Below are 115,343 nucleotides of genomic sequence, written 5' to 3'. Positions count from 1 at the left end.
ACGTAGATGTACCGCGTCCAATTTCATCAAATAAAATTAAACTTCTTTCTGATGCGTTTGCAATTGCATTTTTCGCTTCTAACATTTCGACCATAAATGTACTTTGACCTGAAATTAAATCATCCGCTGCGCCAATTCTCGTAAAGATTTGGTCAAATACAGGTAATACTGCTTCTGTTGCTGGTACGAAACAACCGATTTGCGACATAACCGTTACAAGTGCTAATTGTCTCATATACGTACTTTTACCAGACATGTTCGGTCCTGTAATTAAAAATACATCCATATTCTCTGGCATAATACAATCATTCGGTACATACAATTTCCCGTTCAATACTTTTTCAACGACAGGATGACGACCATCTTTAATGAAAATTTCACGCTTCGTTGTTAGTACAGGTTTTACAAACTGTTCCTCTTCACTCACTGTCGCAAAACTTTGCAGTACGTCTAATTCACTAATCACTTTCGCTAAATGCTGTAATTTCGGAATAAATACTTTTACTTCTTCACGAAGCGCTGTAAATAAATCGTATTCTAGTTGTACAATTTTTTCTTCTGCTTCTAAGATTAATGTTTCTTTTTCTTTTAGTTCATCTGTAATGAAACGTTCCGCATTAGCAAGCGTTTGTTTACGCTCATAACGGCCTTCTGGTAATGCTCCAAGGTTCGCTTTCGTTACTTCAATGTAGTAACCGAAAATACGGTTGTATCCGATTTTCAACGATTTAATTCCTGTAATATCACGCTCTCGTTTTTCAAGCTCAGCAATCCACGTTTTTCCGTTTTTACTCACGTAACGATATTGATCCAGCTTGTCATTATAACCATCTTTAATAATATCTCCATCTTTAATAGAAAGCGGTGGATTTTCTTGAATACTTCTTCCTAGTAATTCTGTTAAGCTCTCACATGGATCTGCACCTTGAATTAATCTCGCTGCATACGCGTTATCTAACAAACTAATCGCTTCTAAAATGGCTGGTACTTGCAGTAAAGATCGTCTTAACTGTAATAAGTCCCTTGCATTTACATTACCGAATGCAACTTTCCCTGCTAAACGTTCTAAATCATATACTTCTTTTAATTTTTCTTTTAAATCTTCACGCAAGAAGTAATCATTTACAAACGTTTCAACCATTTCTAAACGCTCTTCTACTTTTTCTTTTTGGATCAGTGGACGCTCCATCCACTGTTTTAACATACGACCACCCATAGCCGTTTTCGTCTTATCTAATAGCCATAATAATGATCCTGTTTTTTCCTTCGTTCGAAGTGTTTCTGTCAGCTCTAAATTTCGCTTTGAATGCACATCAATTTTCATAAATTGATTCGTATAATAAATTTCCACTGGTTGTAAATGATCTAATGAACGTTTTTGCGTTCTTATCACATAGTTAAATAAGCGGCCAACTGCTTTAATTAACTTTGCTTGTGAAACATTTTTCACAAGGTGTTCTAATCCTTCAGGAATTGCCGTTGCATCTTCATATGAAATCGTCATTTTTAACGTTTCAGTTAACTTGTTTAGTTCATCTTTAGAAAAGGAAGAATCTACAACAATTTCTTTCGAACCAGTTGCATACACTTCTAATAAAATATCTTCTACTGAACCGGTCAATAACGTTACTGTATTTTGTCCAGTCGTTAAATCGTTACAAGCTAACGCATATGATCCATCTTCAAAATGTGTTAATGCGGCTAAGAAGTTATTTTCTTTCTCATCAATCGTACGCCCTTCCATCATCGTTCCTGGCGTAATTAATTGTACGACTTCACGGCGCACTACACCTTTAGCTGTTTTTGGATCTTCTACTTGCTCACAAACCGCTACTTTATATCCTTTTTCAACAAGTTGTTCAATATAGTTTTTAGCCGCATGATACGGTACACCGCACATCGGTATACGTTCACTACTACCACCGTCTCGGCTCGTTAATGTAATTTCAAGTTCGTGGGCTGCTTTAACAGCATCCTCAAAGAACATTTCATAAAAATCACCTAAGCGGAAAAATAAAAAGGCATCTTGATAGTCTGCCTTAACTTTTAAATATTGCTGTATCATAGGCGTATATTGCGTCATACTTCTCCTCCATAATTCTTACATAATAATCTATATTCATATATGTCACATTTCACGGACATCCATATCTCCTATTTCAGGAGTCTTTCTTCATTATAGCACATTTCATTAGGAATCATGTTCATTCAAGCACCACTTATGTAAAGTAAAAAGCTAGGAAGAACTTCTCCCTAGCTTTCTATTACTCTTCTTCTGCGTCAACGATAAAGTTCGGATCTAACTCTTCAAACTCATCATCATCGATTTGGAAATCTTCGTCTGATTCTACACAACCTTCAGGGTTTACACTTACACAAATTTTCGTTTCGCCAACTACTTCTGTTACAAATTCACGTTCTACCGTTACAACAATTTTATTACCATTTGGTGATACAAGAGCTTCTAAACAATTTGGTGGCTGAATAACACGAGCAATAATTTCTAAATCATCACCAGAAAAGTTTTTATCACGATATCCAATACTTACTTCATCTGTGTAGTTTACACGTTCTGTTACAACTTCTGTCTTTGTATTGCCATCGAATGAATACCAAGTGTTCACATCATAGAAACCTTCAATTTCCACATGTTTTCCATTCTTTCTTGCTTCGTACGAGTGGTTAATTACCCAGCACCCTAAAATACTTGTTGGCTCATTATTCGATTCACATGTATGCGTTGACTTTGTATACTTACGTCCTTTTCCAACCACTGCTTTTGTAATAATCTCTCTAAATTCGGACATTCGTAACCCTCCTCAATCACTATTCACTTAATCATATGCGTGACAATAGCGGAATGTGTCATTCTTTTTTTGAGAAGAACTTACGTTTAATCCACTAAAAAAAGAGATGTCATTTCGACATCTCTTTAACAACCACAATTTCCTTTTTTACTTTCTACCGCTGCGCCCGTTTCACCCTTCAATACATCGCCATTCGTTGAAATTAATATTTCATCTGTTACGTTGTTAGAAATCGTACTTGCAACTAGCTGTAATAAGTCATTTACATATGTTTGTGAAGATTTAAATTCTTGTACAACTGGGATACTATCTAACTTATCTTGCAGGGCATCAATTTCAGCTTCTACTTTTTTCAAAGCTTCCCATTTCCCGTAATGTTGCAAGTTTACTGCTTGTTTTTGCAGTGCTTTAATTTCATCAATTGCGCGCTTTACATTTTCATTTTTATGAATTTGCGCCTCTGCTTTCTTAAAGAAATCAACTTCTTCTGTTTCAGAAATCATTTTTGCTAATTCTTTTGCTTGCTCAACAATTTCATCTTTCGAATATGCTTTCATCTATTATTCCACCTCAATCGGCTCTTCAACTAATTCTCCGTTAAGAGACCAAGTTTTTGCATCCGTTACTTTTACTTTCACAAGCTGACCAATTAAAGACTTTGGAGCAACGAAGTTTACAAGTTTATTCGTACGAGTATAACCTGCAAGTACTTCTGGATTATTTTTACTTTCCCCGTCAACTAACACTTCTACAATTTGACCTTTATAACGATCATTCTTTTCAATTGCCAATTTATTTACTAATGCATTTAAGCGTTGAAGACGTTCTTTCTTTACTTCCATCGGTACATTATCTTTCATTTTTGCAGCTGGTGTACCTTCGCGCGGAGAATAAATAAAGGTAAAGGCCGTATCAAATCCTACTTCACGATATAACGACATCGTTTCTTCAAATTGCTCATCTGTTTCATTCGGGAAACCGACGATAATATCAGTTGTTAATACCGCGTTTGGAATTGCTTCTTTAATTTTTCTTACAAGCTCCAAATAATGCTCACGTGAATATTTACGAGCCATAATTTTTAACATTTCTGTGCTTCCAGATTGAACTGGTAAGTGAATATGTTCTACTAAGTTTCCGCCTTTTCCAAGCACTTCAATTAAGTGATCATCGAAATCGCGTGGATGGCTCGTTGTAAAACGAATACGGGCAATATCAACTTTACGGAGTTCGTCCATTAAATCACCAAGACCGTATTCTATATCTTCAAAGTCTTTACCATATGCATTTACGTTCTGTCCAAGTAACGTAATTTCTTTATAACCATTCGCAGCTAAATGACGAATCTCTTGGATAATGTCTTCTGGACGTCTGCTTCGCTCTTTTCCGCGTGTATACGGTACGATACAATATGTACAGAACTTATCACAGCCATACATAATATTTACCCAAGCTTTAATATCACCACGGCGTACTTTCGGAAGGTTTTCAATTACGTCTCCTTCTTTGGACCAAACTTCAACTACCGTCTCCTTCGAGAACATTGCATCTTTTAGAATGTACGGTAATCTATGAATATTATGCGTTCCAAACACCATATCTACATGCTGATTTTTTTGCATAATTTTATTTACAACAGATTCCTCTTGAGACATACAACCACATACACCAATTAAAAGGTCCGGATTTCTTCGTTTTAGTGACTTTAAATGACCTAGTTCGCCGAACACTTTATTTTCAGCATTTTCACGAATGGCACAAGTATTTAATAATACTACATCTGCATCTTCAGTTGAAAAGGTTGGTTCATATCCCAGTGCAGTGAAAATACCCGCCATTACTTCTGTATCATGCTCATTCATTTGACAACCATATGTACGAATATAAAACTTTCTTCCTGCACCAAAATTGCGAAACTCTTCAGGTAAGCCAAAATCCCGTTCAATTTTAACTTCTTCTTTCCCTCGCTTTTTCGCGTCTTTTAAGGAAGGTGGTTGGTATACACTTTCAAAGTATTTGCTATAATCTTTCTCTTCTTTTTTCGTAGAGGAATTCACTTGTTGACTTGCTAATCGTTGTTGCTCGTTCATCGGTAATCTCCTTTCACCCTTAACTATACACACTCTATAGTCCATTTTAATGCGCTTAGACCCACCTCAAAAATGGTTAGATAGCTTGAGAGATACTTGTCCTTTGAAACTTGAGTAATCAATCTAATCATCTATAAGAATGAAGTCTTCCCCACACAAATAGACATTCCCTTTTTGTATTTCTTTTGTCCTACCCAAAAGCATATTGCTTTATCCCTATACACATTACCATAGTATGAAGTGTTTCGCCAATTTTTACAAAGAAGAAGGCTTATCCTATTATTACATTTCCTAGTTAATGAACATGCAATTTTCATACAACGATTTATATATTATTTTACCATTCTGAATTTTCTAAGTAAATAAAACTACCTTATATTTTTACTCATTAAAAAAGGTTGCCAAATGGCAACCTCCTCTTCTTACATTACATAAATTCAGCAACAAGCTCATCAAACATTTTCTGATCCATATTTAAATCAGATTGCACTAAAGGCTTCTCACTATAGCCTTTTACTAGTTCTTGGTATGAAGGTTGCGCTGTATTTTGATAAATTAAACCTGTTACTAATCCGTTATTTTCCATTAATGTTTGCATAGCCATCATGCGATTAGACGGATCATATCCCTCTACTGTACTTAGTTTTGTTAAATTCTCTTTAAACCAATCGTAAGTATTTACTTTATTGTAAGTAACACATGGGCTGAACACGTTAATTAATGAAAATCCTTTATGATTAATACCAGCTTCAATAATTTGTGTTAATTCTTTTAAATCACTTGAAAAGCTTTGCGCCACAAATGTCGCACCAGCTGTTAAGGCCATTTCCATAACATTTAGTGACGGTTCAATTGAACCTTGTGGTGTACTTTTCGTTTTGAATCCAGCTTCACTACGTGGTGAAGTTTGCCCTTTTGTTAATCCGTAAATTTGGTTATCCATTACGATGTACGTAATGTCAATGTTACGACGAATAGAATGGATCGTATGTCCCATACCAATCGCAAATCCATCACCGTCACCACCTGATGCGATAACTGTTAAATCACGGTTTGCCATTTTTACACCTTGCGCAATTGGAAGGGCACGACCATGAATACTATGCACACCATATGAATTAATATATCCTGAAATACGACCTGAACATCCGATACCAGAAATAACAGCAAGTTCATCTGGATTTAGGCCAACGTTAGCTGCCGCACGTTGAATTGCAGCTTGCACCGAGAAGTCTCCGCAACCTGGGCACCAGTTTGGTTTTACACTGTTACGAAAGTCCTTAAATGTTGCCATTTAATACAACCCCTTTTTTGCATTCGTTGTAAATCTCTTTCGGCAAGAATGGGTTCCCATCATATTTTAAAAGACTAGAAATTTTCTCACCGTTACCAAGATTCATTTTCATAATGTTAGCAAGTTGACCTGTTGCATTGTTTTCTACCACTACAACACGCTTCGCATTTTTTACAAGTGGATCGATTTCAGCTGTTGGGAACGGGTGAATTAAACGCACATGAGCATGGTTTACTTTCATACCCTCTTGTTCTAAGCGCTCCATTGCTTCTTCAATCGCACCACGAGTTGAGTTAAATCCAACAAGCAATACGTCTGCTTCTTCATGCTTAACATTTTTATAAACAGGGGTATTAAACTTCAAGTTCTCCATTTTACGGAAACGTTTGTCCATTTGATCTTTACGGTTTATAGCTGATTCAGATGGTTTACCAGTTTCATCATGTTCTACACCTGTAACATGGTGAACACCATTTTTCATACCAGGTAAAACACGCGGTGAAACGCCATCTTCTGTTACTTCATAACGCTTGAAGTATGCTTTATTTTCACGTTCTGGTAATTCCGCTTCTAAATCAAGTTTACCACGACGAATTTCCACTTTATCTAACTTAAGTGGTTCTACCGTTTGTTTCCCTAAAGAAAGCTGTAAATCTGTTAAGAAAATAACAGGTACTTGATATTCTTCAGATAAGTTAAACGCTTCTACAATATCATAGAAAGCTTCTTCTACTGTACTTGGCGCCATTACGATTTTTGGAATTTCACCGTGCGTACCGTAAATCATCGCCATTAAATCAGACTGCTCTTGTTTCGTAGGTAACCCTGTACTTGGACCACCGCGTTGTGTATCAACAATAACTAACGGCGTTTCTGTAATACCCGCTAAACCGATCGCTTCCATCATTAAAGATAGGCCTGGACCAGCAGAGGCAGTTAATGTACGAACACCAGCATAGTTTGCACCGATTGCCATTGTACAAGCTGCGATTTCATCCTCAGTTTGGATTACTGTTCCGCCGACTTTTGGCAATTTTTTAATTAAGTATTCCATAATTTCAGATGCAGGTGTAATTGGATATGCAGACATAAAGCGAGCACCACCAGCTACTGCACCAAATGCAATTGCATCGTTCCCAATCATAAACATGCGCTTCTGACCATCAGCTTTTTCAAGCTGCATCATGTTTACTTTCTCACCTAGTAACTCTTTCATATATTGAGAGCCGCGCTTAATCGCGTCCATATTCTTTTGAACAACTTGCTCTCCTTTACGACCAAAGATCTCTTCAACAACATCTAAATAAGCTGTTTCATCTAATCCTAATACCGCACTTGATGCTCCAACAGCAACCATGTTTTTCATTAATGATGTGCCTAATTCTGAAGCAATATCTGTAAACGGTATCACATATAGATTTACATCTGTATTGTCAGGTATTGTCGGATTAAATTTCGCATCTGCAACTACAATCCCGCCCGGACGTAGTTCGTGGAAGTTAAAATCAATTGTTTCTTGATCAAAAGCAATTAAAATATCTAAATCATCTGAGATCGCGCGTACTTCTGTTGTACTTACACGAATTTTATTATTTGTATGGCCGCCTTTAATACGTGATGAGAAGTGGCGGTAACCGTATAGGTAATATCCTAATCGGTTTAATGCAATACAGAAGATCTCTCCTGTACTTTCAATTCCTTCACCTTGTTGGCCTCCAACTTTCCATGAAAGTTGACTAATCATCTCCTACACCCCTTTTGGCTGCATTCATTGTAGTGTATTTTTTTACAGTAATAGTTTAGCATTTTTTATGCAAATAAACTACAATGGACGCAAATTATGCCTCTTCTGATTTCCCTGAATCTTTAGTATAAAGCTATTTTGTTTTTCATTCTAGTATTAGGTCTTAAAAAAAGCAATAATATCAAATGAATTAATTCTAATTTTTCTGGATTTTTAAAACAAAAATCTTAAAAGCCGATATGTTCAACAAAATTATCATATAGAAATCGCTCTACAGTAGATGCAGCATAGTGTTTACAAAGCTCGTTCATTACATTTTCATAATCTCGATACGCTGATACATTTACAACTGTTTCTACTATCCCATCAAAATCCGAACCAAACCCTATATTGTTCTCTCCACCTAATGAACAAATATATTCGATATGTCTTACTATATCTGCTACATTCGCTTGTTTTTCATTTGTTAGAAACTGCGGTACAAAAGTGACACCGATCATGCCATTTCGCTTTATAAGAGCTTTAAGTTGTTCATCGTTTAAATTACGTGGGTGCTGGCAAAGTTTCATACAATTTGAGTGGGAAGCAATCGGATTTTTTGCAATTTCTATAACATCCCAAAAACTTCTTTCATTCAAATGAGACACATCAGTCCATACATGTAACGCATTCAGTTCTTGTACAACATGTTTACCAGAAGTCGTTAAACCTGCCCCACGTGTCTCTAGCGCACCATCAGCTAATAGATTGGCATAATTCCATGTTAGTCCAAAAGAACGTACTCCTAGGCGATACAACAACCGTAATTTCATTGCATCTTTTCCAATTGCTTCGCATCCTTCTAGTGTTAATATCGCTCCAATCTCGTCCTGTTTTAACATGTTAATATCATCTTTTGTCTGAATAAACTTCACACCTGGTAGGGATAAAATTTCATTATAAAAAATATCTACCATTTGCAATGCTACTTCAAATCGGTTTTCATATGCCACTGTTTCTGGCACATATATAGCAAAACATTGTATACTTCCTTTTCTGTTCTTTAACTGTTCAAATGTAATATGTAATTGCGAATCATGTTTAAAATCCTTTCTCCCTTGTGCACTCCATAACTGAAGAAGCACATCACAATGAGCATCAAAAATTTTCATTTTCATTCCTCCATTATAAAAACAACCTGTTTGCATACTGCAAACAGGTTGTTTAAACTTAACGAGGTTCTACAATTAATTTTATTGCTGTACGTTCTTCCCCATCAATCATGATATCCGTAAACGCTGGGATACAAATCAGGTCCAAACCACTAGGCGCTACAAATCCTCTTGCAATTGCTACTGCCTTTACCGCTTGGTTCAATGCACCTGCACCAATGGCTTGAATTTCTGCTGTTCCGCGTTCGCGAATAACACCTGCAAGTGCACCAGCTACAGAATTAGGGACCGACGTTGCTTTAACTTTTAATATTTCCATTCCGCGTTTCCTCCTCGTTTCTATAAAAAGTATTAGCAATTATTTCACTTTAACTTATATTCACGAGGAATGACACGTATTCCTGCTAAATTTCTGTAATTTTTCTAAAAAATTAAAAAATAATAACTTATCTAAATTTTAACAGAGATTACTCAAAAAATGGTTGATCATCATTAATTAAGATACGCTCAATTTTCTTAGCTTTTCCTGTATTAGGATCCACATCAATTAACACTGCACTTAATTGCGTTCTACCATTTGTTACTTCAAATCGCACTGGTAAGTTTGTTAAAAACTTCTTCAATACTGCTTCTCGGTCCATGCCTAAAATTCCATCGTAAGGTCCTGTCATACCAACATCTGTGATATATGCCGTCCCGCTTGGTAAAATGCGATTATCTGCTGTAGGAACATGCGTATGTGTACCTACTACCGCTGTAGCACGACCATCTACATACCAACCTAACGCTTGTTTTTCACTTGTAGTTTCCGCATGGAAATCAACAAAGATAATATTCGTACGTTTTTTCGCAATGTTAATTAATTCATCCACTTTACGGAATGGACAATCAATTGGAGGAAGGAATGTCCGTCCTTGTAAGTTAATAACTGCAACTTCTGTTCCATTACAGTTCACAAAAATAAGCCCTTTTCCTGGAGTTCCTTCTGGGAAGTTAGCTGGTCTTGCAAGATATTTTGCATCATCGATGAATTCAAATACTTCACGATTATCCCAAGCGTGATTTCCAAGTGTAACCGCTTGTGCTCCGCACTCTAAAAAGTTACGGTATATTTTTTCTGTAATTCCACGGCCACCTGCTGCGTTTTCTCCATTAATGATTGTTACTGTAGGTGTATATTTTTTCTTTAATGCCGGTACGTATTGTTGAATCATACCTCTACCAGGAGATCCTACTACATCCCCAACAAATAATATTCTCATATGTCTTACCCTTTCTATGTACTGCATTTTTTATTGCTATAGCATTAAGTAAATTCCTTATAATATGTTTATTATAAGTTTGTTTCACTTTTATGCTATATAACTAACTGTCTTTATTTTATCCAATTCCAACACAAAAAAATAAAGTGGTGTTTCACCACTTTATTTTGCGTATTCCACTGCACGTGTTTCACGAATAACAGTTACTTTAATATGTCCTGGGTAATCCAGTTCATTTTCAATACGTTTTCGGATATCACGAGCTAGACGATGAGCTTCTAAATCATCAATTGTATCTGGTTTTACCAAAATACGAACTTCACGTCCTGCTTGAATTGCAAATGATTTTTCAACGCCTTCATAAGACTCTGAAATCTCTTCTAACTTTTCAAGACGACGAATATAGTTTTCAAGTGTTTCACTACGAGCTCCCGGTCTTGCAGCTGATAAAGCATCTGCTGCTGCAACTAAAACTGCAATGATAGAAGTTGGTTCTGTGTCACCATGGTGAGATGCGATACTGTTTATAACTACAGGATGCTCTTTATATTTCGTTGCGAGTTCAACACCAATTTCAACGTGGCTACCCTCTACTTCATGGTCAATCGCTTTCCCGATATCATGTAATAGACCAGCACGTCTTGCTAGTTTTTCATCCTCGCCAAGCTCTGCCGCCATAAGTCCAGTTAAATATGCAACTTCCATAGAGTGTTTTAAGACGTTTTGACCATAACTTGTACGGTATTTTAAACGACCTAAAATTTTAATTAAATCTGGGTGTAATCCGTGAACACCCACTTCAAACGTTGTTTGCTCTCCGACTTCGCGAATATACTCGTCCACTTCACGTCTTGATTTTTCGACCATCTCTTCAATACGCGCTGGGTGAATACGTCCGTCCTGTACTAGTTTATCAAGAGCAATACGAGCTGTTTCACGACGAATTGGGTCGAATCCAGAAAGGATTACCGCCTCTGGTGTATCATCGATAATTAAATCAATACCCGTTAACGTTTCTAACGTACGAATATTACGACCTTCACGTCCGATAATACGTCCCTTCATTTCGTCATTTGGAAGATTTACAACCGAAACGGTTGTTTCAGCAACATGATCAGCTGCACATCTTTGCATCGCAAGAGATAAAATCTCTTTTGCTTTCTTATCCGCTTCTTCTTTCGCGCGAACTTCACTTTCTTTTACCATAACAGCGATTTCATGAGAAACTTCACTTTCTACTTTACCAAGAATAATTGCTTTCGCTTGTTCGCGTGTTAGATTGGAAATGCGCTCTAATTCTGTTTGTTGCTTTTGAACTAACTCTCCCACTTTGCTTTCCAACTCTTCAATCTGTTGTTGTCTCGCTACAAGAGATTCCTCTTTCTTCTCTAACTGCTGCTCGCGTTTATCGAGCGTTTCGTCTTTACGATCAAGGTTCTCTTCTTTTTGCATTAAACGATTTTCTTGTTTTTGTAATTCGCTTCTACGGTCACGAATTTCTAATTCAGCTTCTGTACGAAGTGTATGAATTTCATCCTTTGCTTCTAAAAGCGCTTCTTTCTTAAGTGCTTCAGCATCACGATTCGCTTCGTCTAAAATACGTCTCGCTTCATTAGCCGCACCATTAATCTTCGCTTCAGCAATAGACTTTCGAACAAAAAAGCCAACAACTGCACCGACTGTTGCAAGCAAAATGGAGATGAGTATCCAAACTGTACTCGTCATGATTTCACCTCCCCTTGCTATGAATGAAAAAAGACTGTCGGCATGTACATTGAATTACAACATACAGCAAAGACCGTCGTCCCGCTTTTTTAAGGGACTTTCTTCATTTCACAATTAAAATGTCATATTATTATTTCGGTAAGATTTAAACCTTACTCCGAATATTACTTCTCTTCTTGAGAAGAGTATATCGTATATAAGAAAAAATATACATTCTCATTGTATCTATCGTAATTTTCATTGTCAAGCGTTGTCTACTTTTACTTTCTTTACCTTCAGCCCTAATTTATATATGAATTTAAAAAGCAGACAGCATATTATCCTGGAAAACCTTAGTAAATTCCAGTTTATTCATGTGAAACGCGTATATATCCCTCTTTATACATAATCTTTTAGCTAAATTAAATATTTTATCTCCAACGATATAGAACGCTTTCATAACGATACAAAAATAAAAGACACGAAGCCGTGTCTTTTATTTTTAATCAAGAAGACTTGGATCTTCCATACCTTCAGCACCTGAATCTTCGCTAATTCCGTGATGCTCACGAATAAAGAAGGCAATTTCTTCTCTTAAATCCGTATTTTCTTTTAAGAACTGCTTCGAATTTTCACGACCTTGTCCTAAGCGTTCTTCATTATAAGAGTACCAAGCACCGCTCTTTTGAACGATATCAAGTTCAGAAGCCATATCCAAGATTTCACCTTCTCTTGAAATACCTTCTCCGTACATAATATCAACTTCCGCAACACGGAATGGTGGTGCCACTTTATTTTTAACTACTTTTACTTTTGTTTTATTACCAACAATGTCGTTACCTTGTTTTAATTGCTCCGCACGACGCACTTCAAGACGAACAGTTGAATAGAATTTCAACGCACGACCACCTGGAGTTGTTTCTGGGTTTCCGAACATAACCCCAACTTTTTCACGAATTTGGTTAATAAAGATTGCGATTGTTTTTGATTTATTGATTGCACCTGAAAGTTTACGAAGTGCTTGAGACATTAAACGAGCTTGTAAACCTACGTGTGAGTCACCCATGTCTCCTTCAATCTCAGCTTTCGGTACAAGAGCTGCTACAGAGTCAATTACGATAATATCAACCGCACCACTTCGTACAAGTGCTTCTGCGATTTCTAAACCTTGCTCCCCTGTATCAGGTTGTGATAATAGTAATTCATCGATGTTAACACCTAATTTTTGTGCATATACAGGATCCATTGCATGCTCTGCATCGATGAATGCTGCTTGTCCACCTTGACGCTGTACCTCTGCAATTGCATGTAATGAAACTGTTGTTTTACCTGAACTCTCAGGTCCATAAATTTCGATAATACGGCCGCGTGGGTATCCGCCTACCCCTAATGCCACATCAAGTGCTAAAGAACCACTAGAAACTGTAGAAACTCTACGCTCCGCTTGTTCTCCTAATTTCATAATTGAACCTTTACCGAATTGCTTCTCTATTTGTTTTAACGCCATATCTAATGCCGCTTGACGATCACTCATTCAAAATTCCTCCTTAACTGAATTGCTAATCTTATTATACCTATTTTCAATTCAATTTGCCAACAAAAATCGAACATTTATTCGATTTTTTTATTTTCCATTAAATAAAACTGCATTTAACCATTAAAAAAAGCTAAAAGAGACTTATATCTCTTCTAGCTTTTTATACAAATGATAAAACCCATATTTTGCTGAGCGTTCCCTAATTTGTTGACGACTTCCGCTTAAGTTTAGAGGAAAGACTACAGTTGGTTCATCTTTAATCGCCAATCCAACAAATACTGTTCCCGGCTCTTTATGTTCTGAAGCATCTGGTCCTGCTACCCCAGTGAAACTAATTCCGATATCTGCTTTTAATAATCCTCTAACATTTTCAGCAAGATAGCGAGCACATTCTTTACTAACTGCACCGTCAGTAGACAACACTTCCTCAGGTACATGTAAAACATGTTGCTTCACATCATTATGATAACAAATGACACCGCCTTTAAATACGGAAGACACACCAGCACTTTCTGTTACTTGATTACCGAAGAGACCACCTGTTAAGCTTTCTGCACATGCTAAAGTTAATGCTTTTTTCTTCAATAACTCTATCGCCTTATAGTGCAGAAACTCTTGGTCATACCCGTAGAAAAATTCTCCTACTCTTTCTAAAATCAAATCTTCCATATGCTGAATGAGTTTCTCTGCTTCATGAGCATTTTGATGTTTTGCAGTTAAACGTAATGTCACTTCTCCATCATTCGCAAGCGGGGCAATTGTTGGGTTCGTTTGTCTATCAATTAAATCTTGAACTTTCACCTCTAATTGAGATTCCCCAATTCCGAAGAAGCGAAGCACGCGAGAATAAATGTTTTCTCCTGTTGTAAAGTTACGTAAAAAAGGCTCTACATAACTTACATACATTGGCTTTATTTCTTTCGGTGGTCCTGGTAATAAGATATAAACTTTTCCGTTCTTATTTAACCCCATACCAGGTGCCATACCGTGATCATTTGCAAATACAGTTGCTCCATTCAAAACGAGTGCCTGCTTCTTATTATTTTCAGTGAACTCACGACCTGTACGTTTAAAATAATCGCTTATTAATGCTAATGCATTTTCGTCATATACAAGCTCTTCCCCTAAGCTAGACGCAATTGTTTCCTTCGTCAAATCATCTTTTGTCGGGCCTAATCCACCTGTAAAAATAAGCATGTCCGCACGTTCTTCTGCAACTTCAATCGCCTGCTGTAATCGTTTGTTATTATCTCCAACTACAGTATGGTAGTACACATTAATACCAATTGAAGCTAACTTTTCAGATAAAAACTGGGCGTTTGTATTTGCAATTTGTCCAAGCAATAATTCCGTTCCAACCGCAATAATTTCAGCATTCATCCCAATTCCCCCATAAACTTCTATTTTGAGTTTACAAAAGCAGCTCTATTTTTCCAGAAATAATCCCATCCTGAGATAACAGTAAAAATTAATGCAATCCATATAAAGATATCAGCAACTGGAATATGGATTAAATTTAAAGGTACATCGTGTAATAAGTATGCCGCAATCGCGATAATTTGTGTCCATGTCTTAATTTTCCCTAGCTGATTTGCCGCAACTACTTCCCCTGTTCCAGCAAGTACAAGACGTAAACCAGTTACCGCAAACTCACGGCTTATAATAACAATAACGATCCAAGCAGGTACATATTGCATCTCAACTAACGTGATAAGTGCCGCTGAAACAAGTAATTTATCCGCTAACGGGTCAAGGAACTTCCCTAAATTCGTTACAAGATTATACTTTCTTGCGTAATGTCCATCAATCCAATCTGTAGCCGAAGCAACAATAAAGATAAGCGCTCCTACTAAATGTTGAATTGGTAAATCAACATCACCAATTGTGTATGAACCCCAATCAAAGGGTGCTAACATAATTACCATAAAAATTGGAATTAAGCAGATTCTAGATATTGTAATTTTATTTGGTAAATTCACAGCTATTCCTCCATCATATCAAAAACATTTGTTCATTGAAAAAAGTCATCGAAGCGATGACTGTTATTGTGCAGGTTGCTCTACCCCTTGGTTTTTTATCACCAATCTTTGGTGAAGTTCTTTTTCTGGATCCAATGGGTAAGCAACTACTTGGCCATTCAGTTTAACTTCAACATTCGTTGCATTTCCAATATTAAGTCGCACTTCTTTTGCTGTTGATAAATCTCGTTTTTCTGTTTGACCATCTTGTACTGTAGTGTTTAAAATTTCGTTACCCGCATCATCTTTAACATCTACATAACTCGCACCTTTACCCGATATTTCCAGTTCTAATGTTTTATTATTATGAATTTCCAAAGTAGATACTTTACCAGTTGTCCCAACCACTTTTACTTCTTGTTGTCCAGTTGGCTGTGCTGGTTGTTCTTCTTTCTTTGGCTCTTCTTTTTTCGGTTCTTCTTTTTTCGGCTCTTCCGCTTTCACTTCATCTTTCTTTGTATCTAACGGCGAGTTTTCCGCTTTTTTAACTTCAATTTTCTCACTTTGAGCATTCGGAACTTTCTCATCACTTTTTCCAGTTAACGCTTGGAAAACAAACCAAATTACCACTCCAACTGCGATTACTAACAGCGCAACTAAGATTTTTGGCATATGATCTGCAATTGGCCATGATGATGATTTTTGCATTGTTTCTTGTGTTTTTTGTCCAGTTGAAACTTGCGGAACGTCGCGTTTTTCAGATTGTGGTATCGTACTCTGATATTCTACAAGCAGTTCCTCTCCATTTAATCCAACCGCATCTGCGTATTGTTTAATGAATGCACGCGCATAAAAAGCCCCTGGCAATACATCATAATTGCCTTCCTCAATCGCTACTAAATGGCGTTTTTGAATTTTTGTAATCTCATGCAGCTGATCAATAGACAAGCCTTTCGTTCCTCTTGCTTCTTTCAGCTTTTGTCCTAATTCTGTCACTACTAACACCTCAATATTTCTTTAAAAGTCAAACATAGAGAAATTATTTTGCGTACCTTGCTCAATTTCATCTACTAAATTATATTGAATTTCTTCATCATAATCGTTACGCAACTCGATAATATAATCAAAATCATCCAAAGTGTATTCTGACTGACTCACAAATACGTCAGGATGTTCCACAACTTTTGTTGCAGGCAATCTCATAATTTCACGAACAAGCTGCCAATGCCTTTCGTTAGCACGCTTTGTTGACACGATTCCATCTAAGATGAAAATATTGTCGTCGCTATACTCATCTTCAATCAATTGACTACGAACAGTTTGCTTAATAAGAGTAGATGATACAAATAACCATCTTTTATTTGCACAAACACTTGCGGCAACAATGGATTCTGTTTTTCCAACACGAGGCATTCCTCGTATACCAATTAGTTTATGACCTTCTTTTTTCATTATTTCAGCCATAAAGTCTACAAGTAATCCTAATTCATCACGCACAAAACGAAATGTTTTCTTATCATCTGCATCTCGTTGTATGTACCTACCATGTCTAACCGCTAGCTTATCTCTTAGCTTTGGCGGACGATATTTCGTTACCGTTATGTTATCCATCGTATTTAAAATTGATTCAAGTCTAGAGATTTGCTCTTGATTATCACACATAAGGAGTAATCCACGTCGTGCATTATCTACACCATTAATTGTGACAATATTAATGCCGAGCATACCGATTAACGAAGAAACGTCACCAAGCAAGCCAGGTCGGTTTTTATGTATTTCATATTCAAAATACCATTCAATCATCCAAGATCACTCCCCTTGCTTACTTTACACCTACGTACTATATTATATGATTTCACCTTAATAGGGAAGCTAAATGTATAATCTATCCCGCGTTATTATTATACAAAAAAAATAGAGAGGAGAATCTCCTCTCTATTTTTTACTTATGTTGTACAAACTTTACCATTAAGTTTGCGATTGTATGTTGCTCTTGTTCGTCAGCAACTTTCCAAAGCTCAGACAATAATTTCTCTTGATCGTTGCGCGCTTCTACTTCATTTGCTAAATAATCACCAACACGAAATGCCATATCTGATACAGCACCACTATTAAGCCCTTTTCCTTCTGCTTGTTCTAAACGTTCTCCTAAAAAGCTCTTCCACTGATCAAAATTATCTAACACTGACATGTTTAAGCACCTCACTACTTAGTAATAGAATCATGCTTAATTTGTACAGTTTTTCATTTTTTATGTAAGAAATTTTTAGCAATGCCAACCGCCATTTACTCCGATAATTTGTCCCGTTATGTAAGATGCACCTGGCGATATGAGAAATGACACTGTTTTCGCTACTTCTTCCGGTAGCCCTAACCTGCCTAACGGAATCTCTTCCGCAATTTCATTCTTATCCTCTTCTGAAAATACGTTTAACATTTCCGTTTCAATTGCACCTGGCGCCACCGCGTTTACTCTTAATCCACTTAATGAAACTTCTTTTGCTAAAGCTTTCACATATGAATTTTGTGCACCTTTTACCATCGAGTAAAGCACTTCACATGATGCGCCAATTTGTCCCCATATAGACGAAACAAGTACAATATTACCGCTTCTCCGTTGAATCATAGATGGGAGTGCCATTGATAATAGTTTATAGATACTCTTCACTTGAAGTTCTACCATGTAATTCAATTCATCGTTCGTTACATCTGTTACGAGTCCAAAAATACTCTTCCCAGCTGCATACACGATAACATCAAGAGGATGTTCAATTTGGTTCCACAATTGCTCTGCTCCATCAGTAGAAGCTAAATTCGCTTGAACAGGAATCACTTCACTCCATTCTTTCTGCAACTCATTCACTTTCTCTTCACTGTTATTATAATGAATATATACTGTATATCCATCTTGAATTAATTGTTTTGAAATAGCAGAGCCAATTCCTCCGCTTCCTCCAGTTACTAATGCATACTTTTTCATACAATTCCTCTCTTATCTCAACAAAATCTTTTTTCTACAAATAAATAATACCCTCATCTTACAATTTATCAATGATAAGATGAAGGTATTATTATAAAATCTTTTATTTTTTTGGTAAAACTTGACAAACACTCATTTTTTCTTCTGATAATAGTAATTTGGCTACTTCTTGTAAATCTTGAACAGTTAAACTTTCTAATACAGTCAATGCATCAAACAGACTCGACTCATTAAACGCATATCGTGTAAATTGATTTGCAATATATTCCGGTGAATTCAAGGAACGTAAAAAGCCACCTATTTTCTTTTTCTTTACCCGTTCTAATGCCGCCTCATTTAATTGATCATAATTTGTGTTTAATAAAATACCTTTCAAACGCTCTTCCAGCTCATCAGGTTGCTTCGTATCGCCACCAACCATTGCAAAACCGAAGTTATTCTCTTCCGTATAATCATACGAGAACGAATCGTCAATGAGTCCTTCATTATATAAAGATTCGTAATGAACGGAACTTTTCCCAAATAAATAATCTAAAAGCAACGTAAGCGCAATTTCTTGTTTTAAAAGGGCCTCCCCTTTTTCTTTTAAGTTTGTCGCTTTAATACCAACTAAACATTTCGGTGTTTGTACAGGCATTGAAATAATTTTCTTCTTTTCATTTACCTCATCTGGTTCTTCTTCGAATGAACGTACTATTTCTGATTGGTTTTTATAATCTTTTTTCGCTTGATTTTCACGTATCAAATCCATCGTTTTCTCTGGATCAATTGCACCTACAACAAACATCAACATATTGCTTGGATGATAAAATGTTTCATAACATTCATATAGTAGGTCTTTCGTAATTTTACTAATAGACTCGATTGTACCTGCAATATCAATTTTAATCGGGTGCTTTACAAACAAGCTATCAATTAATCCAAAATATAAGCGCCAATCTGGATTATCTTGATACATTTGAATTTCTTGCCCAATAATACCCTTCTCTTTTTCAACTGTTTTTTCAGAGAAGTAAGGCTCTTGTACGAAGTTTAACAATGTATTTAAATTTCGTTCTACATTTGATGTACATGAAAAAAGGTAAGCTGTTCTTGTGAAAGATGTGAAAGCATTTGCCGATGCACCTTGTTTACTAAACAACTGGAAAGCGTCGTGATCTTCTTTTTCAAATAGTTTATGCTCAAGAAAATGAGCAATCCCATCAGGCACACGAATCATTTCTTCTTTACCTAGTGGTACGAATGTATTATCCACAGAACCATATTTTGTCGTAAACGTTGCAAATGTTTTATTAAATCCTTGCTTCGGTAAAATATATACATCTAATCCATTAGGAAGTTTTTCATAATAGAGCGTCTCTTTCAATTGCTCATAAACAATTTTCTCCATTTATTCTCCCTCCGTTCCGTGTAAAAAGTAAATTGTATCTAGTTCAATATTTTTAGCAACTTTTACAATCTCTTCTTTCGTCACACTTTCAATGCCTGTAAGCCATTCTTCAACCGGACGCGTACGGTCTGAAATAATACCATGATACAGCATTTCCACAAATCCGCGTGGTGTATCAATTGCTTCTAATATTTGATTTTGAATGACACTTTTCGTTTGATGCATCTCTTCTTCAGAAAAATCACCATTTTGCATTGCAAGCATTTGCTCTTTAATAATCTCAACCGCTTTTTCATAATTTTTCGCTTCGATCCCTGACATGACAAATAATAAGCCTTTATGACTTTCAAAGCGAGATGCTGCATAGTACGCTAAACTATTTTTTTCACGAACATTAACGAATAACTTCGAATGAGAAAATCCCCCAAACAATCCATTGAACAATTGCAGCGCAAAATAATCTTCGTCTTTATACGTAATAAATGTACGATAACCGATGTGTAATTTACTTTGTTTTAATTCTTGTTTTTCCACAACTTCTTTTTCTTCATTATTCCTCTTATGAAGAAGTACATTTCTTTCCCTCACAGGGCGTGCTGAAATAGAAAAATACTTACTTACAAGATCAACTGCGTTTTCTGAAATATCACCAATAATATATAGATCCATTTCATCTTCAGCTAACACTTTTTGATAATATTGATACAAACTTTCATTTGTAATAGAAGAAACACTCTCTTTTTTCCCATTTGCGCTTAAACGATACGGTTCTACTTTGCACATTTCTTCAATTAAACGCTCGTTTGCATAACGCATTTTATCATCATAAGTCGCTTCAATTCGTTGCAAGAGCGCTCTCTTTTCACTTTCTACAATAGAAGGCAAGAAACCATCTCCCTCTGTTGCTGGATGTAAAACGATATCCGATAACATAGAAAGCGCTTTTTCAAATAACGGTGGTGCATCATGTAAATATACTTCATTTGCAATGTCTACATAAATAGAGATGATATGGTCTTCTCCTTTTTTACTTACATCTACTGCCAAAGAAGATCCGTATAATTCTTCTAAATATTGACGAAGACGAATTACAGAAGGAAGCTTTTCTGTCGCACTTTGCAATACGTATGGCAATAGGGCACGCTCTGTCACCGTCTCCTCATTTAAAGGTGCTTTAAAACGAAATACAAATGTATTTGTTTTATATTTATCAGTTGGAATAATATGTACTCGTAAACCACCTAACTCATGTAACTGTTGTTCCATCAGTTTCATTTATAGCCCTCCTTTACGTATATAGGAATATTCCTCTTCAATATACAGTTTTTAGAAATGAAAAATCAACTTTTCTTCCTCACTATACTTACATTAGGCCCTTTCTAAAAACGGTAATATGTAAGGAACATAGTAAAATTCCGTATTAAATATAGTCTATGTAAAAAAGCCCGCACTAATGTGCGAGCTTTTTTATACTTATCGTTTTCCTTTTTCATAAGGAGTTCCTAATGCTTTCGGAGCTTCAGAACGACCTACAAAACCAACAAGTGCTAATATTGTAAATACATACGGTAATATCGTTAAGAATACACTTGGAATTTCTTTTAGTACCGGAATTGTACCACCTGTTATTCCTAGTGATTGAGCAAATCCGAAGAACAGAGCCGCTCCAAGAGCACCGAGTGGATTCCATTTACCGAAAATCATAGCTGCTAATGCTAAGAAACCTTGTCCAGTAATTGTAGCACCTGAGAAGTTACCAGAAATCGACATAGCGAAGACCGCTCCACCTACTCCTGCAAACATTCCAGATATAGCTACTGCAATATAACGCATTTTATATACATTAATACCCATTGTATCTGCTGCCATTGGATGTTCTCCAACCGCACGAAGACGAAGGCCAAACGGCGTTTTATAAATGACATACCAAACGACAAACGCTAAAATAATAGCAATATACGATGTTAACGGTACATTTGAGAAAAAGATTTTTCCGATTACCGGAATATCCGAAAGACCCGGAACATCGATTTTTTCAATACGGTATTGAATGAAATCAGTTTGCCCTTTACCAAAGATTTTCTTAATCGCAAATACTGTTAAACCAAGAGCTAAGAAGTTAATCGCTACCCCACTCACTACTTGATCTGCACGGAATGTAATAGATGCTACTGCGTGAAGAAGTGCAAATAAGCCACTCCCAATCGCTGCAAATAATAGCGCAATCCAAGGAGTCATCGATCCCCACGTATCCCCCATTAATAACGTTGTAACAATACCAATAAATGCACCAAATAACATTAAACCTTCTAACGCTATATTTACAACTCCAGAACGTTCACTGAACACTCCACCTAACGCCGTAAAAATAAGTGGCGCTGCCGTATATAACGTACCCGTCACAAGAATGGCTAAAATATCTAAAAAGCTCATTTATTTTCCCTCCTTGCTCATGCGTGTAAGTGCCCAGCGTAAAACATAACTGCACGCAACAAAGAAAATAATACATGCAATAATAACGTTAATTAACTCAGAAGGTACATCTGCTTCAAAATTCATTTGTGGTGCTGCACTTTTCAAACCACCAAACAGTAAAGCAGCTAATAATATACCAAATGGATTATTTCCTCCTAGAAGCGCTACCGCAATCCCATCAAATCCAATACCAGTAAACGACGACATCGCCGTCATACTTTGGAATGTTCCTAAACCTTCCATAGCTCCACCAATTCCAGCAAAAGCACCAGCAATTGTCATTGATAATACAACATTACGCGATACTTTCATCCCTGCATATTGAGAGGCATTTTGGTTAAAACCAACCGATTTTAATTCATACCCTAACGTTGTTCTATCTAATAAGAACCACATTACAATGGCAATGATAATAGCTACCACAATTCCCCAGTGCAAACGAGATCCATCTGTCAATGAAGATAACCAATCAGAAGCTAACGAAGCACTTGCTTGTACATCATAAGATTTCTCATTACCTTCATGAATAAAGCGTTTAATAAGGTCATACGTAACATAAAGTGCAATGTAGTTCATCATAATTGTAACAATTACTTCATTTACTTTAAGCTTTCCTTTTAAATATCCAGGTATAAAACCCCATAAACCGCCGGCGATTGCTGCCACTAATATAGATAACGGAATATGCAAAATTGCTGGTAACGACACTGCATATCCAAACCAAACAGCAGCAAGCCACCCAACTAATAACTGTCCTTCCACCCCAATATTGAAAAGACCTGTACGAAATGCGAATGCTACTGAAAGACCAGCTAGCACAAGCGGAATCATCGTACGCAACGTCTCACCGATGGCTTGTGGATTTCCAACCATACCTTCCCAAAGTGCGGCATATCCAACAATTGGATCATATCCACTAACTAACATTACAATGGCACCAACAAGTAAACCGAAAACTACGGATAACACAGGTACTAAAATATTAATTGTTCGTTCTGTTAAAAATTTTTTAGCCATTTGTGTTCACCTTCTCTTTCCCTGTCCCACCGGCCATTAATAATCCAAGCTGTTGTTCATTCGTTTCTTTCGCATCAACAATTGCTACGATTTTCCCTTCATATATAACAGCAACTCGATCACTTACATTTAAAATTTCATCTAGCTCTAAAGATAAAAGCAATACTGCCTTTCCATTATCTCTCTGCTCGATTAATTTTTTATGAATAAATTCAATCGCACCTACATCTAAACCACGTGTTGGCTGCGCTGCAATTAATAAATCTGGATTACGATCTACTTCACGTGCAATAATGGCCTTTTGCTGGTTCCCACCAGATAGAGCACGAGCTAACGTTTGTTCACTAGGTGTACGTACATCAAACTGTTCAATAAGCGCTTTTGCTTTTTCTGTAATTTTACTAAAATTTAAAATCCCTTTCTTTGAAAATGGATTTTTATAGTATGTTTGTAAAACAATATTGTCCCGAACAGAAAAATCAAGAACAAGTCCGTGTTTATGACGATCTTCAGGAATATGACCAATCCCCTCTTCTGTTATTCTTCGAACAGGCCAATTCGTTATTTCTTTTCCTTTAATTGCAATAGAACCTGACTCAACTTTTCGTAAACCAGTAATCGCCTCTATTAATTCACTTTGACCATTTCCATCAATCCCTGCAATCCCAACGATTTCTCCTGCACGAACAGTTAAGTCAAGGCCTTTTACAGCAGGTAACTTGCGCGTATCATGAACAATTAGGTTTGCAATAGATAGTACTTCTTCCATTGGTTTAGCTTCTATTTTTTCTGTTTTAAAATTCACTTGACGTCCGACCATTAACTCTGCAAGTTTATGCTCATCCGTTTCCGCTACATCAACAGTACCAATCCCCTTACCTTTACGAATAATTGTACAACGATCGCAAACTTCCATAATTTCTTTCAACTTATGTGTAATAAGAATAATAGATTTCCCTTCTTGTACAAGCTTTTTCATAATTTGAATCAACTCATGAATTTCTTGAGGAGTTAACACCGCGGTTGGCTCATCAAATATTAAAATCTCAGCACCACGATAAAGAGTCTTTAATATTTCAACCCTTTGCTGCATCCCAACAGAAATATCTTCAATTTTCGCATGTGGATCAACAGCTAAACCGTACTGTTCAGATAATTGCTTAATTTCTTTTGCAGCATCTTCAACAGCAATTTTCCCGTTTTTCTTCGGCTCATTCCCAAGAATAATATTCTCTGTAACTGTAAAATTATGAACAAGCATAAAATGCTGATGGACCATCCCAATACCAAGGTCATTTGCTATATTCGGATTTGTAATTTTTACAGGTTTTCCTTGAATCTTAATTTCTCCCTGTTCTGGTTGATACAAACCAAACAGCACATTCATCAGCGTTGATTTCCCTGCACCATTTTCTCCAAGTAAAGCATGTATTTCTCCCTGTTTTACTTGCAGCGTAATATCGTCATTCGCTACAATGCCTGGGAATACTTTTGTAATATTGTTCATTTCAATTACGTATTCCATTTTGTTCCTCCTTTTAGCAGGGAACACTCCCTAATTACACTCTATTAAAAGTATTTTTATATATGCAAAGGTTAGTTCTACGAACTAACCTTTGCTATTTCTCTATTATTATTTCTTTAGAGAAGCTTCATATGTTTTATATTCTTCATCAGTTGCAGGTACTTTAATTTCACCGTCAGTGATTTTCTTCTCAAGCTCTTCTACTTTTGTTAAGATTTCTGGATTTACTTTTTTCACATTGTCAGTAGTTTTCGCAATACCAACACCATCATCTTTTAATCCGAACTCTTCTACTTTACCGCCTTTTAACTTACCATCTTTCGCTTCTTGTGCTACTTTTGCTACTGCAATATCAACACGTTTTACCATAGAAGTTAAAGTTACGTTTTCAGGCATACCTTCTTGATTTTGGTCACGGTCAACACCGATTACCCAAACATTTTCACCTTTTTTCTTACGGTTTTTCGCTTCTGTAAATACACCGTTACCAGTTGCACCTGAAGCATGATAAATTACGTCAACTCCACCACCGTACATTGCTGAAGCTAATACAGATCCTTTTTCTGGTTTATCAAATGCATCAGCATATTGTGATACGATTTCGATATTTGGATTTACTGCTTTTGCACCAGCTTTAAAACCTGATTCAAATTTTGTAATTAACGGGCTTTTTACACCACCAACAAACCCAACTTTATTTGATTTGGTCGTCATTGCTGCTACAGCACCAACTAGGAATGAACCTTCATGGTCTTTAAATGTAATACTTGTTACGTTTGGCTTCTTTACAACTGTATCTACAATCGCAAATTGTTCTTTTGGATACTGATCAGCTACTTTTTCGATTGATTTTTCCATTAAGTAACCAATACCAAATGTTGTGTTATAATGATCTTTCGCAAATTTCGTTAAATTCGGGATATAGTCCGCATCTTTACTTGATTGAAGATAACGATATCCTTCATTTTTCTTTAAGTCATTGTCTTTACCGAACTTCGTTAAACCTTCCCAAGCTGATTGGTTAAATGATTTGTCATCAACGCCCCCAACATCTGTAACCATACCAACTTTAAACTCTTTTTTGTCGCTACTCGCTTTATCTGAGTTACCACATGCACCTAAAACCGCACTTGCTGCTAATGTTAATGATAATAAAAGACCTGTTTTTTTCTTCATACTAGAAACCCCTCCTGAAATGATTTGTCTATTTTTTTATACGCTGCTGTCCCTAACTTCTTGCTGTCACCTCCCTAAAAAGGAACTCACCTACATACGTTTTCTTAGTACGTGGAAGCTAAACTTATCAGCTCTAAAGTAATTGATAGAATATAAGATTGGCTCATCATTTTGATCATAGTGCATTTGTTTTAACACTAGCAGTGCCGTTTCCGGTTCACATTCTAAAATCGGTGAGATTTTCGGATGATAGCCAATTGGCTCAATATGAGCAACTGCGTATGTGATACGTTTGTGCGTATTGTTATGTATCACTGTAAGCAATGATTCTTCGTTGTATCCCGATAAATCTGGCAAGATTTCTTTTGCAAGTTTATCGATACAATATACAACAGGTTCCCCATCTGCTGTACGCACACGCTCAATCATCACTGCATTAAAACCATCTTCACTATTAAACTTCTCTTTTTCTTCTTCTGTTAAACTTGTTGTAGATGATGATAAAAAGATAGTTCCTGGTGTTTTCCCCACACTAGAAATCATATCTGTAATACTAGAAAGTTGTTCAATCCCAGAAGAAAATAACGGCTTTGCATTTACAAATGTTCCTACACCATGTCTACGGATGACAACATTTTCTTCTTCTAAAATACGCAGCGCTTCCCTTAAAGTCGCTCTACTTACGCCAAGTTCTTTCGCTAAATCAAACTCTGATGGTAACTTTTGTCTTTCTTTGTAAGCCCCATCTTTAATTTTTTCTTTGATGTGATCAATCACCCGTAAATATAGGTGACGACTATCGGATTTTACTGACATAAGACTCCCCCGCATTTCAATTATTCGACCTCTGATGTAAGACTTCTTTTCTCTTTTTTCAACTTACAACATAATAAAAATTGCTAAATACTAAAATAGGCATAATTGTCGAATAAATATTAATAATTTTTTAAGATAAAATTTTCACTCTTTACTGCATAAAAAAAACTTTGCACCATAAACATTCCTCATAGCGAGAAAAAGTTCGGCACAAAGATCTCTTACATCCTTTGTTACACACTTTTCCCCTCATAGTCTAGCAATTCATGGTTGCCAGGTAGAAACTTATGGACCTTATCTCCAAGATTATATGAGGCAGTGATTCTTTTCGAAGTAATCTTACCACTTGCTCCCATACGTGTCAACAAAATTTAACATTTTTCTACATGAAATATCGAACATTCACAAACAACCACACCAAAGTATTCGTATTCTAAAGAACCGCCTTAAATGTAAGCCCTTTCTTTATTGCTGAATATAGTATATAACAAAACCAGCATATAAAAAAGCCTAATTGTAAAAACAATTAGGCTTTTTTTATGAACTTTTTTCTTGTACATCATTAATGAGCACTTCTCGTGGTTTACTACCTTCATACGGACCTACTACACCATTCATTTCCATTGCATCAATTAAACGGGCAGCACGCGTATAACCAACTCTAAACCTACGTTGCAGCATAGAAACAGATGCTGTTTGCATTTCCACTACGAGCTGAACTGCTTCATCATATAATTCATCTTCTACTTCCTGCTTCGTATCAGGAACATCTTGCGGGATCATATCTTCTTGATATTGCGCTTTTTGCTGACCAATAACATATTCTACAACTCTCTCAACTTCATCATCTGATAAAAACGCACCTTGTACACGTACAGGCTTCGATGCACCAATTGGTATAAATAGCATATCTCCACGACCTAGCAGTTTCTCTGCACCACCGCCGTCAAGAATTGTACGAGAATCTGTTTGAGAAGATACAGCGAATGCAATACGTGATGGAATATTCGCTTTAATAACTCCCGTAATGACATCAACTGATGGACGTTGCGTTGCAATAATTAAATGAATACCGGCAGCACGAGCCATTTGCGCTAGACGCATAATTGCATCCTCTACATCCGATGAAGCAACCATCATTAAATCTGCTAACTCGTCCACAATTACTACAATATACGGTAATTCCGGTTGTTTCGCTTCGGATTGACTATTATGTTCTTTTATATGGTCATTATATCCTTCAATATTACGCGTGCCACTATGAGCAAATAACTCATAACGGCGTTCCATTTCACTCACAACTTTTTTCAATGCTTGCGATGCTTTTTTCGGATCCGTTACAACTGGTGTTAACAAATGAGGCACACCGTTATATACATTTAACTCTACCATTTTCGGATCAATCATCATTAATTTTACTTCATGTGGTTTTGCACGCATTAAAATACTAACAATAATACCGTTAATGCATACACTTTTCCCGCTACCTGTCGCACCTGCCACTAGTAAATGGGGCATTTTATTTAAACGGGCTAATACAGCTTCACCTGTAATATCTCGTCCAAGACCAATTAACAACTTCTCTTCTGGATGATTGTTAGCTTTAGAATCAAGAACCTCTCTAAGCGTTACCATAGAGACTTCTGAATTCGGCACTTCAATTCCTACAGCTGATTTCCCGGGAATAGGTGCTTCAATACGAATGTCTTTCGCAGCTAACGCAAGTGCTAAATCATCACTTAAACCGACGATTTTGCTTACCTTTACTCCCATATCAGGATACACTTCATATTTTGTAACTGCAGGACCTCTATGTACTTTTGTTACTTTCGCTTTTACTCCAAAACTTTGGAAAGTACGTTCTAATTTACGAGCATTCTCATAAATTTCCGCATTTTCATTTGTAACTTGCTTATTCTTTGGAAATTTCAATATATCAAGTGCGGGAAGCTTGTAATCTTTATTTTCTACATTTGAAAATTGCATAGGAGGTGCTTGTGTTTCCCCCTCTAGCGATTCAACGATTTTTTCTCCACGCTTTTTCTTCGGCTCTTCAACTGGTGGAGCCTCTTCAATAAACGGTGAAGTGATTAACTCTTCTTGCTCTACTTCAATTCGTTTATCCTCTTCTTCATTTACTGGATAATTCTCAGTGAAATTCGAAATAATGGGAGGATCAATTGAGATTTCTTCCATCGGCTCAATAATTTCTTCTTGTTCCGCAGCACGTTTGCTCCTTGTGCTTCTCGTTGTTTTTTTCTTTTCTGTTTGTTCAGCCGCTCTTTTGGATTTCCAATCTTTATAATCCCCTTGCATTACTTCAAATTGACTTCTAAGGATTCTTCCTACAGGGGCAAGTACTTCCCCAATATGCTTATTTGTTATACAAAGTATGCCGAGAATTACTAAAATAATTCCAATAATATAGGCTCCTACTTCATCAAATAAGAAGTAACATGTCGCGAACATAAGCGCACCAAACATACCACCACCTAAATGAACGCTATCTGGACCCTTTTTCATTTCAAGAAAGAAGTTATCTTTCGTACTCACAATAACAGAAGTATTTTGCACTGCTCCATCTTTCGTAAGAAGGTTAAATAATGTAATATGACTAAACATTAATATCGCCAATACTATTAAATAAAAACCGATTAACCGTTTATTTAAAAGGTTCGGCCATCCACGTTTGATAACAAACGAAACCGATAAAGCTATTACACCTAACACACCAATTATGTACCACTCACCAAAGAAGAAGCGAAAAAATAACACAAACGATTTCCCTACAACGCCTAGCTGTAAAATCGTAATGATTGAAAGTGCAAAAAGAGTTAAACCGACGATTTCATAATACAAAGTTGGCTTTATCGTGCGTCTTGCTTTTGCCTTCGTCCCTCTTTGCTTTTGTTTTGCCATTTCTTCACCTCGTGTTCTACATGTAAATAGAGCTTCCTGAAAAAAGCTCTACTTATATGTCTGTTTTCTCTATTTTTTCAGGTCTTATATCTTCTATTTTTACACTTCTTGTAAATTGTTAAATAAACAGAAGAAAGCAGCCCTCTCATGGCTGCTCAACCGTCTTGTTTTTTATATTATACCATAGCTTCTAAACAAAATCCTTCTTTTTGCTAAAAGGTTATTTTCTGACCAGGCTCAAACTCTAAGTAGTGAAACGGATCTGTACTTAGCACACGTACAATAGAATAATACCCATTTTCTTCTTCAGAAACCATTAACTCAACACCGTTTATATTTACAACTTTTTGGGTTTCACATTGCGAATAATCGGCTGGATAGATAAGTTGCTCTGGCATAATTGTATATAAAATCATTGTAACATTGTCCCTTCTGCATGATCATCCCCGCGTGCATCGATTAATTCGTTCAATTTTCGAATCGCATTTCCAATACCACCGACATCATCTATAAGACCGTACTTCACTGCATCTCCACCAATTACATTCGTCCCAATATCTCGCGTCAAATTTCCTTTCGCAAACATAAGCTCTTTAAAACGATCTTCCGTTACTTTCGAATGTTTCGTCACAAATCGTATGACTCTTTCTTGCATTTTATCTAAATACTCAAATGTTTGCGGCACACCTATAACAAGACCCGTTAGACGAATAGGATGAATTGTCATCGTCGCAGTTTCCGCAATAAATGAATAATCCGTAGAGACCGCAATCGGTACACCAATAGAATGTCCCCCACCTAGAACAAGTGATACCGTTGGCTTTGAAAGCGAAGCTACCATCTCAGAAATTGCTAACCCTGCTTCAACGTCACCTCCAACTGTGTTTAATATTAAAAGTAAACCTTCAATTTTCGGATTTTGTTCTATCGCAACAATTTGCGGAATGATATGCTCATATTTTGTTGTTTTATTTTGCGGTGGCAACTGAACATGACCTTCCACCTGTCCAATGATTGTTAAACAATGAATACGTGATTCATTCATTTGTGGTACATTCGTTTGTCCAAGCTGTTGAATTTTTTCCACTATTGAAGCTTCTTTTCCGGTTTCTTTCGGTTCAGCCTCTTTCTCTTCATTTGTATAACGATCACGTTCTGTCATATCGCATCCCCTTTCACTCGTATATAACTAGTATTTCTTAAGTTATAAATTTCATTCGATAGAGTTAAAAAAGAAAAAAGATCACCCGTAAAGGTGATCTTTTTTATACTTCCATAATAATCGGTAAAATCATAGGTTTTCTCTTCGTCTCTTCGTACAAGAACTGCCCTAATAATTCACGAATATTTTGTTTTAACATAGACCATTCAATTGAATATTCTTTAATTGATTGCTCAACAATCATACGTACAATCTCTGTAGAGCGGTCAATTAACGCTTCTGATTCACGTACATACACAAAACCACGTGAAATGATTTCTGGACCAGATATAATTTTCTTTTCATCTTTACCCAGTGTTACAACAACTACTAATATTCCATCTTGAGATAACATTTTTCTATCTCGAAGAACGATATTACCAACGTCACCTACACCTAATCCATCAATTAACACATTACCCGCTTGCACTTTGCCAACTAAGTTTGCTTCATCGTCACCAAAAGCAATTACATCGCCTTTTTCTACGATAAAGATATTTTCTCTTGCAATACCTACATCTTCAGCTAAGTATGCATGTGCTTTTTGCATACGGAACTCACCATGTACGGGTACAAAATATTTCGGTTTCATTAAATTTAACATTAATTTTAATTCTTCTTGGCTACCGTGACCTGAAACGTGAACTTTTCTTTCACCGTAATAAACAACTTCAGCTCCCGCTCTAAATAACAAGTCAATAATTTTTGATACAGATATTTCATTACCCGGAATTGGAGAAGCCGCAATAATAACCGTATCACCTTTACGAATTGAAATTTGTTTATGAGCTTGCTTCGCCATTCTAGAAAGTGCTGCCATCGGTTCACCTTGGCTACCTGTCGTTAAAATAGCTACCTTTTTCTCTGGGAAATTGTCTACTTCTTGTAGTGAAATAACCATACCTTCTGGAACATCTAAATAACCAAGACGTCTTGCGATATCTACCACTTTCACCATACTACGTCCTACAACCGCTACTTTTCGTCCTGTTTCAGCAGCTGCATCAAATACTTGTTGAATACGATGTACATTCGATGCAAATGAAGCAACGATAATACGTCCTTCTGCGCCGTAGAACACTTTAGAAATTTCTACACCAACTTCTTTTTCAGAACCTGTATAGCCTGGACGCTCAGCATTTGTACTATCAGATAATAAGCATAGAACGCCTTCATTTCCGATTTGAGCCATTTTCCCAAGGTCTGCTCCACTATTTCCAATTGGAGTTTGATCAAATTTAAAGTCTCCCGTATATACGATAGCACCTTTTGATGTATGGAAACAAACACCAACAGAATCTGGAATACTATGTGTCGTTCCAAAGAATGACACCGTTGTAGTATTAAACTCTACTGTTGAATTTGAATCGATTGTTTTTAAGTCTACACGGCCTAACATACCCGCTTCGCCAAGTTTTTCTTGTATAAGTCCTACCGTTAATTTCGTTGCATACACTGGAATTGATAATTTACGAAGTACGTAAACAATGCCACCAATATGATCTTCATGACCGTGAGTAATAAATAAACCTTTTACTCGCTCTTGGTTTTCTACTAAATATGTAATATCAGGAATAACGATATCAATTCCAAACATTTCATCTCCCGGGAACATTAACCCTGCATCTACAATAAAGATTTCAGAATCAATTTCAACACAGTACATGTTTTTCCCGATTTCACCTACTCCACCAAGAGCAAATACTTTAACAGACTCATTCTCTTTTCTCTTCATGTTGTTGCCTGGTTTAAAAATCTTTCAAACACTGATTTCACTAAAATTGCAGAGACACCAGGGGAAACTCTACAACCACCATATATTCACCGTCCAAGACGAATGTCCTTACCGTTATGCGATATCATGTCCTTGTTTATTTTTTAAACCAGGTTTCACCTCTCTTTCATTATATAAATCAAATATCTTATTCGATATGATATGAAAATGTAATCAAATTATAATTTTTACCAATTTTGCTAAGCATACCCGTACTAAGCTACTTAGCCATATTATACCTGATACAAGAAATAGAACACAAGTTAAATCGTGCGAAAGAAAAAGTAAAAGAACGGAATTATAACGAAAGTATCAAATAGAGTTCCTATTTATTTACTCTGATTTTATACTACCTATTATTTTGAAGAAATAGCCATAAATACGCTAAATTCATTTCATAATATGGAGTTTCAAGACTTATTTTTCTAAAATTGAACAAAAACACTTACAAAATGGAGTTTTTTTATGAATTACATCATATTTGAGGAATTTTCTCTAAAAAACAAAACCGGTAGTTTATTACGTTTATACAAATGTTTATTCTATAATGACTATGATTTTTTAATTCCTTTAAAGGGGTACGATTATTTTCTTTTACATGTTGCAATATATAATAAAGAACCGGTTAATGATCTTGTAAGAACACATATAGGTAAGATAAGAAAAAGATTTTCATACAAATAAAAAATGACCTAGTTCTACACTAGGTCATTTTTTATTAACGAGGGATAGATTGTATAACAGATTGTAACGTGACTCTTTCTTCTTCTGTTAATGGAAGAAGTGGTAAACGTACAGAACCTACATCTAATCCAACCATTTGTAACGCTGTTTTTACTGGCGTTGGGCTTGGCGCCATAAATAATGAATCCGTTACTCTTACAAGTAATTGATGTAATTTTTGCGCCTTCTTAAACTCACCTGCTTGGAATGCTGCAATCATTTCTTGCATTTCATTTCCAATAACATGAGATGCTACAGAAACGATACCTTTCGCTCCAACTGCCATAGCTGGTAACGTTAAACCGTCATCACCGCTGTATACTGCAAAGTCGTCCGCTGTTTTTTCAATGATTTCTGTCATTGTTAACACATCGCCGCCTGCATCTTTAATCGCAACAATGTTTTCTATTTCTGATAAACGAACAACTGTATCAACGGAGATTTGTACAATAGATCGCCCTGGAACATTATATAGCATAACCGGAAGTGGCGTGCTTTCAGCAATTGCTTTAAAGTGCTGATACATTCCTTCTTGACTCGGTTTATTATAATACGGTGCTACTAGCATTACTGCATCAACACCAACCTCTGTTGCCTTTTTCGTTAAGTCAATAGAAGCATGCGTATTATTACTACCTGTTCCAGCGATTACGGGCACCCTTTTATCGACAACAGATACGACATGGCGATATAACGCTACTTTTTCTTCTGAAGTTAATGTAGGAGATTCTCCTGTCGTTCCTCCTACCACGATTGCTGTTGTACCGTTATCTATTAAATAATTTACCAATTTCGTTGTCTTTGCAAAATCGATATTGCCGTTTATATCAAACGGTGTTACCATCGCGGTTGCAATTGTCCCAAAATCTATCATGGTCTCACTCCTTATTGTTCCAGTTGCTTTTCTTTTGAAAGCTCAAACGCACTATGTAATGCATTTACAGCCTCCACTAAATCAGTTTCTTTTACAAGAACCCAAATTGTCGTATGGCTATCTGCCGATTGCAGAATTTGAATACCTTTTTCCGCTAAAGCTGTAACGATTTTCGCAGTAACCCCTGGGATGCCTGCCATTCCAGCTCCAACGATAGATACTTTCGCGCAATGTTCTGTCACAATTGGCTCATATCCAAGTTGTTTTAACACTTCAACAGCACGAGCTGATACATTATCGTTTACTGTGTAAGCTACACCAGTAGGAGAAATGTTAATTAAATCAACACTAATGCCTTCGTTTGCCATTTCTTTAAATACATGTTGCTGTATATCGTATGCCGTTTCTTTTGCAAGCACTTTAATTTGCGTTACGTTTGATACGTGGGCAATACCTGTAACCGGACGTTCTTCTACATCCTGCCCTTTCGTAGCACCATCGTATGCTGCAATAAGCGTACCCTCACTATCCGAATACGTAGAACGTACACGAAGCGGCACTTTTGCATGCATCGCAATTTCAACCGCACGTGGATGAACGACTTTTGCACCTTGGTAAGCCATGTTACAAATTTCGTTATACGTTACAGTTTGAAGATGACGTGCATCTTTTACGATACGAGGATCCGCAGTCATCACACCTTCTACATCTGTGAAGATATCGATATATTCAGCATGAAGCGCAACACCTAAAGCTGAAGCTGAAGTATCACTACCTCCGCGTCCAAGTGTTGTCGTATCACCTTTTTTCGTTTGCCCTTGGAATCCTGTCACAACGATTACATCTACGTCTTCCAACTCTTCGTGTATACGATCACAATTCATTTCAATAATCTTCGCATTCGTAAAATCATCATTTGTTATAAAACCAGCTTGTGCACCATTTAATGCTGCTGCTTTTATACCGTTCTCATTTAACATATTAGAGAAAACGATTGCTGAGATTAATTCTCCGCATGATAATAATAAATCTTGCTCACGATTAGAAATATGAGATTCCTCTTGATTTACAAGACTTAACAACGTATCCGTTGCATATGGTTCACCTTTACGGCCCATAGCAGATACGACAGTAACTACTTTATAACCCGCATCTAGCGATTTTTTTATATGATGAAGCGCATGCTTACGTCCATTTTCATCACGTACAGATGTGCCACCAAATTTTTGAACAATAATTTTCATATTTTGCACCTTCTCTTAGCCGTTTACACTAATTGTAATTTTACTAAGCGCTCTGCAATTTGAACAGAATTCCATGCAGCGCCTTTTAATAAGTTATCAGATACGACCCAAAGATGGAATCCTTTATCGTTATTTAAATCTTTACGGATTCTTCCAACGAATACTTCGTTTTTACCTACTGCAGTAGCTGGCATTGGATATAGCTGCTCTTCTGGGTTATCTTGCAGAACGATACCTTCCGCATTTGCAAGTAAGTTCTTTAATTCCTCTACTGTTACGCCTTCTTTTTCTACTTCAATGTAAACAGACTCAGAGTGACCTGATACAACTGGTAAACGTACACATGTTGCCGCTACTTCTAATTCAGGCATATGCATAATTTTTTTCGTTTCATTAATCATTTTCATTTCTTCAAACGTAAATCCATTATCTTGGAACTTATCAATCTGTGGAATTGCGTTGAAAGCGATTTGGAAATGTTTCTTATCACCTGATACAGGTAAAACATTCGCCTTCACTTCTTCGCCATTTAAGATTGCTTGTGATTGTTCATGAAGTTCTTCAATCGCTGCCGCACCAGCACCTGATACAGCTTGATATGTGGAAACGATTACTCGTTTTAAACCATATTGCTGACGAACTGGCTCAAGAGCTACTACCATTTGAATTGTAGAACAGTTTGGATTTGCAATAATACCATTATGTTCTTTTAAGTCGTTTTCATTTACTTCAGGTACAACAAGTGGCACGTTTTCTGTCATACGGAATGCACTTGTATTATCAACAACAATCGCACCGCGCTTTGCTGCTTCTGGCGCTAATTGTTTTGATACAGATCCACCAGCACTAAATAGTGCGATATCTACTCCTTCAAAACTTTCAGGAGTTGCCTCTTGAACTGTAAATTCTTCGCCTTTAAATACAAGTTTCTTACCTGCAGATCGTTTAGATGAAAGTAACGTTAACTTCCCGATTGGAAATTCTCGTTTCTCTAAAGTATTTAACATTTGTTCACCAACTGCGCCGGTTGCTCCAACTACAGCGACATGAAAAGTTTTTTGCTTTTCCATCACTATGCCCCTTTCTAGATACCAATCCTTCTATAACTTAGAATCAGAAGGAGTATACAATACCCCTTCTAATCTTAATAACGTTAATTTTATCATATTCTACAGTAAGAATGATGGTTTCATCAAAAATTGTCCGTTTTTTTTCGTTTTTTAATTCATATATCTGAATTTTTCTACGACAACCGGTTGCAATTGCTTCCCTTGTAGCGCTTCTAATACTGTATCTTCCAGTAACTCCATGCGAGCTACCATTGAGTTCGGTTTTTTCTCTGGTGCATCTTGACCGAATGGGACGAAGTAGATGTTTTTTGTGGCCATTAGGCGCATGAGATTTACGCCATTAAGTCCTAAAGCATCATTCGTCGAAACAGCCAATACGACAGGCTTACCATTTCTTAGCGTCGCTTTCGCTGCCATTAATACCGGAGAGTCTGTCATTGCATTTGCAAATTTACTCATAGAATTTCCTGTTAGTGGTGCAATGACCATACAATCTAGTGGAATTTTAGGTCCTAGTGGTTCTGCGCCAACGATTGAATTAATCGCTGTAAAACCTGTTACTTCTTCAATCTTTTTAATCCACTCTGCCCCTTCTCCAAATCTCGTATTTGTTGATTGAACAGTGTAAGAAACAACGGGACGTACTTCTGCTCCCTCAGCAATTAATTTTTCTAAATGAGGCATTACTTCTTCGTACGTACAATGTGAACCCGTAAAACCAAACCCTATTCTTTTCCCTTTTAAATTCATTCCCCATTCTCCTTTCTTGCTATTACGTCTTCTGCCAGTAACTGAGAAAGAACATTCGCTAAAATTTGTCCTGCTGTTTTTGGAGCAACAATACCTGGTAATCCAGGTGCTAACAGCGCTTTGACTCCTCTTTTTTCCGCATATCTAAAGTCGGTACCACCTGGTTTAGAAGCTAAATCAATTACTAACGTATGAGCCGGCATTTTTGAAATGACATTTGCTGTCACAACGAGATGCGGAATTGTATTAATGACAATATCGATATTCCCTACTTCTTTCTCAATGTTCTGCATATGAAAAGGAGAAAACATCATTTCTGTAATACGTGCAATATGTTCCGATCGTCTTGCTCCAACTTTGACATGGGCTCCTAATGATTGAAATGCTCTGGCAACACTCATCCCTGTTCTACCAAATCCTAAAACCATTACATTAGAACCATGAATTGTATAGTCGGTATGTTGAATTACCATCATTAATGTACCTTCTACAGTTGGAATAGAATTGTAGATTGCCACATCATCACGATCAAATAATTTAATAAGTTTGCGGTTTGTAGTAGATACGAGGTTTTCCAAGTAAGGCGTACCAATACCTGAATATATCGTAAAATGTTCTGGTGTATTTTCAATTTGTTCTTTCGTTATAGAAACTTTTTCATTTGAAAAAATAGTATCTACTTCTCCCTTGGCATTTGTACCTGCAACTGGCAAAATAATTGCATCTAAAGAAGTGAAATCTAAATTTTGTATACTTTCTTTTGCTGCACCTGTGAAGCCATGATCTAACTGATCAAACCCTATCAATGAAAGTTTCGCATCTAATTCAACGAGCTTGCGAATTACTTCTAGCTGTCTTGCATCTCCTCCTATGACAGCAATATGCATCTCAGTCAACATTCCCTAATTCACCTTCTTTTTCTGTCATTTATAAGAAAAGTGCCTACTTTTTCTTTTTCCTCCACATCATATGTAATGTACGAGTTTTAGGTGATTGAAAAACCAAAAGCACCTATCATTTATCCCGCTATTTGTATGCAGGAAGGCCCCCACCTCAAAATTCGGCATAGGAGAAGACATTATGTTGGATTTTGCTCTGAGTAAAATGAACAAAAAAAGATGACCAAAATGGCCATCTTTCACTTCGAATTTGAACGATCTGTAATATCGCAAAGAATCATATCATGCCCCACTTTTTTAATTTGATTCCATCCTACTCTTATTTCTTGTGGTTCCTTTTTAAAACCTCCCCATTTCCCAGCAGGTATAATAAGAGCCTGTATTTGTCCATCCTTCTCATCAATCTCTAAATCCACATAACCTAAAACTCCCATTTTTTCAGCTCTTTCTAAATTTACAATCTCTTTACCGCTTAATTCACTTAATCGCATACACTCTCCCCCTAACGAAATTATGAATGTAAGTTAAGTTATCTATAATTAGTACCTATTCTGTATATCCGAAAAAAATAACCGTATCTCGTTTAAAAGAGATACGGTTATTTTCACATCATATATAGCAATTATAGTTTTATTCCTTTTGGAAGTTTTCCATCTGGACTAATTAAGGCTGCAGAGAATTCATCTGTAAACATGTTACGAATTAACTCATCAACATTTTCTTTCGTTACAGTGTTTACACTTTCAATAATCTCATCAAGTGAACGATGCTTACGAAGTAGCAATTCATTTTTACCATTACGGCTCATACGGCTATTCGTACTTTCTAAACTTAACATTAAGTTTCCTTTTAATTGCTCTTTACTATTCATAAGCTCTTTTTCTGTAATACCTGTATTTTTCAATGTTTCTAATGTTTCTTGCATTGTTTCATACAGTGTATCTAATTGTTGGCTACCTGTTCCACCATACAGCGTTAACATACCTGTATCTTCATAAGAAGAATGGTAAGAAAATACTGAGTAAGCTAACCCGCGTTGCTCACGTACTTCTTGGAATAAACGGCTACTCATACTACCGCCTAAAACGTTATTTAATACAATTAAGTTATAAATATCTTCGTGTCCCATTTGTAAGCCTTTATATCCTAAACATAAATGAGCTTGTTCTGTTTCCTTTTTACGTGCTACCTTATTAAAATGGAAAATTGGGCTATGTACTTGTTCACGGTTTGTCGTTCCTTCATAACTACCGAAATATTGCTCTACCGTTTGTAAAAAGGCCTCATCAATATTTCCTGCAATTGATACAACTACATTTTCAGGTGTGTAATGATCCTTAATATATTGGCGTAGCGTATCACCTGTAAACGTATTAAGCGTTTCTTCTGTTCCTAAAATAGGATATCCAAGCGGATGCGTTTCATATGTTGCTTTCGTTAACATATCATGCACAATATCATCTGGAGCATCTTCGTACATTTTAATTTCTTCACATACGACATTCTTCTCTTTTTTCAGTTCTTCTTCATCAAATGTTGAATTAAAGAACATATCTGCTAATACATCTAAAGCATATTTAGCATGCTCATCTAACACTTTTGCATAGTAACAAGTGTATTCTTTTGAAGTAAAAGCATTTACTTGCCCACCAATGCTATCAAATGATTCTGCAATTTCGCGTGCACTACGTGTTTCCGTCCCTTTAAAGAACATATGCTCTAAAAAGTGAGAAATCCCGTTATTTTTTTCATTTTCATTTCTTGATCCTGCATGGATCCAAATACCAATCGCAACCGATCTTACAGTTGGTATATTCTCCATAACTATTCTTACACCATTTTTACAAGTATATTTTTTAATCAAAAACTTTCCTCCTACTGCCAGTTTCTCTAAATAAGTGCTATTATTTAATGATAACAAGTTTAAGGATGAATGTCATGCAAATGTATTTAATCCACACGTTTTTCATCCAGTAATTCTGTTATATTCCCTACTTTATATCCTTGTTCCTTCAATTTTGTAATCATTGTATCTAATGCTTCTGTTGTGGACGAAGTAGGATGCATTAATACGATAGCACCTGGATGTATTTTTCTCATTACTCTCTGCAATAGTACATCTGGCTCAGGTCGCTTCCAATCAATTGTATCGACAGTCCACATAATCGTTCCCATTTGAAAATCATCTGCAATTTTCACGACTTCATCCCGAAAACTTCCACTGGGCGGCGCAAACCATCTTACCTTTTGATTCGTAGCTGCTTCAATCATTCGATTTGTTTTTTGTAACTGATCTCTTATTTCATCAGACGATAACGTTTTCATATTAGGGTGTGTGTAAGAATGATTTCCTACTTCTTGCTTTGCATCGACAATCATTTTTGCAAATCGTAAATTTTCTTTCACCCAACGTCCTTCTAAAAAGAAAGTCGCCTTCACATCATGTTTTTTCAATATTTCTAATATACGAGGCAAATATTCATTTCCCCATGCCACATTTATTGTTAATCCCACCATCTTTTTATTTGGATGCCCCCTATAAATTGGCGCTGGTGATAAATCTTCTAAGTGGACACTCGGCGATACTTCCTTAAATTCAAGATGTTTTTGATCAAATTTCTTTAACTTCTTCATATTGTTATAGGATGCTTCAATATCAACTTGTCTTCCGTTATATCCTGGTGTTGCTTTCCATATCTTATCAATCATCGCATTTTGCGGTGCAATCTCATATTGTTTTGCATGCTTTTGAATTTCTTCATATAAGTTATCCTGTGCAAAAACGGAATAAGAGCCTACACTGACATATAAAAAGAATATACATATGTATGCCAATATACGAGCTTTCATATAAACCCTCCCATTAACTATATAAACCATTTTCCTTCTTATCTTTGTTAATTTGAGCGTTATAATGAAAACTATACCTATACTGACATAAAAATATATGTGAATCATATTTTTACATAACAAAAAAAGCCAGTTAAACTGGCTTTTACTTATTGCTGCTCTTGTTTGTTTTCTTCTTTAGCAGCTTCTTTTTCTTGCTCTTCTTTTAGCAATACTTTTCTAGATAGATTCACGCGACCTTGCTTGTCAATCTCGATAACTTTAACTGTAATTACATCACCGATTTTCACAACATCTTCTACTTTACCTACACGCTCAAGTGCAAGTTCAGAAATGTGAACTAATCCATCTTTACCGCTGAATAATTCAACGAAAGCACCGAATTTCTCAACACGTTTCACTTTTCCTTCGTAGATTTCACCTACTTGTACTTCGCGAACGATATCTTCGATAATTTTCTTAGCTTTGTCGTTCATTTCTTGATTTATTGAAGAAATAAATACTGTACCATCTTGCTCGATGTCAATTTTAACGCCCGTTTCTTCAATAATTTTATTGATTTGTTTACCGCTCGGTCCGATAACGTCACGGATTTTATCTGGGTTAATTGTCATTGTAATAATCTTTGGAGCGTACGCTGATAATTCAGTACGTGGCTCTGCAATAACAGATAACATATGATTTAGAATGTGCACACGACCAACTTTTGCTTGTTGTAATGCTTCTTCTAAAATTTCACGAGATAGACCATCGATTTTAATGTCCATTTGTAGTGCAGTTACACCTTGTGCTGTACCTGCTACTTTAAAGTCCATATCACCTAAATGATCTTCCATACCTTGAATATCAGATAAAATTGTGTAATGCTCACCTGATTTAACTAGACCCATTGCAATACCTGCAACTGGAGCTTTAAGTGGAACACCAGCATCCATCATTGCTAAAGTACTACCACAAATACTTGCTTGTGAAGTTGAACCATTTGATTCTAAAACTTCAGATACAAGACGTACTGTGTATGGGAAATCTTTTTCAGATGGAATTACAGGCTCAAGAGCACGTTCTCCTAGTGCACCGTGACCGATTTCACGACGACCTGGTCCACGCATCGGTCTTGTTTCACCAACACTAAATGATGGGAAATTGTAATGGTGCATAAAGCGTTTTGATTCTTCTACACCAAGACCATCTAAAATTTGCACATCGCCTAATGCGCCTAATGTACAAATGCTTAATGCTTGTGTTTGTCCACGTGTGAACAGACCAGAACCATGTGTACGAGATAAAATGCCAACCTCTGATGCTAATGGACGAATTTCGTCACCTTTACGGCCATCTGGGCGGATTTTTTCAACTGTAATAAGACGACGTACTTCTTCTTTTACAATTTTATATAAAATCTCATTTACTTGTCCTAATGTATCAGCGTCAGCTTCCTGCGCTTCATAATGTTCAATTACACGCTTTTTCACTTCGTTAATTGCATCTTCACGTGCATGTTTCTCATGTACTTGAATTGCAGAATGCATATCCTTCTCAGCCATTTCACGTATAGCTTGGTTAAGTTCAGCGTCAACTTCATAAAGTTTAACTTCTGATTTCTCTTTACCTACAGCTTGTACAATCTCTTCTTGGAATGCAATTAAACGTTTAATTTCGTCATGACCAAACATAATTGCTTCTAACATTGTTTCTTCAGGCACTTGATCTGCTCCTGCTTCAACCATGTTAATTGCATCTTTCGTACCAGCTACAACAAGGTGAATATCGCTTTGTTCTTGCTGTTCTACTGTTGGGTTGATAACGAATTCGCCGTTAATACGACCAACTGTTGCACCCGCAATTGGACCTTCAAATGGAATATCTGAAATCGATAACGCTAATGAAGAACCAAGCATAGCTGCCATTTCAGAAGAACAATCTTGATCAACACTCATTACGATGCTGACAACTTGTACTTCGTTACGGAAACCATCAGCGAAAAGTGGGCGAATTGGACGGTCGATTAAACGACTTGCCAAAATTGCTTTTTCACTTGGACGACCTTCACGTTTAATAAAACCGCCAGGAATTTTTCCGACTGCATATAAACGCTCTTCATAGTTTACTGTAAGTGGGAAGAAATCTACATTTTTTGCTTCTTTTGATGCAGTTGCTGTAGATAGAACCGCTGTATCGCCATATCTTACTAATACTGCTCCGTTCGCTTGCTTTGCAAGCTGACCTGTTTCAACTGTTAGCTGGCGACCAGCTAAATCTATCGAGAAGACTTGCTTTTCTTGACTCATTTAAGTACCCCTCTCAATTTAAAGTATTCAATTCTTCTATGTAAATGGATAGTATATCACAATATTCTACCTCTAGTATTACCGAAAATGAAGTAAGCTATAAAGAGTAGAAGATATATTTTTACCTAACAAAAAAGCGGGAATATTCCCGCTTCTTTGACTATCGACGTAAGCCAAGCTTTGTGATTAATTCACGGTAACGTGTGATATCGCTATTACGAAGGTAAGTTAGTAAGTTACGACGTTTACCAACCATCTTTAATAGACCACGACGTGAATGATGATCTTTCTTGTGAGTACGTAAGTGCTCGTTTAGAGTGTTAATTTGCTCCGTTAGGACAGCAATTTGAACCTCTGGAGAACCAGTATCAGTCTCATGAGTTCTAAATTGTGCAATGATTTCATTTTTACGCTCTTGTGTTAAAGCCATCCTATTTCACCTCCTATTAATTAAACCCCCGATTACCTAGCAAGCGTCGGTGAGTCGCAATGCCAAGCAATGGTTGTCATAAAGTACATAACATAGAATACTACTTTTCATTTGAAAAAGCAAGTATATTCTTTTCGTTCGCAAAATATTCTTGTGCTGTTTTCTTATCTTTTGCGATTTGTTCAACTAACTCATCGATGCCATTGAATTTCTTCTCTTCTCTTATACGCATATGCCACTCTACTGTAACCTTTTGATCATATATGTCTTTGTTAAATTCAAATAAGTGCACTTCAATGGATAGTTGGCGCTCATCTTCTTTAAAAGTTGGTTTATATCCAATATTACATACACCATCGTACCATTCATCGTGAACTTGTAATCTCACTGCATAAACACCTACAGGTGGTAATAGATACTCATCACTTAAACCTACATTAGCTGTGGGGAAACCAATTTGACGTCCACGTTTATCACCGTGTACAACCGTTCCCGCTACTGTATATGCTCTACCTAAAATAGATGGAATTTGCTCCATTTCGCCATTTCGAATTAACTTTCGTAATGCTGTAGAACTTACTTTCTCTTCTTGAAATTCAACTTTTTCAATCACAGTCTGTGTAAACTCCCCTCTTGCATGAAATGGTAAAGTCTCCATCTTTCCTTTTCCTAAACGTCCATATGAATAATCAAATCCTGCTACTACATGCTCTACATTTAAACCAATAATATAATCATCTACAAATTGTTGTGGCAATAAGCCTGCAAATGATTCATCAAATTTAACAACATATAATATATCGATACCTAAACTCTCGACTATTTTTTCTTTATCACACATTGGTGTAATATACTCGGCATGCGCTTCTTTTTTACCCAAAACAACAGATGGATGCGGATAAAATGTCATCACTGCACTTTTATATCCTCGTTCATCTGCTATTTGTTTCGCAGTTCGAATCACACATTGATGTCCTAAATGAATGCCATCAAAAAATCCTAATGCCATTACAGTAGGTGGTAATTCTAATTTATTTTGTTCATGTGGATGAGTTAAATGAATAAGTTTCACGCTTGAATTCACCTTTTTCTGTAATAATCCTTCCAATAATTCATTATAGCTTTAGTTCTTGATTATTCACAAGTACTTTCATCGGCTTTAGCATACCAGGATGTTTTGGATGGTGTTCATAAATTGCAAGGCAGCGATCGTTTTTATCAAACACTGTTATAAATGGCGCCGTTATTTGCGATTCATTTTTTAAGAACATACCATTCTTAATTTTTTCTGCTTGCTTTTCATCTACAACCATTTTCGGGAACTTACTTAATGCTTCATCAATTGAAATGAAGATAGACTCTACTGTTTCATTTTGCACGTTTTCTTCAATTTCTTCAAATGATATGCAATCTTCTAATAAAAATTCACCCGAAGCCGTTCTTACAAGGTGAGACATATGTGATGGAAAACCAAGTTTTTCACCAATCATTACCGCTAATGTTCTTACATATGTTCCTTTACTACACGTTACACGGAAACGGAATGAAATATTTTCTCCTTCAAACACTTCACGGTCATCTAGTAATACAAATTCATGAATTGTAATTGTACGAACTGGACGTTCAACCTCTTGTCCTGCTCTTGCATATTCATATAATTTTTTCCCGTTAACTTTTACAGCCGAAAACATCGGAGGCATTTGCTCAATCGTACCTGTTAATGCCGCAAGAACCTCTTCCACTTCTTTACGAGTAATAACACGATCTACATGTTTCGTTTCCACAACTTCACCAGAAGCATCTTCAGTTGTTGTGGAAAATCCTAATGTCACTTCGCCTTCATATGTTTTCGTTTCACTTGTTAAAAATTGTGCAATCTTTGTTGCTCGCCCAACACAAATAGGCAATACTCCTGTTACATCCGGATCTAATGTTCCCGTATGACCAATTCGTTTTTCACGCAATATCTTTCTTAATTTAAATACACAATCGTGTGATGTCATGCCTTTTGGCTTATGTAATAATACTACACCTTCCATATATGTTCACCTCATCGTAATTCTTTCATAATCATTACCTAAAACTTATTTTACATTGAAAAAATGGATAGACAAATGTCTATCCATTATTCTTCACGTTTACCGTCTTTATTAATTTGATGTAAAAGTGTATCAATTCGATGACCATATCCGATAGACTCATCAAATTCAAAGGAAATTTCAGGCGTTTTACGAAGACGAATACGTTGGCCAATTTCTGAACGAATGAAGCCTTTTGCCTTCGCTAAACCTTTTAGTGTATTTTCTTTCTGTTCTTCATCACCTAAAACAGAAATATACACTGTAGCAATTTGTAAATCTCCACTCACTTGTACATCTGTTACAGTAACAAATCCGACACGTGGATCTTTAATTTTACGACTGATGATGTCGCCTAATTCTTTTTTCATTTGCTCGCCTACACGGTTTGCACGTAATTTCATAACTCTTCACCTCATTCAATACCATTCCAATTGTGTTATCGTACGTTCAATTTCAGGAAATGAATCGATGTACTCAAGTACACGATTCATTTCTTTTTCACAAATAACACGATTAGAGGATACAGAAACAATTGCAATTTCCGTACGTTGCCATACATCTTGATGCCCTACTTCTGAAACAGCTACGTTATAACGCTGCTTCACTCGAGTTAGCACCCGTTGCAAAATTGCTCGTTTCTCTTTTAAAGAATGCACATCGTAAATCATACACTCGAATGAGAGTGAAGCGATTATCATCGCTTCACTTCTTCCATAATGTATGCTTCAATAATGTCCCCTTCTTTAAGATCATTATATCGCTCAATTGTAATACCACACTCATAGTTTTGTGCAACTTCTTTTACGTCGTCTTTGAAACGTTTTAACGTATCAAGTTGTCCTTCGAAAATTACTACGCCATCACGGATAATACGCACGCCACTATCACGTGTAATTTTACCGTCTGTTACGTAACAACCTGCGATTGTTCCAACTTTTGTTACTTTAAACGTTTGACGTACTTCTGCTTGACCGATTACTTTTTCTTCGAATTCTGGATCTAACATACCTTGCATCGCTGCTTCGATCTCTTCGATTACTTTATAAATAATACGGTGTAAACGAATATCAACGTTCTCTAATTCAGCTGTACGCTTCGCATTCACATCTGGGCGTACGTTAAATCCAATTACAATTGCATTAGATGCAGAAGCTAAAATGATATCAGATTCTGTAATCGCACCTACGCCTGTATGGATAATTTTAACTTTAACACCTTCAACATCAATTTTACGTAGTGATGCTGCCATTGCTTCTACAGAACCTTGTACGTCTGCTTTCACAATTAAGTTAATTTCTTTTACATCGCCCTCTTGGATTTGTTGGAATAAATCTTCAAGGCTTAATTTAGATTTTTCACCACGTTGAGCAAGTAACGCTTCCTGTGCACGTGATTCACCGATTTGACGAGCTTTCTTCTCATCAGCGAATGCCATGAAACGATCTCCCGCTTGTGGTACTTCGTTTAAACCTGTAATTTCAACAGGAGTTGATGGACCAGCAACTTTTACACGACGACCAATATCACTTACCATTGCACGAACACGTCCGAATGAAGTACCAACAACGATTGGGTCTCCAACTCGAAGCGTACCGTTTTGAACAAGTAATGTCGCGATAGTTCCTTTACCTTTATCAAGCTGTGCTTCAATTACAGTACCAGTTGCATAGCGGTTTGGATTTGCTTTATATTCTTCTACTTCACTTACAAGAAGAATCATTTCTAGTAAGTTGTCAATTCCTTCGCCTTGAATCGCTGAGATTGGTACGAAGATTGTATCTCCACCCCATGCTTCTGGAACTAATTCATATTCTGTTAGTTCTTGCATTACGCGATCAGGATTCGCAGCTGGTTTATCCATTTTATTCACAGCAACAATAATTGGTACTCCTGCTGCTTTCGCATGGTTAATTGCTTCAACTGTTTGTGGCATAACACCGTCATCAGCTGCAACAACAAGGATTGTAATATCCGTTACTTGTGCACCACGAGCACGCATCGTTGTAAACGCCGCGTGACCAGGTGTATCTAAGAATGTAATCTTCTTGTCATTTACTTCAACTTGGTATGCACCAATATGCTGAGTAATTCCACCTGCTTCGCCAGCAGTTACTTTAGAGTTACGGATAGAGTCAAGTAATGTTGTTTTACCATGGTCAACGTGTCCCATGATTGTAACTACAGCTGGACGCTCTTTTAAGTTCTCTTCATCATCTTGCTCATCGATGAATGTTTCAAACTCAGTCTCGCTGACAATTACTTCTTCTTCTACTTCAATACCGTAGTCGTTAGCAATTAACTCAATTGTGTCTTTATCTAAGTCTTGGTTAATTGTTGCCATAATTCCAAGCATGAAGAGCTTCTTAATAATTTCAGATGGCTCTTTGCTTAATTTCTTAGCAAGATCACCTACTGTAAGGCTTCCAGAGAAAGTAATTTTATCTGGTGTTTCTACAGTTTGTGTTTGTTGTCTTCCAGCAAAGTTCTCTTGACGCTTGTCTTCGTTTCCTTTGCCTTTTTTCTTTTTCTTATTGCTGTTCTTTTTACTACGAACAACTTTTTCTTCTACTTCAAACTCATCTGCAACAGAAGGTTTTTCAGTTTGATACTCATTATCTAATTTGTTTACTACTTCATCGTCTAACATTGTCATATGATTCGAAACCTCGATATTCATTTCTTTTAGTTTTGTCATAAGATCTTTACTTGAGATATTATGTTTTTTTGCATATTCATGCACTCGAATTTTACTCATACCTTCACCCCCGGTAATTTGTATCGAGCATGCTACGCAGCTTTTTCGCAAAGCCTTCATCTAACACAGCTACAACGACTCGCTCATCTCTCCCAATCGCATGCCCTAATTGTTGTCGATTTTCGACCTTTCTCATTGGTACGTTGTAGTACGTCGTTTTATCCGTAATACGCTTTGCAGTATTTGCTGACGCATCCTCAGATAGCAATACAAGTTTTGCCTTGCCACTTCGTACTTCCTTTAAAACGAGTTCTTCACCCGAAATAATTTTTCGAGCCCGGTTTGCTAGTCCTAAAAACGATTTCCAATCGGACACTTATTTCGACTCCTTCTCAACAAGCTCAAGAAGCTCTTCATAAAGAGAACTGTCGATTTTCGCTTTTAGATGATGTTCCAAAACATTTTTCTTTTGAGCTTGAAGAATACTTTCTTTATCTTTTGATAAATAAGCACCTCGTCCTGATTTCTTTCCAGTTAAATCAATAGACACTTCTCCCTCTTTGGAACGAACAATGCGAACGAGCTCTCGTTTTGATTTCATTTCTTGCGTTGCAACACATTTTCGTAACGGAACTTTTCGATTGCTCATACTCATCACCTCTATTCGATTTCGTCTTCAACTGAATCGAATCCGAATGCGACTACGCTATCTTCTTCTGTTACAATACCAAGTTGTTTCGCATCAGACTCACTCTTAATATCAATTTTCCAACCTGTTAATTTAGCTGCAAGACGTGCATTTTGTCCACGTTTACCAATAGCTAATGACAGTTGGTGGTCTGGAACAACAACAGTTGTTGCTTTTTCTTCTTCATCTACAAGTACTTTAACAACTTGTGATGGGCTTAAAGCATTGGCAACATATTCTACTGGATCATTTGACCAGCGAACGATGTCAATCTTTTCACCTTTTAGTTCGTCTACAATTCGTTGTACACGTTGTCCTTTCGGTCCTACACAAGAACCTACTGGATCAACATCAATGTTCTCTGCATGTACAGAGATTTTAGAACGATCTCCTGCTTCACGTGCTACAGAACGAATTTCAACCGTTCCATCATAAATTTCAGGAACTTCCATTTCGAATAAACGTTTTAAAAGACCAGGATGTGTACGTGATACGTAAATTTGTGGTCCTTTTGTTGTTTTTTCTACTTTCGTAATGAATACGCGAATACGATCATGTGGTTTGTACTGTTCGTTCGGCATTTGCTCACTTACAGGTAATAAAGCTTCTACTTTCCCTAAGCTTACATAGATAAAACGAGCATCTTGACGTTGTACGATACCAACCATGATATCTTCTTCACGGTCACTAAACTCAGAATAAATAACACCACGCTCAGCTTCACGCACTCGTTGTGTTACAACTTGTTTTGCAGTTTGTGCTGCAATACGACCGAAATCTTTTGGTGTTACTTCAATTTCTAGTACGTCACCATCTTGATAGTTTGGATTAATTTGTCTTGCTTCTTCAACAGAAATTTCAAGACGTGGATCAAACACATTATCAACAACGTCTTTACGTGCTAAAACTTGGATTGTTCCCACTTGTGGGTTAAAGCTCACACGAACGTTTTGTGCTTGGTTAAAATTGCGTTTATAAGCAGAGATTAACGCTGCTTCAATCGCATCAATAATAATATCTTTGCTAATTCCTTTTTCTGACTCTAATACGAGCAAGGCATCTAACAACTCAGTGCTCATGAAGATCCCCCTTCTAACTAAAACGTAACAGCAAGTCGCGCATTTGCAACTTTATCCATTGGAATTTGGATTTCTTTTTTACGTGTTTTAATTGTTAATAATAATGTAATTGTAGTACCATCGTAGGAAAGCATTTTTCCTTCAAACATCTTTTCACCATCAATCGGCTCATATGTTTTAATTGCCACTTGTTTTCCTACCGCTTGCTGGAAGTCTTTCTCTTTCTTTAATGGACGTTCTGCTCCAGGAGATGACACATCCAAAAAGTAAAGATGAGGAATTGGATCCTCTTTATCTAAAGCTTCGCTTAAACGTTCACTCACCGCACCGCATTCTTCAATGTCGACTCCCTTTTCAGAATCGATGAATACGCGTAAGAACCAGTCTTGTCCTTCTTTCACATACTCTACATCTACAAGTTCAAGATTTAACTCTTCAACGATTGGCTGCGCAAATGCTTCTACAACTTCTGTGACTTTCTTATCCATAAACAGCCTCCTTCCTGCCGCCATGTACCATTTACAAGAAAAGACCCCGCCCATAGAACGGTCTATCTTATTCTTTCTCGTTAGCTAACAAAAGCCCCTGCCGTTAAGCAGGGAATATCTGTCTTAGTATTACCAAATTTAAGAAGTAAAACTTGTAACAAAATATGTATATACGACAGAAATTTCTTACCTCTCCACATCAATAAAATGTAGATAGTAACACGAAAGAGTGGGTTTCCCCACTCTTTTTTTCACACAATATACATGACATGGTTATCTCGGTTAATAGTATACCATAGCAAATGTTGATTTGCAAAGACTTTTCCTACCTATTAGAACAGTGATAACTGGTTTTGATCCGGCAAATCACCTAAACAACCTTGACTATCTAAATACTCAATAATTGTTTTCGAAACCTTACTACGCTGCTGCAAGTCTTCTTTTGATAAGAAGTCTCCATTTTTGCGAGCTTCCACAATACTTAAAGCTGCGTTTGTACCAAGACCAGGTACCGCATTAAATGGAGGGATTAATGAGTCTCCATCAATAATAAAGTCTGTTGCATGTGAACGATACAAATCAACCTTTTGGAATGAGTATCCACGCTCACACATTTCAAGCGTCATTTCTAGTACTGTTAATAAACTCTTCTCTTTCGGTGCTGCATCCAAACCTTTTTGCGCAATTTCATCAATTCTTGCACGTATAGATGCTGAACCTTTCGCCATCGCTTCTACGTCAAAGTCATCTGCACGAACAGTAAAGTATGCCGCATAGAATAGAAGCGCGAAATGTACTTTAAAGTATGCAATACGCACGGCCATAAGTACGTATGCAGCCGCATGGGCTTTCGGGAACATATACTTAATCTTCTTACATGAATCAATATACCAACCTGGTACATTATTACTTTTCATGTCCTCTTCCCATTCTTCCGGTACACCTTTACCTTTACGTACTGACTCCATGATTTTGAAGGCTAATGATGGATCTAAACCTTGATAGATTAAATATACCATGATGTCATCACGACAACCGATAACTTCACTCAGCGTACATGTACCGTTATAAATTAACTCATTCGCATTACCAAGCCATACGTCCGTACCATGTGATAGTCCAGAAATTTGGACTAACTCTGAGAATGTCGTCGGTTTCGTCTCTTCTAACATCTGTCTTACGAATTTTGTACCAAACTCTGGTATACCAAGTGTACCTGTTTTACAGTTAATTTGCTCTTCCGTTACGCCTAACGATTCTGGACCTGAGAAAATTTTCATTACTTCTGGATCATCCGTTGGGATTGTTTTCGGATCAATACCACTTAAATCTTGTAACATACGAATAACAGTCGGATCATCGTGTCCTAGTATATCAAGTTTCAATAAATTATCATGAATCGAGTGGAAATCAAAGTGTGTCGTTCTCCACTCAGCCCCTATTGAATCTGCCGGAAACTGTATTGGTGAGAAATCAAAGATGTCCATATAATCTGGCACAACGATAATACCACCTGGATGCTGTCCTGTTGTACGTTTTACACCGGTACATCCTGCTACTAAGCGGTCAATTTCTGCATTTCGAATCGTTAAGTTATGATCATTTGCATAACCCTTTACATATCCATAAGCAGTTTTTTCCGCAACTGTGCCAATCGTTCCTGCACGATATACATAATCTTCACCGAACAGTACTTTCGTATAGTTATGGGCACGTGGTTGGTATTCTCCAGAGAAGTTTAAATCGATATCGGGTACCTTATCTCCTTTAAATCCAAGGAACGTTTCGAACGGAATGTCATGTCCATCTTTTACATATGGAATATTACAAGCTGGACATTCTTTATCCGGTAAGTCAAAACCAGAACCTACAGAACCATCATTAAAGAATTCTGATTGCTTACACTTTGGACATACATAGTGTGGTGGTAATGGATTTACTTCTGTAATTTCCATCATCGTTGCAACGAATGATGAACCTACCGATCCACGTGAACCTACTAAATACCCGTCTACTAACGATTTTTTCACAAGCTTATGTGAAATTAAATAAATTACGGCGAATCCATGCCCAATAATACTTTTTAATTCTTTTTCTAAACGTGCTTCTACAATTTCAGGTAACTCTTCACCATAAATACTACGCGCCATTTTATAACTCATATCACGCGTTTCATCATCTGCACCTTCAATTTTCGGTGTGTATAAATCATCTTTTACTGGATGAACATCGCCAATTAATGATGCAATCTTTTGTGTATTCGTTACGACAATTTCTTTCGCGACGTCTTCACCTAAGAATGAGAAACATTCTAACATTTCATCTGTTGTACGGAAATGTACAGGTGGTAATGAATGTCGGTTTAACGGATTAGCTCCGCCCTGTGAACTAACTAAAATCTTGCGATACATTGCATCTTCTGGATCTAAATAATGCACGTTTCCGGTAGCAACAACTGGTTTATCTAACGTCTCACCTAGTTTTACTAAGTTCGAAATAATTGTTTTTAATTGCCCCTCATCTCGAACAAGTTCACGCTCTACTAAATGACGTAGCACTTCTGGTGGCATTACTTCAATATAATCATAGAACTGCGCGATTTCTTCTACCTCTTCAGGAGCTTTTTGCATCATCGCCTCAAATACTTCACCTTTATCACAAGCCGTTCCTACTAAAATTCCTTCACGATATTTTTTTAATAGTGATCTCGGTACACGTGGTACACGATAAAAGTAATTCAGGTGAGAATATGAAACAAGTTTATATAAATTTTTCAATCCAACATCTGATGTAGCAAGTAATGTCATATGACTTGGACGCCCGCGCTTATACGCATCTCCTTGTCCCATGCTATCATTTAATTGATCATGGTATTCAAATCCTTTTTCAATCACATCTTTTAACATTTTCACTAGTAAGTATCCCGTTGCTTCTGTATCATAAATCGCACGGTGATGCTGAGTTAATTCAATATCAAGCTTTTTACACATCGTATTTAATCGATGATTTTTCATTTCTGGGAATAAGAATCGTGCAAGTTCTAACGTATCAATAACTGGGTTATTCGTTTTTTCTAACCCCGCCTTTTTAAAACCTACGTTAATGAAGCCCATATCAAAACTTGCGTTATGAGCAACAAGTGTATGGTCACCCATCCATTCTTCAAACTTTTTAAACACTTCGTCCACTTCTGGTGCATCGGTTAACATATCATCTGTAATACCTGTTAATTCAATGATCGTCGCCGATAATGGTTGATGCGGATTTGCAAAAGATTCAAAGCGGTCAATTATTTCGCCACCTTTTACTTTTACAGCCGCTAACTCAATAACTGTATCGTATACAGCTGATAAACCTGTCGTCTCAACGTCGAAAACAACATACGTTTCCTCTGCAAGTAAACGATGCGCTTCGTTATACGCTATTGGTACACCGTCATTAACTAAATTCGCTTCTACACCGTATATAACTTTAACTCCAGCCTTTTTACCCGCAGAATATGCCTCTGGGAACGACTGAGCCACAGCATGGTCTGTAACCGCAATAGCCTCATGTCCCCATTTACCTGCTTGGGCAACAAGTCTAGAAACAGGAGTAACAGCATCCATTTGACTCATTGGAGTGTGAAGGTGCAGCTCTACACGTTTTTCGCCTTCTGGTGCTTTATCTTTACGAGACGGTCCTGTTATTTCATTAATATCATTTGCAATCATTACTAAATCTCGAACGAATGTATCATTTTGGACAGAACCACGAGCCTTCACCCACATTCCTTTTTTCAAGGATTGTAGCATTGGAATATCTTCTTTATCACGTGAGAACATTTTGATCATAATAGAATCTGTATAATCCGTTATTTTTAAAGTTAATAACGTACGTCCACTACGAAGTTCTTTCGTTTCCACATGGAAGACATATCCTTGAACCGTTTTTCTTCTTTCTTCATCTTGAATTTCTCGCATCGGTGTAATCTCTTCATCCGGCTTAATAAGATACCCAAGTGTAATCGGCCCTTCATGCACAACGCTGCTTTCTTCAGCTTGTTTCTTCGCCATTTCTTCCATAGCTTGTATAACACGCTCGCGGTCTTCTTGCTGCGTTTGCTCACGAAACTTTTGCATTTCTTCTGTATTTTGCTGTATATGTGTGTCTAACTGGAAACGCGGGAATCCAAAAGCCTCGTATTGATCCCCTACTGGTTTCGCAACGTTTTTCTTTAAAGCAGTAGATTCCAGCTCATTATTCACATTTATAAGTAACTTCACTCCATTTACCTGCGGAAGCTGCTTCTTTAAATAAGCAAACATAGGTGAAAATGTAATTCGTTCCGTACAAAGTGGCCAATACGCCCTTACTTCTTCTTCAGTGAATTGTTTGTTCTCTGTTTCTAATGCAAATGTTGTTCTTGCAATATGAGAAAATGATTGCTTAAGCTTTGTTTCTAGCAATTCATATAATTCTGTAGGCAAAATACGCGGCACTTGTAAGTCAAAATGCCAACTTTTATTCGCTTTATCAATAACTAGCTTTTCAATGCCACCGCCTTGTAAATATTGATTTATAAGGTCTTCTGGTATTTGCAACTGCTGGAGCAAAATTTGAAATCGCTCTTGTTGTTCATTTGTTAAAGACATAAGCACTCTCCTTCCATTTGCTATTATAAATTGAAACGTACTACAAAGAAAGATTTCTCCCTTCTTCTTTTACAAAATACGTTTACAAAGAAAGAGAAGGTACCTCATTACGAGGTACCTCTTCCTATTTCAAAATATTAGCAATATATGTTTGAAGTTCTTCTACTTTTACTTCTTCAGACTCACCGGTAGCACGTACTTTCACTTCTACAATGCCTTCGTCTGCTTTTTTACCAACTGTCACGCGAACTGGAAGGCCGAATAAATCAGCATCAGCAAATTTAACACCTGCACGTTCTGCACGATCATCTAGTAATACTTCATATCCTTGCTCTTGTAATGAGTTGTAGATGTTTTCACCCATTTCACGTTGTGCATCAGATTTCATATTTACTGGAATTACATGCACATGGAACGGTGCAACAGCTTTCGGCCAAACTAAACCGTTCTCATCATTAAACTGCTCTGCAATTGCTGCCACTGTACGAGACACACCAATGCCGTAACAACCCATAATAAGTGGTTGTGTTTTTCCGTTTTCATCTAGGAATGTTGCGTTCATTGCTTCACTATAACGAGTTCCTAATTTGAATACATGACCAACTTCAATTCCGCGTGCGAAAAGAATTGTTCCGTTTCCGTCTGGAGATTGGTCTCCTTCTTGAATAAAGCGTAAATCCGTATATTGACTTACTTTAAAGTCACGTTCTGGATTTACATTTACATAATGGAATCCTTCTTCGTTCGCTCCTGAACACCCGTTGACAATTGATGCTACAGCGTGATCAGCGATAATTTCGATATCACCTGTTACACCAATCGGTCCTAATGAACCAACTTCACAATTTAATAATTCTTTTACTTCTTCATGAGAGGCAAGCTCAACAACTGAAGCACCGTATACATTTTTCACTTTTACATCGTTTACTTCATGATCACCACGAACAAGTACAACTACTAATTTCTCATCTACTTTAAATACCATAGACTTAATGCACTTGTCAGCTTCGATGTTTAAGAATGCAGATACTTCTTCAATTGCTTTTTGGTCTGGTGTTGCTACTTTTTCAAGCGCTTTTTCTGCTTCGTCACTCTTCGTATACGTAGCTACAACAGGAGCCATTTCGATGTTCGCTGCATAATCAGATGTATCAGAGTATGCAATTGTATCTTCACCAACGTCAGATAATACCATAAATTCATGTGTATCTTTTCCGCCCATTGCTCCAGAATCAGCAATAACCGCACGGAAATTCAAACCACAACGAGCAAAAATGTTAGAGTATGCTTTGTATAAACGATCGTACACTTCATCTAAGCTCTCTTGTGTAGCATGGAAAGAGTATGCATCTTTCATTAGAAACTCTCTTCCACGTAATAAACCGAAACGAGGTCTTTGTTCATCACGGAATTTTGTTTGAATTTGATACAATGTTAACGGTAATTTTTTATATGATTTCACTTCATCACGTACAAGATCCGTAATTACTTCTTCATGTGTCGCTCCTAATGCAAATTCACGAGCGTTACGATCTTTCATACGCATTAATTCAGATCCATAAGAATACCAACGACCTGACTCTTGCCATAATTCTGCAGCTTGCATCGCTGGCATTAATAATTCTACAGCACCTGCGCGCTCCATTTCTTCTCGAACGATACGTTCTACTTTGTGTAATACTTTTAATCCAAATGGTAGAAAACTATAAATACCAGAAGCATTTTGACGCATAAAACCTGCACGAAGTAATAACTGATGACTCTTAATCTCCGCATCAGCTGGAACTTCACGTAATGTAGGACTGAATACCATACTTTGTTTCATCTATTCGCACCTCTTCATTTTACTCTTACACGCAGGAAAACCCCTCACCTCGAGTTAGGTGAGGGATTTTATTCTACGAGCTCTATTTCATTATAAGTTTCACTTTATTTTACAAGAAAAACTTACGAATGTCATTCCAAGTTACAACTAACATAAGTAACATTAATAATGCAAAACCAATAAAGTGAACCATTCCTTCTTTTTGGCGATCAATTGGTTTCCCACGTAATGCCTCAATTAAGAAGAAGAACAAACGTCCACCGTCTAAAGCAGGCACTGGTAGTAAATTAAATAAACCAAGGTTAATACTTAAAACGGCTGCTAAACTTAATACACGTGTAAATCCATAATCTACCACTTGATCTGTTAGATTATAAATTCCTACTGGACCTGACAACTCATTAATAGAGAATTGACCCGTTACTAATTTCACAAGAGACTCAAAAATTAGTTTCGTCCATTGGTATGTTTGTTCAAAACCTGATTTAATAGAACCCATCACCGTTTTCTCTACAGGAGAGTAAACACCAATTCTACCAACTTCTTCTTTACCTTCTTTATCAAGCGTTGGCGTTACTTTCACATTAAACTGTTCACTATCACGCTTTACTTGTAACGTAATTTCTTTATTCGGGTTTTCACGTACAATGTTAACAACATCTTTCCATGTACTTGTGTTTTTCCCATCAATAGCTTGAATTGTATCATTTTCTTTTAATCCCGCTTGCTCTGCTGCACTATTCTCCATCACTTTTCCGACCATTGGTTTGTCAACAGGAACACCTTGTACAAATCCAAGAATCACAAAAATAACAAATGCTAAAATGAAGTTCATTGCAGGTCCCGCAAAGATCGTTAAAGCACGTTGCCCTAATTTCTTAGAGCCAAACTGCCTATTATACGGAGCAATTTGAATTTCTTCACCAGCAGTAATAATGCGAGCCTTTTCATTCACTCGGAATGTTTGAAGCTCTTCCTCGTACTCTTCATAACCCGAAATTGTTAAATCATGCTCTAAATCAGCTTGTTCAACTTCAATAACACGAACATTTGGATACTTTTCATATCCATCAAAAACTAATTTTGCAACTTCGTCTTTTTCGTTTAATACAAGGCCAACCTTTTTCCCAGGCTTTAACTCAACTGTATCTGCATCCTCGCCAGCCATTCTTACATAGCCACCAAGGGGCAGTAATCGAATCGTATACACCGTTTCATTCTTTTCAAATGAGAATATTTTTGGACCAAAACCAATCGCAAACTCACGGCATAAAATACCTGCTCTTTTTGCGAAATATAGATGCCCTAGCTCATGGAAAAATACGAGTGCACCGAAAATTAATATAAAGGCAATCGCTGTATTCAATTCCATACCACCTTTGCTAAATTTGTTCCATCACAAACCGTCTTGTGGCTGCATCAATTTCCAGAATTTCCTCTAAGCTCGGACGTGCAATGACATTGTGATGGTTCATTGCTTTTTCAATGAGGTCTTCCACTGTTAAGAAACCAATTCTCTTTTGTAAAAAAGCTTCAACAGCTACTTCATTCGCTGCATTCATTACAGCTGGCATACTTCCACCTGTTTTTCCAGCTTCATACGCAAAGCGCAAGCAACGGAAACGTTCTTGGTTCATTTTCTCAAAATGCAATGTACCCATTTCCCATAAATTTAACTGCTTTGTGTCTGAAAGAGGTAATCGATCAGGATATGTAAGTGCGTATTGAATTGGTACTCGCATATCAGGTGAGCCAAGCTGTGCCATCACACTACGATCTTCAAATTCCACCATAGAATGAATAATACTTTCTTTATGTAAAACAACATCGATTTGCTCATAAGGGATACCAAAAAGCCAATGTGCTTCAATTACTTCTAGTCCCTTATTCATCATTGTAGCAGAATCAATTGTAATTTTCGAACCCATTGACCAGTTTGGATGTCGAAGCGCATCTTCTACGGTCACATGATGCAATTCATCTCTCGTTTTATCCCGGAAACTTCCACCAGAAGCCGTTATAATTAGTCGAGAAATTCTTTTTTCATTTTCACCATTCAAGCATTGGAAAATAGCTGAATGTTCACTGTCTACTGGAAGTAACGAAACATTATGTTTTCGCGCTGCTTCCATTACAAGATGCCCTGCAGTTACTAACGTTTCTTTGTTTGCAATTCCAATTGTTTTTTTCGCCTCAATTGCACGAAGTGTTGGTAACAACCCTACGCTACCTACAACAGCATTTACTACTATCTCCGCATCTGGATGTAATGCTACTTCTAAAAGTCCTTCACTACCATATACAATTTTTGTATTACCAGAGACAGCTTGTAATTTTAAAACATCTTCCTCTCTTTGCACAGAGACAATTTGCGGAGAAAATTCTTGAATGACCTTTACTGCATAGTCAATATTTTTCCCTACAGAAAAAGCAACGAGACGGAATTGGTCTGGGTGCGAGCGTAATACATCTAAAGTTTGTGTACCAATTGATCCGCTTGCACCTAATAAACTAATGTTTTTCATGACTCCAACCCCTCGTTCATTTATTAATTGTATTGTAATAAGAAGTAGAGAATTGGTAAAACGAATAACCAACTATCTGTTCGATCTAATATACCACCATGTCCAGGTAAAATTGTACCTGAATCTTTTACGCCATAATGACGTTTAAATGCAGATTGTACTAAATCACCAATTTGTCCAAAAATAGAAATGATAATTGTCAGCACAATTAAAATTACTACATTCGATTCCACTGGGAAGAACATGTTGTAAACAAGCGCTACAATAATTCCACAAACGATGCCGCCTAATGAACCTTCAATCGTTTTATTTGGACTAATTTCTGGCCATAATTTTCTTTTTCCTAATGCTTTTCCTACGAAATATGCGCCTGAATCAGTAGCCCATATAACAAATAATGCGCAAAACACATATTTAATTCCTAAAATTCTCGTTTCATTCAAATATAAGAATCCCATTGCAACATATGTTGTTGCCATTAGTAAAAATGAAGCATTATCAAAAGTAAATGTATTCTTAGAAAGGACTGTATATGATAAAAGTAATAAAACAATCACAAATGTGATTTCTAATTTACCTAATCCAATCCAAGTAAACAGTTCTGATGCACTACTTGGAATTAAAATAATCCATAATAATACTGCAGCTAAAACTGTTGGTACTGAAATAAGCGTAAGCTTATTCATACGAATTAATTCATATAAACCTATAGAAGCAAGTGCATACACTAAAACCGTAAAAGGCACGCCACCGTAAATTACGATGGGAATGAATAGCGCGGCAGCAACCACTCCAGTAATAATTCTCTGTTTCACTACCAAACCCTCTCTTTCTACACGCCTCCGAATCTGCGCCCTCTATGTTGAAAGTCTGTAATCGCATTTAGCAAATGTTCCTCGGTAAAATCTGGCCAATACACATCTGTAAACCAAAATTCCGAATATGCAATTTGCCATAACATGAAATTACTAATACGTAGCTCTCCGCTCGTACGGATTAACAACTCTGGGTCAGGTAAAGAACTCGTCATTAAGTAGGAAGAAAGCATTTCTTCGCTTACATCTTCAACACGAACTTTTCCTTCCTCACTATCTTTCATCATATGTTGCACAGCAGAAACGATTTCATCTCGACTTCCATAGTTTAACGCGAAATTCAGAATTAATCCCGTATTCTCTTTCGTCTCTTCCATGGCCTTCTCCATCGCTCTGCGTGTATGCGTAGGAAGACGATCTTGTTGCCCTATTACTCGGACTTGTACGTTCTCTTCAATCAATTCTGGTAAAAATGTACCTAAAAATTCTTCTGGAAGCTTCATTAAATAATCAACTTCCTTTTTTGGTCTTTTCCAGTTCTCAGTTGAAAAAGCATAAAGAGTTAATACTTTCACATTAAGTTTGCTTGCAAATTTTGTGATTTTCTTTACAACTTGCATGCCTTCATGATGTCCCGCAATACGAGGCATCGCTCTCCTCTTTGCCCATCTTCCATTACCATCCATAATGATGGCAATATGCTCTGGGATGTATCCTTTTTTCACTTCTTCAACGAGATGATCAAACGATGTGTCCTTTTTACCTTTAAAAAAAGGAAAGTTTTTAAACATCATTCATACCCTCCAGCAAGCAGACGTATGCCTAAAAGTGTAAAAAGACCCCCTTAAGAAGAGGGTCATATTTGCGAAAGTATCGCTATTACACTTCCATGATTTCTTTTTCTTTGTTTTTTGCGATTTCGTCAACTTTTGCAATATATTTATCTGTTTCTTTTTGGATATCTTCAGTATATCCTCTTAAATCATCTTCTGTAATCTCGCCAGCTTTTTCAAGCTTCTTAAGATCATCGTTACCGTCACGACGTACGTTACGAACAGCAACTTTCGCTTCTTCAGCATATTTTTTCACAACTTTTACAAGATCACGACGACGCTCTTCTGTTAATGCAGGGAACGCAATACGAATTACAGTTCCGTCATTAGAAGGGTTTAAGCCTAAATCTGCTTTTAAAATTGCTTTTTCGATATCGCCAATAGAAGTTTTGTCATACGGTTGAATTACAAGTAAACGTGCTTCTGGAACTGTAATGTTCGCTAATTGCACAACTGGTGTTGGTGCACCATAGTAATCAACTTGTACTTTATCTAATACAGACGCGTTTGCACGACCAGCACGAACTGTTGCTAATTCACGAGAATAAGCAGCAACTGCTTTTTCCATTTTTTCATTTGAAGACTTTAATACTTGTTGTCCCATATTTATTTCCCCCTTACAACTGTTCCGATATTTTCGCCTAAAACGGCACGTTTAATATTACCTTTTTCCATAACTGAGAATACAATTAATGGAATATCATTATCCATACATAGAGAAGAAGCTGTAGAATCCATTACACCTAAACCTTCTTTTAATACATCTAAGTAAGTAAGCGTTTCGTATTTCGTAGCTGTTGGATCAATAGATGGGTCCGCATTATATACGCCATCTACATTGTTTTTCGCCATTAAAATTACGTCTGCTTCAATTTCTGCTGCACGTAATGCTGCTGTTGTATCTGTAGAGAAGTATGGATTACCTGTACCTGCTGCAAAGATAACAACACGTTTCTTCTCTAAGTGACGAACTGCTTTACGACGAATGTAAGGCTCTGCCACTTGACGCATTTCAATTGAAGTTTGTACGCGAGTTTGAATTCCGATATTCTCCAAGCTATCTTGAAGAGCTAATGAATTCATAACTGTCGCTAACATGCCCATGTAATCTGCTCCTGCACGATCCATGCCCATCTCACTTCCAATTTTCCCACGCCAAATGTTACCGCCACCAACAACAACAGCAACCTCTACATCAAGTTCTGCAATTTCTTTCACTTGTTCCGCAACTGATTTAATAACAGCTGGGTTAATTCCAAATCCTTGCTCGCCAGCTAAAGCTTCTCCACTCAGCTTTAAAACGACACGATTATATTTCGGTTTACTCATAATGAACCTCCAATTGCTTACATCTTTATTTTAAAAAAGGGAACACAATGTGTTCCCTAATCTGTATTAGTTACTACCTTTTACTTGGTTCATTACTTCTTCAGCAAAGTTGTCTTCGCGTTTTTCGATACCTTCACCAACAGCGTAGCGAACGAATCCTTTTAATGTTCCGCCTTTAGACTCAACGAACTGACGAACTTTCATATCAGGGTTTTTAACGAATGCTTGGTCAAGTAAGCAAATTTCTTCGAAAAATTTGCCAAGACGGCCTTCAACCATTTTTGCAACGATTTTTTCAGGCTTGCCTTCGTTTAATGCTTGTTGTGTTAATACTTGACGCTCATGCTCAACTTCTTCAGCTGTTACAGCATCGCGGTCGATGTATTTAGGGTTAACTGCAGCGATGTGCATTGCAACATCTTTAGCAGCCGCTTCATCAGTAGAACCTTCAAGAACTGTTAATACACCAATGCGTCCACCCATGTGTAGGTAAGCGCCGAATGCATCTGCATCAGTTTTTGATACGATTTCGAAACGACGAAGTGTAAGTTTTTCACCAATTTTAGCGATTGCTTCGTTGATGTGCTCTTCAACTTTTTTACCGTTTTCCATTGTTTGAGCCATAGCTTCTTCAACGTTAGCTGGTTTGTTAGCTAATAAGTGAGCAGCTAATTCTTTAATTAATGTTTGGAAACCTTCGTTTTTCGCAACGAAATCAGTTTCAGAGTTTAATTCTAAGATTAAACCGTCGTTACCGTTTGTTTCGATGAAAGTTAAACCTTCAGCAGCGATGCGGTCTGCTTTTTTAGCAGCTTTCGCGATACCTTTTTCACGTAAGAAGTCAATTGCCTTCTCCATGTCGCCGTTAGTTTCTGTTAAAGCTTTTTTGCAGTCCATCATACCTGCGCCAGTTTTTTCACGTAATTCTTTTACCATTTGTGCAGTGATTGCCATACTTTTCATCCTCCTAAAATATGTATTTATACCTTTTATAAAGGTGTTTATACCTTAAAAAAGGTGATAAAAGGCCGAACCCCTTATCACCTTTCCAACTTTGTTACGCAGTAACAGTTTCTTCACCTTGTTTTGCTTCAAGGATCGCGTCTGCCATTTTAGATGTAAGAAGTTTTACAGCACGAATTGCATCATCGTTTGCTGGGATAACGTGATCGATTTCGTCTGGATCACAGTTTGTATCAACGATACCGATGATTGGAATGTGTAATTTGCGTGCTTCAGCAACTGCAATACGCTCTTTACGAGGGTCTACTACGAATAATGCACTTGGAAGACCTTTCATATCTTTAATACCGCCTAAGAATTTCTCAAGACGCTCTAACTCTTTTTTAAGTTGAACAACTTCTTTCTTAGGTAGTACTTCGAAAGTACCATCTTCTTGCATTCTTTCGATGTCTTTAAGACGCTTGATACGTTTTTGGATTGTTTGGAAGTTAGTTAAAGTTCCACCTAACCAACGTTGGTTAACGAAGTACATACCAGCACGAGTTGCTTCTTCTTTAATAGCTTCTTGTGCTTGTTTTTTAGTACCTACGAATAAGATGTCTCCGCCTTCAGCAGCGATGTCACGCATAACTTTGAAAGCTTCCTCAACTTTTTTCACAGTTTTTTGTAAATCGATGATGTAGATACCGTTACGCTCTGTGAAAATGTAACGCTTCATTTTTGGGTTCCAACGACGAGTTTGATGTCCGAAATGAACACCAGCTTCAAGCAATTGCTTCATAGAAATTACTGACATAATATAGTTCCTCCTAAATGGTTTTTGATATCCTCCGTTTACTTCATCTCTAAGCGAAACTACAAACGTAGCACCAACACTTAAATCAGTAAACGTGTGTACTTTGTACTGACACCACTGCTTACTATATCATACTGAAATATTACAATCAAGTCGAAAATGCGAACAATGTAAAACTTTCTTTGTTCATACTCGAATTCTAGTATTACCAACCTGCATTTCTTTTAAGCAAAAAGTGAAATACAATTCATATCTTTTCAAAAAAATGCGATTATGACGCTATTTACTAACAACATCAATCTGTTATACAAAAAAACTCTCCTCAAAAAAATGAGGAGAGTTTTATAAATTAGTTTGTTTTTAATTTAGCAAGTTCATGTAAGAATTTGTCGTTTAATACTTTAATGTATGTTCCTTTCATACCTAAAGAACGCGACTCAATTACACCAGCACTTTCTAATTTACGAAGTGCATTTACGATTACTGAACGAGTGATTCCTACGCGGTCAGCAATTTTACTTGCAACAAGTAAACCTTCTGTTCCGTTTAATTCTTCAAAGATGTGCTCGATTGCTTCTAACTCACTGTAAGATAATGAGCTGATCGCCATTTGAACAACAGCTTTGCTACGTGCTTCTTCTTCAATTTCTTCTGCTTTTTCACGTAAAATTTCCATACCTACAACAGTTGAGCTGTACTCAGCAAGAATTAAATCATCATCTAAGAACTCTTGACCAAGACGAGCTAAAACTAATGTACCTAGACGCTCACCGCCACCAACGATCGGTACGATTGTAGTTAAACCTTGACCAAATAATTCTTTATTTTCTACTGGAAATGCTGTGTAAGCACTATTTACATCTAAGTTTGAAGATGTTTCTGTAATGTTGAATAAGCTTTGTGTATACTCTTCTGGGAATTGACGTTCTGCAAGCATTTGTTTCATACGCTCATTCTCAATTTGTTGGTGAATTGCATAACCTAGTAATTTACCACGACGGCTTACTACGAATACGTTCGCTTCGATTACTTCACACATTGTGTCAGACATTTCTCTAAAGTTTACAGGCTTTCCTGCTGCGCTCTGTAATAACGCATTTAATTTTCTTGTTTTTGCTAATAATTCCATTTCAAAAGTTCCTCCTACATGTTACTCACATATTTTTTCATCACTTGGAAACTAGGGCGAGTCACCTGATGACACTATTACAAAATAAACTGGCTCACATCTTTATTTTTAGCAATCGTTGCTAATTTCTCCTCAACGTATTGAGGTGTTATCGTTATTTTCTCTAACGTAATTTCAGATGCTTCAAACGATAAATCTTCAAGGAGCTTCTCCATAATCGTATGAAGTCTTCTTGCTCCAATATTATCTGTATCCTGATTAACTTGATAAGCAATCTCAGCAATCTTACGAATAGCTTCGTCTGAAAATTCAATTTCTATACCTTCAGTCGCTAATAAAGCCATATATTGTTTAATTAACGCATTGTCAGGCTCGATTAATATTTTAACAAAATCATCAGTTGATAATTTTGTTAATTCTACTCGAATCGGAAATCTCCCTTGTAATTCCGGAATTAAATCTGACGGTTTAGACATATGAAACGCTCCAGCTGCAACGAATAAAATATAATCCGTTTTTACTGATCCGTATTTTGTCGCAACATTTGATCCTTCTACAATTGGTAAAATGTCACGTTGCACACCTTCACGTGATACATCTACGCTATTCGACTGCTTACCAGCAATTTTGTCAATTTCATCGATAAAAATAATCCCGAGCTGTTCAGCACGATAAACAGCCTCTTGTGTAACTTCATCCATATCAATTAAGCGCTGTGCTTCCTCATTTGTCAAGACTTTTCTTGCTTCTTTTACAGAAAGTTTACGTTTTTTTGTTTTTTTCGGCATAAAACTTCCTAATGCATCTTGGAAGTTCATTCCCATTTGTTCCATGCCAGTTCCTTGCAACATATCGAACATAGAAGACTGTTGTTCAGTCACTTCAATCGATACAATTTCATCTTCAAGAAGTCCTGCAGCAAGCTTTCTTTCCACATCTTGACGTTTCTTTTCGATTTCAACATCTTCCTGTGAATCTGTTGTTTGATTCGAATTTTGAGCGCCACCAAATAGCATTTCTAATGGGTTTTTAAATCCAGTTTGCTTCTCTGGACTCGGCACCAAAATTTCAACAAGACGTTGGTTCGCTTGCTCTTCTGCTTTGTCTTGTACTTTAACTACCATTTCTTCTTTCACGATACGGACTGAAGTTTCCACAAGGTCACGTACCATCGATTCTACATCTCTACCTACATATCCAACTTCTGTAAATTTCGTAGCTTCAACCTTAATAAAAGGTGCTCCAACGAGTTTCGCCATTCGTCGTGCTACCTCTGTTTTACCAACACCTGTCGGTCCAATCATTAAAATATTTTTAGGTGCAATTTCATCACGTAAATTTTCAGCTAATTTACTTCGTCGGTATCGATTTCTTAAAGCTACAGCAACCGCTTTCTTCGCATCTTTTTGACCGATAATGTATTGATCTAATTTTTCCACAATTTGACGCGGAGTAAAATGTAAATGCATATAAAATGCCTCCCTTACGATTCTACAATTCTTCCACAATTATGTTGTGGTTTGTATAAACACAAATATCGCCAGCAATTTCTAAACTCGCTTTCGCAATTTGCTTCGCTGTTAAATGTTCGCTTGCATATTGTTTTAAAGCACGACCTGCTGAAAGCGCATAATTCCCGCCAGATCCAATGGCTAAAATACCATCATCCGGTTCAATCACTTCTCCCGTACCTGAAACAAGGAGCATAGTTGTTTTATCCATGACAATAAGCATCGCTTCTAGCTGACGTAACATTTTGTCGCCGCGCCATTGTTTCGCCATCTCAACAGCAGCACGCTGCAAGTTTCCATTGTACTCTTCTAATTTCCCTTCAAACATTTCAAAAAGAGTAAATGCATCAGCAACCGAACCTGCAAAACCAGCTAAAACTTTCCCTTGGAAAAGTTTACGAACCTTACGAGCTGTATGCTTCATCACAACAGCATTTCCCATTGTCACCTGGCCATCTCCAGCCATTGCACATTCTCCATTATGATGAACTGCAAATATCGTTGTAGCGTGGAAATTTCCCATAGAAAAAACTCCTTTATATGTTTTTATAGCTTTAAAAGCAATTTATGCCCGTGGGTGATGCTTCATGTAGACAGAGCGCAATCTTTCTTTAGAGACATGCGTATAAATTTGTGTCGTAGACAAATTTTCATGACCGAGTAGCTCCTGTACAGTACGTAAATCTGCCCCTTCATCTAACATATGTGTAGCAAATGTATGCCTTAACATATGGGGACTTATCCGCATTGTCAGTGAAGCTTTCTTAATGAGTTCATTTAATACATAGCGTACCCCTCGACTTGTCAGCGGCGTGCCTTTCGCATTTAAAAATACCATATGAGATTGTTCTTCAGTTTTCTTGGCTAACTGCTTTCTCCCGTTCTCTATATAAGTAATTAAAGCATCTTGTGCATAACTCCCGAACGGAATATACCTTTGTTTTTTTCCTTTTCCCATTACTAAAATTGTTCCCACCGCAAAGTCAATATCGGTCAGTTGTAAATTGACACATTCACTCACACGGATCCCAGTTGCATACATCAATTCTAATAAAGCTTGATTCCTTTGACCTAGCGGCGTTTCCGTGTCGGAAACTTCAAATAATTCCTCTAATTCTTCAGCATATAAAAACTTTGGGATTGACAATTCTTTTTTGGGGAGTGACGCAAGTGCAAACGGATTATCTTTCCGATAACCTTCACGCATCAAAAAACGATATAAACTTCGTAAGCTTGATACTTTTCTTGCGACAGATTTACGGGCTAACTTTTCATCGTGCAACGTCGTTAAGTACAAACGAACATCCGCGTATGTAATATCTAAAAAAGAGGATATGCCTTCTCGCTCCATAAATTGCACAAAATGTTCTAAATCATTTTGATAACTTGCAATTGTATATTTTGAATAATTTCTTTCAATTTGTAAATATCCAACGAATAATTGTAACAATTTCTTCACATTCACACAATTCACCTCAATAAAGGCTACTAAATCGTATCACAACTTAGTAGCCTTTGCAAGAAATTTAACTAAATATTTACAAAATTTCGAATCGTTTCTAAAGCGCGTGTTGCATAGGCTTCATTACGTTCTGCTTTTTTCTTAATTTTCTTCTCTAACGGTGCAAACAGACCGAAGTTTGCATTCATTGGTTGGAAGTTTTTCGCGTTTGTCGCAGTAATATAATTCGCCATACTTCCCATTGCAGTTACAGGTGGTAATACAACTGGTTCTTCACCTTTTACAAGTCGAGCAGCGTTGATACCTGCTAGCAATCCTGAAGCCGCCGATTCAACATATCCCTCTACTCCAGTCATTTGACCTGCGAAGAATAAATCATCACGTTGTTTATATTGGTATGTTGGACGAAGCAAGTTAGGTGAATTAATAAACGTATTACGATGCATTACACCATAACGTACAATCTCTGCGTTTTCCAGCCCTGGAATCAACTGTAACACTTCTTTTTGCGGTCCCCATTTTAAATGCGTTTGGAAACCTACAATATTGTATAACGTTCCAGCTGCATCATCTTGACGTAACTGAACAACAGCATATGGCGTTTTCCCTGTTTTTGGATCTTCTAATCCAACAGGTTTCATCGGTCCAAATACTAGTGTTTGTCTTCCTCTACTTGCCATAACTTCTACTGGCATACAACCTTCAAAGAAAATTTCTTTTTCAAATTCTTTTAAAGGTACTGTTTCAGCAGCGATTAAAGCCTCGTAAAAACGATCAAATTCCTCTTCCGTCATTGGGCAGTTTAAATATGCCGCTTCACCTTTATCGTAACGAGATTTTAAATACACTTTATTCATATCAATGCTGTCTTTCTCAACAATCGGTGCTGCAGCATCATAGAAATAAAAGTAGTCTTCACCTGTTAATTCTTTTAATTGCGCAGAAAGATCTGGCGACGTAAGTGGACCTGTCGCGATAACAGTAGGACCTTCTGGAATTTCAGTGATTTCTTCATTCATCACAGTTACGTTCGGATGGTTTTTCACATATTCCGTTACTTTTGCCGCAAATTCATGACGATCTACTGCTAAAGCCCCTCCTGCTGGGACAGAGCACTCATCAGCCGCACGAATAATAACAGAATCCATTAAACGCATTTCTTCTTTAATAACACCAACAGCATTTGTTAATGTGTTTGCGCGAAGCGAGTTACTACATACTAATTCTGCAAATTTATCTGTGTGATGAGCTGGCGTTTGCCTTACCGGTCTCATTTCGTATAATTTTACTTGGACACCACGTTTTGCAATTTGGTAAGCTGCTTCACTTCCTGCAAGACCTGCGCCAATGACGTTTACTACTTGTGTTGTCATATATTTATCACCTTTCCTTTTCTTCCCGAAAAAAATGTGAGCAGTTACGCTCACATTTGTTGTTCTTCTTCATAATCACACGAAATACATTGTACTTGTACGCCTTTTTTCAACTTCTTCTCTACTAGCATACCTTCACACTTCGGACATTTACGGCCAATCGGCTTATCCCAAGATACAAAGTCACACTCTGGATACGTACCGCACCCATAGAAAAGACGTTTCTTTTTATTACTACGACGTTCAATAATTTGACCTTTATCACATTTCGGACAAGTAACACCGATTTCTTTCACAATCGGTTTTGTATTACGACAATCTGGGAAATTCGAGCAAGCCATAAATTTCCCGTATTTACCCATTTTAAAGACCATTGGGTGATTACATAATTCACAATCTTCCCCAGCTGGCTCATCTTTAATTTCCACTTCACGCATTTCTTTTTCCGCTTTTTCTAAACGCGGTTCAAATCCTACGTAGAAATCATCAACAATTTTTACCCAATTCGCATTTCCTTCTTCTACTTCATCGAGGCTTTGCTCCATGTTAGCAGTAAATTCAATGTTAATAATTTCTGGGAAAAACTCTAAAATAAGTTCAATTACTATTTCACCAAGTTCAGTTGGAACGAAGCGTTTATTATCCAAACCTACATATCCACGTTTTTGAATCGTTTCAAGTGTAGGTACGTAAGTCGATGGTCTTCCAATTCCAAGCTCTTCAAGTGTTCTTACTAGACGAGCCTCAGTATAACGCGGCGGTGGTTGTGTAAAGTGTTGCTTCGGTTCTAAATCCTTCGAAAATACGGTTTCCCCTACTTCTAAAGGTGGCAACATCTTATCCTTTTCTTCAGCCCCGTCATCTTTCGACTCTACATACACTTTCATAAATCCTGGGAACTTTACAACCGATCCACTTGCACGGAACTGAACATTGTTATTAATGAGTCTCGCTGTCACAGTATCCATTATAGCAGACGCCATTTGACTTGCAACAAATCGCTCCCAAATCAATTTATACAATCGAAGTTGATCACGACTTAAGAAACTCTTTAGTTCCTCTGGCTTTCTCATTACCGAAGTAGGACGAATTGCCTCATGCGCATCTTGTGCGTTCGATTTCTTCGTCTCTTTCTTCTTTTCTGTTCCTATGTATTCCGTACCAAACGCCTCAGTAATGTAAGCACGCGCCTCTGTTTGAGCTGTTTCTGAGATACGCGTTGAATCAGTTCTCATATACGTAATAAGACCTACAGTTCCTTGTTTTCCAAGATCAATTCCTTCATACAATTGCTGCGCAAGCATCATCGTTTTCTTTGCTCGCATGTTTAACTTACGCGCTGCCTCTTGTTGCAAGGAAGATGTCGTAAACGGTAATGCAGGATTACGTTTTCGCTCTTTTCGCGTTACATTTTCAACTGAGAACGCATTATCTTTCAGCTGCTCAATTATTTCATTCACTTGCGTTTCATTCGTTAATTGAACTTTTTCACCATCTACACCGTAAAAGCTTGCTTCAAATGTATCTTTCCCTTTCACAAATTCTGTCTTAATTGTCCAGAATTCTTCGGGCTCAAAACTTTGAATTTCTCTTTCACGTTCGATAATTAAACGAACTGCTACAGATTGTACGCGTCCTGCACTTAATCCTTTTTTTACTTTCTTCCATAATAAAGGACTAATATTGTAACCAACAAGACGATCTAGTATACGTCTTGCTTGTTGTGCATCTACTAAATCCATATTGATCGCTCGAGGATGTTTGAATGATTCTTTTATTGCATCTTTTGTAATCTCATTAAACACAACTCGGCAATCTGATTCAACGTCCACATTTAACGTATTGGCTAAATGCCAAGCAATAGCTTCCCCTTCGCGGTCTGGATCGGCCGCGAGATAGACTTTCTTTGCTTTTTTTGCCGCTGATTTTAAGTCTTTTAAGACGGGACCTTTACCACGAATGGTAATGTACTTCGGGGTGAAGTTGTTCTTTACTTCTATCCCCATTTGGCTTTTAGGTAAATCGCGAACGTGTCCCATAGACGCGACAACTTTGTATTTTTTCCCTAAATATTTCTCAATGGTCTTCGCCTTAGAAGGCGACTCCACGATTACGAGGTAATCTGACATGCTAGTGCCTCCTTAAGAGGTGGATTCAAGTCTTCATTAATCTTATTGATTTCTCTTGTTTTTGTCAATCAAGAATGAATATACCATACAGTGCCTATCTACCATTTGTCAATAATTGTTTAATAAAAACATAAAAATATAAGGTTAATTTAAAATCTCTTCTAGGATATCTTCTGCATTTCTTACTAGTTTCGCCCCTTGTTGAATGAGATGATTTGTTCCTGATGCACTATCTATAAATATCGGTCCAGGAAGGGCAAATACTTCTCTATTTTGCTCTAAAGCAAGGTCCGCTGTAATAAGTGTTCCGCTTCTCGATTTCGCTTCTACAACTAAAACACCTTTACTTATACCACTAATAATCCGATTTCTCTTTGGAAAATACCATTTTTTCGGTGCATAGTGCGGAGGATACTCTGTTAATAACAATATATATTCATTCCAAGCTTCATATAAATATCGATTCTCTTTTGGATATATATACGATAATCCGTGTCCTAGTATCGCTATAGTCGGGCAATGCCGCCTTACTGTAATTTCATGGGACATCGTATCTATCCCTCTTGCAAATCCACTGACAATGAGCCATCCCTTTTCTAATAGTGGATGTAAAATAAACTTCAAACTTTCATGTCCATATAAAGTCGGTTCTCTCGTTCCAACAACCGCTAATTTATTCGCTTTATTAAGAAAATCTTTCTCTCCTTTTCCATATAATACAAAGGGAGGATCTTGTATTTCACATAATAATTTTGGATAATCTTCATCCCATATTGTCATATAAAAGATTCGATTTTCCTCTAAATAAGATATATATTGCGAGAGATTTGAACTTTGAAGAAAATTTACTAATTCTGAAGATTTTTTTGAGGATATTCCAGTGTAACATTCCATTTGTTTTGCATTAAAATTGTATATTCCCTTCAATTCTGGATCGACATGTAAGAGCCTCTCTATCGCCTTCCAATGGTCTGCTAACAAGTAATGAAGATGTAATAATCGTTCTCTTTTCATCTCAATTCTCCTTACCCATAATTTTTATTATGTAAACAAGAAGTTTGTAAAAAGACACCTTCAAGCAAGAAGGTGTCTTTCAACAGATTAGTAGTTTTTACAAGTCTCAAATAGACCTTTTTCTTTTAAGACAGAGATTAGCGTTTCGCCCATAACCGCTGGAGTTTCCGCTACTTTAATACCACAAGCTTCCATTGTTTTAATCTTTTCTGCAGCAGTTCCTTTACCGCCAGAAATGATTGCACCAGCATGGCCCATACGTTTGCCAGCAGGCGCTGTTTGGCCGCCAATGAAGCCTACAACAGGTTTTGTCATATTAGCTTTCACCCATTCAGCTGCCTCTTCTTCCGCTGTACCACCGATTTCACCAATCATAATTACAGCATGTGTTTCTTCATCTTCATTAAATGCTTTTAACGCATCAATAAAGTCTGTACCGTTAACTGGGTCTCCGCCGATACCTACAGCAGTAGATTGGCCAATACCTTCTTGTGTTAACTGATGTACAGCCTCATACGTTAATGTACCAGAGCGAGATACGATACCTACATGACCTTTTTTATGAATGTATCCTGGCATAATACCGATTTTACATTCATCAGGCGTAATAACACCTGGGCAGTTCGGTCCAAGTAAACGTGTATGTTTACCAGCCATATATCTCTTTACGTTTACCATATCTAATACAGGAATCCCTTCAGTAATACATACTACTAAATCAATTTCTGCATCAACTGCTTCCATAATTGCATCAGCCGCAAAAGCGGGTGGAACGTATACAACTGAAGCGTTTGCGCCTGTTGCTTTCACTGCATCTTCTACAGTATCAAATACTGGTACACCTTCAATATCAGTGCCACCTTTACCTGGCGTTACACCACCGACAATTTTCGTACCGTATTCAATCATTTGTTTTGTGTGGAATAACCCTTGAGAACCTGTAATACCTTGAACAATAACTTTTGTATCTTTATTAACTAATACGCTCATTTTTCTCCCCCGCTTTCTATTAGCCCACTAGTGAAACAATTTTTTGTGCACCGTCTGCCATAGATTCTGCTGCAACAATATTTAAGCCAGACTCATTTAAAATTTTCTTACCTAACTCTACGTTTGTACCTTCAAGACGTACAACTAAAGGCAATTCAAGACCTACTTGTTTCGTTGCTTCAATAACACCTTCTGCAATAACATCACACTTCATAATGCCACCAAAAATGTTAACGAAGATACCTTTTACATTTTTGTCAGAAAGGATAATTTTGAATGCTTCTGTAACTTTTTCAGCTGTCGCACCGCCACCAACATCTAAGAAGTTAGCTGGATCGCCATGGTAATGTTTAATGATATCCATAGTAGCCATCGCTAAACCTGCACCATTAACCATACAACCGATATTTCCATCTAAAGGAATGTAGTTTAAGTCATATTTAGAAGCTTCGATTTCTTTTGCATCTTCTTCATCAAGGTCACGAAGTTCTAAAATGTCTTTATGGCGATATAAAGCATTAGAATCAAAGTTTAATTTCGCATCTAATGCCATAACTTTACCGTCACCTGTTGTAACAAGTGGATTAATCTCCGCGATAGAGCAATCTTTTTCGATAAACGCACGATATAAGCCCATCATAAACTTCACAGCTTGTCCTACAAGCTCTTTTGGAATATTGATGTTAAATGCAATTCGGCGTGCTTGGAAGCCTTGTAAGCCTACTGCTGGATCAATATATTCTTTAAAGATTTTTTCAGGTGTTTTTTCTGCTACTTCTTCAATTTCTGTTCCGCCTTCTTCAGACGCCATTAAAACAACTTGAGAAGTTGCACGGTCTAAAACAAGACCTACATAATATTCTTTTTTAATATCGCAACCTTCTTCGATAAGTAAGCGTTTTACTTCCTTACCTTCAGGACCTGTTTGATGTGTCACAAGTGTAGTTCCTAAAATGCTCTCTGCATATGTACGAACTTCATCTAAATTTTTTGCAACTTTTACTCCGCCAGCTTTGCCGCGTCCACCAGCGTGAATTTGCGCTTTCACTACACATACATCCGTTCCTAATTCTTTCGCTGCTTCTACAGCTTCTTCTACTGTAAATGCAACCTTCCCGTTCGGAACGCTAACCCCATAGCTTCTAAGGACTGCCTTACCTTGGTACTCATGGATATTCATGGTCCCATCCTCCCCTGTTTTCCTGTTTTACTCGAAAAGTTTTTTAATGTTTAAAAAACATTACATTGCCATTGTATAAGATGATTGGCACGCTGTCTACAATAAAGTGTCAGAAAACTGAAATCGCTTTATTCTTTTTTGAAAATAGTAATGTTTATATGTCAAAATAAAAAATAAGCTGCGTTTTCGCAGCTTATTTTTGAATCATATCTTTAATTGGCGCAAACGATTTTCGATGTTCTTCTAATATGCCATGCGCTTCAATCGCTTCTAAATGTTGTTTTGTACCATATCCCATATGTTGTTCAAATCCATATGCAGGATACTTTTCGCCAAGCTCTTTCATCATACGATCTCTCGTTACTTTCGCAATAATAGATGCAGCTGAAATAGAAATACTTTTTGCATCACCTTTAATAATAGATGTTTGCGAAATTGGTGTAGGGAGTTTCATCGCATCAATTAATAAATATTGTGGTGTACAAGATAAATTCGCAACAGCATCTAACATCGCTTGTTTCGTCGCTTGATAAATATTTATCTCATCAATAACTTGCGGTGATACAATTCCAACTCCAATTGCAATTGCTTGCGCTTTAATTTCATCATAAAAACGTTCTCGCTTCGCCTCACTCAGCTTTTTCGAATCGTTTAGCCCTGGAATATAAAAGTCTTCCGGAAGAACAACAGCTGCCGTCACAACAGGCCCAGCTAGTGGTCCACGACCTACTTCATCTATACCTGCGATATATGTGAGACCTTTTTCACGTAACGCATTTTCATACTTAGACATTTCTAGAAATTTTTCTTTTTCCTTTTGTGCTAACTCTTTTTGTTTATACCACTTTGAAATGAGCTTTTGTACCCCTTTTCGCTCATCTTTCATTAATATCTGAAAGCGGTCGTCCTCTTCACTCATAATTTCTTGCAGTAAATGTTCCGCCTCTTGAATAGTCACTTTTTGCATTGATGCCACTCCCTTTATATACAAAAAAGAAAAGACGTACAAACGCACGCCTTATACTTCTTCTACTTTTTCTGCATCTTCTGTCTGCTCTGCAAACTCTTCTGGTGTTTCAAACGTCATTTTTCCAAGTTTGCCACCACGAAGCTCACGAAGTACAAGTTCAGATGTTTTATCATAATCAATCATTCCGCCGCCCATTAAACAGCCTCTATTTTTTCCAATCGCATCAAATAACTCCACGATGTCTTCTGGAATGTCATTTAAATTATAGCGCTCTTTTAATCGCTCTGGGTAATGTTTCTCCATAAAACGTAGCGCATAAACAGCTACGTCTTGTAGATTTAAAATAGAATCTTTAATTGCACCAGTCGTGGCTAGACGTAACCCAACTAATTGGTCCTCAAATTTAGGCCATAGTATACCTGGTGTATCAAGTAATTCCATTTCCTTCCCAACTTTAATCCATTGCTGAGCTGTTGTCACACCAGGACGATCTCCTGTTTTAGCAATATTTTTCTTCGCTAACTTATTAATCAACGTAGATTTACCAACATTCGGTATCCCCACAATTAATGCACGAATCGCTCTCGGTCTAATACCTTTTGCAACCATTTTATCAAATTTCTCTTTCACTAACACTTTACAAGCCGCTGCAATTTCCTTCATACCTTGTCCAGCCTGTGCGTTAATTGAAATTGCCATATGGCCTTTTTCTTTAAAATATGCGATCCATTGCTTTGTTAAACGATCATCTGCCATATCCGCTTTATTTAAAACAACAAGCCTCGGTTTATGTGTAATAATCTCATCGATCATCGGATTTCGAGAAGATAAAGGTAATCGAGCATCTACAAGCTCAATTACAACATCAATTAACTTTAATTTTTCTGTTACTTGGCGTCTAGCCTTTGCCATATGTCCCGGGAACCATTGAATTACCATGTTGCCACCTTCTTTTTCTTTTATTTCACAATACGAGCATCTTTTAACGGCCAATATAGTATATTTGCCTTTCCAATCACTTGGTCCATTGAAATTGTACCAATCGAACGGCTATCTTTACTAAAACGACGGTTATCGCCTAAAACAAATAATTGACCTTCTGGAACAGTTTTCTTCCCTGTCATTTCTTCAAGAGTGAAATCATATGTAAGCGGTCCGTCAGCAATTTGTTTTTTCTGCTTGTCTAAATACGGCTCCTCATAAGCCTTTCCGTTAACATATAGTTTATCATTACGATACTCTATTTCATCGCCTGGTAGGCCGATAATACGCTTAATATAATCTTTATCTTCCGTTGCTCGGAATACAATAATATCAAATCGTTTCGGATCTCCTATGTGATAACCAATTTTATTAACAATCATTCGATCGCGATCATGTAATGTAGACGCCATCGATACTCCATCTACGAGAATTGGCGCAAAGAAAAACTGTCTAATAACACCTGCTAATACAACAGCTATCAAAATTGCCTTGATCCATTCCCAAAGTGAACTCTTTTCTTTCTTCATGCTTTTCCCCTCCACGATTATGTAAGCTGATCGTATTATATCAAAATTTTATATAGATTGGAAAAAGGGAGCTTGTGCATTTACAAGCTCCCATACATGTCTTATCGAATTTCTTTAATACGTGCTTTTTTACCGCGAAGGTTACGTAAGTAGTATAACTTAGCACGACGTACTTTACCACGGCGAAGTACTTCGATTTTCGCGATTCTTGGCGTGTGAACTGGGAATGTACGCTCTACACCTACACCGTAAGAAATCTTACGAACTGTGAATGTTTCACTGATTCCGCCACCACGACGTTTAATTACAACACCTTCGAAAAGCTGAATTCTTTCACGAGTTCCCTCAACTACTTTTACGTGTACACGTAAAGTGTCTCCAGGACGGAATGAAGGAAGGTCAGTTTTTAATTGGCCTTTTGTAATTTCTGCGATTAATTGTTGCATATTAAATTCTCTCCTTTAAACAGATGCTCTTATAAAGTCTAAATAAATTACAGCGGAACATCGTTAATACGGCCACTGATTTCAGTAGCACAAGTGTTATAATAGCATATTGCTAGGGCTGTTGCAATAGAAAATATATCAAGCCCTTATTTGCCTTCTTTAATCTGTTCTAGCCATTTCTTTTCTTGCTTAGACAATTCTCGTTCTTCCAATAAATCCGGTCTACGTGTGTATGTACGACGTAGTGATTCTTTATGTCGCCATTCATCAATATTTTTATGATTTCCCGACATTAATACATCCGGCACTTTCATACCACGAAAATCAGCTGGACGTGTATAATGAGGGTGCTCTAATAAACCTGTACTAAACGAATCCTCGACTTGTGAAGCATGATTTCCTAGTACTCCTGGAAGGAGACGTACAACACTATCGGTAATAACCATAGAGGCTAGCTCTCCACCAGTTAATACGTAGTCACCAATAGAAATCTCATCTGTTACGAGATGTTCACGAATTCGTTCGTCATAGCCTTCATAATGCCCACATACAAAGATTAAATGTTCTTCCTCTGCAAGCTCTTCCGCTTTCTTCTGAGTAAACCTTTCACCCTGCGGACACATTAAGACAACTCTCGGCTTACGCTCTGTCTCTTTCGTTAAATCTTCTACCGCATCAAAAATAGGCTGAGGAGTTAATACCATCCCAGCACCACCACCATACGGATAATCATCCACGCTATTATGCTTACTCGTTGTATAATCGCGGAAATTGACAACACGAAGCTCTACCGCTTCTTTTTTTTGTGCTTTCTTTAAAATTGAAGATCCAAACACACCCGTAAACATATCTGGAAACAATGTTAAAATGTCAATTTTCATTATAGTAGTCCTTCCATTACATGAATGGTTACTAATTTATTCTCAATGTTAACTTGAAGTACAACATCATCAATATAAGGAATTAACAGATCTTGACCTTTTGGACGTTTAATTACCCAAACATCATTTGCACCAGGAGATAAAACTTCTTTTATTGTCCCTAACGCTTCTCCTTCTTCCGTTACAACGTTGCAACCAATAATTTCATGATAGTAGTATTCACCTTCAGCCAGTTCGCCTAATTGATCTTCAGGTACTTTTAAAAGAGAACCTTTAAACTGTTCTACTTCATTTACATTCCCATATCCTTCAAATGTCAATAAATCAAATGTTTTATGTTGACGATGAGAAGTAATCTTTACTGGGAAAGGCTCTCCACCTTTTTCATTCGATATGTATAACGTATTCCCTACTTTATATCGCTCTTCTGGAAAATCAGTACGAGAAACCACACGAATTTCTCCTTTTACGCCATGAGTATTTACAATTTTCCCTACGTTAAACCATTTTGCCATAAACAGTATGTCACCTCTGGTTTCTATATAAATTAAGCATCCCCATTTCATATATGGAACATGCAATTTCTCTTTAAATGTTAAAAAAGGGAGAGGAATTAACTCCTCGCCCTTTTTACGTTTATTGAATTTCCAGTGTTACTTTTTCACTATTGTGATGTCCCACTGAATACAAGAGCATTCGAATTGCTTTCGCAACTTTCCCCTGCTTTCCAATGACTTTTCCAACATCCTCAGGATGTACAGTTAATCGATACTTTATCTCTCCGTTGTAAAGTTCCTGTGTAACTTTTACATCTTCAGGATGATCGACAAGAGGCTTGACAATCGTCTCGACTAACTTCTTCATAGTCATTGCCTCAATTACTTACCTTGTTTAGATAAGTGGAATTTCTCCATGATACCTTGGTTAGAGAATAAGTTACGAACTGTATCAGATGGTTTAGCACCATTTCCTAACCATTTTAATGCTGCTTCTTCGTTGATCTTAACTTCAGCTGGTTGAGCAACCGGATTGTAAGTACCGATTTCCTCAATGAAACGTCCGTCACGAGGAGAACGAGAATCTGCAACAACTACACGATAGAAAGGAGTTTTTTTAGCTCCCATACGTTTTAAACGAATTTTAACTGCCATTTATAAAGCACCTCCGAATTTATTTCACACAGATAATTATATTAGCAAAAAGACTATTGCTTTGTAAAGTATTTTTTCTTAACAGAGCCATCTTTTTTCCTTACATGAATGGAAACTTCAATCCACCTAGTCCTTTTTTCTTACCTTTTTGCATTCCAGTCATCGTTTTCATCATCTTTTTCATATCATCAAATTGCTTGATTAAACGATTGATTTCTTGTACCGTTGTACCGCTACCTTTGGCAATGCGTTTTTTGCGACTAGCATTGATTATTTCCGGTTGTTCTCGCTCTAATTTAGTCATAGAACGAATAATTGCCTCAATATGCCCAATTTGTTTTTCATCAACTTGTGCATTTTTCAGCCCTTTAATTTTATTTGCACCAGGAAGCATTCCTAACAATTCGTCAAGCGGTCCAAGTTGACGCACTTGTCCAAGTTGTTCTAGGAAATCGTCAAGCGTAAACGAAAGCGTACGCATTTTTTGCTCAAGTTCTTTTGCTTTCTCTTCATCAACTGTAGCTTGCGCTTTTTCAATTAATGTTAAGACGTCTCCCATCCCTAAAATACGGGATGCCATACGTTCTGGATGGAACGCTTCAATTGCATCTAGTTTTTCACCCATACCAGCAAATTTAATTGGCGTATTTGTAACAGCTTTAATAGATAATGCCGCACCACCGCGCGTATCACCATCTAGCTTCGTTAATACAACCCCTGTTAAACCTAACTGTTCATGGAAACTTTGTGCAACATTTACCGCGTCTTGTCCTGTCATCGCATCGACAACAAGGAAAATTTCATCCGGTTTCGCAACTTCTTTCACTTTCGCTAATTCATCCATTAGTTCTTCATCAATATGCAGGCGACCTGCTGTATCAATTAAAACATAATCATGATGATCTTCTTTCGCTTTTGCAATCGCTTGTTTCGCAATTTCAACAGGACTTACTTGATCTCCTAAAGAGAATACAGGCATGTCCAATTGCTTCCCTAATGTTTCAAGCTGTTTAATCGCTGCAGGACGGTAAATATCCGCTGCAACAAGCATCGGTTTACGATTATGCTTTTTACGAAGCAAATTCGCAAGCTTACCTGTCGTCGTTGTTTTACCTGCACCTTGCAGACCAACCATCATAATAACAGTCGGTGGCTTATTAGCAACAGCAATTTTGCTTTGCTCTCCGCCCATAAGTTCTGTAAGTTCTTCCTGTACAACTTTAATTACTTGTTGTCCAGGTGTCAAACTTTTCATTACATCTTGTCCGACAGCACGTTCAGACACACGCTTTACAAAATCTTTTACTACTTTAAAGTTAACGTCCGCTTCTAAAAGAGCTAGACGAACTTCTCTCATCATTTCTTTCACATCGGCTTCAGAAACTTTTCCTTTGCCGCGGATTTTTTGCATCGTCTGTTGAAGTCGGTCGGCTAATCCTTCAAATGCCATATTGCCGCCCTCCTAATCTAATTTTTCGATAGCTTCAACAACTTGTTTCATTTCTTCATTCACATGCTCTTCTTCGCTGATTAGCTGTTTTAGCTTTGCAACAAGTCGCTGTCGCTCTTGAAACTTTTGAAGTAATACTAATTTTTCTTCATATTCTTCAAGCATCGCTTCAGTCCGTTTAATGTTATCATACACGGCTTGGCGACTTACATCAAATTCTTCCGCAATTTCACCAAGAGATAAATCATCTAGATAATAAAGCGACATATAACTTCTTTGTTTTTGCGTTAACAACGATTGATAAAAATCAAATAAATAGTTCATTCTCGTTGTTTTTTCGAGCATGTTGGATCATCCTTTGTTAAGTGATTTCCCTTTACATGAATTAGTTTACATGGAGTACAAAAGAGTGTCAAGTTTTTTTCTTAACATCACATATTTTTATAGAAAAAGAAGCGGAAAATACCGCTTCTTTCACTTATACTTCTTCTGTTTCTACTAAGTTCGCAAATAAACCATATACATATTGTTCTGGATCGAACTGTTGCAGATCATCCATTTGCTCTCCTAATCCAACGAATTTCACCGGTACATCCATTTCGTTACGAATCGCTAATACAATACCACCTTTAGCAGTTCCATCTAACTTCGTTAAAACAATACCAGTAACATTCGTTGCCTCACGGAACGTTTTCGCTTGACTTAAACCGTTTTGTCCTGTTGTAGCATCAATAACAAGTAATACTTCATGAGGAGCTCCTGGTACTTCACGCTCAATTACACGCTTTACTTTCTCCAACTCTTTCATTAAGTTCACTTTATTTTGCAAACGCCCTGCTGTATCACATAGTAATACATCTACTTTACGTGCTTTTGCAGCTTGTACAGCGTCATACATAACCGCTGCTGGATCAGACCCTGATCCTTGTTTAATCACTTCTACCCCAACGCGATCGCCCCATACTTCTAATTGTTCAATCGCTCCAGCACGGAATGTATCTCCTGCTGCTAATAAGACAGACTTACCCTCTGATTTAAACTTATGAGCCATCTTACCAATTGTTGTCGTTTTACCTACACCATTAACACCAACAAATAAAACAACTGTCAAGCCATCCTTTTGCATATTAATTTCATTAGTAAAATCGCTGTCACCTTTATAAATTTCTATTAATTTTTCCGAAATAACAGCTTGTACTTCTCTTGGATCTTGAATATTACGGCGTTGTACTTCTTCTTTCAGCTGGTCAATTAATTCCATCACTGTCGAAACGCCAACATCTGCACCGATTAAAATTTCTTCTAATTCTTCGAAGAAATCTTCATCTACTTTACGGTAACGAAAGACTAAATCATTTACTTTATCTGCAAACGAATTTCTCGTTTTTTCTAATCCTTGTTTAAACTTCTCTGTTACCGTATCCGTTTGTTTTGAAATTTTTTCTTTTAGTTTTTTAAAAAAGCTCATACTGTCCCATCCTTCCTATTTGCTTGCAACTAGTTCTTCTCCATCATCTAAACGAACCGAAACAAGTTTAGATACCCCTGACTCTTGCATTGTTACACCGTACAATACGTCAGACTCTTCCATTGTACCTTTTCTATGTGTAATTACAATAAACTGTGTCTCATCACTAAATTTCTTTAAATACTGGGCAAAACGGGCAACGTTTGCTTCATCAAGAGCAGCCTCTACCTCATCTAGTACACAGAATGGGACTGGGCGCACTTTTAAAATACCAAATAACAGCGCAATTGCCGTTAAAGCACGCTCTCCACCTGAAAGTAAACCTAAGTTTTGCAGTTTCTTCCCTGGCGGTTGCGCTACGATATCAATACCTGTATTTAATAAGTCCTCTGGATTCGTCATGACTAAATCCGCTCTACCGCCTCCAAATAATTCAGAGAACACCGATTGAAACTCCATTCGAATTCCTTCAAATGTAGTAGAAAAGCGTTTTTTCATTTCTTCATCCATTTCAGTAATAAGTTGGTGCAACGTCGTTTTCGCTTCTTCTAGATCATCTTTTTGCTCTAGTAAGAATGTATGACGCTCTGCCACACGCTCATACTCATCAATTGCTCCTAAGTTTACTGTGCCTAGCTCTTCGATGGAGAGTTTAATTAGTTTCACCTTTTTACGTGCATCCTCAGCGGGCATCACCATTGTATACTTCAGTTTTGCCGCTTCAAATGAAATCGTATATGTTTCACGTAAATGTTGTAATCTATTTTCTAACTCCACATCAAGTCGGTTTATTTTTACCTCTTGATCTTTCAACATCTCAAGAATGTATTTATGTTTACCTGTTGTTTCTTTCAGGTTACGCTCTAACTGTTCTACTCTCTCTTGTAACGATACACGTTGTTCACGACGAGAGCGAATTAACTCTGAAGTTTGATTACGATCATATGCTTTCTTTTCAATCATATTCGTAATTTGTTCTTCACCACTTGAATTCGATGTCATTTCTTGTTTTAAGAATGCTAAATCCTCTTTCGTTTTGACAAGCGTTGCATCGGTTTCTTCTTTTTCCTTCGTCAATCGTTCTACTTTTTCTTTTTGATTAGATAAGCGTTGTTGCTTTTCAGCTGCTAACACTTTTAACTCAGTCATTTCTTTTTGAACTTTTTCTTTCGAAGAATGTTGCTCACTTTTTTGTTTTGTTAAAGCTGCTATTTTGCTATCTAATTCCGTAATCTCTGCCTGAAGAGTCGCTAAAATCTTTTCTAGCTCTTCTTTACGGCCTTGCATTTTCACTTGATCCTGCAAGAATCCTTCAATCTCTAAATCGTAAATAGATAAACGATCATTAATACGATGTTCTTCTAATTCTAAGCGACTAATTTCTTCTCTTAATTTCTGTTCATCTACACGTTCTGCTTCTACACTTTGCCTTAGTTCGCGTATTTGCACTTCTTTTTCTTGAATCTCTTGCTTTACTGCTTTAACAAAGTTTTCTAACTTCGTCGTTTTTTCTTCCATATCAGTTAACTTACTCGTCCACTCTTCTAATTCACGTTGACGTCCTAATAAAGAAGATTTCGCTTGTTTTACCGCTCCACCTGTCATAGAACCGCCAGGGTTCACTACATCACCTTCGATTGTTACAATACGATAACGGTATTGTAGTTGTTTCGCCAACTCATTCGCCCCACGTAAATCTTTTGCAACAATAACAGTACCTAATAAATTTGAAACTACATTTTCATATTTATTGTTATATTGCACAAGTTCTGCCGCCACACCTACAAACGATGGATGCTGATTTACAATACGTAATTGCTCAAATGATAACGATCTACCTTTAATAACAGCTTGCGGTAAAAACGTTGCTCGTCCATGTTTATTCTGTTTTAAAAACGCAATTGCATTACGAGCATGCTCTTCTTTTTGCACAACTATATGCTGCATCGCTGCACCTAGAGCGATTTCCATTGCAATTTCATATTCTTTCGGTACTGTTAGCAGTTCTGCAACAGCACCCTCAATACCTTGCAACCTATTTTCTCGAGCTTTTAATACTTCACGTACCCCTTGATAGAAACCAGAGTAGTCCTCTTGCATCTCTTCTAGCATTTCTTTTCGAGAACGTGCCTGTTGTACAAATTGATACGCTTGATACAGTTTTGTTTCATTTTCACTATACTGCGCCTTGCATTTCCCAAGTGCCGCTTCTGTCTTTTGTATATTCGAAAGGATTCCAGCTACTTTTTCTTTTACTTGTTCATAACTTTCCACAAGTTTTGTCTTTTTCGCTGTAATTTCCATACGCATGTCTACATATTTCGCATTTTCTTCATCAAGGCGTTCATTTTTTGAATTTTGTTGTTTAGATTGTTCTTCAATCATTGATAACTCATTACGATGGCTAGCTTGTTGATTTAACAGTTCAATATAGTCACCTTTTAAATTCTCAATTCGTTCCTCTAAATTGTCAGCAAACGTTGCAAGCAATTGCTCATTGTCATGCAATTTCGTCTCCAGCTCTTTTACATGATTTACAAATTGCATCAACACTTCTGTACTCGATTCAATTTCACCATCATAACTTGTAGCTTTTTCTGTTAATTCAACAATTAACTGTTCAAGTTGTGCACAATGCGTCGTTGCATTTTGCTTTCTTTCTTTTAATAGCTCACGCTGTCCTTCTAACTTTTCTAGCTCTTTACTAGAAAGTAAAAGTACTTCTTGCAGGGAATCTACAGACTCATCTACAGCTTGTAATTGGCCTCGTAATTCCTCTAGCTCTTCTTCACCTTTTTGTAAATGTGTTGACATTTTAGCTTCTTCGTTTTTATTATGCCCAAACTGATTTCGAAGCGCTTCCCATTTCTCATGCAATTCTTCAATTTCATGTACAATAAGCGCTGCTTCTACTTTCTCTAATTCTTCTTTTTTCTCGAGATAATCCTTTGCAATTGAAGCTTGTCTTTCTAAAGGTTCTACTTGACTACTTAATTCGTGAATTATATCTTGTACGCGATTTAAGTTTTCTTGTGTGTCTGCTAATTTACCTTCAGCTTTCTTTTTACGAAGTTTGTATTTCAGCACTCCCGCCGCTTCTTCAAATACACCACGACGTTCTTCTGATTTACTACTTAAAATCTCTTCAACTTTCCCCTGGCTAATAATCGAAAAAGCTTCTCTTCCCATACCAGAGTCCATAAATAAATCGATAATATCTTTCAACCTGCATGATTGTTTATTAATATAAAAATCACTATCACCAGAACGAGATACACGACGCGTTACACACACCTCATTATATTCAATCGGTAAACGTTGATCTTCATTATTTAAAGTTATTGTTACTTCAGCAACATTAACTGCTCTTCTCGTATCACTACCTGCAAAAATAATATCTTCCATCTTTGCACCACGTAATGATTTTGCCGATTGTTCACCAAGTACCCAGCGAATGGCATCCGTAATATTACTTTTTCCGCTTCCATTAGGTCCTACTACAGACGTTACACCTGGGACGAAATCGACAGATACACGCTCAGCAAAAGACTTAAATCCTGCTATTTCTAATCTTTTTAAAAACACGAAAGGCCTTCCTCCTATTCTCCGTTGCTATAAATGTTATTTATACAAAAACAACATTTATACGGATTTCCTTTCCTTTTATTCACAAATGAAAGGAAAGTTTCATTCTATGCACAAGGAATCCCCCTCATTCAAAGGGGGATTCCTTATAGTTGTTCTTTTAACTTTTTCAACGCTTCTGCAGCAGCTTGTTGCTCCGCTTCTTTTTTCGACTTGCCACTACCAAGTCCTAAAGCCACGTTATTTAACGTAACACGTGACACAAATTCTCGATTGTGGGCTGGCCCTTTTTCTTGCAAAATTTGATACTCAATATTGCCACTACCATCACGCTGAATCAACTCTTGTAATTGACTCTTATAATCCATCACATGAGAAAAAGCACCTTCATTAATTTTAGGGTATACAATTTCTTTTAAGAAGCCCCATACTGTTTCTAGCCCTTGATCAAGATAAAGGGCACCAATAAACGCTTCAAAGACATCCGCTAATAAAGCTGGTCGTTCACGTCCACCTGTCATTTCCTCACCTTTTCCTAATAAAACAAGGTTACCAAATGACAACTCGTTTGCAAAACGAACAAGAGATGGTTCACATACAATTGCTGCACGTAGTTTTGTTAACTCTCCTTCGCTCATTGTCGGATATTTTTGAAACAGATACTGCGATACAGTAAGTTCCAATACTGCATCTCCAAGAAATTCGAGACGCTCATTGTCTTCATGTGGTTTTTTTCGATGCTCATTCACATACGATGAATGCGTAAATGCTTGAATCAATAATTTTTCATCTGTAAACGTAATACCTATCTTTTCTTGAAATACTTTAAACGCTTCACGATATTTTGTTTCGTATTTTTTTTCTCTATATTTACGGTACGGCATAGGTCCCTCCAGATATAAGCCGAGAAGCCCCGCTAAAAAACGGGACTTCATTCAAGCATTATAGATGACTCTCTATGTAAGTCACAGCATCGCCAACAGTAGCAATCTTTTCAGCATCTTCATCAGAAATTTCCATTTCGAATTCGTCTTCTAATTGCATTACAAGTTCTACTACATCTAGGGAGTCTGCTCCTAAATCTTCCTTGAAGCTTGCAGCTGGTACTACTTCTGTTTCTTCTACTCCTAAACGATCAACGATAATTTTTGTTACACGCTCTAAAACATCTGCCATTCCATTCACCTCCCCTCAAATATTATATTAAATATTGTCCAAAAAAACTAGTTGAAATCGATTCTTTTATTACATTACCATACCGCCATCAACATTTAACGTTTGACCTGTAATATATTTGCTTTGATCGGAAGCAAAAAACGTTACAGCATTTGCGATATCTTGCGCTTCACCAAACTGAGCTGCAGGAATTAATTTTAACATTTCAGCTTTTATATTTTCATCTAATACGTCTGTCATATCCGTCGCAATAAATCCAGGAGCAATTGCATTTACAGTAATATTGCGGCTCGCTAACTCTTTTGCTGAAGTTTTTGTTAATCCAATTACACCTGCTTTAGCAGCAACATAGTTTGCTTGTCCTGGATTACCCGTTACTCCAACAACAGAAGCGATATTAACAATACGCCCATGACGTTGACGCATCATAAAACGAGATACTGCCTTCGTACATAAGAATACACCTTTTAGGTTTGTATTAATAACTGTATCCCATTCTTCTTCTTTCATACGCATTAATAAATTATCTTTTGTTACACCTGCATTATTTACAAGAATATCAACTTGTCCAAATGCATCTACAGTTTGTTTCACCATATTTGTAACGTCTTCAGCATTTGCAACATCTGCTCTCACTGCAATTGCATCCGAACCTAATTTCTTTATTTCATCAACTACTTCATTTGCCTTTTGCTCATTACCAGCATAATTTACTACAACATTTGCCCCTTGTTTCGCTAAATCAATCGCAATCGCGCGACCAATTCCACGTGAAGCACCCGTTACTAATGCTACTTTCCCTTTTAACATCAGTTTTCTCCTCTCAAATTTGAAATGGTATCTTTTAATGTCTCTTCATCGTATATCGCGTATGCTTTCACTGATGAATCAATTGACTTCATAAGTCCAGCAAGTACTTTCCCAGGTCCAATTTCAATAAATGTATCCACCCCTTGATTCACCATGTATTCAATGGATGGGTACCATAAGACAGGCGAATAGAGCTGTTCGATTAGCTTTTCTTGAATATGTGCACCACTTGTAATAACGTCTGCTGTTACATTTGCGATTACCGGAATATTCGTATCTTGAATTGTAATTTCATTTAAAACACTTTGGAATTTCTCCGCTGCTGGCTTCATAAGCGCAGAGTGAAACGGTCCACTTACTTTAAGCGGAATTGCTCTCTTTGCACCATTTTCTTTCGCTCTTTGAGAAGCAATCTCGACTCCTTGCTTTGTTCCAGAAATCACAATTTGCTTCGTACTATTCATATTAGCGATTTGTACTGCATATCCTTCACTTGTTACTTCTTCTGTAACTTGTTTCAGCATATGTGGATCAGCACCTAAAATAGCCGCCATTGCACCTTCTCCGCCAGGAACAGCTTCTTCCATATATTCCCCACGTTTCCTTACAGCATATACTGCATCCTCAAAAGTTAATGCACCCGCTGCTACAAGAGCGCTATACTCACCTAAACTATGCCCTGCGACAAAGTCTGGTGTAATATCATATTCTTTTAAAGCTGTCAAAATAGCAAAACTCGTTGTTAATAAAGCAGGCTGCGCGTTTGTCGTTAACGTAAGCTTTTCTTGCGGCCCTTCAAAAATCACTTCTGAAAGTGAATCTTGCAACACCTCATCTGCTTTCGCAAATACATTTGCAACTTCTTTATTATTCTCTGCTAACTGTTTACCCATTCCAACTGCCTGTGAACCTTGGCCCGGAAAAAGAAATGCTAGTTTTCCCATTTCAAATCCTCCTCTTATTGGAGTGGCTCTTTCTCCATTACGCTTGAAATAGTAGGAATAACTTCTTTCGCTACCATTTCTCTCGTTTGACGAATCGCACTAAATATCGATTGGTCATTAGAAGAACCGTGAGCCTTAATGACAGGAGCTTTCAATCCAAATAACGCCGCTCCTCCATACTCCGAATAATCCATTTTATCTTTTAATACCATAAGTTTTGGTTTTAATACCGCCGCTGCTAATTTGCTCGTAAACGAACTCATTAACTGCTCTTTTAACATAGAGAATAATGCAAGTGCTGTTCCTTCTAAAGATTTTAGCGCTACATTACCTGTAAAACCGTCACATACAACAACATCTGCTACACCTTGTAACAAGTCTCTTGATTCAACGTTTCCAACAAAATTAATTGGCGCATCTTTAAGCATTGCAAAGACTTGTTTTGAAAGCTCGTTCCCTTTGCCATCCTCTGTTCCAACATTTAAAAGTCCAACGCGAGGATTTTTAATTCCTCTTACTTTCTCAGCGTATACAGATCCCATTACTGCATATTGATATAAATGAATTGGTTTTGCATCAACGTTTGCTCCAACATCTAACATAACAAAACCTTCTCCATCAACAGTTGGCATTGTAGGGGATAAAGCTGGTCGCTCAATTCCTTCCATACGACCTACAACAAACAATCCAGCCGCCATTAAAGCACCTGTACTACCAGCTGATATACAAGCATCCGCTACGCCATCTCTTACTTGTTGTGCCGCAAGTACCATTGAAGCTTGTTTTTTTCGACGAACCGCTCTTACTGGTTCATCTGTCGATTCGATTTTTTCGTCTGTATGAAGTATAGTAATTCGCTCTTCACTCGTTAAGTATTGACGAATTTCCTCTTCTTTCCCTACTAACGTAATATGTAAATCAGAATATTCCTTAATAGCTTTCATTGCTCCTAGTACGACAGCCTTTGGAGCATGATCGCCGCCCATTGCATCTATTGCGATTTTCATAAGTTGTTACCTTCCTCACTATAATTACTAGATCGATACATTTCAAAAGTGCCTGTAAAAACAAGTTCTTCTCCAACGAAGCTACGCACTTTGACAACCGTCCGCCCTTTGTCATTCTCTACATCTTCCACGCGCGCTTTTGCAACAACACGCTCTCCTAATTTTACAGGACGAATGTATCGAATGGTAGACTTTGCAGTTAAAGCTAATTCTTCATCAATAACCGCAACAGCTAGTGAGTTTGCTTGTGCAAACAAATGATGCCCACGGGCAATTTGATTTCTTTTAAATACGTGTTCTACCTTCACTTCAAAGATAGAAATCGCATGTCTATCTAATTCTATATCAATAATTTCTCCGACAACCTCTTCTAACGGTAAAGATTTCACATCTTCTTCATGTTGCTTTGTAGCTACATGTTTAATTCTTTCTCTTAATTCAGGAATAGATAATTCCATACGATCGAGACGTACGGTTTGTATACTCACTTGAAATTTCTCTGCTAAATCTTCATCCGTAATAAAAGGATTCGTTTCTATAGTTTGTTGTAATAATTCTTGTCTTTCTTTTTTACTTCTTCTTTTTTTCATACCGCACCATCCATTTTTATGACTAGGTACTAACAGTAGTATATAATCATTAAAAGTAGAATGCAACAAAAACTTTTGTTGCCTCCCTTTAATCGAGCTTCTCTCCCTGGAACACACCTGTCCCATCAAGATACGTACGCAACGACGCATATTGATCATTATGCCAAAATGCTTCTGAATCTACTAGTAACGCCGCATCTTGTCTAGCTGTTTCTAGCGCCCGATAATCATGTACCATATCAGCAACCTTGAATTCTGGTAAACCACTTTGCTTACTCCCAAAGAAATCTCCAGGACCTCTTAACTCTAAATCTTTTTCCGACAATACAAATCCATCATTCGTTTCGGTCATAATACGCATTCGTTCTTTTCCCGTTTCCGATTTTGGATCCGCGATTAATAAACAATACGATTGTTCACTACCACGCCCAACACGTCCTCTTAGCTGATGAAGCTGTGATAAACCGAAACGCTCTGCATCATAAATAACCATTACAGTCGCATTCGGTACGTTCACACCTACTTCAACAACTGTTGTCGATACAAGAATTTGCACTTTATTTTCACTAAATTGTCCCATTATCTCTTCTTTTTCTTGAGATGATAATCTTCCATGCATTAATCCAACTTGACATTTCCCCTGATAATGATGAGTCAGCATGCTATGTAAGTCGATTGCATTTTGTACATCAAGTTTCTCAGATTCTTCAATAAGGGGACAAATAACATATGCTTGTCTTCCTTTTTTTATCTCTTTCTCTACAAAACCGAGAACACGATCTAACATGTCATGTTTTGCCCAATATGTTTCAATTACCTTTCTACCAGCCGGCATCTCATCGATTATAGAAACATCCATCTCTCCAAATGCAGTAATTGCTAACGTACGTGGAATCGGGGTCGCTGTCATAAATAATACGTCTGGACTCTCGCCTTTCTCACGTAAAACTCGGCGCTGGGCTACACCAAATCGATGTTGTTCATCAGTAATAACGAGACCTAACCTATGAAAGATAACTTCATCTTGAATTAAAGCATGTGTTCCAACAAGGATATCTATTTCTCCTTGTTCTAATTTTGCCAAAATCTCTCGGCGTCTCACACCTTTAACTGAACTTGTTAACAATTCAACCTTCATACCAAAGTGCGAGAACGTCTCTGCGAGCGATTGATAATGTTGTTCTGCTAAAATTTCTGTTGGAACCATTAAAGCACCTTGATAATGCGCTAATTTTGCTGCATAAAGACCAATTGCAGCAACCACCGTTTTACCAGAACCTACATCACCTTGCAACAGACGATTCATTCGATAAGGAGATGTCATATCTTTCATAATTTCATCCACAACTCGGCGTTGCGCACCAGTTAACGGAAACGGAAGAGCATCGATAAACTCTTGCAATTCTTCTGAAGGAATTTCTTTTTTCGTCCCTTTCGAATTTTCCCTCTCCATTTTCCGTAACGTTTGCATTTTTAACTGAAATAAGAAAAACTCCTCATATACAAAACGGCGACGCGCTTGCTTCAAATCTTCCTGACCTGTTGGAAAATGCAACGCCCGAAGCGCTTCATAACGCGGCAATAATTTATATCGACTTAGCAATCCATCAGGTAACACTTCAACTATAGAGTCTCCATACTCTTTTAACGCTTGTGCAATAAAACGGCGCATCTGTTTTACTGTAAGTTTCCCTTTCACTGAGTACACAGGCTCTACTTCTTGTTGACGTACAACCGGTCCAAAATGAAGTTCTGATACCGCAATCGTTTGACGATGCTGATCCCATTTACCAGTAATCGTTACCGTTTCATCTAAATTTAACTTCTGCTTATAGTACGGCCTATTAAAACATACAGCTGTAATTAAATAACGACCTACGAGGACACGAACCGTAAGACGCGACTTCTTCTTCCCATAATATTGCAGTAAAGGAGCACTATGAACTTTCCCCTCTACTGTTACACGTTCATCATGCTTTACTTCAGCAAGATCTTTCATCGCATAGTCTTCATAACGGTACGGAAAATGTTCTAATAGATGAGAAACTGTATAAATTCCCATCTCGTGTAGTAATTCAGATGTTTCTCCTCCGATTCCCTTTACATCCGTAACAGGAACTTGTACAACTTCATTCAAGATTCTCACGCTCCGTCACATTATTTTTTTGATTCATTATCCATTAACATGATTGACATCTGTAATCGCTCTCTTTCACCCTATATATTCTATCATAGGCATTCTAAGAGAAACTACTCAAATCCCTCATAAGCAACACGAAAGAAAAGAGCCTCACTATTAGCAGCAAGGCTCTTTTTTATCTTCAATATGCTAGCCTTTTGAATAAAAACTAGTAATAAACTTCATATTACTACTTATTATCCATTAGCAAGTAAGTAATCCATTTATTTTCAAAACGAATTTTTTCTTATTCTACAGAGAAGATGAAAGAATACACCGGTTGGTTTCCAGCATGTACTTCTACTTCTGCGTCTTCAAAATTCTCTTCTACAAATTCAACTAATTCAGCTACTTCTTCGTCAGTTGCATCTTCACCTTGTAGAATCGTTACGATTTCAGAATCTTCATCAATTAGTGCTTCTAGTAATTGCTTCGCAGCCCCTACTTTTTCAGCATTTGTTGATACGATTTTTCCATCTGCGATACACATGAAATCATTTTTTTGAATTGCCACACCATCAATTTCCGTATCACGTACAGCATACGTAATTTGACCTGTTTTCACATGAGATAAAGCTTCTTTCATGTTTTCTTCATTTTCTTCTAGCGTTCCAACTGGATTAAATGCTAACATTGCAGCCATACCTTGAGGAACTGTTTTTGAACGAACTACAATCACTTCTTGATCCACAACTGACGCTGCTTGTTCTGCTGCCATTACAATATTCCCGTTGTTCGGTAAAATAATGATTTTTTCAGCGTTTGCTTCTTCAATCGCCTTCACGATATCCTCTGTACTCGGATTCATCGTTTGGCCACCTTCGATAACTTTCGTCGCGCCAATGCTTTCAAATAAAGTTTTAATACCAGATCCCATAGCTACAGTTACGATACCGTACGGTTGTTTCTCTTTAGATTGGCTAGTTGGCTCAGGCATCATAGCAGGCTCATCTAATAAAGCAGTATGCTGTTCACGCATATTCTCTACTTTAATCTTGATTAAACTACCGTAACGTTGTCCGTAGTTCATAGCGTCTCCAGGATGCTCTGCATGAATATGAACTTTTACAATTTCATCATCAGATACAACTAGTAGTGAATCACCATACACACTAATATCTTCACGGAATTTTTGTTCAGAGAAATTATGTTCTTTCACTTTATCAGCTTCTAATTTCACCATGAACTCCGTACAATATCCATACTTAATATCTTCTGTACTCAATTGGCTTTGTACACTACGGTGATGTTCTGCGCGTACCATCTCATTCATAGATGGTTGGGCAGGTGCATCAGAAGAAATTGTTTCTCCTTTTAAGTCAGCTAAAAACCCTTCGTATACTACTACAAGACCTTTACCACCGCTATCTACAACGCCAACTTGTTTTAATACAGGTAATAAATCTGGCGTACGATTTAACGATGCGTTTGCTTCTTTCACAACGTCTTCCATAAACAAAACAAAGTCGCGCTGTTTTTTCGCAACTGTTACTGCATATTTACCCGTTTCTCTTGCAACCGTTAAAATCGTTCCTTCAATCGGTTTCATAACCGCTTTGTAAGCCGCCTCTACTCCAGCTTCTAAAGCTGCAGCAAAATCAACTGTTGTTAATTCTTCTTTTTGTTCAATGGATTTCGAGAAACCACGGAACAACTGAGATAAAATAACTCCAGAGTTACCACGAGCTCCCATTAATAATCCTTTGGCTAAACTTACGCCGACTTTACCAGCATGTTGTGAAGGATTTGCTTTCACTTCACGTGCGCCTGAAGTCATAGATAAGTTCATGTTTGTACCGGTATCGCCATCTGGAACTGGAAATACGTTTAATGCATCAACAAGCTGAACATTATTTGTTAAATTATTTGCTCCTTGAATGATCATTTGTGATAAACGTTTTCCATCAATTTTTTGAATTGACACAGATTTTCCTCCTTAATGCACATTACAAGTTTATTACTTTAACTCCTTGTACGTAGATATTTACAGAATCTACTGCTAGTCCTACAGTTTGATCTAATGTATATTTCACTTTCGTCTGCACGTTATGTGCTACTTCTGAAATTTTCGTACCATAGCTCACAATAATATACATATCAATATGTACTTCATCTTCATCTTTACGAACAATAACACCTCTAGTGAAGTTTTCTTTTCGTAAAATGTCTGTTAATCCATCTTTTAACTGATTTTTTGATGCCATACCTACGATACCGTAGCAATCTACCGCGGCACCTCCAGCAATTGTTGCAATTACATCTGTACTAATATCAATTTGACCGTACTTCGTTTTAATTTCAATTGACATCTCGTTTTCCCCCTTCATAAATGGTGAAAGTGAGTTAGACTACTTTAGTTACTATCATATAATCTTTTTAAAGAAAATTCCATCGTTCTTTCTTTTTCACTCTCATATTTTATGTTGAAAACTACACTGTTTTATGATGAGCAAAATAGTCCATTGTTATTATACAACATGTATCACTATAATATGTCAAGCAATTTTTCTTGATTTCGACTTTTCTTTATTGACATATAGTGTCAAGTAATTTTTCTTGATTTCTTTTTTCTACAGTGTTGCATTCTCTTTTTAGTTGTGTTAAATTATAGTAGTGTTTTTAGCATCGCATAAAAGACTAACATTGAAAAATTACGTATGGTAAGGTATCAAGGGAGGGAAATATAAATGGCTCGTGTTTGTGCTATTACTGGAAGAAAAGCTCGTTCTGGTAACTCTCGTTCTCACGCAATGAACGCTACAAAACGTAAGTGGGGCGCTAACCTTCAAAAAGTTCGCGTACGCATCGACGGAAAAGTTCAACGTGTTTACGTTTCTGCTAGAGCATTAAAATCTGGCAAAATCGAACGTGTTTAATAATAAAAAAAAGAGCCGCTAGGCTCTTTTTTTACTATACCAATGGAAAAAGCACCGGTAATAGGTGCTTTTTTTAATCTTTTTTGAAGGTATTTAACATGGCACGAACAATTCCACCAAGAAATTTAGGTAACTTAATTGTATAAAATCTCATGGTTTCCCTCCTAATCCCCATTACTCCACTTGTTCAATATATGATGTAAGGAGCAAAATTGTTTCTTTAATCAGTGCTTCTTATCACCATTAATATGCCAGAAGTAAATGAAAAAGTACCTTTTTCCTCAACGAGTTCATTACTAATACAAAGTGTTGATCCCCATTCTATTGTTTTATTAGTTAGAGGATATTTAAAACCAAGTAATGTAATCCCTTCCACTATTTCAGTAACAGGCACAAAAGATACATAAGGGAAAGTTTTATTTTCTTCAATTATATGTGTACCCACTTTTTTTACACTTATTTCATTTTTATTGTCTACAATACACATTTCTATTCCTACTTCTAATCCTTTTAAAAGCATCTGTATATTCGCTAGACCATGATCAAGTCTTCCGCCAGTAGCACCAAAAATACGAATGAGTGCCGGCTTTTGTTCTAACGCCCAGTTAATCGCAATTTCTAAATCTGTTTGATCTTTTTCACGAGGAACAATATGTAAATCATTTGTTTGTTGCCCCATCCATACTAATTCCTCTTCCGTAACCGAGTCATAATCTCCAAACGCAACAGCAGGAGTAATACCTCTTTTTAATAAACGATATACTCCTCTATCAACTGCCGCCCACACTACTTTCTCATTTTCATATCGAGAAAAATCTGCACAATATTCCGCAGGTCCTCCCGCTAAAATATGAATAATCATGTTTCCTTCCCCTTCTATTGTAAAAAGGCAATCTGCCATTCGGTAGATTGCCTTTTTACATATTTTTTCTCTATCCTTTATAAATAGTGAAAACTTACTACACTAGAAGATTCACTGGGATAAAGACTCGTTCATTCATTATCCACGAATGACACGAATTGCTTCACCGCGGTCTTTTTGATTGTATACCGCTGACCCAGCTACAAGTACATTTGCTCCTGCTTCCACACAAAGCCTTGCTGTTTCAGGGTTTACACCACCATCAACTTCGATTTCTACTTCTAGATTGCGCTCTTTAACCATTTCTGCAACTTGTTTAATTTTCGGTAATACAGAATGGATAAATTTCTGTCCACCAAATCCAGGGTTTACTGTCATAAGTAATACCATATCAATATCTTCTAATACATGCTCAATCATTGAAACTGGCGTATGCGGATTTAATACAACTCCTGCTTTAATGCCATGAGATTTAATTAACTGAATTGTACGATGTAAATGAGGGCACGCCTCTACATGAACAGTAATAATATCCGCTCCCGCTTTTGCGAAAGTCGGGATATAGTTATCAGGATTTTCAATCATTAAATGTACATCTAACGGTAATGACGTAATCGGACGAATTGCTTCCACAATTAATGGTCCAATCGTAATATTTGGTACGAAATGTCCATCCATTACATCGACGTGAATGTAATCCGCTCCACCTTTTTCTACATCTTTAATCTCTTCCCCTAATTTTGAAAAATCTGCTGATAAGATTGATGGTGCAATTTTAATCATAACTAATACCTCGGCTTTCTCTCTCTAATTTCTTCTACGAATTGTTTGTAATTCTTATAACGATATTCTGTAATCTTCCCCTCTTCAACCGCAGCCTTCACAGCACATTTCGGTTCAGAAAGATGTGTACACCCTCTAAATTTACAGTATTGGCTCGCTTCTTTCAACTCTGGAAAACAATATGTAAGATCTTCTACCTCTATCTCTATGAAATCGAGTGAACTAAAACCAGGTGTATCTGCAACTAGTCCGCTTCCAATCGCAATTAATTCTACGTGTCTTGTCGTATGTTTCCCGCGTCCTAAATGTGAGGAAATATCATTCGTTTTCAGTTCTAATTCTGGACGTAAGACGTTAAGCATAGAAGATTTTCCAACACCAGATTGCCCCGCAACAACGGAAACACAACCTTCTAAGAATGGTTTTAAAATGTCAATACTTTCCGATGTATTTATAGAAGTAAATAATACATCATATCCCATCTCACGATAGTCATTTGCATAAGATTCAACAGTCTCTCTCATTTTTTCATCCACTAAATCCATCTTACTAATGCAAATAATCGGTTTAATGTTATGATATTCAATCAGCACTAAAAATCGATCTAACAGTCCCGGATTAAAATCTGGTTCTACTGCAGAAAAAACGAGTATTGCTTGATCAACATTAGCAATAGGAGGCCTAACAAGTTCATTTTTTCGATCAAATACTTCAAGCACGTATCCTTCACTTGGATTATCAGCCTGAAAGACAACGTGGTCTCCTACCAATGGTGTAATTTTATTTTTTCTAAACACACCACGCCCGCGACATTGTGTAATCCCTTCTTCATGCTGCACATAATAAAATCCACTTAGAGCTTTTACAATTTTTCCTTCTGGCATATAATTCTCCTTTATTCTGTATAAAGTGAAGCTGTAATTCATATTGAATGGATTATCATTCTTTAAATAAAGATTTCAAAACCCGTCATATATACAAGTTAATAAGTTTAATCTACCATTAAATTTAAAATATTATTTATAACAGTATCACTTTTATAGCTTTTTGAATCATATATTTTTGCCTGTTATACAGTCCACTATATGTAGACAGCATAACAGGCAAGAGTAATACATTCCATTCTCTCTAAAAAGAAAATGGAATTCATTATTATTGAGTTGGATATGGTACTTCTTTGTCAATAATCGTTACACCATCTCGTACAATTTTATAGTGTCCTTTTGTACCTTCTTGAATTACAAATTCTAATGAAATAGTTGCCGACTCTGAAATTGTTCTAGTTTCAATTGGTCTATCCATTTTTTGTTGCATATCTTCTTTATAAATCTCTATCGTTTGCGGTTTTTTCTCACCTATTATAGAAGACTCATACGGAATAGAAATATTATCCACTTTCACGGTTTTCGTTACTTTCGGCTTAGGGCCCTCTGAGATGATAATCGTCACTTTATCTCCTTCTTTTAACGCCGTTCCCGGTTTTGGAGATTGCGAAATTACAAGTCCTTTATCAACAGTATCGGAATACTCTCGTTTTATATCTGGAGTTAGTTTCCTCTCATTCAAATAACCATTGACACTATTTTCAGTCCATCCTGAAAAGTCACCTGGTCTAATTTGATAAGGACCTTTACTTACCCAAATTTTCAAGTCTTGTTCCGCCTCTACTACCATTTGATCTGGCGTCGGAATTTGCTCAACGATTTCACCTTTTGGTCTATCATTTTCAATATAATTTATTGTAACTTGTTTATATTTTCCTTCTAATTCAGACCTTATGCTCTCAAAATCTTTCCCTGTAAGATCACTCATCTTACTTTTCTTTTTTCCACCTGATTGATAGATAGTAATTTTAGAGTTTTCTTTCACGACTCTTCCTGCCACAGGGTCTGTTTTTATGACATCACCGGTTTCAACATCATCTGTATATACAATATTAGGTTCCGTAACCTCAAAACCCTTTTCAACTAATGTATTTACTGCTGTCGTATATTTCATACCAGACACATCAGGGACTTTTACATCTTTTGGAATAAAGAATCCTGGAATAACAGTAAGCGCTAACGTTATTCCGATTGCTAAAAGTAAAAATGTTGTAATTAAAATCTTAAGCCATTTATTACTTCGTTTTTGCTTCTTATTTAAATTAGTTTCTTCTTTTCTTGTCTGTTCATCCACTTTACTTCCTTTTAAAACAATTGTTTCATCAGTAACATTTTCGAATAATTGTTCTTGTTGAATAATCGGAATCGCTTTTGTCGCTTCCATATCTTCCGGTATGTAAAATGGCTGCTCATTTATCCTCTCTGGATATAGCGCAGTTTCAATATCTCGTTTCATCGCATTGGCAGATTGATATCGATGAAACGGATCTTTCGCAGTTGCCTTTAATATAATATTTTCGACACTTTGCGGAATATTTTCATTCCATCTTTTTGGAGACGGAATTTCACTTTGTAAATGTTTTAAAGCTATAGCAACAGCAGATTCACCAGAAAATGGTTGTCTTCCTGTTAACAACTCAAACATAACAATCCCTAGGGAATAAATATCTGATTGTTTATTTGCTATCCCGCCGCGTGCTTGTTCTGGCGATAAGTAATGCACCGAACCAAGTACTGAATTTGTATGTGTAATTGTTGTTGCACTTGTAGCTGTCGCAATTCCAAAATCTGTTACTTTTATTACTCCATCAGCTCGAATTAAAATATTGTGCGGTTTAATATCACGGTGCACAATTTCAAAATGATGGGCGTGTGCCATGGCGGATGTTAACTGCTCCATAATATCAAGAGCTTCTCCTATCGATAACATCCCTCGCTCAATTATGTATTGCTTCAATGTTTGTCCTGGTACATACTCCATTACAAGATAATATATACCATCTTCTTCTCCGACATCATACATATTCACAATATTTGGATGCGACAACGTTGTAACAGACTGCGCTTCTCGATGGAAACGTTTAATAAACTCTTCGTTATTTGAATAGTCGAGTCGTAATATTTTTACCGCTACATCCCGGCCCAGTATATCATCGTGAGCTAAATATACATTGGCCATTCCACCGCCACCAATCATTTTCAGCAGCTTATAACGGTCATTTAAGCGTTTTCCAATCAGCACGTTGCACTTCACCTACTTTCGTTTGTCGAACCCGCATAATCAATCAGAACAAGGGTAATATTATCTTCCCCACCACGATCATTCGCCAATTGAATGAGACGTTGCCCCTTAGTTTCTAGCTGTTCATTTAACTGTAAAATTTGTTGCATATCAGCAATAGAAACTTTGTTAGATAATCCATCAGAGCAAAGAAGTAACTGATCATCTTCCTCTAGCACCAACGTTTTAACATCTAATCCGACTTTCTCTTCTGTTCCTAATGCCCTTAACAAAACATTCTTTTTCGGGTGATATTCTGCGTCTTCTTTTGAAATTTCACCATGTCTCACAAGTTCATTTACAAGTGAGTGATCTTCCGTTACAAGCGAGATTTCTCCCTCTGATACCATATAACAACGACTATCCCCTATATGACCTATTGTCACAAAGCTCGGCGTACAAATTGCTATTATAAGTGTTGTTCCCATGCCATTACATTCTACATGTTGCTTAGAGTACTCATATATACGCTCATTAATAATCCCAACACTAGTATGTAACCACTCTTCTACTTTTTTTGGCTCATTCATATTATGCGTTTGCTTCCAATAATCATGGAATAATTGAATGGTCATCGAGCTAGCTACATCACCAGCTCGATGACCTCCCATTCCATCTGCTACTACCGCTAAAATATTTCCATCTAAATTGTGAAAAACTCCTGCACTATCTTCATTATGTTGACGAACTTTTCCTTTATCTGATAGAAACACGGCTTTCATCTCGTCACCTCGTCTCTTCTTTGCGCTCCTTCGCACGCAACTGACCGCAGGCTGCATCAATATCATGACCTTGTTCACGGCGAATCGTTACATTTACTCCACGATCTTTTAACGTTTTTTCAAACAAGAAAATTTGTTCACGTGGCGTACGTACATAATCACGTTCAGGTACGTAGTTTACCGGAATTAAGTTCACATGACATTTTACACCTTTTAAGAGCGCAGCAAGTTCTTCAGCGTGCTCAACTTGGTCATTTTCTCCTCCAAATAGTCCATATTCAAAAGTAATACGACGCCCTGTTCTATTTACATAGTATTTAATAGCTTCCATCAAATCCGGTAGCTTATAAGCACGGTTAATCGGCATTAATTTTGAACGTAATTCTGAGTTTGGAGCATGCAGTGAAATCGCAAAATTAATTTGTAAGTCTTCTTCAGCGAACTTATAAATTTTCGGGATAATTCCACTTGTCGAAACTGTCATATGTCTCGCACCAATATGAAGTCCTTTTTCATGGTTAATGATGCGTAAGAATCCCATTAAATTATCGTAGTTATCAAATGGTTCTCCAATTCCCATAACGACAAGAGAACTTACACGTTCTTCTGATTCATCAAGTGCACGTTGCACTTCTACTACTTGCGCTACAATTTCTCCAGCTTCTAAGTTTCGCTTTAAACCGCCAAGCGTTGAAGCACAGAACGTACATCCAATACGACAACCTACTTGCGTTGTTACACAAATGGAATTTCCATATTCATGTCGCATTAATACCGTTTCAATAGAATATCCATCGTATAATTGGAATAAGAATTTAATTGTTCCATCCGAAGACGTTTGTTTTACTAACGTATTTAAAGTAGTAATATCAAAGGAATTCGACAATTTTTCACGCAATCCTTTAGAAAGGTTTGACATATCCTCATAATTTTTTACACGTTTTTTATATAACCAATCAAAAATTTGTCCAGCACGGAACTTTGGTTCTCCTTGCTCCTTTAACCAATCTTGCATTTCATGAAGTTGTAAAGAGTAAATTGATGGTTTTTTCGTTTCTAAATTTTTCTTTTGTTTTCTCACAGTCGTTTCCACGATGCTACACCTTCTTCCTTAAACAAGCAATATAAAAGCCATCTGTTGCAAAATAGTGCGGTAAAATTTGTACTTGACCTTCATCAATATACGAACCTAACTTTTCTGGCATACGCTCTTTTATCGTAGTATCCCACTCAAACTCAGGATGCTCTTGTAAAAATCGTTCTATTACTTGTTCATTTTCTATTTTTTCAATTGTGCACGTACTATAAACAAGGCGACCACCTTGTTTTAATAACGGTGCGATTTTTTCTAGTATTGCAAGTTGGATCGTCGATAATCTTTCACTATCGCCTTTATCTTTACCTAACTTAATATCAGGCTTACGTCTAATTACACCAAATCCAGAACATGGGGCATCTACTAATATTTTATCAAACGTTTCATTTGCAAAGTGTTCTTGCACTTTTCTAGCATCTAATGCCTTTGTTTCGACATTTTCTAGACCAAGTCGCTCTGCTTGTTGTTTAATTAAACGTACTTTGTGTGCATGTAAATCAAGGGACATGACTTGACCAGTTCCTTTTAATCGCTCTGCGATATGTGTTGTTTTTCCACCTGGAGCAGCACAACTATCAAGAACTACATCCCCCTCATCTGGTTCTAAGGCACGTGCTACCAACATAGAACTTTCATCTTGAATAGAAAGAAAACCTTTTTTAAACGCATCTGTGTGCGCTACATTCCCTTTTTCAATTTGAATTGCATCATCTGATAAATCGCCACGCTTCGCTTCTATACCTTCACTAGCTAATAATGCAATTGCTTCTTCTACTGTTATTTTATCAATATTCACACGCGCTGTTGGTACAGGCGGTAACATGTTCACTTTACACATTTTCTCAGCAGTTTCTAAACCATATTCTGAAGTCCACTCTTGGACAAGCCAAATTGGATGACTTGTTGCAATTGCCAAACGTTCTACTGGATCTTTGATTTCATCTACAGAAGGTACACCTTCTCTTTGAATCGAACGTAATACACCGTTCACCATACCAGCAATTCCTTTATGCCCGCGACGCTTTGCAATCTCAACCGCTTCATGAATAGCCGCTCTTTCGGGCACTCGGTCTAAATAAATCATTTGATATAAAGATAAGCGAAGTAATACTCTTACCCACGCTTCAACTTTCTTTTTTAAAAAAGGCTGTAAATAATAATCTAATGTATCACGACGTTGGATTGTTCCATATACAATCTCAGTTAATAAACCAATATCTTTTCTATCAATTGTACTTTTTTCAATTAGATTATTTAAAAGTAAGTTACTGTATGCACCACTTTTTTCTACTTGAATTAAACCATCAAGAGCTAATTCACGAACATTTTGTCTCATGCATTTTCTCCTAACTTCGTTCCAATTTCAGGTTTTGTTCCACGTAAAAATTGTGAACAACTCATACGCTTTTTACCAGAAGGTTGCAATTCTGTAACTTTAACACCCGTTTCATTACCAGTTGCTACAACGAAACCATCTTCTTCGATCGCAACAATCGTACCTGCTTCAGCTGATTTCGTTACAGGTACTTTTTCTCCCCACCATACTTTAACAACTTGTCCTGCTAAAGTTGTATAAGCAACTGGCCATGGATTCAATCCGCGAATGTGATTGTATACTTCTTCACCTGTTTTTGTCCAATCAATTTTCTCTTGCTCACGTTTTATATTATATGCAAACGTTACTTCTTCCTCGTTTTGTTTAATTGGTTCTAACTTACCTTGAATTAGTAAAGGTACTGTTTTAGATAGAAGATGTGCCCCTGCTTCACTTAGCTTATCAAATAACGAGCCTGTCGTTTCACGCTCTTCAATTTCCACTTCTACTTGCGTTAAGATATCACCAGCATCCAATTTTTCTACCATATACATAATTGTAATACCTGTTTTTTCTTTCCCTTCCATAATTGCATAATGGATTGGTGCACCACCACGAAGTTCAGGAAGTAAAGAAGCGTGGACGTTAATACATCCATACTTCGGTGCTTCTAAAATTTCATTTGGTACAATTTGACCGAACGCAGCTGTTACAATTAAATCTGGCTCTAATGCCAATACTTTTTCATATTCGTCTTTCTCACGAATTCTTAACGGCTGTAACACCGGAATACCATGCTTTTCTGCTTCCACTTTAACAGGTGTAGGTGTTAATACTTTTTTTCTACCTACCGGACGATCTGGTTGCGTCACAACACCTATTACATCATAGCCATCTTCAATAAGACGACGAAGCACCGGCACTGAAAAGTCCGGTGTTCCCATAAATACTACTTTTATCATTTAAAAACCGCTCCTTTTAATACCTATTCTAATTCATTTTCCTCATAATATCTTGTCACTTTCGATGTAAATAACACACCGTGTAAATGATCGATTTCATGTTGAATTGCACGCGCTAAAAAACCTTCTGCTTCTAGTAAAAATACTTTACCTCTGCGATTTTGCGCACGCACTTTAATATAATCCGCACGTTCCACTTCACCATAAAGTCCCGGGAAGCTTAAACAGCCTTCGGGACCTACTTGTTCACCACGTTTTTCTAGTATCGATGGATTGATTAACTCGATTTTCCCAGTATCATCACCAATATCAACTACCGCCACTTGCAAGCTTACCCCTACTTGAGGCGCAGCTAAACCGACTCCGTCCGCAATTAACATTGTTTCATGCATATCTTTCAACAATTTCACTAACTTTTTATCAAAGTTAATTACTCTTTCACACGGTGTTTCTAACACTTCATTTGGATGCTTTACTATTTCTAAAACTGCCATATTTCCCTCCGCTACATTAACATTGTTGGATTAAAATCAATTGAGATTTGTAGCTCTTTTTGCATTTCTGCTTGATAATGTTCATTTACCATTTTGAGCACGTTCTTTAAGTTTGGTTCCCGTTTGTATTTTATCATGCATTGATAACGATATCTATCTTTTATCCTTGGAATTGCTGAAGCAACCGGTCCTAACACCATTGTTTGCTGCGAACAGTGCGACCGTAAATGACCGACAATTTTTTCCGTCACTTGTACGGCCTTTAATAATTCCGGATGAGATACCGTCACAAGTACAACATAGTAATAAGGTGGATATTGTCTCGTTCGTCTCATTTGCATTTCTTGGTCAAAAAACGCATCATATTGTTGGTTCTTTGCTAACTCTATACTGTAATGTTCTGGCGTATACGTTTGAATGATAACTTCCCCTGGCAATTCATGTCGGCCTGCTCGTCCACTTACTTGCGTCAATAACTGATAAGTCTTTTCACTCGCCCGAAAATCAGGTAAATGAAGCATCGTATCAGCAGTTAAAACCCCAACAAGCGTTACTTTCGGAAAATCTAACCCTTTCGCGATCATTTGTGTTCCAAGTAATATATCTGCTTTTTCTTCCCCGAACGCCTTTAATAATTTCTCATGCATCCCTTTACGACTCGTCGTATCTACATCCATTCGAATGACTCGTGCTTCTGGAAATAGTTTTGTAATTTCTTCTTCTACCTTTTGCGTACCTGTACCAAAGAAACGAATGTATGTACTTTGACAAGCAGGACACGCAGTCGGCATATTTTCTTCGTAACTGCAATAATGGCATTTTAAACGATGGTTCATTTTATGATATGTCAGCGAGATATCACAATGCGGACATTGTACAACGTACCCGCAATCACGGCACATAACAAATGTAGAATGCCCCCTTCTATTTAAAAAGAGCACCATTTGTTCTTTCTTTTCTAACCGATCTGCTATTTTTTCATGCAGCGCCTTTGAAAACATGGAGCGATTCCCGTCACGAAGTTCTTCACGCATATCAACAATCTCTACTGTCGGTAAAGCTTGTTCGTTCATACGTTTTTCCATCGTCAGTAATTCATACACACCTTTTTTCGCTCTTGCAAACGATTCAAGCGTCGGTGTTGCACTACCAAGAACAATAGGACATTTATGATATTGTCCCCTCCACACAGCTACATCCCTTGCATGATACCTCGGATTATCTTCTTGCTTATAGCTCGATTCATGTTCCTCATCAATAATAATAATCCCTAAATTTTCAAAAGGAGCAAATACAGCTGAGCGTGCACCAACTACGACTTTCACTTCTTTCCTTAAAATCTTACGCCATTCATCATATTTTTCTCCAACAGACAGCGCACTATGAAGAACTGCAACTTGTGAGCCAAATCTACCTTTAAAACGGTCTACCATCTGAGGCGTTAGCGCAATTTCAGGAACAAGCACAATAGCTTCTTTTCCTTTCTCGAGCACCGCTGCTATAGATTGTAAATATACTTCTGTTTTTCCACTTCCTGTAACACCATATAGTAAAAATGGATTGTAAGTTTCATTTGTAATTGATGATAAAATCGGTGTAATAACTCGCTTTTGTTCCTCAGTAAGTGGGAATGGTTTCGTTTGTTCAAAATCGTCATCGTCATACGGATTCCGATATACCTCCACATACTTTTCTGAGATTAGCCCCTTTTTAACAAGTGCTTTAATTGGAGCATCTGTTATTTGCAACTCTTCTGTTATTACTTTCAACGGCACACTTTTATAATTTTCCACAAAATAATAGAGTACATCTTGTTGTTTTTTACTTTTCAGTTCAAATGCTGCTAATTCCAATTTATCTTCTGGCAACTCCGGTTGAACGACTCTTTGTTTCTTCTTTTGTACTTTATCTTTTACGTGATAAACGACTTCAATCGTGCCATGTTTAATTTCTTGTTGAATCGTGCGGTATAGATGTGGCTGCGTCTCAATCGCTTCCCAATCTATCGCTTCTTTGTCTTGAAATAAAAACAGTAGTTCAGGTGCTACTTCTTCTTGTTTACGAAGCTGTAGACGTTTTTTATATGTTGCTTTTATAGCCGTTGGAAGCATAACTTGAAAAGCTGAAATCATATAACATAACGTTTCACTTGTAAGCCAATATCCAAGATTTAACAACTCTTCATTTAAAACCGGTGTTACATCTAAAATTTCATGGATTGTCTTTAACTTCTTACTTTCTACTTCAACCGAATCTTTAATACCAATAATAAAACCTTGCAATTTCCTTGGGCCAAACGGAACTACTACACGCATGCCTGTCTGGACAATATCTTCCCATTTTTTAGGGATAATATAATCAAATGGTCGATCCGTCTGACGTGCAGGCACATCAACAATTACACTTGCAAATTTCATAGACGATCATCTTCTAACATCATTTCAATTTGCTTTAATATTTCATGAGCAACCTCTTTCTTCGTTAAAAGTGGCAACTCTATAACTTCTCCATCTTTTCTATACATTGTTACAATGTTCGTATCTGTACCAAATCCAGCTCCTTGCGCCTTTACGTCGTTTGCAACAATCATATTCGCATTTTTCTCACGTAATTTTTTCGTTGCATATTCCTCTACGTTTGTCGTTTCAGCCGCAAAACCGACAAGTAACTGTTTGTCCTTCATCTTACCTAACGTTTTTAAAATATCTACTGTTCTCTCTAGCTCAATTACAGCATCGCCATTTTTCTTTTTCATTTTATTATCATGAACATATTTCGGACGATAATCTGCAACCGCTGCTGTTTTAATGACAACATCTACGTTTTGATAATGTTGAATAACTGCCTCTAACATATCTTGTGCCGATTCCACTTGCATTGTAGTTACATGCAATGGTGGATTTAATGCTGTCGGTCCCGAAACAAGTATGACTTCAGCACCTAAGTTCGCCGCCACTTCCGCAATTGCGTATCCCATTTTTCCAGAAGAAAAATTGGTCATAAAACGGACTGGATCAATCTTTTCACGAGTTGGGCCAGCGGTTATTAATATTCTTTTTCCTTGCAGTGGTTTTTGTTCTGAAAAAGCATCTTCTAACCGTGCAATAATCGCTTCAGGTTCTTCTAATCTTCCCTTCGCTACATAACCACACGCTAAAAAACCTTCTCCAGGCTCAATAAATGTATATCCTAACGTTTTTAACGTCATCATATTTTTTTGAACAATTTTATTTTCATACATATGCACATTCATAGCAGGTGCAATCCACACTGGGGCTGTAGTAGCTAACAAAGTAGTTGTAATCATATCATCTGCAATACCGTTAGCTAACTTTCCAATACAATTGGCTGTAGCAGGTGCAACAAGTACAACATCTGCCCAATCTGCTAAATCGATATGAGCAATAACAGCTGAGTCTTTCTCATCGAATGTATCCGTATATACATCATGGCGAGAAAGCGCCTGGAATGTAAGAGGTGTAACAAACTTCATTGCCGACTCACTCATCATTACTTTTACAATAGCACCAGCTTGTGTCAATTTACTCGTTAACGCAGCCGCTTTAAAGACCGCAATGCCTCCTGTTACACATAAAAGTATCTTTTTCCCTTTTAGCATATGGCTCGTCCTCTTTCTTTTTCAAACTTATAATACTGAAACAAGATTATCAGCTCATCAGTATCAATATTTCTTCCCTACCGTAAAAAAATAACAACCTACTTGTAAATAGGTTGTTACCGTTACATAGAAAATTATAAAGTCTATGTTTTAAATTGTCGAAGACAAAGTCTTATTCAGTTACTTTATCTTCACTTGGTACGTAGCTTAACGCTTCAATATCAATTTCTTCTAATGCTTTACCTACACATTTATGAGAGACTGGTTTTTCTACAACACAGTTATTAGCAAGTTGCATTTCACGCGCACGTTTTGCAGCCACTGTTACAAGTGTATATTTAGAATCGATTTTTGTTAATAATGAATCAATTGATGGATTTAACATAATTATAGACCCTCCGTCATTTCTTTATAATATTTTGCTACTCTTTCGCGGCGGCAATGTTCACCAACCACAATTGCTTTAATTCTTTCACAAGCTAGTTTAACTTGGTCGTTTTCTACAACGTAGTCGTAAGCGTCCATCATATCAATTTCTTCTTTCGCTACCGTTAAACGATTTTCAATCACATCTTCAGTTTCTGTACCACGACCGACAATTCGGTTCTTTAGTTCAGATAAACTTGGAGGTGCTAAGAAAATAAATACACCTTCTGGGAAAGCTTTCTTAACTTGAATTGCTCCTTGCACTTCAATTTCTAAGAATACATCTTTTCCTTCTTGTAATGTTTTTTCAACATAATCAATCGGTGTTCCGTAATAATTACCTACGAACTCAGCCCACTCAAGTAATTTTTCATTACGAATCATTTCCTCAAATTCTTCTCTCTCTTTAAAGAAATAATCCACACCATCCACTTCACCTTCACGTGGCTTACGTGTCGTTACTGAAATGGAGTACTGAAAACGTGTATCCTCATGACTAAACAGCTCTTTTCGAACCGTTCCTTTACCAACCCCAGAAGGTCCTGAAAGAACGATGAGCAATCCTCTTCTACTTCTCATAAATATGTAAAACCTACCCTTCCTCACTTAAATCTTCTTTATTATTCAAACGATGTGCAATCGTCTCTGGCTGAATTGGACTTAATACAACATGCCCATCATCCATAACAATAACCGCCCTTGTTTTTCTCCCATACGTAGCATCAAGTAAAGCATTATGTTCGCGTGCTTCCTGTACTGTTCGTTTAATAGGAGCTGACTCCGGACTTACAATAGCAATAATTCGATGAGCAGATACAATATTTCCGTATCCAATATTTAAAAACCGCATGGCCATAGTTTGCGCCTCCTAGTAAGTCTATCCGATTTCTCCACCACGTATAACTTTATATATTTTTTGAAAGCTACTCAATATTTTGTACTTGTTCACGAATTTTTTCAAGGTTATTTTTCATTTCTACAACATATTTTGAAATTGTTAAGTCATTTGCCTTAGAACCAATCGTATTAATTTCTCTATGCATCTCTTGCACGATGAAATCCATTTTCCTTCCAACAGGCTCTTCAATCTGCAGTGTTTCACGGAATTGTTCTAAATGACTTTGCAAACGAACTAACTCTTCGTGAATATCACAACGCTCAGCAAAGATTGCAACTTCTGTTAGCAATCTTTGTTCATCTAGATCTTGATTATGTAATTCCTTTAAGCGATTTTCTAATCGTTCACGATATTTTTGTGTAACAATTGGTGCATGCGGAATAATTGCGTTTACACAATTGTGAATTTCTTGTAAACGATACGCTATATCTTTATGTAATCGTTCTCCTTCGCCATCTCTCATCGTTTTTAACATATGAGCAGCTTGGCGAACAGCCTCATATAAACTGTTCTCAAATTGTTCATTTACGTTTTCTACCTCTTCAATCGCTGTTACTTCTGGCATTGCCATTAATTGCTCGAGTGTAATAGAATCTTGTAATTGAAATTTTCCTTTTATATCTTCCATAATCGATTGGTACTGCTCAAGAAGCGACCAATTCACACTTAATTTTCTTTCAACAAGCCCTTCACCCGCTATACTAATAGACACTTCAATGCGTCCACGGCGAACTTGCTGTGCAATTATTTTACGAATTTTGTCTTCAAATACCATCATTTGCTTCGGTAGTCGAATACTCATCTCTAGAAAACGGTGGTTCACCGATTTCATTTCTACTGTAATTTGAAAAGTATCACTTTCTACTTTCGATCTTCCAAACCCTGTCATACTGCAAATCATTTTTTATCACATCCAAGCCATGAAATAACTCAATGAAAAAGGTAATAGAGACAAGGCTCTACTACCTTCTGTAAATTATATCACATTTTCATATCATTGACTATTTCAAGTTTAATCCCTTCTTATATAATATTGGCTTTTCCTTCTTTCCCTTTTTCCCTGTTAATAAAGAGCCTACTAATAAGAAGGTCGGAATTGATGATAAACCTCCAATTAACAACCAATCTCTCGCTTGTATTGGCATCGTGCTAAAAATCGGCTGTAACGGTGGATAATATATAACGACGAGCATGAGTAGTAATGAAATGATAACCGCTCCTACTAAATACACATTTCCAAACGGATTGCGGTGGAAAACAGAATGCTCACTTCGGCAATCAAATACATGAATCAGCTGAGCAAGTACCAACGTTGCAAACGCTACAGTTTGTGCATATTTCAGTTCATTTGGATGTTGATTATATGCAATAATAAACGCTACTAACGTCACTGCCCCAATTAAAAAGCCACGGCTTATAATTTTCCAGGCAAGCCCTCTAGCAAATACCCCTTCTTTCGGATGACGCGGCGTTCTCTTCATCACGTCTCCCTCAGCCTTATCCAAACCTAATGCCATTGCTGGCAAACCGTCAGTAACTAAATTCACCCATAAAATTTGAATTGGAACCATTGGCAGCGGTAATGCAAGCAACATTGCAAATAGCATGACCAAAATTTCTCCAACGTTCGATGCTAATAAATAACGAATAAACTTACGTATGTTCTCGTATATATTTCTACCTTCTTTAATTGCTGATTTTATCGTAGCGAAATTATCGTCCAGCAATACAAGAGAAGAAGCTTCTTTCGCAACGTCTGTCCCTGTAATTCCCATCGCTATCCCAATATCCGCTGTTTTTATAGCTGGAGCATCGTTTACTCCATCACCTGTCATCGCTACTATATGTCCTTTATTTTGCAACGCCTTAACAATTTTCAATTTATGTTCTGGTGATACACGAGCAAATACATACGTATCTTCTACAACATTTTCTAGTTCTTCTACATCCATATTTGCGAGTTCTACTCCTTCAACAACGCGTCCTCCTTGTGGTAAAACCCCTAATTGTTCCGCAATCGCCATTGCTGTAACTTTATGGTCACCTGTAATCATCACTGTTCGAATACCAGCTTCTCTGCACTCTTTTACAGCCTGCTCTACCTCTGGTCTTGGCGGATCAATCATACCTTGTATCCCAACTAACATAAAATCCTTTTCAACGTCTCTTTCATGTTCGGTAGAATCAGTTACTTTTAATGGCTTAAATGCAACTGCAATTGTTCGCAGCGCTTGACTACCTAAACTATGAATAGCCGCCTGTACTTCTTTTCTATACAACTCACTTAATGGTTGCTGCTTATCTCCCCATAAAATCGTTTGACTCATTTGCAGGAGGACATCTGGTGCTCCCTTCGTAACGACAAACTTTTTCCCTTCTCTATCTCGTACAATAACACTCATCATTTTCCGAGTTGAATCAAACGGAAATTCACGAATAATTTCAAATTTCCCTTTCAGTGCCTCACGCGTTATCCCCGCTTTCATTGCTGCAGCTACAAGTGCTCCCTCAGTTGGATCTCCATCTAATACATACGCCTTTTTCTTTTGAATAATACTTGCATTATTACATAGTGAACCAAATGTGAGTAGTTGATAAAGTGCTTTCGTCTTAACTGGATTCACTTCTTTTTCACCTTTCAGAAAAGATCCATTAGGTTCATACCCTTGACCTGTCACTTTCCACAACTCTCCACCTGACCACATATGTGTTACCATCATTTTGTTTTGCGTCATCGTTCCTGTTTTATCAGAGCATATAACAGAAGCACAACCTAACGTTTCTACCGCTGGTAACTTTCTTACAATCGCTCTCTTTTTTATCATACGCTGTACACCAAGCGATAAAGCTACTGTAACAATTGCTGGCAACCCTTCTGGAATAGCAGCAACAGCTAGCGACACACCAGCTAAAAACATATGATACACTTCATTCCCTTGATACACACCAGCTAACACGACAAGCGCTGTCAAAACAAGAGCCACAATAATTAATATTTTTCCGAGTTGCTCTAATCTTCTTTGCAGTGGTGTTTCCATCTGCTCTGCATTTTGTAACATATTTGCAATTTGCCCCATCGCTGTATTCATACCCGTTGCCACAACGACTCCTGTCCCAGATCCTCGTGTAATCATCGTACCCATAAAAGCCATATTTTTTTGATCACCAATTGAAACATCTTGCCCTTGCAATGCTTCTACTTTCTTCTGCACTGGTACTGACTCTCCTGTCAAAGCTGATTCTTCGATATATAAACTCGCCGCCTCAACAAGGCGTACATCAGCTCCAATACGATCGCCACTAGAAAATTTAATAACATCACCTAAAACGAGTGCTTTAGACGGTGCCTTTACCCACTTTCCATTCCGCAGTACAGTAACTTGCGGGGCGGCTAGCTCTTTTAAAGCTTCCAATGACTTTTCAGCCTTTCTTTCTTGAAAAAAGCCAAGAATACCATTGATAATAACAATTGCCACAATCGCAATAGAATCAATGTATTCCCCTAAAAAAGCAGAAACTATTGTTGCACCAAACAAAACAAGCACCATAAAATCTTTAAATTGCGCCAAAAATACCATCAGTGCAGAAGGCCTTTTCGCTTCATCTAGTTCATTTGTACCAAATTTTTTTATTCGCCCTTCTGCTTCTTTCTCTGTAAGTCCAACCTTCACATTCGTATTCGTTCGTTCTTCCACTTCATGTGCGCGCATTCCATACCAGTTCATCCTGCTATCGACCTCCTGATTCCAGACATACTCTATTGAAAGCTTATTCAGCCTCGTCCAAAAAAATGCTATAATTAACTTTTAGTTAGAAAGGAGTGTTCAATCATGGCATTCGATGGATTATTTACAAGAGCGATTACACATGAAATTGCAAATTCTCTTTACACGGGAAGAATTTCAAAAATATATCAACCTTCAAAATACGAGATTTTATTACATATTCGAGCAAACGGAAAAAATCAAAAACTGATTCTTTCCGCTCATCCGACATATGCACGTTTACACTTAACAAACCAAAGTTACGATTCACCTGCACTTCCACCAATGTTCTGCATGCTTCTTCGTAAGCATTTAGAAGGTGGATTCATTGAAAAAATTGAACAAATTGATTTAGAGCGTATTATTCAAATTACCGTTCGTAGCAGAAATGAAATTGGTGATGAATCGCTAAAAACATTAGTAATTGAAATTATGGGACGACATAGTAACATAATTTTAGTAGACACAAAAACAAACAATATTTTAGATAGCTTAAAACACGTTTCTTTAGCAGTAAACCGACATCGAACTGTATACGCTGGAGCTGAATATATTGCACCACCAGCACAACATAAAATTAACCCACTTCAGGTCGAAACAAATGATGAATTTATTAGACCGCTAGACTTTCTATCTGGAAACATGGATAAACAGCTAGTCGGAACCTTTACCGGAATATCACCATTATTCGCAAAAGAAGTAGTGA

The 115,343-nt window shown here is 37.1% G+C and carries 106 protein-coding genes and 1 riboswitch (2 of these 107 only partly in view); of the genes, 2 read left to right on the top strand and 104 right to left on the bottom strand.

What is annotated here, in order from left to right:
* The 87 genes from mutS to AC2CGR_RS18790 form a co-directional block, all read right to left on the bottom strand.
* Positions 1-2,083 carry the 5' portion of a DNA mismatch repair protein MutS gene (gene mutS / locus AC2CGR_RS19220; RefSeq protein WP_270184855.1) on the bottom strand. Its footprint begins 596 nt before the window's first position, so only the first 2,083 of its 2,679 coding nucleotides appear in the window; its start codon is at positions 2,081-2,083; its stop codon lies beyond the left edge, outside the window.
* A gap of 181 nt (positions 2,084-2,264) precedes the next feature.
* Positions 2,265-2,807 carry an outer spore coat protein CotE gene (gene cotE / locus AC2CGR_RS19215; RefSeq protein WP_001288800.1) on the bottom strand — a complete coding sequence of 181 codons (543 nt, stop codon included), beginning with the start codon at positions 2,805-2,807 and terminating at the stop codon, positions 2,265-2,267.
* A gap of 125 nt (positions 2,808-2,932) precedes the next feature.
* Entirely contained in the window at positions 2,933-3,364 is a 432-nt protein-coding gene (locus tag AC2CGR_RS19210; protein WP_016086647.1) for a YlbF/YmcA family competence regulator, read from the bottom strand.
* A 3-nt stretch (positions 3,365-3,367) separates the two neighbouring features.
* The gene (gene miaB / locus AC2CGR_RS19205; RefSeq protein ID WP_029439566.1) at positions 3,368-4,897 is read right to left on the bottom strand and encodes a tRNA (N6-isopentenyl adenosine(37)-C2)-methylthiotransferase MiaB; all 1,530 of its coding nucleotides are present in this window, start codon (positions 4,895-4,897) and stop codon (positions 3,368-3,370) included.
* Between the two features lie 427 nt (positions 4,898-5,324).
* On the bottom strand, positions 5,325-6,191 hold the full coding sequence (locus AC2CGR_RS19200; protein ID WP_000190154.1) for a 2-oxoacid:ferredoxin oxidoreductase subunit beta: 867 nt from the start codon (positions 6,189-6,191) through the stop codon (positions 5,325-5,327).
* Positions 6,178-7,935, bottom strand: coding sequence for a 2-oxoacid:acceptor oxidoreductase subunit alpha (locus tag AC2CGR_RS19195; RefSeq protein WP_000625421.1), 1,758 nt, complete (start codon positions 7,933-7,935; stop codon positions 6,178-6,180). Before AC2CGR_RS19195 ends, AC2CGR_RS19200 begins: the two co-directional genes overlap by 14 nt.
* Before the next feature lie 227 nt (positions 7,936-8,162).
* Positions 8,163-9,086 (bottom strand): dipeptidase, encoded by a 924-nt coding sequence (locus tag AC2CGR_RS19190; protein WP_042875433.1) that lies wholly within the window; start codon positions 9,084-9,086, stop codon positions 8,163-8,165.
* A gap of 58 nt (positions 9,087-9,144) precedes the next feature.
* A complete protein-coding gene (gene spoVS, locus AC2CGR_RS19185) occupies positions 9,145-9,405 on the bottom strand; it encodes a stage V sporulation protein SpoVS (RefSeq protein WP_000404341.1) in 261 nt (86 codons plus the stop codon).
* Positions 9,406-9,553: 148 nt separating this feature from the next.
* The gene (locus tag AC2CGR_RS19180) at positions 9,554-10,348 is read right to left on the bottom strand and encodes a TIGR00282 family metallophosphoesterase (protein ID WP_001221095.1); all 795 of its coding nucleotides are present in this window, start codon (positions 10,346-10,348) and stop codon (positions 9,554-9,556) included.
* A gap of 162 nt (positions 10,349-10,510) precedes the next feature.
* Complete coding sequence (rny, locus tag AC2CGR_RS19175; protein WP_000204911.1) at positions 10,511-12,073, bottom strand: ribonuclease Y; 1,563 nt, start codon at positions 12,071-12,073, stop codon at positions 10,511-10,513.
* Positions 12,074-12,554: 481 nt separating this feature from the next.
* Positions 12,555-13,586, bottom strand: coding sequence for a recombinase RecA (gene recA / locus AC2CGR_RS19170; protein WP_001976711.1), 1,032 nt, complete (start codon positions 13,584-13,586; stop codon positions 12,555-12,557).
* A 144-nt stretch (positions 13,587-13,730) separates the two neighbouring features.
* The gene (gene cinA / locus AC2CGR_RS19165; RefSeq protein ID WP_484481058.1) at positions 13,731-14,969 is read right to left on the bottom strand and encodes a competence/damage-inducible protein CinA; all 1,239 of its coding nucleotides are present in this window, start codon (positions 14,967-14,969) and stop codon (positions 13,731-13,733) included.
* Between the two features lie 20 nt (positions 14,970-14,989).
* Positions 14,990-15,568 carry a CDP-diacylglycerol--glycerol-3-phosphate 3-phosphatidyltransferase gene (pgsA, locus tag AC2CGR_RS19160; RefSeq protein ID WP_001052965.1) on the bottom strand — a complete coding sequence of 193 codons (579 nt, stop codon included), beginning with the start codon at positions 15,566-15,568 and terminating at the stop codon, positions 14,990-14,992.
* Positions 15,569-15,631: 63 nt separating this feature from the next.
* Positions 15,632-16,543 carry a helix-turn-helix domain-containing protein gene (locus AC2CGR_RS19155; RefSeq protein WP_270185580.1) on the bottom strand — a complete coding sequence of 304 codons (912 nt, stop codon included), beginning with the start codon at positions 16,541-16,543 and terminating at the stop codon, positions 15,632-15,634.
* Between the two features lie 21 nt (positions 16,544-16,564).
* Positions 16,565-17,350, bottom strand: a complete 786-nt coding sequence (locus AC2CGR_RS19150; protein ID WP_000574107.1) for a DUF3388 domain-containing protein — start codon at positions 17,348-17,350, stop codon at positions 16,565-16,567.
* A 139-nt stretch (positions 17,351-17,489) separates the two neighbouring features.
* Positions 17,490-17,738 carry a DUF3243 domain-containing protein gene (locus AC2CGR_RS19145; RefSeq protein WP_029439572.1) on the bottom strand — a complete coding sequence of 83 codons (249 nt, stop codon included), beginning with the start codon at positions 17,736-17,738 and terminating at the stop codon, positions 17,490-17,492.
* A gap of 75 nt (positions 17,739-17,813) precedes the next feature.
* The gene (gene ymfI / locus AC2CGR_RS19140; protein WP_087966375.1) at positions 17,814-18,527 is read right to left on the bottom strand and encodes an elongation factor P 5-aminopentanone reductase; all 714 of its coding nucleotides are present in this window, start codon (positions 18,525-18,527) and stop codon (positions 17,814-17,816) included.
* Positions 18,528-18,630: 103 nt separating this feature from the next.
* The gene (gene yfmH / locus AC2CGR_RS19135) at positions 18,631-19,917 is read right to left on the bottom strand and encodes an EF-P 5-aminopentanol modification-associated protein YfmH (RefSeq protein ID WP_484481057.1); all 1,287 of its coding nucleotides are present in this window, start codon (positions 19,915-19,917) and stop codon (positions 18,631-18,633) included.
* Positions 19,918-21,192: an EF-P 5-aminopentanol modification-associated protein YfmF gene (gene yfmF, locus AC2CGR_RS19130; RefSeq protein WP_000772412.1), complete on the bottom strand. Its 1,275-nt coding sequence runs from the start codon at positions 21,190-21,192 to the stop codon at positions 19,918-19,920. It abuts the gene before it with no gap.
* Positions 21,193-21,390: 198 nt separating this feature from the next.
* On the bottom strand, positions 21,391-22,350 hold the full coding sequence (locus AC2CGR_RS19125) for an ABC transporter permease (RefSeq protein ID WP_000008843.1): 960 nt from the start codon (positions 22,348-22,350) through the stop codon (positions 21,391-21,393).
* Positions 22,351-23,409: an ABC transporter permease gene (locus tag AC2CGR_RS19120; RefSeq protein ID WP_029439576.1), complete on the bottom strand. Its 1,059-nt coding sequence runs from the start codon at positions 23,407-23,409 to the stop codon at positions 22,351-22,353.
* Complete coding sequence (locus AC2CGR_RS19115; RefSeq protein ID WP_029439577.1) at positions 23,402-24,934, bottom strand: ABC transporter ATP-binding protein; 1,533 nt, start codon at positions 24,932-24,934, stop codon at positions 23,402-23,404. The genes AC2CGR_RS19120 and AC2CGR_RS19115 overlap by 8 nt, the downstream gene beginning before the upstream one ends.
* Before the next feature lie 108 nt (positions 24,935-25,042).
* Entirely contained in the window at positions 25,043-26,110 is a 1,068-nt protein-coding gene (locus AC2CGR_RS19110; RefSeq protein ID WP_029439578.1) for a BMP family lipoprotein, read from the bottom strand.
* Positions 26,111-26,200: 90 nt separating this feature from the next.
* Entirely contained in the window at positions 26,201-26,926 is a 726-nt protein-coding gene (locus AC2CGR_RS19105; RefSeq protein ID WP_000114176.1) for a GntR family transcriptional regulator, read from the bottom strand.
* 232 nt (positions 26,927-27,158) lie between these two features.
* Positions 27,159-27,260, bottom strand: a riboswitch (purine riboswitch).
* Positions 27,261-27,463: 203 nt separating this feature from the next.
* Positions 27,464-29,845, bottom strand: coding sequence for a DNA translocase FtsK (locus AC2CGR_RS19100; RefSeq protein ID WP_131100626.1), 2,382 nt, complete (start codon positions 29,843-29,845; stop codon positions 27,464-27,466).
* Between the two features lie 212 nt (positions 29,846-30,057).
* A complete protein-coding gene (locus AC2CGR_RS19095; RefSeq protein ID WP_131100628.1) occupies positions 30,058-30,261 on the bottom strand; it encodes a YlzJ-like family protein in 204 nt (67 codons plus the stop codon).
* Positions 30,258-31,007 (bottom strand): translocation-enhancing protein TepA, encoded by a 750-nt coding sequence (gene tepA, locus AC2CGR_RS19090; RefSeq protein WP_000139811.1) that lies wholly within the window; start codon positions 31,005-31,007, stop codon positions 30,258-30,260. The genes AC2CGR_RS19095 and tepA overlap by 4 nt, the downstream gene beginning before the upstream one ends.
* Positions 31,008-31,110: 103 nt before the next feature.
* Positions 31,111-32,781, bottom strand: coding sequence for a ribonuclease J (locus AC2CGR_RS19085; RefSeq protein WP_000823084.1), 1,671 nt, complete (start codon positions 32,779-32,781; stop codon positions 31,111-31,113).
* Between the two features lie 757 nt (positions 32,782-33,538).
* A complete protein-coding gene (gene dapA / locus AC2CGR_RS19080; RefSeq protein ID WP_029439583.1) occupies positions 33,539-34,417 on the bottom strand; it encodes a 4-hydroxy-tetrahydrodipicolinate synthase in 879 nt (292 codons plus the stop codon).
* An 11-nt stretch (positions 34,418-34,428) separates the two neighbouring features.
* On the bottom strand, positions 34,429-35,661 hold the full coding sequence (gene dapG, locus AC2CGR_RS19075; RefSeq protein ID WP_001978141.1) for an aspartate kinase: 1,233 nt from the start codon (positions 35,659-35,661) through the stop codon (positions 34,429-34,431).
* Positions 35,662-35,684: 23 nt separating this feature from the next.
* Positions 35,685-36,731 (bottom strand): aspartate-semialdehyde dehydrogenase, encoded by a 1,047-nt coding sequence (gene asd, locus AC2CGR_RS19070; RefSeq protein WP_000414855.1) that lies wholly within the window; start codon positions 36,729-36,731, stop codon positions 35,685-35,687.
* A 150-nt stretch (positions 36,732-36,881) separates the two neighbouring features.
* Positions 36,882-37,481 carry a dipicolinate synthase subunit B gene (gene dpaB, locus AC2CGR_RS19065; RefSeq protein WP_270184851.1) on the bottom strand — a complete coding sequence of 200 codons (600 nt, stop codon included), beginning with the start codon at positions 37,479-37,481 and terminating at the stop codon, positions 36,882-36,884.
* Positions 37,478-38,380 (bottom strand): dipicolinic acid synthetase subunit A, encoded by a 903-nt coding sequence (dpaA, locus tag AC2CGR_RS19060; protein WP_000954726.1) that lies wholly within the window; start codon positions 38,378-38,380, stop codon positions 37,478-37,480. Before dpaA ends, dpaB begins: the two co-directional genes overlap by 4 nt.
* A gap of 239 nt (positions 38,381-38,619) precedes the next feature.
* Complete coding sequence (locus AC2CGR_RS19055) at positions 38,620-38,871, bottom strand: YlmC/YmxH family sporulation protein (protein WP_087966353.1); 252 nt, start codon at positions 38,869-38,871, stop codon at positions 38,620-38,622.
* Positions 38,872-39,002: 131 nt separating this feature from the next.
* Positions 39,003-40,244 (bottom strand): M16 family metallopeptidase, encoded by a 1,242-nt coding sequence (locus AC2CGR_RS19050; RefSeq protein WP_000592994.1) that lies wholly within the window; start codon positions 40,242-40,244, stop codon positions 39,003-39,005.
* An 86-nt stretch (positions 40,245-40,330) separates the two neighbouring features.
* Complete coding sequence (locus tag AC2CGR_RS19045; protein WP_087966352.1) at positions 40,331-41,230, bottom strand: polysaccharide deacetylase family protein; 900 nt, start codon at positions 41,228-41,230, stop codon at positions 40,331-40,333.
* A gap of 149 nt (positions 41,231-41,379) precedes the next feature.
* Positions 41,380-43,518, bottom strand: a complete 2,139-nt coding sequence (gene pnp / locus AC2CGR_RS19040) for a polyribonucleotide nucleotidyltransferase (RefSeq protein WP_071726867.1) — start codon at positions 43,516-43,518, stop codon at positions 41,380-41,382.
* A gap of 160 nt (positions 43,519-43,678) precedes the next feature.
* Positions 43,679-43,948, bottom strand: coding sequence for a 30S ribosomal protein S15 (gene rpsO, locus AC2CGR_RS19035; protein ID WP_001229392.1), 270 nt, complete (start codon positions 43,946-43,948; stop codon positions 43,679-43,681).
* Positions 43,949-44,048: 100 nt separating this feature from the next.
* Entirely contained in the window at positions 44,049-45,020 is a 972-nt protein-coding gene (gene ribF, locus AC2CGR_RS19030) for a bifunctional riboflavin kinase/FAD synthetase (RefSeq protein ID WP_484481056.1), read from the bottom strand.
* A 43-nt stretch (positions 45,021-45,063) separates the two neighbouring features.
* A complete protein-coding gene (truB, locus tag AC2CGR_RS19025) occupies positions 45,064-45,987 on the bottom strand; it encodes a tRNA pseudouridine(55) synthase TruB (RefSeq protein WP_000399340.1) in 924 nt (307 codons plus the stop codon).
* Between the two features lie 86 nt (positions 45,988-46,073).
* Positions 46,074-46,430, bottom strand: coding sequence for a 30S ribosome-binding factor RbfA (rbfA, locus tag AC2CGR_RS19020; protein WP_000776442.1), 357 nt, complete (start codon positions 46,428-46,430; stop codon positions 46,074-46,076).
* Positions 46,431-46,445: 15 nt separating this feature from the next.
* Complete coding sequence (locus tag AC2CGR_RS19015) at positions 46,446-46,727, bottom strand: DUF503 domain-containing protein (protein ID WP_000582364.1); 282 nt, start codon at positions 46,725-46,727, stop codon at positions 46,446-46,448.
* On the bottom strand, positions 46,724-48,784 hold the full coding sequence (infB, locus tag AC2CGR_RS19010; RefSeq protein WP_000036344.1) for a translation initiation factor IF-2: 2,061 nt from the start codon (positions 48,782-48,784) through the stop codon (positions 46,724-46,726). Before infB ends, AC2CGR_RS19015 begins: the two co-directional genes overlap by 4 nt.
* Positions 48,785-48,788: 4 nt before the next feature.
* The gene (locus tag AC2CGR_RS19005; RefSeq protein WP_001286518.1) at positions 48,789-49,100 is read right to left on the bottom strand and encodes a YlxQ family RNA-binding protein; all 312 of its coding nucleotides are present in this window, start codon (positions 49,098-49,100) and stop codon (positions 48,789-48,791) included.
* Positions 49,101-49,373 (bottom strand): RNase P modulator RnpM, encoded by a 273-nt coding sequence (gene rnpM, locus AC2CGR_RS19000; RefSeq protein WP_000071128.1) that lies wholly within the window; start codon positions 49,371-49,373, stop codon positions 49,101-49,103.
* A gap of 11 nt (positions 49,374-49,384) precedes the next feature.
* The gene (gene nusA, locus AC2CGR_RS18995) at positions 49,385-50,491 is read right to left on the bottom strand and encodes a transcription termination factor NusA (protein ID WP_000102609.1); all 1,107 of its coding nucleotides are present in this window, start codon (positions 50,489-50,491) and stop codon (positions 49,385-49,387) included.
* 17 nt (positions 50,492-50,508) lie between these two features.
* Positions 50,509-50,979, bottom strand: a complete 471-nt coding sequence (rimP, locus tag AC2CGR_RS18990; RefSeq protein WP_000359097.1) for a ribosome maturation factor RimP — start codon at positions 50,977-50,979, stop codon at positions 50,509-50,511.
* A gap of 332 nt (positions 50,980-51,311) precedes the next feature.
* Entirely contained in the window at positions 51,312-55,613 is a 4,302-nt protein-coding gene (locus tag AC2CGR_RS18985; RefSeq protein WP_087966348.1) for a PolC-type DNA polymerase III, read from the bottom strand.
* A 124-nt stretch (positions 55,614-55,737) separates the two neighbouring features.
* Complete coding sequence (locus tag AC2CGR_RS18980; protein ID WP_061685605.1) at positions 55,738-57,438, bottom strand: proline--tRNA ligase; 1,701 nt, start codon at positions 57,436-57,438, stop codon at positions 55,738-55,740.
* Between the two features lie 109 nt (positions 57,439-57,547).
* The gene (rseP, locus tag AC2CGR_RS18975) at positions 57,548-58,804 is read right to left on the bottom strand and encodes an RIP metalloprotease RseP (RefSeq protein ID WP_001090234.1); all 1,257 of its coding nucleotides are present in this window, start codon (positions 58,802-58,804) and stop codon (positions 57,548-57,550) included.
* Between the two features lie 16 nt (positions 58,805-58,820).
* The gene (gene dxr / locus AC2CGR_RS18970; RefSeq protein ID WP_000790362.1) at positions 58,821-59,963 is read right to left on the bottom strand and encodes a 1-deoxy-D-xylulose-5-phosphate reductoisomerase; all 1,143 of its coding nucleotides are present in this window, start codon (positions 59,961-59,963) and stop codon (positions 58,821-58,823) included.
* 23 nt (positions 59,964-59,986) lie between these two features.
* Positions 59,987-60,778 carry a phosphatidate cytidylyltransferase gene (gene cdsA, locus AC2CGR_RS18965; protein WP_000813584.1) on the bottom strand — a complete coding sequence of 264 codons (792 nt, stop codon included), beginning with the start codon at positions 60,776-60,778 and terminating at the stop codon, positions 59,987-59,989.
* 17 nt (positions 60,779-60,795) lie between these two features.
* The gene (gene uppS / locus AC2CGR_RS18960) at positions 60,796-61,572 is read right to left on the bottom strand and encodes an undecaprenyl pyrophosphate synthase (protein ID WP_000971301.1); all 777 of its coding nucleotides are present in this window, start codon (positions 61,570-61,572) and stop codon (positions 60,796-60,798) included.
* Between the two features lie 85 nt (positions 61,573-61,657).
* Complete coding sequence (gene frr / locus AC2CGR_RS18955; protein ID WP_000531501.1) at positions 61,658-62,215, bottom strand: ribosome recycling factor; 558 nt, start codon at positions 62,213-62,215, stop codon at positions 61,658-61,660.
* Between the two features lie 2 nt (positions 62,216-62,217).
* Positions 62,218-62,940 (bottom strand): UMP kinase, encoded by a 723-nt coding sequence (pyrH, locus tag AC2CGR_RS18950; RefSeq protein ID WP_000042663.1) that lies wholly within the window; start codon positions 62,938-62,940, stop codon positions 62,218-62,220.
* A 66-nt stretch (positions 62,941-63,006) separates the two neighbouring features.
* Positions 63,007-63,894, bottom strand: coding sequence for a translation elongation factor Ts (gene tsf, locus AC2CGR_RS18945; protein ID WP_001018581.1), 888 nt, complete (start codon positions 63,892-63,894; stop codon positions 63,007-63,009).
* 103 nt (positions 63,895-63,997) lie between these two features.
* Positions 63,998-64,699 (bottom strand): 30S ribosomal protein S2, encoded by a 702-nt coding sequence (gene rpsB, locus AC2CGR_RS18940; RefSeq protein WP_000111483.1) that lies wholly within the window; start codon positions 64,697-64,699, stop codon positions 63,998-64,000.
* A 349-nt stretch (positions 64,700-65,048) separates the two neighbouring features.
* Complete coding sequence (gene codY / locus AC2CGR_RS18935; protein ID WP_000421288.1) at positions 65,049-65,828, bottom strand: GTP-sensing pleiotropic transcriptional regulator CodY; 780 nt, start codon at positions 65,826-65,828, stop codon at positions 65,049-65,051.
* A 77-nt stretch (positions 65,829-65,905) separates the two neighbouring features.
* The gene (gene hslU, locus AC2CGR_RS18930; protein ID WP_087966344.1) at positions 65,906-67,297 is read right to left on the bottom strand and encodes an ATP-dependent protease ATPase subunit HslU; all 1,392 of its coding nucleotides are present in this window, start codon (positions 67,295-67,297) and stop codon (positions 65,906-65,908) included.
* Between the two features lie 22 nt (positions 67,298-67,319).
* A complete protein-coding gene (hslV, locus tag AC2CGR_RS18925; protein WP_000526272.1) occupies positions 67,320-67,862 on the bottom strand; it encodes an ATP-dependent protease proteolytic subunit HslV in 543 nt (180 codons plus the stop codon).
* Between the two features lie 42 nt (positions 67,863-67,904).
* Positions 67,905-68,804 carry a tyrosine recombinase XerC gene (xerC, locus tag AC2CGR_RS18920; protein WP_001101228.1) on the bottom strand — a complete coding sequence of 300 codons (900 nt, stop codon included), beginning with the start codon at positions 68,802-68,804 and terminating at the stop codon, positions 67,905-67,907.
* A 65-nt stretch (positions 68,805-68,869) separates the two neighbouring features.
* Entirely contained in the window at positions 68,870-70,174 is a 1,305-nt protein-coding gene (gene trmFO, locus AC2CGR_RS18915) for an FADH(2)-oxidizing methylenetetrahydrofolate--tRNA-(uracil(54)-C(5))-methyltransferase TrmFO (protein WP_029439592.1), read from the bottom strand.
* A 50-nt stretch (positions 70,175-70,224) separates the two neighbouring features.
* Positions 70,225-72,303: a type I DNA topoisomerase gene (topA, locus tag AC2CGR_RS18910; protein ID WP_087966343.1), complete on the bottom strand. Its 2,079-nt coding sequence runs from the start codon at positions 72,301-72,303 to the stop codon at positions 70,225-70,227.
* 144 nt (positions 72,304-72,447) lie between these two features.
* Positions 72,448-73,317, bottom strand: coding sequence for a DNA-processing protein DprA (gene dprA, locus AC2CGR_RS18905; protein ID WP_087966341.1), 870 nt, complete (start codon positions 73,315-73,317; stop codon positions 72,448-72,450).
* Positions 73,318-73,404: 87 nt separating this feature from the next.
* Positions 73,405-74,307 (bottom strand): succinate--CoA ligase subunit alpha, encoded by a 903-nt coding sequence (sucD, locus tag AC2CGR_RS18900; RefSeq protein WP_000115178.1) that lies wholly within the window; start codon positions 74,305-74,307, stop codon positions 73,405-73,407.
* A gap of 19 nt (positions 74,308-74,326) precedes the next feature.
* On the bottom strand, positions 74,327-75,487 hold the full coding sequence (gene sucC, locus AC2CGR_RS18895) for an ADP-forming succinate--CoA ligase subunit beta (protein WP_001020785.1): 1,161 nt from the start codon (positions 75,485-75,487) through the stop codon (positions 74,327-74,329).
* A gap of 193 nt (positions 75,488-75,680) precedes the next feature.
* A complete protein-coding gene (gene rnhB / locus AC2CGR_RS18890) occupies positions 75,681-76,454 on the bottom strand; it encodes a ribonuclease HII (RefSeq protein ID WP_087966339.1) in 774 nt (257 codons plus the stop codon).
* Positions 76,455-76,505: 51 nt separating this feature from the next.
* Complete coding sequence (gene ylqF, locus AC2CGR_RS18885; protein ID WP_000236700.1) at positions 76,506-77,396, bottom strand: ribosome biogenesis GTPase YlqF; 891 nt, start codon at positions 77,394-77,396, stop codon at positions 76,506-76,508.
* Between the two features lie 20 nt (positions 77,397-77,416).
* The gene (lepB, locus tag AC2CGR_RS18880) at positions 77,417-77,968 is read right to left on the bottom strand and encodes a signal peptidase I (RefSeq protein WP_000711857.1); all 552 of its coding nucleotides are present in this window, start codon (positions 77,966-77,968) and stop codon (positions 77,417-77,419) included.
* Between the two features lie 101 nt (positions 77,969-78,069).
* Complete coding sequence (gene rplS, locus AC2CGR_RS18875) at positions 78,070-78,414, bottom strand: 50S ribosomal protein L19 (protein ID WP_001186516.1); 345 nt, start codon at positions 78,412-78,414, stop codon at positions 78,070-78,072.
* Between the two features lie 146 nt (positions 78,415-78,560).
* On the bottom strand, positions 78,561-79,295 hold the full coding sequence (gene trmD, locus AC2CGR_RS18870; protein ID WP_484481055.1) for a tRNA (guanosine(37)-N1)-methyltransferase TrmD: 735 nt from the start codon (positions 79,293-79,295) through the stop codon (positions 78,561-78,563).
* Positions 79,295-79,810, bottom strand: coding sequence for a ribosome maturation factor RimM (rimM, locus tag AC2CGR_RS18865; RefSeq protein WP_484481054.1), 516 nt, complete (start codon positions 79,808-79,810; stop codon positions 79,295-79,297). Before rimM ends, trmD begins: the two co-directional genes overlap by 1 nt.
* A 121-nt stretch (positions 79,811-79,931) precedes the next feature.
* Positions 79,932-80,159, bottom strand: coding sequence for a KH domain-containing protein (locus tag AC2CGR_RS18860; protein WP_000737398.1), 228 nt, complete (start codon positions 80,157-80,159; stop codon positions 79,932-79,934).
* Positions 80,160-80,173: 14 nt separating this feature from the next.
* Positions 80,174-80,446 (bottom strand): 30S ribosomal protein S16, encoded by a 273-nt coding sequence (rpsP, locus tag AC2CGR_RS18855; protein ID WP_000268750.1) that lies wholly within the window; start codon positions 80,444-80,446, stop codon positions 80,174-80,176.
* A 100-nt stretch (positions 80,447-80,546) separates the two neighbouring features.
* Positions 80,547-81,896, bottom strand: coding sequence for a signal recognition particle protein (ffh, locus tag AC2CGR_RS18850; protein WP_000863460.1), 1,350 nt, complete (start codon positions 81,894-81,896; stop codon positions 80,547-80,549).
* Positions 81,897-81,908: 12 nt separating this feature from the next.
* On the bottom strand, positions 81,909-82,241 hold the full coding sequence (locus AC2CGR_RS18845) for a putative DNA-binding protein (RefSeq protein WP_000891062.1): 333 nt from the start codon (positions 82,239-82,241) through the stop codon (positions 81,909-81,911).
* 133 nt (positions 82,242-82,374) lie between these two features.
* Positions 82,375-83,364 (bottom strand): signal recognition particle-docking protein FtsY, encoded by a 990-nt coding sequence (gene ftsY, locus AC2CGR_RS18840; protein WP_000007648.1) that lies wholly within the window; start codon positions 83,362-83,364, stop codon positions 82,375-82,377.
* A gap of 15 nt (positions 83,365-83,379) precedes the next feature.
* Entirely contained in the window at positions 83,380-86,949 is a 3,570-nt protein-coding gene (gene smc, locus AC2CGR_RS18835; RefSeq protein WP_131100665.1) for a chromosome segregation protein SMC, read from the bottom strand.
* Between the two features lie 146 nt (positions 86,950-87,095).
* Complete coding sequence (rncS, locus tag AC2CGR_RS18830; RefSeq protein ID WP_029439599.1) at positions 87,096-87,833, bottom strand: ribonuclease III; 738 nt, start codon at positions 87,831-87,833, stop codon at positions 87,096-87,098.
* Between the two features lie 58 nt (positions 87,834-87,891).
* Positions 87,892-88,125: an acyl carrier protein gene (gene acpP / locus AC2CGR_RS18825; protein ID WP_000786062.1), complete on the bottom strand. Its 234-nt coding sequence runs from the start codon at positions 88,123-88,125 to the stop codon at positions 87,892-87,894.
* 69 nt (positions 88,126-88,194) lie between these two features.
* A complete protein-coding gene (gene fabG, locus AC2CGR_RS18820; protein ID WP_001980554.1) occupies positions 88,195-88,935 on the bottom strand; it encodes a 3-oxoacyl-[acyl-carrier-protein] reductase in 741 nt (246 codons plus the stop codon).
* A complete protein-coding gene (gene fabD / locus AC2CGR_RS18815; RefSeq protein WP_000516953.1) occupies positions 88,935-89,879 on the bottom strand; it encodes an ACP S-malonyltransferase in 945 nt (314 codons plus the stop codon). Before fabD ends, fabG begins: the two co-directional genes overlap by 1 nt.
* A gap of 14 nt (positions 89,880-89,893) precedes the next feature.
* On the bottom strand, positions 89,894-90,886 hold the full coding sequence (gene plsX / locus AC2CGR_RS18810) for a phosphate acyltransferase PlsX (protein ID WP_131100667.1): 993 nt from the start codon (positions 90,884-90,886) through the stop codon (positions 89,894-89,896).
* Complete coding sequence (gene fapR, locus AC2CGR_RS18805; RefSeq protein ID WP_000747352.1) at positions 90,883-91,476, bottom strand: transcription factor FapR; 594 nt, start codon at positions 91,474-91,476, stop codon at positions 90,883-90,885. The genes plsX and fapR overlap by 4 nt, the downstream gene beginning before the upstream one ends.
* A gap of 88 nt (positions 91,477-91,564) precedes the next feature.
* Entirely contained in the window at positions 91,565-93,613 is a 2,049-nt protein-coding gene (gene recG, locus AC2CGR_RS18800; RefSeq protein ID WP_001006883.1) for an ATP-dependent DNA helicase RecG, read from the bottom strand.
* Positions 93,614-93,902: 289 nt separating this feature from the next.
* Positions 93,903-95,579: a DAK2 domain-containing protein gene (locus AC2CGR_RS18795; RefSeq protein ID WP_087966335.1), complete on the bottom strand. Its 1,677-nt coding sequence runs from the start codon at positions 95,577-95,579 to the stop codon at positions 93,903-93,905.
* 22 nt (positions 95,580-95,601) lie between these two features.
* On the bottom strand, positions 95,602-95,964 hold the full coding sequence (locus AC2CGR_RS18790) for an Asp23/Gls24 family envelope stress response protein (protein ID WP_000021109.1): 363 nt from the start codon (positions 95,962-95,964) through the stop codon (positions 95,602-95,604).
* 378 nt (positions 95,965-96,342) lie between these two features.
* Here AC2CGR_RS18790 and rpmB point away from each other — a divergent pair, with 378 nt between their 5' ends.
* Positions 96,343-96,531, top strand: coding sequence for a 50S ribosomal protein L28 (gene rpmB, locus AC2CGR_RS18785; RefSeq protein ID WP_000124776.1), 189 nt, complete (start codon positions 96,343-96,345; stop codon positions 96,529-96,531).
* Positions 96,532-96,604: 73 nt separating this feature from the next.
* Here rpmB and spoVM read toward each other — a convergent pair whose 3' ends face one another.
* The 17 genes from spoVM to AC2CGR_RS18700 all read right to left on the bottom strand — a co-directional run bounded on the left by spoVM (position 96,605) and on the right by AC2CGR_RS18700 (position 114,598).
* Positions 96,605-96,685, bottom strand: a complete 81-nt coding sequence (spoVM, locus tag AC2CGR_RS18780) for a stage V sporulation protein SpoVM (RefSeq protein WP_001213599.1) — start codon at positions 96,683-96,685, stop codon at positions 96,605-96,607.
* Positions 96,686-96,751: 66 nt separating this feature from the next.
* Entirely contained in the window at positions 96,752-97,432 is a 681-nt protein-coding gene (locus AC2CGR_RS18775) for a thiamine diphosphokinase (protein WP_002022157.1), read from the bottom strand.
* Positions 97,433-97,531: 99 nt separating this feature from the next.
* Complete coding sequence (rpe, locus tag AC2CGR_RS18770) at positions 97,532-98,176, bottom strand: ribulose-phosphate 3-epimerase (RefSeq protein ID WP_001978961.1); 645 nt, start codon at positions 98,174-98,176, stop codon at positions 97,532-97,534.
* A 2-nt stretch (positions 98,177-98,178) separates the two neighbouring features.
* Positions 98,179-99,060 (bottom strand): ribosome small subunit-dependent GTPase A, encoded by an 882-nt coding sequence (rsgA, locus tag AC2CGR_RS18765; protein ID WP_131100669.1) that lies wholly within the window; start codon positions 99,058-99,060, stop codon positions 98,179-98,181.
* A gap of 268 nt (positions 99,061-99,328) precedes the next feature.
* Entirely contained in the window at positions 99,329-101,302 is a 1,974-nt protein-coding gene (gene prkC, locus AC2CGR_RS18760) for a serine/threonine protein kinase PrkC (protein WP_131100671.1), read from the bottom strand.
* 8 nt (positions 101,303-101,310) lie between these two features.
* Complete coding sequence (locus AC2CGR_RS18755; protein ID WP_000648697.1) at positions 101,311-102,063, bottom strand: Stp1/IreP family PP2C-type Ser/Thr phosphatase; 753 nt, start codon at positions 102,061-102,063, stop codon at positions 101,311-101,313.
* 4 nt (positions 102,064-102,067) lie between these two features.
* Complete coding sequence (rlmN, locus tag AC2CGR_RS18750) at positions 102,068-103,156, bottom strand: dual-specificity RNA methyltransferase RlmN (RefSeq protein ID WP_000450543.1); 1,089 nt, start codon at positions 103,154-103,156, stop codon at positions 102,068-102,070.
* Between the two features lie 4 nt (positions 103,157-103,160).
* Complete coding sequence (gene rsmB / locus AC2CGR_RS18745) at positions 103,161-104,495, bottom strand: 16S rRNA (cytosine(967)-C(5))-methyltransferase RsmB (protein WP_087966329.1); 1,335 nt, start codon at positions 104,493-104,495, stop codon at positions 103,161-103,163.
* Positions 104,492-105,436 (bottom strand): methionyl-tRNA formyltransferase, encoded by a 945-nt coding sequence (gene fmt, locus AC2CGR_RS18740; RefSeq protein ID WP_000598791.1) that lies wholly within the window; start codon positions 105,434-105,436, stop codon positions 104,492-104,494. Before fmt ends, rsmB begins: the two co-directional genes overlap by 4 nt.
* Positions 105,437-105,459: 23 nt before the next feature.
* Positions 105,460-105,930: a peptide deformylase gene (gene def / locus AC2CGR_RS18735; RefSeq protein ID WP_000279468.1), complete on the bottom strand. Its 471-nt coding sequence runs from the start codon at positions 105,928-105,930 to the stop codon at positions 105,460-105,462.
* Between the two features lie 11 nt (positions 105,931-105,941).
* Positions 105,942-108,347, bottom strand: a complete 2,406-nt coding sequence (priA, locus tag AC2CGR_RS18730; RefSeq protein ID WP_484481053.1) for a primosomal protein N' — start codon at positions 108,345-108,347, stop codon at positions 105,942-105,944.
* Entirely contained in the window at positions 108,344-109,549 is a 1,206-nt protein-coding gene (coaBC, locus tag AC2CGR_RS18725) for a bifunctional phosphopantothenoylcysteine decarboxylase/phosphopantothenate--cysteine ligase CoaBC (RefSeq protein WP_131100675.1), read from the bottom strand. The genes priA and coaBC overlap by 4 nt, the downstream gene beginning before the upstream one ends.
* Before the next feature lie 172 nt (positions 109,550-109,721).
* Positions 109,722-109,934 carry a DNA-directed RNA polymerase subunit omega gene (gene rpoZ, locus AC2CGR_RS18720; protein WP_000933969.1) on the bottom strand — a complete coding sequence of 71 codons (213 nt, stop codon included), beginning with the start codon at positions 109,932-109,934 and terminating at the stop codon, positions 109,722-109,724.
* 2 nt (positions 109,935-109,936) lie between these two features.
* Positions 109,937-110,554 carry a guanylate kinase gene (gene gmk / locus AC2CGR_RS18715; protein WP_484481052.1) on the bottom strand — a complete coding sequence of 206 codons (618 nt, stop codon included), beginning with the start codon at positions 110,552-110,554 and terminating at the stop codon, positions 109,937-109,939.
* A gap of 13 nt (positions 110,555-110,567) precedes the next feature.
* Positions 110,568-110,831, bottom strand: a complete 264-nt coding sequence (gene remA / locus AC2CGR_RS18710) for an extracellular matrix/biofilm regulator RemA (RefSeq protein ID WP_001251456.1) — start codon at positions 110,829-110,831, stop codon at positions 110,568-110,570.
* A gap of 67 nt (positions 110,832-110,898) precedes the next feature.
* Positions 110,899-111,774: a YicC/YloC family endoribonuclease gene (locus tag AC2CGR_RS18705; protein ID WP_000564120.1), complete on the bottom strand. Its 876-nt coding sequence runs from the start codon at positions 111,772-111,774 to the stop codon at positions 110,899-110,901.
* Positions 111,775-111,874: 100 nt separating this feature from the next.
* Entirely contained in the window at positions 111,875-114,598 is a 2,724-nt protein-coding gene (locus AC2CGR_RS18700) for a calcium-translocating P-type ATPase, SERCA-type (RefSeq protein WP_131100677.1), read from the bottom strand.
* A 105-nt stretch (positions 114,599-114,703) separates the two neighbouring features.
* Here AC2CGR_RS18700 and AC2CGR_RS18695 point away from each other — a divergent pair, with 105 nt between their 5' ends.
* Positions 114,704-115,343 carry the 5' portion of an Rqc2 family fibronectin-binding protein gene (locus AC2CGR_RS18695; RefSeq protein ID WP_029439609.1) on the top strand. 1,070 nt of this gene lie beyond the right edge of the window, so 640 of the gene's 1,710 nt are visible here — the first part of the coding sequence; it begins with the start codon at positions 114,704-114,706; the stop codon falls past the right edge of the window.

The organism is Bacillus sp. LSHTCR4 (assembly GCF_057197025.1).
This window is presented reverse-complemented; position numbering and strand designations above follow the sequence as displayed.

Bases quoted from the DNA above. Each gene is read 5' to 3' on its own strand.
- cotE (WP_001288800.1), bottom strand. From the start codon at position 2,807: ATGTCCGAATTTAGAGAGATTATTACAAAAGCAGTGGTTGGAAAAGGA.
- AC2CGR_RS19210 (WP_016086647.1), bottom strand. From the start codon at position 3,364: ATGAAAGCATATTCGAAAGATGAAATTGTTGAGCAAGCAAAAGAATTA.
- miaB (WP_029439566.1), bottom strand. From the start codon at position 4,897: ATGAACGAGCAACAACGATTAGCAAGTCAACAAGTGAATTCCTCTACG.
- AC2CGR_RS19200 (WP_000190154.1), bottom strand. From the start codon at position 6,191: ATGGCAACATTTAAGGACTTTCGTAACAGTGTAAAACCAAACTGGTGC.
- AC2CGR_RS19195 (WP_000625421.1), bottom strand. From the start codon at position 7,935: ATGATTAGTCAACTTTCATGGAAAGTTGGAGGCCAACAAGGTGAAGGA.
- AC2CGR_RS19190 (WP_042875433.1), bottom strand. From the start codon at position 9,086: ATGAAAATTTTTGATGCTCATTGTGATGTGCTTCTTCAGTTATGGAGT.
- spoVS (WP_000404341.1), bottom strand. From the start codon at position 9,405: ATGGAAATATTAAAAGTTAAAGCAACGTCGGTCCCTAATTCTGTAGCT.
- AC2CGR_RS19180 (WP_001221095.1), bottom strand. From the start codon at position 10,348: ATGAGAATATTATTTGTTGGGGATGTAGTAGGATCTCCTGGTAGAGGT.
- rny (WP_000204911.1), bottom strand. From the start codon at position 12,073: ATGACGAGTACAGTTTGGATACTCATCTCCATTTTGCTTGCAACAGTC.
- recA (WP_001976711.1), bottom strand. From the start codon at position 13,586: ATGAGTGATCGTCAAGCGGCATTAGATATGGCGTTAAAACAAATAGAG.
- cinA (WP_484481058.1), bottom strand. From the start codon at position 14,969: ATGAATGCTGAAATTATTGCGGTTGGAACGGAATTATTGCTTGGACAA.
- AC2CGR_RS19150 (WP_000574107.1), bottom strand. From the start codon at position 17,350: ATGATTGAATGGTATTTTGAATATGAAATACATAAAAACCGACCTGGC.
- AC2CGR_RS19145 (WP_029439572.1), bottom strand. From the start codon at position 17,738: ATGTCAGTGTTAGATAATTTTGATCAGTGGAAGAGCTTTTTAGGAGAA.
- ymfI (WP_087966375.1), bottom strand. From the start codon at position 18,527: ATGAAAAAGTATGCATTAGTAACTGGAGGAAGCGGAGGAATTGGCTCT.
- yfmH (WP_484481057.1), bottom strand. From the start codon at position 19,917: ATGGAGAAAATTGTTTATGAGCAATTGAAAGAGACGCTCTATTATGAA.
- yfmF (WP_000772412.1), bottom strand. From the start codon at position 21,192: ATGAAACTGATGGAACAACAGTTACATGAGTTAGGTGGTTTACGAGTA.
- AC2CGR_RS19125 (WP_000008843.1), bottom strand. From the start codon at position 22,350: ATGAGCTTTTTAGATATTTTAGCCATTCTTGTGACGGGTACGTTATAT.
- AC2CGR_RS19120 (WP_029439576.1), bottom strand. From the start codon at position 23,409: ATGGCTAAAAAATTTTTAACAGAACGAACAATTAATATTTTAGTACCT.
- AC2CGR_RS19115 (WP_029439577.1), bottom strand. From the start codon at position 24,934: ATGGAATACGTAATTGAAATGAACAATATTACAAAAGTATTCCCAGGC.
- AC2CGR_RS19110 (WP_029439578.1), bottom strand. From the start codon at position 26,110: ATGAAGAAAAAAACAGGTCTTTTATTATCATTAACATTAGCAGCAAGT.
- AC2CGR_RS19105 (WP_000114176.1), bottom strand. From the start codon at position 26,926: ATGTCAGTAAAATCCGATAGTCGTCACCTATATTTACGGGTGATTGAT.
- AC2CGR_RS19100 (WP_131100626.1), bottom strand. From the start codon at position 29,845: ATGGCAAAACAAAAGCAAAGAGGGACGAAGGCAAAAGCAAGACGCACG.
- AC2CGR_RS19095 (WP_131100628.1), bottom strand. From the start codon at position 30,261: ATGATTTTATATACAATTATGCCAGAGCAACTTATCTATCCAGCCGAT.
- tepA (WP_000139811.1), bottom strand. From the start codon at position 31,007: ATGACAGAACGTGATCGTTATACAAATGAAGAGAAAGAGGCTGAACCG.
- AC2CGR_RS19085 (WP_000823084.1), bottom strand. From the start codon at position 32,781: ATGAAGAGAAAAGAGAATGAGTCTGTTAAAGTATTTGCTCTTGGTGGA.
- dapA (WP_029439583.1), bottom strand. From the start codon at position 34,417: ATGATAGATTTTGGGACAATTGCAACCGCGATGGTAACACCGTTTGAT.
- dapG (WP_001978141.1), bottom strand. From the start codon at position 35,661: ATGAAAATTATTGTTCAAAAATTTGGTGGCACATCTGTACGTGATGAA.
- asd (WP_000414855.1), bottom strand. From the start codon at position 36,731: ATGGAAAAGCAAAAAACTTTTCATGTCGCTGTAGTTGGAGCAACCGGC.
- dpaB (WP_270184851.1), bottom strand. From the start codon at position 37,481: ATGAATTTAAAAGGGAAAAGAATAGGGTTTGGTTTTACGGGTTCACAT.
- dpaA (WP_000954726.1), bottom strand. From the start codon at position 38,380: ATGTTGACTGAGATGCATATTGCTGTCATAGGAGGAGATGCAAGACAG.
- AC2CGR_RS19055 (WP_087966353.1), bottom strand. From the start codon at position 38,871: ATGCGATTAAGTGAATTAAGCGGTAAAGAGATTGTAAATTTAGAAAGA.
- AC2CGR_RS19045 (WP_087966352.1), bottom strand. From the start codon at position 41,230: ATGAAAGCTCGTATATTGGCATACATATGTATATTCTTTTTATATGTC.
- pnp (WP_071726867.1), bottom strand. From the start codon at position 43,518: ATGAGTCAAGAAAAGCAAGTCTTCTCGATAGATTTAGCTGGTCGCCAG.
- rpsO (WP_001229392.1), bottom strand. From the start codon at position 43,948: ATGGCTTTAACACAAGAGCGTAAAAATGAAATCATTGCACAATTTAGA.
- truB (WP_000399340.1), bottom strand. From the start codon at position 45,987: ATGGAAGGTGTAGTATTATTACATAAGCCAAAAGGCATGACATCACAC.
- rbfA (WP_000776442.1), bottom strand. From the start codon at position 46,430: ATGAAATTACGTGCAAACCGTGTAGGCGAGCAAATGAAAAAAGAATTA.
- AC2CGR_RS19015 (WP_000582364.1), bottom strand. From the start codon at position 46,727: ATGATAATCGCTTCACTCTCATTCGAGTGTATGATTTACGATGTGCAT.
- infB (WP_000036344.1), bottom strand. From the start codon at position 48,784: ATGAGTAAAATTCGAGTGCATGAATATGCAAAAAAACATAATATCTCA.
- rnpM (WP_000071128.1), bottom strand. From the start codon at position 49,373: ATGAGCAATCGAAAAGTTCCGTTACGAAAATGTGTTGCAACGCAAGAA.
- nusA (WP_000102609.1), bottom strand. From the start codon at position 50,491: ATGAGCACTGAGTTGTTAGATGCCTTGCTCGTATTAGAGTCAGAAAAA.
- rimP (WP_000359097.1), bottom strand. From the start codon at position 50,979: ATGGATAAGAAAGTCACAGAAGTTGTAGAAGCATTTGCGCAGCCAATC.
- AC2CGR_RS18985 (WP_087966348.1), bottom strand. From the start codon at position 55,613: ATGTCTTTAACAAATGAACAACAAGAGCGATTTCAAATTTTGCTCCAG.
- AC2CGR_RS18980 (WP_061685605.1), bottom strand. From the start codon at position 57,438: ATGAAACAAAGTATGGTATTCAGTCCTACATTACGTGAAGTTCCAGCT.
- dxr (WP_000790362.1), bottom strand. From the start codon at position 59,963: ATGAAAAACATTAGTTTATTAGGTGCAAGCGGATCAATTGGTACACAA.
- uppS (WP_000971301.1), bottom strand. From the start codon at position 61,572: ATGATGTTTAAAAACTTTCCTTTTTTTAAAGGTAAAAAGGACACATCG.
- frr (WP_000531501.1), bottom strand. From the start codon at position 62,215: ATGGGACAACAAGTATTAAAGTCTTCAAATGAAAAAATGGAAAAAGCA.
- pyrH (WP_000042663.1), bottom strand. From the start codon at position 62,940: ATGAGTAAACCGAAATATAATCGTGTCGTTTTAAAGCTGAGTGGAGAA.
- tsf (WP_001018581.1), bottom strand. From the start codon at position 63,894: ATGGCAATCACTGCACAAATGGTAAAAGAATTACGTGAAAAAACTGGC.
- rpsB (WP_000111483.1), bottom strand. From the start codon at position 64,699: ATGTCAGTAATTTCTATGAAGCAATTGCTTGAAGCTGGTGTTCATTTC.
- codY (WP_000421288.1), bottom strand. From the start codon at position 65,828: ATGGAATTATTAGCAAAAACAAGAAAATTAAATGCGTTATTACAGAGC.
- hslU (WP_087966344.1), bottom strand. From the start codon at position 67,297: ATGCATTTACATTTTACTCCGCGTCAAATTGTGGAAAAATTAGATCAA.
- hslV (WP_000526272.1), bottom strand. From the start codon at position 67,862: ATGGGAAATTTCCACGCTACAACGATATTTGCAGTTCATCATAATGGA.
- trmFO (WP_029439592.1), bottom strand. From the start codon at position 70,174: ATGACAACACAAGTAGTAAACGTCATTGGCGCAGGTCTTGCAGGAAGT.
- topA (WP_087966343.1), bottom strand. From the start codon at position 72,303: ATGTCAGATTACCTCGTAATCGTGGAGTCGCCTTCTAAGGCGAAGACC.
- dprA (WP_087966341.1), bottom strand. From the start codon at position 73,317: ATGAAAAGAGAACGATTATTACATCTTCATTACTTGTTAGCAGACCAT.
- sucD (WP_000115178.1), bottom strand. From the start codon at position 74,307: ATGAGCGTATTAGTTAATAAAGATACAAAAGTTATTGTTCAAGGTATT.
- sucC (WP_001020785.1), bottom strand. From the start codon at position 75,487: ATGAATATCCATGAGTACCAAGGTAAGGCAGTCCTTAGAAGCTATGGG.
- rnhB (WP_087966339.1), bottom strand. From the start codon at position 76,454: ATGCAAAAAGTGACTATTCAAGAGGCGGAACATTTACTGCAAGAAATT.
- ylqF (WP_000236700.1), bottom strand. From the start codon at position 77,396: ATGGTAATTCAATGGTTCCCGGGACATATGGCAAAGGCTAGACGCCAA.
- lepB (WP_000711857.1), bottom strand. From the start codon at position 77,968: ATGAAGAAAGAAAAGAGTTCACTTTGGGAATGGATCAAGGCAATTTTG.
- rplS (WP_001186516.1), bottom strand. From the start codon at position 78,414: ATGCAACAATTAATCGCAGAAATTACAAAAGGCCAATTAAAAACTGAC.
- trmD (WP_484481055.1), bottom strand. From the start codon at position 79,295: ATGAAAATTGACATTTTAACATTGTTTCCAGATATGTTTACGGGTGTG.
- rimM (WP_484481054.1), bottom strand. From the start codon at position 79,810: ATGGCAAAATGGTTTAACGTAGGGAAAATTGTAAATACTCATGGCGTA.
- AC2CGR_RS18860 (WP_000737398.1), bottom strand. From the start codon at position 80,159: ATGAAGAAGTTAGTCGAGACGATTGTCAAGCCTCTTGTCGATCATCCT.
- rpsP (WP_000268750.1), bottom strand. From the start codon at position 80,446: ATGGCAGTTAAAATTCGTTTAAAACGTATGGGAGCTAAAAAAACTCCT.
- ffh (WP_000863460.1), bottom strand. From the start codon at position 81,896: ATGGCATTTGAAGGATTAGCCGACCGACTTCAACAGACGATGCAAAAA.
- AC2CGR_RS18845 (WP_000891062.1), bottom strand. From the start codon at position 82,241: ATGCTCGAAAAAACAACGAGAATGAACTATTTATTTGATTTTTATCAA.
- ftsY (WP_000007648.1), bottom strand. From the start codon at position 83,364: ATGAGCTTTTTTAAAAAACTAAAAGAAAAAATTTCAAAACAAACGGAT.
- rncS (WP_029439599.1), bottom strand. From the start codon at position 87,833: ATGCCGTACCGTAAATATAGAGAAAAAAAATACGAAACAAAATATCGT.
- acpP (WP_000786062.1), bottom strand. From the start codon at position 88,125: ATGGCAGATGTTTTAGAGCGTGTAACAAAAATTATCGTTGATCGTTTA.
- fabG (WP_001980554.1), bottom strand. From the start codon at position 88,935: ATGTTAAAAGGGAAAGTAGCATTAGTAACGGGTGCTTCACGTGGAATT.
- fabD (WP_000516953.1), bottom strand. From the start codon at position 89,879: ATGGGAAAACTAGCATTTCTTTTTCCGGGCCAAGGTTCACAGGCAGTT.
- plsX (WP_131100667.1), bottom strand. From the start codon at position 90,886: ATGAAAATCGCAATAGATGCAATGGGCGGCGATCATGCTCCAAAGGCT.
- fapR (WP_000747352.1), bottom strand. From the start codon at position 91,476: ATGAAAAAAAGAAGAAGTAAAAAAGAAAGACAAGAATTATTACAACAA.
- AC2CGR_RS18790 (WP_000021109.1), bottom strand. From the start codon at position 95,964: ATGTCAATTGAAATTAAAACGAAGTACGGTCAAATTGATATTAGTACA.
- rpmB (WP_000124776.1), top strand. From the start codon at position 96,343: ATGGCTCGTGTTTGTGCTATTACTGGAAGAAAAGCTCGTTCTGGTAAC.
- spoVM (WP_001213599.1), bottom strand. From the start codon at position 96,685: ATGAGATTTTATACAATTAAGTTACCTAAATTTCTTGGTGGAATTGTT.
- AC2CGR_RS18775 (WP_002022157.1), bottom strand. From the start codon at position 97,432: ATGGCAGATTGCCTTTTTACAATAGAAGGGGAAGGAAACATGATTATT.
- rpe (WP_001978961.1), bottom strand. From the start codon at position 98,176: ATGATTAAAATTGCACCATCAATCTTATCAGCAGATTTTTCAAAATTA.
- rsgA (WP_131100669.1), bottom strand. From the start codon at position 99,060: ATGCCAGAAGGAAAAATTGTAAAAGCTCTAAGTGGATTTTATTATGTG.
- AC2CGR_RS18755 (WP_000648697.1), bottom strand. From the start codon at position 102,063: ATGAAAGCCGTGTTTCTATCAGATAAAGGAAAAGTTCGTCAACATAAT.
- rsmB (WP_087966329.1), bottom strand. From the start codon at position 104,495: ATGAGACAAAATGTTCGTGAATTAGCTCTTGATGGTTTAATTCAAGTA.
- fmt (WP_000598791.1), bottom strand. From the start codon at position 105,436: ATGATAAAAGTAGTATTTATGGGAACACCGGACTTTTCAGTGCCGGTG.
- def (WP_000279468.1), bottom strand. From the start codon at position 105,930: ATGGCAGTTTTAGAAATAGTAAAGCATCCAAATGAAGTGTTAGAAACA.
- priA (WP_484481053.1), bottom strand. From the start codon at position 108,347: ATGAAATTTGCAAGTGTAATTGTTGATGTGCCTGCACGTCAGACGGAT.
- coaBC (WP_131100675.1), bottom strand. From the start codon at position 109,549: ATGCTAAAAGGGAAAAAGATACTTTTATGTGTAACAGGAGGCATTGCG.
- rpoZ (WP_000933969.1), bottom strand. From the start codon at position 109,934: ATGTTAAATCCATCAATTGATTCATTATTAACAAAAATCGATTCTAAA.
- gmk (WP_484481052.1), bottom strand. From the start codon at position 110,554: ATGAGAAGTAGAAGAGGATTGCTCATCGTTCTTTCAGGACCTTCTGGG.
- remA (WP_001251456.1), bottom strand. From the start codon at position 110,831: ATGGCCATGCGGTTTTTAAATATTGGATACGGAAATATTGTATCTGCT.
- AC2CGR_RS18705 (WP_000564120.1), bottom strand. From the start codon at position 111,774: ATGATTTGCAGTATGACAGGGTTTGGAAGATCGAAAGTAGAAAGTGAT.
- AC2CGR_RS18700 (WP_131100677.1), bottom strand. From the start codon at position 114,598: ATGAACTGGTATGGAATGCGCGCACATGAAGTGGAAGAACGAACGAAT.